Source organism: Edaphosphingomonas laterariae, from assembly GCF_900188165.1.
GTDB lineage: Bacteria > Pseudomonadota > Alphaproteobacteria > Sphingomonadales > Sphingomonadaceae > Sphingomonas_E > Sphingomonas_E laterariae.
Map to the genome: position 1 here is coordinate 1 of NZ_FZOS01000007.1, position 110,490 is coordinate 110,490.

The 110,490-nt window shown below is 66.3% G+C and carries 116 protein-coding genes and 3 tRNA genes (1 of these 119 only partly in view); 59 read left to right on the top strand and 60 right to left on the bottom strand.

Features of this window, described 5'->3' with window-relative positions:
• On the top strand, positions 1-329 hold a 329-nt coding region (locus CHB74_RS22235; protein ID WP_218821406.1), incomplete at its 5' end, for a hypothetical protein.
• Here CHB74_RS22235 and CHB74_RS08065 read toward each other — a convergent pair.
• Together CHB74_RS08065 and CHB74_RS08070 are read right to left on the bottom strand one after the other, a co-directional pair.
• Entirely contained in the window at positions 299-904 is a 606-nt protein-coding gene (locus CHB74_RS08065) for a redoxin domain-containing protein (RefSeq protein ID WP_179220766.1), read from the bottom strand. The two genes, CHB74_RS22235 and CHB74_RS08065, sit on opposite strands and share 31 nt — an antisense overlap.
• A gap of 21 nt (positions 905-925) precedes the next feature.
• Positions 926-2,998 carry a protein-disulfide reductase DsbD family protein gene (locus tag CHB74_RS08070; protein WP_089219131.1) on the bottom strand — a complete coding sequence of 691 codons (2,073 nt, stop codon included), beginning with the start codon at positions 2,996-2,998 and terminating at the stop codon, positions 926-928.
• Positions 2,999-3,069: 71 nt separating this feature from the next.
• On the opposite strand from CHB74_RS08070, the gene CHB74_RS08075 reads away from it, so the two are divergent.
• From CHB74_RS08075 to CHB74_RS08090, 4 genes are all read left to right on the top strand, one after another.
• Positions 3,070-4,710, top strand: a complete 1,641-nt coding sequence (locus CHB74_RS08075; RefSeq protein ID WP_245842734.1) for an alkaline phosphatase family protein — start codon at positions 3,070-3,072, stop codon at positions 4,708-4,710.
• A 52-nt stretch (positions 4,711-4,762) separates the two neighbouring features.
• Positions 4,763-5,500: a glutathione S-transferase family protein gene (locus tag CHB74_RS08080; RefSeq protein WP_089219132.1), complete on the top strand. Its 738-nt coding sequence runs from the start codon at positions 4,763-4,765 to the stop codon at positions 5,498-5,500.
• Between the two features lie 72 nt (positions 5,501-5,572).
• Positions 5,573-7,396 (top strand): translational GTPase TypA, encoded by a 1,824-nt coding sequence (gene typA, locus CHB74_RS08085; RefSeq protein ID WP_089219133.1) that lies wholly within the window; start codon positions 5,573-5,575, stop codon positions 7,394-7,396.
• A 198-nt stretch (positions 7,397-7,594) separates the two neighbouring features.
• Positions 7,595-8,311 carry a hypothetical protein gene (locus tag CHB74_RS08090; protein ID WP_245842736.1) on the top strand — a complete coding sequence of 239 codons (717 nt, stop codon included), beginning with the start codon at positions 7,595-7,597 and terminating at the stop codon, positions 8,309-8,311.
• Positions 8,312-8,571: 260 nt separating this feature from the next.
• Here CHB74_RS08090 and CHB74_RS08100 read toward each other — a convergent pair whose 3' ends face one another.
• The 5 genes from CHB74_RS08100 to CHB74_RS08120 form a co-directional block, all read right to left on the bottom strand.
• On the bottom strand, positions 8,572-8,916 hold the full coding sequence (locus CHB74_RS08100) for a DUF2322 family protein (protein ID WP_089219288.1): 345 nt from the start codon (positions 8,914-8,916) through the stop codon (positions 8,572-8,574).
• 126 nt (positions 8,917-9,042) lie between these two features.
• Positions 9,043-9,951 carry an SDR family oxidoreductase gene (locus CHB74_RS08105; RefSeq protein WP_089219135.1) on the bottom strand — a complete coding sequence of 303 codons (909 nt, stop codon included), beginning with the start codon at positions 9,949-9,951 and terminating at the stop codon, positions 9,043-9,045.
• Positions 9,948-11,072, bottom strand: coding sequence for a glutamate 5-kinase (gene proB / locus CHB74_RS08110; protein WP_089219136.1), 1,125 nt, complete (start codon positions 11,070-11,072; stop codon positions 9,948-9,950). The genes CHB74_RS08105 and proB overlap by 4 nt, the downstream gene beginning before the upstream one ends.
• Before the next feature lie 16 nt (positions 11,073-11,088).
• Positions 11,089-12,135: a GTPase ObgE gene (gene obgE / locus CHB74_RS08115; protein ID WP_089219137.1), complete on the bottom strand. Its 1,047-nt coding sequence runs from the start codon at positions 12,133-12,135 to the stop codon at positions 11,089-11,091.
• A gap of 31 nt (positions 12,136-12,166) precedes the next feature.
• Positions 12,167-12,748, bottom strand: coding sequence for a TetR family transcriptional regulator (locus CHB74_RS08120; protein ID WP_089219138.1), 582 nt, complete (start codon positions 12,746-12,748; stop codon positions 12,167-12,169).
• A gap of 45 nt (positions 12,749-12,793) precedes the next feature.
• On the opposite strand from CHB74_RS08120, the gene CHB74_RS08125 reads away from it, so the two are divergent.
• Positions 12,794-13,633, top strand: a complete 840-nt coding sequence (locus CHB74_RS08125) for a metal-dependent hydrolase (protein WP_089219289.1) — start codon at positions 12,794-12,796, stop codon at positions 13,631-13,633.
• Positions 13,634-13,711: 78 nt separating this feature from the next.
• On the opposite strand, the gene CHB74_RS08130 is transcribed toward CHB74_RS08125, so the two are convergent.
• The 3 genes from CHB74_RS08130 to rplU form a co-directional block, all read right to left on the bottom strand.
• On the bottom strand, positions 13,712-14,263 hold the full coding sequence (locus tag CHB74_RS08130) for a GNAT family N-acetyltransferase (RefSeq protein ID WP_089219139.1): 552 nt from the start codon (positions 14,261-14,263) through the stop codon (positions 13,712-13,714).
• Between the two features lie 172 nt (positions 14,264-14,435).
• A complete protein-coding gene (rpmA, locus tag CHB74_RS08135; protein ID WP_089219140.1) occupies positions 14,436-14,705 on the bottom strand; it encodes a 50S ribosomal protein L27 in 270 nt (89 codons plus the stop codon).
• A 22-nt stretch (positions 14,706-14,727) separates the two neighbouring features.
• Entirely contained in the window at positions 14,728-15,087 is a 360-nt protein-coding gene (rplU, locus tag CHB74_RS08140; protein ID WP_089219141.1) for a 50S ribosomal protein L21, read from the bottom strand.
• A gap of 262 nt (positions 15,088-15,349) precedes the next feature.
• Here rplU and CHB74_RS08145 point away from each other — a divergent pair, with 262 nt between their 5' ends.
• The 6 genes from CHB74_RS08145 to CHB74_RS08170 all read left to right on the top strand — a co-directional run bounded on the left by CHB74_RS08145 (position 15,350) and on the right by CHB74_RS08170 (position 21,552).
• The gene (locus CHB74_RS08145; RefSeq protein WP_089219290.1) at positions 15,350-16,681 is read left to right on the top strand and encodes a serine hydrolase; all 1,332 of its coding nucleotides are present in this window, start codon (positions 15,350-15,352) and stop codon (positions 16,679-16,681) included.
• A gap of 62 nt (positions 16,682-16,743) precedes the next feature.
• On the top strand, positions 16,744-18,183 hold the full coding sequence (leuC, locus tag CHB74_RS08150) for a 3-isopropylmalate dehydratase large subunit (protein ID WP_089219142.1): 1,440 nt from the start codon (positions 16,744-16,746) through the stop codon (positions 18,181-18,183).
• On the top strand, positions 18,180-19,028 hold the full coding sequence (locus CHB74_RS08155) for an N-acyl homoserine lactonase family protein (RefSeq protein WP_089219143.1): 849 nt from the start codon (positions 18,180-18,182) through the stop codon (positions 19,026-19,028). Before leuC ends, CHB74_RS08155 begins: the two co-directional genes overlap by 4 nt.
• Complete coding sequence (leuD, locus tag CHB74_RS08160) at positions 19,028-19,612, top strand: 3-isopropylmalate dehydratase small subunit (RefSeq protein ID WP_089219144.1); 585 nt, start codon at positions 19,028-19,030, stop codon at positions 19,610-19,612. The genes CHB74_RS08155 and leuD overlap by 1 nt, the downstream gene beginning before the upstream one ends.
• A gap of 143 nt (positions 19,613-19,755) precedes the next feature.
• Positions 19,756-20,757 carry an NADPH:quinone oxidoreductase family protein gene (locus tag CHB74_RS08165; protein WP_179220767.1) on the top strand — a complete coding sequence of 334 codons (1,002 nt, stop codon included), beginning with the start codon at positions 19,756-19,758 and terminating at the stop codon, positions 20,755-20,757.
• A gap of 45 nt (positions 20,758-20,802) precedes the next feature.
• Entirely contained in the window at positions 20,803-21,552 is a 750-nt protein-coding gene (locus CHB74_RS08170) for a queuosine precursor transporter (RefSeq protein WP_089219145.1), read from the top strand.
• A 61-nt stretch (positions 21,553-21,613) separates the two neighbouring features.
• Here CHB74_RS08170 and CHB74_RS08175 read toward each other — a convergent pair whose 3' ends face one another.
• From CHB74_RS08175 to CHB74_RS08215, 9 genes are all read right to left on the bottom strand, one after another.
• Positions 21,614-21,964 (bottom strand): peroxiredoxin, encoded by a 351-nt coding sequence (locus CHB74_RS08175; protein WP_089219146.1) that lies wholly within the window; start codon positions 21,962-21,964, stop codon positions 21,614-21,616.
• Positions 21,961-22,716 (bottom strand): HesA/MoeB/ThiF family protein, encoded by a 756-nt coding sequence (locus CHB74_RS08180; protein WP_089219147.1) that lies wholly within the window; start codon positions 22,714-22,716, stop codon positions 21,961-21,963. Before CHB74_RS08180 ends, CHB74_RS08175 begins: the two co-directional genes overlap by 4 nt.
• Entirely contained in the window at positions 22,713-23,201 is a 489-nt protein-coding gene (gene dut, locus CHB74_RS08185; protein ID WP_089219148.1) for a dUTP diphosphatase, read from the bottom strand. The genes CHB74_RS08180 and dut overlap by 4 nt, the downstream gene beginning before the upstream one ends.
• A gap of 55 nt (positions 23,202-23,256) precedes the next feature.
• The gene (locus tag CHB74_RS08190) at positions 23,257-23,937 is read right to left on the bottom strand and encodes a type 1 glutamine amidotransferase domain-containing protein (RefSeq protein ID WP_089219149.1); all 681 of its coding nucleotides are present in this window, start codon (positions 23,935-23,937) and stop codon (positions 23,257-23,259) included.
• A gap of 11 nt (positions 23,938-23,948) precedes the next feature.
• A complete protein-coding gene (coaBC, locus tag CHB74_RS08195; RefSeq protein WP_089219150.1) occupies positions 23,949-25,136 on the bottom strand; it encodes a bifunctional phosphopantothenoylcysteine decarboxylase/phosphopantothenate--cysteine ligase CoaBC in 1,188 nt (395 codons plus the stop codon).
• 181 nt (positions 25,137-25,317) lie between these two features.
• On the bottom strand, positions 25,318-25,941 hold the full coding sequence (locus CHB74_RS08200; protein WP_089219151.1) for a lipid-binding SYLF domain-containing protein: 624 nt from the start codon (positions 25,939-25,941) through the stop codon (positions 25,318-25,320).
• 169 nt (positions 25,942-26,110) lie between these two features.
• The gene (locus CHB74_RS08205; protein WP_089219152.1) at positions 26,111-26,749 is read right to left on the bottom strand and encodes a PEPxxWA-CTERM sorting domain-containing protein; all 639 of its coding nucleotides are present in this window, start codon (positions 26,747-26,749) and stop codon (positions 26,111-26,113) included.
• Between the two features lie 209 nt (positions 26,750-26,958).
• Positions 26,959-28,491 carry a 2-polyprenylphenol 6-hydroxylase gene (ubiB, locus tag CHB74_RS08210; RefSeq protein WP_089219153.1) on the bottom strand — a complete coding sequence of 511 codons (1,533 nt, stop codon included), beginning with the start codon at positions 28,489-28,491 and terminating at the stop codon, positions 26,959-26,961.
• Entirely contained in the window at positions 28,488-29,216 is a 729-nt protein-coding gene (locus CHB74_RS08215) for a class I SAM-dependent methyltransferase (RefSeq protein WP_089219154.1), read from the bottom strand. The genes ubiB and CHB74_RS08215 overlap by 4 nt, the downstream gene beginning before the upstream one ends.
• Positions 29,217-29,274: 58 nt before the next feature.
• Between CHB74_RS08215 and mutM the strand changes: the two genes are divergently transcribed.
• From mutM to dnaA, 3 genes are all read left to right on the top strand, one after another.
• A complete protein-coding gene (gene mutM / locus CHB74_RS08220) occupies positions 29,275-30,108 on the top strand; it encodes a bifunctional DNA-formamidopyrimidine glycosylase/DNA-(apurinic or apyrimidinic site) lyase (protein ID WP_089219155.1) in 834 nt (277 codons plus the stop codon).
• Between the two features lie 75 nt (positions 30,109-30,183).
• A complete protein-coding gene (gene rpsT / locus CHB74_RS08225) occupies positions 30,184-30,447 on the top strand; it encodes a 30S ribosomal protein S20 (RefSeq protein WP_089219156.1) in 264 nt (87 codons plus the stop codon).
• Positions 30,448-30,847: 400 nt separating this feature from the next.
• Positions 30,848-32,284, top strand: a complete 1,437-nt coding sequence (dnaA, locus tag CHB74_RS08230) for a chromosomal replication initiator protein DnaA (protein WP_425442256.1) — start codon at positions 30,848-30,850, stop codon at positions 32,282-32,284.
• A gap of 202 nt (positions 32,285-32,486) precedes the next feature.
• On the opposite strand, the gene CHB74_RS08235 is transcribed toward dnaA, so the two are convergent.
• The 4 genes from CHB74_RS08235 to secB all read right to left on the bottom strand — a co-directional run bounded on the left by CHB74_RS08235 (position 32,487) and on the right by secB (position 36,471).
• Complete coding sequence (locus CHB74_RS08235) at positions 32,487-33,125, bottom strand: DUF4136 domain-containing protein (RefSeq protein WP_089219158.1); 639 nt, start codon at positions 33,123-33,125, stop codon at positions 32,487-32,489.
• 245 nt (positions 33,126-33,370) lie between these two features.
• Complete coding sequence (gene trpS / locus CHB74_RS08240) at positions 33,371-34,375, bottom strand: tryptophan--tRNA ligase (protein ID WP_089219292.1); 1,005 nt, start codon at positions 34,373-34,375, stop codon at positions 33,371-33,373.
• Complete coding sequence (murJ, locus tag CHB74_RS08245) at positions 34,375-35,937, bottom strand: murein biosynthesis integral membrane protein MurJ (protein WP_089219159.1); 1,563 nt, start codon at positions 35,935-35,937, stop codon at positions 34,375-34,377. Before murJ ends, trpS begins: the two co-directional genes overlap by 1 nt.
• Before the next feature lie 24 nt (positions 35,938-35,961).
• Complete coding sequence (gene secB / locus CHB74_RS08250; protein WP_089219160.1) at positions 35,962-36,471, bottom strand: protein-export chaperone SecB; 510 nt, start codon at positions 36,469-36,471, stop codon at positions 35,962-35,964.
• Positions 36,472-36,653: 182 nt separating this feature from the next.
• Between secB and CHB74_RS08255 the strand changes: the two genes are divergently transcribed.
• The 4 genes from CHB74_RS08255 (at position 36,654) to CHB74_RS08270 (ending at position 40,963) form a co-directional block, all read left to right on the top strand.
• Positions 36,654-37,301, top strand: a complete 648-nt coding sequence (locus CHB74_RS08255) for a Tim44/TimA family putative adaptor protein (protein ID WP_089219161.1) — start codon at positions 36,654-36,656, stop codon at positions 37,299-37,301.
• Complete coding sequence (gene mltA / locus CHB74_RS08260; protein ID WP_089219162.1) at positions 37,298-38,614, top strand: murein transglycosylase A; 1,317 nt, start codon at positions 37,298-37,300, stop codon at positions 38,612-38,614. The genes CHB74_RS08255 and mltA overlap by 4 nt, the downstream gene beginning before the upstream one ends.
• Positions 38,589-39,140 carry a Smr/MutS family protein gene (locus CHB74_RS08265; protein ID WP_089219163.1) on the top strand — a complete coding sequence of 184 codons (552 nt, stop codon included), beginning with the start codon at positions 38,589-38,591 and terminating at the stop codon, positions 39,138-39,140. Before mltA ends, CHB74_RS08265 begins: the two co-directional genes overlap by 26 nt.
• A gap of 131 nt (positions 39,141-39,271) precedes the next feature.
• A complete protein-coding gene (locus CHB74_RS08270; RefSeq protein WP_089219164.1) occupies positions 39,272-40,963 on the top strand; it encodes a putative bifunctional diguanylate cyclase/phosphodiesterase in 1,692 nt (563 codons plus the stop codon).
• Between the two features lies 1 nt (position 40,964).
• On the opposite strand, the gene dapE is transcribed toward CHB74_RS08270, so the two are convergent.
• A complete protein-coding gene (gene dapE / locus CHB74_RS08275) occupies positions 40,965-42,101 on the bottom strand; it encodes a succinyl-diaminopimelate desuccinylase (RefSeq protein WP_089219165.1) in 1,137 nt (378 codons plus the stop codon).
• Between the two features lie 46 nt (positions 42,102-42,147).
• Here dapE and CHB74_RS08280 point away from each other — a divergent pair, with 46 nt between their 5' ends.
• The gene (locus tag CHB74_RS08280; protein WP_089219166.1) at positions 42,148-42,597 is read left to right on the top strand and encodes a cupin domain-containing protein; all 450 of its coding nucleotides are present in this window, start codon (positions 42,148-42,150) and stop codon (positions 42,595-42,597) included.
• Between the two features lie 83 nt (positions 42,598-42,680).
• The gene (locus CHB74_RS08285; RefSeq protein ID WP_089219293.1) at positions 42,681-43,913 is read left to right on the top strand and encodes a chloride channel protein; all 1,233 of its coding nucleotides are present in this window, start codon (positions 42,681-42,683) and stop codon (positions 43,911-43,913) included.
• A 61-nt stretch (positions 43,914-43,974) separates the two neighbouring features.
• Here CHB74_RS08285 and CHB74_RS08290 read toward each other — a convergent pair whose 3' ends face one another.
• From CHB74_RS08290 to CHB74_RS08320, 7 genes are all read right to left on the bottom strand, one after another.
• A complete protein-coding gene (locus CHB74_RS08290) occupies positions 43,975-44,643 on the bottom strand; it encodes a glutathione S-transferase family protein (protein WP_089219294.1) in 669 nt (222 codons plus the stop codon).
• Positions 44,644-44,744: 101 nt separating this feature from the next.
• Positions 44,745-45,407: a ribosome biogenesis GTP-binding protein YihA/YsxC gene (yihA, locus tag CHB74_RS08295; RefSeq protein WP_245842738.1), complete on the bottom strand. Its 663-nt coding sequence runs from the start codon at positions 45,405-45,407 to the stop codon at positions 44,745-44,747.
• Positions 45,404-47,110 carry a membrane protein insertase YidC gene (gene yidC / locus CHB74_RS08300; protein WP_089219167.1) on the bottom strand — a complete coding sequence of 569 codons (1,707 nt, stop codon included), beginning with the start codon at positions 47,108-47,110 and terminating at the stop codon, positions 45,404-45,406. Before yidC ends, yihA begins: the two co-directional genes overlap by 4 nt.
• Positions 47,111-47,127: 17 nt before the next feature.
• Positions 47,128-47,340, bottom strand: a complete 213-nt coding sequence (yidD, locus tag CHB74_RS08305) for a membrane protein insertion efficiency factor YidD (RefSeq protein WP_089219168.1) — start codon at positions 47,338-47,340, stop codon at positions 47,128-47,130.
• Entirely contained in the window at positions 47,337-47,603 is a 267-nt protein-coding gene (rnpA, locus tag CHB74_RS08310; protein ID WP_245842739.1) for a ribonuclease P protein component, read from the bottom strand. Before rnpA ends, yidD begins: the two co-directional genes overlap by 4 nt.
• 86 nt (positions 47,604-47,689) lie before the next feature.
• Positions 47,690-47,824 carry a 50S ribosomal protein L34 gene (gene rpmH, locus CHB74_RS08315; protein WP_010125178.1) on the bottom strand — a complete coding sequence of 45 codons (135 nt, stop codon included), beginning with the start codon at positions 47,822-47,824 and terminating at the stop codon, positions 47,690-47,692.
• A 125-nt stretch (positions 47,825-47,949) separates the two neighbouring features.
• Entirely contained in the window at positions 47,950-48,258 is a 309-nt protein-coding gene (locus CHB74_RS08320; RefSeq protein ID WP_089219169.1) for a hypothetical protein, read from the bottom strand.
• A 181-nt stretch (positions 48,259-48,439) separates the two neighbouring features.
• Here CHB74_RS08320 and CHB74_RS08325 point away from each other — a divergent pair, with 181 nt between their 5' ends.
• Entirely contained in the window at positions 48,440-49,948 is a 1,509-nt protein-coding gene (locus CHB74_RS08325; RefSeq protein WP_089219170.1) for a YifB family Mg chelatase-like AAA ATPase, read from the top strand.
• Between the two features lie 142 nt (positions 49,949-50,090).
• Positions 50,091-50,531 (top strand): DUF805 domain-containing protein, encoded by a 441-nt coding sequence (locus tag CHB74_RS08330; RefSeq protein ID WP_089219171.1) that lies wholly within the window; start codon positions 50,091-50,093, stop codon positions 50,529-50,531.
• Between the two features lie 22 nt (positions 50,532-50,553).
• Here the strand turns inward: CHB74_RS08330 and ruvX are convergent, their stop codons facing one another.
• The gene (ruvX, locus tag CHB74_RS08335) at positions 50,554-51,012 is read right to left on the bottom strand and encodes a Holliday junction resolvase RuvX (protein ID WP_089219172.1); all 459 of its coding nucleotides are present in this window, start codon (positions 51,010-51,012) and stop codon (positions 50,554-50,556) included.
• A complete protein-coding gene (locus CHB74_RS08340) occupies positions 51,009-52,151 on the bottom strand; it encodes a DUF3089 domain-containing protein (RefSeq protein WP_179220768.1) in 1,143 nt (380 codons plus the stop codon). Before CHB74_RS08340 ends, ruvX begins: the two co-directional genes overlap by 4 nt.
• Before the next feature lie 144 nt (positions 52,152-52,295).
• On the opposite strand from CHB74_RS08340, the gene CHB74_RS08345 reads away from it, so the two are divergent.
• The 7 genes from CHB74_RS08345 (at position 52,296) to grxD (ending at position 58,588) form a co-directional block, all read left to right on the top strand.
• Positions 52,296-54,035: a DUF4153 domain-containing protein gene (locus tag CHB74_RS08345; RefSeq protein WP_089219174.1), complete on the top strand. Its 1,740-nt coding sequence runs from the start codon at positions 52,296-52,298 to the stop codon at positions 54,033-54,035.
• A 168-nt stretch (positions 54,036-54,203) separates the two neighbouring features.
• Positions 54,204-54,491 carry an Asp-tRNA(Asn)/Glu-tRNA(Gln) amidotransferase subunit GatC gene (gene gatC / locus CHB74_RS08350; RefSeq protein WP_089219297.1) on the top strand — a complete coding sequence of 96 codons (288 nt, stop codon included), beginning with the start codon at positions 54,204-54,206 and terminating at the stop codon, positions 54,489-54,491.
• On the top strand, positions 54,491-55,975 hold the full coding sequence (gatA, locus tag CHB74_RS08355; protein ID WP_089219175.1) for an Asp-tRNA(Asn)/Glu-tRNA(Gln) amidotransferase subunit GatA: 1,485 nt from the start codon (positions 54,491-54,493) through the stop codon (positions 55,973-55,975). The genes gatC and gatA overlap by 1 nt, the downstream gene beginning before the upstream one ends.
• A gap of 138 nt (positions 55,976-56,113) precedes the next feature.
• Positions 56,114-57,595 carry an Asp-tRNA(Asn)/Glu-tRNA(Gln) amidotransferase subunit GatB gene (gene gatB, locus CHB74_RS08360; protein ID WP_089219176.1) on the top strand — a complete coding sequence of 494 codons (1,482 nt, stop codon included), beginning with the start codon at positions 56,114-56,116 and terminating at the stop codon, positions 57,593-57,595.
• 87 nt (positions 57,596-57,682) lie between these two features.
• Positions 57,683-58,006, top strand: coding sequence for a DUF1476 domain-containing protein (locus CHB74_RS08365; RefSeq protein ID WP_089219177.1), 324 nt, complete (start codon positions 57,683-57,685; stop codon positions 58,004-58,006).
• A 5-nt stretch (positions 58,007-58,011) separates the two neighbouring features.
• Positions 58,012-58,245 carry a BolA family protein gene (locus CHB74_RS08370; RefSeq protein ID WP_089219178.1) on the top strand — a complete coding sequence of 78 codons (234 nt, stop codon included), beginning with the start codon at positions 58,012-58,014 and terminating at the stop codon, positions 58,243-58,245.
• Between the two features lie 10 nt (positions 58,246-58,255).
• Entirely contained in the window at positions 58,256-58,588 is a 333-nt protein-coding gene (grxD, locus tag CHB74_RS08375) for a Grx4 family monothiol glutaredoxin (RefSeq protein WP_089219179.1), read from the top strand.
• 74 nt (positions 58,589-58,662) lie between these two features.
• Here the strand turns inward: grxD and CHB74_RS08380 are convergent, their stop codons facing one another.
• Positions 58,663-59,052 carry a hypothetical protein gene (locus CHB74_RS08380; RefSeq protein WP_089219180.1) on the bottom strand — a complete coding sequence of 130 codons (390 nt, stop codon included), beginning with the start codon at positions 59,050-59,052 and terminating at the stop codon, positions 58,663-58,665.
• Complete coding sequence (locus CHB74_RS22240; RefSeq protein ID WP_218821407.1) at positions 59,049-59,186, bottom strand: hypothetical protein; 138 nt, start codon at positions 59,184-59,186, stop codon at positions 59,049-59,051. Before CHB74_RS22240 ends, CHB74_RS08380 begins: the two co-directional genes overlap by 4 nt.
• A gap of 18 nt (positions 59,187-59,204) precedes the next feature.
• Here CHB74_RS22240 and CHB74_RS08385 point away from each other — a divergent pair, with 18 nt between their 5' ends.
• The 7 genes from CHB74_RS08385 to CHB74_RS08415 all read left to right on the top strand — a co-directional run bounded on the left by CHB74_RS08385 (position 59,205) and on the right by CHB74_RS08415 (position 64,790).
• Entirely contained in the window at positions 59,205-59,948 is a 744-nt protein-coding gene (locus tag CHB74_RS08385; protein WP_089219298.1) for an MmyB family transcriptional regulator, read from the top strand.
• Positions 59,949-60,170: 222 nt separating this feature from the next.
• Positions 60,171-61,040: an MBL fold metallo-hydrolase gene (locus CHB74_RS08390; protein WP_089219181.1), complete on the top strand. Its 870-nt coding sequence runs from the start codon at positions 60,171-60,173 to the stop codon at positions 61,038-61,040.
• Entirely contained in the window at positions 61,037-61,759 is a 723-nt protein-coding gene (locus CHB74_RS08395) for a DUF4230 domain-containing protein (RefSeq protein WP_245842742.1), read from the top strand. Before CHB74_RS08390 ends, CHB74_RS08395 begins: the two co-directional genes overlap by 4 nt.
• Complete coding sequence (gene nadA, locus CHB74_RS08400) at positions 61,756-62,745, top strand: quinolinate synthase NadA (protein WP_089219183.1); 990 nt, start codon at positions 61,756-61,758, stop codon at positions 62,743-62,745. Before CHB74_RS08395 ends, nadA begins: the two co-directional genes overlap by 4 nt.
• A gap of 10 nt (positions 62,746-62,755) precedes the next feature.
• On the top strand, positions 62,756-63,601 hold the full coding sequence (gene nadC / locus CHB74_RS08405) for a carboxylating nicotinate-nucleotide diphosphorylase (protein ID WP_089219184.1): 846 nt from the start codon (positions 62,756-62,758) through the stop codon (positions 63,599-63,601).
• 66 nt (positions 63,602-63,667) lie between these two features.
• Positions 63,668-64,063, top strand: coding sequence for a hypothetical protein (locus CHB74_RS08410; RefSeq protein ID WP_089219185.1), 396 nt, complete (start codon positions 63,668-63,670; stop codon positions 64,061-64,063).
• Between the two features lies 1 nt (position 64,064).
• Positions 64,065-64,790, top strand: a complete 726-nt coding sequence (locus CHB74_RS08415; protein WP_089219186.1) for a ribonuclease T2 family protein — start codon at positions 64,065-64,067, stop codon at positions 64,788-64,790.
• Here CHB74_RS08415 and CHB74_RS08420 read toward each other — a convergent pair.
• The 3 genes from CHB74_RS08420 to CHB74_RS08430 all read right to left on the bottom strand — a co-directional run bounded on the left by CHB74_RS08420 (position 64,765) and on the right by CHB74_RS08430 (position 68,263).
• A complete protein-coding gene (locus tag CHB74_RS08420) occupies positions 64,765-65,205 on the bottom strand; it encodes a DUF4112 domain-containing protein (RefSeq protein ID WP_089219299.1) in 441 nt (146 codons plus the stop codon). The genes CHB74_RS08415 and CHB74_RS08420 overlap by 26 nt on opposite strands.
• Positions 65,206-65,267: 62 nt before the next feature.
• Complete coding sequence (locus tag CHB74_RS08425) at positions 65,268-66,725, bottom strand: ABC transporter substrate-binding protein (protein WP_245842744.1); 1,458 nt, start codon at positions 66,723-66,725, stop codon at positions 65,268-65,270.
• Positions 66,725-68,263 carry a peptide ABC transporter substrate-binding protein gene (locus CHB74_RS08430; RefSeq protein ID WP_245842746.1) on the bottom strand — a complete coding sequence of 513 codons (1,539 nt, stop codon included), beginning with the start codon at positions 68,261-68,263 and terminating at the stop codon, positions 66,725-66,727. Before CHB74_RS08430 ends, CHB74_RS08425 begins: the two co-directional genes overlap by 1 nt.
• Positions 68,264-68,443: 180 nt before the next feature.
• Between CHB74_RS08430 and CHB74_RS08435 the strand changes: the two genes are divergently transcribed.
• Complete coding sequence (locus CHB74_RS08435) at positions 68,444-68,749, top strand: HU family DNA-binding protein (RefSeq protein ID WP_281253528.1); 306 nt, start codon at positions 68,444-68,446, stop codon at positions 68,747-68,749.
• An 87-nt stretch (positions 68,750-68,836) separates the two neighbouring features.
• Here the strand turns inward: CHB74_RS08435 and CHB74_RS08440 are convergent, their stop codons facing one another.
• Positions 68,837-69,286 carry a hypothetical protein gene (locus CHB74_RS08440; RefSeq protein WP_089219190.1) on the bottom strand — a complete coding sequence of 150 codons (450 nt, stop codon included), beginning with the start codon at positions 69,284-69,286 and terminating at the stop codon, positions 68,837-68,839.
• A complete protein-coding gene (locus tag CHB74_RS08445) occupies positions 69,286-69,921 on the bottom strand; it encodes a TetR/AcrR family transcriptional regulator (protein ID WP_089219191.1) in 636 nt (211 codons plus the stop codon). The genes CHB74_RS08440 and CHB74_RS08445 overlap by 1 nt, the downstream gene beginning before the upstream one ends.
• A 343-nt stretch (positions 69,922-70,264) precedes the next feature.
• Between CHB74_RS08445 and CHB74_RS08450 the strand changes: the two genes are divergently transcribed.
• Both CHB74_RS08450 and CHB74_RS08455 read left to right on the top strand, forming a co-directional pair.
• Positions 70,265-71,041 (top strand): SDR family NAD(P)-dependent oxidoreductase, encoded by a 777-nt coding sequence (locus CHB74_RS08450; protein ID WP_089219192.1) that lies wholly within the window; start codon positions 70,265-70,267, stop codon positions 71,039-71,041.
• Positions 71,042-71,076: 35 nt separating this feature from the next.
• Positions 71,077-72,243, top strand: a complete 1,167-nt coding sequence (locus tag CHB74_RS08455) for a tyrosine-protein phosphatase (protein ID WP_089219193.1) — start codon at positions 71,077-71,079, stop codon at positions 72,241-72,243.
• Positions 72,244-72,870: 627 nt separating this feature from the next.
• Here CHB74_RS08455 and CHB74_RS08460 read toward each other — a convergent pair.
• Entirely contained in the window at positions 72,871-73,149 is a 279-nt protein-coding gene (locus tag CHB74_RS08460; RefSeq protein ID WP_089219194.1) for an integration host factor subunit beta, read from the bottom strand.
• Positions 73,150-73,397: 248 nt separating this feature from the next.
• Between CHB74_RS08460 and CHB74_RS08465 the strand changes: the two genes are divergently transcribed.
• Positions 73,398-73,763: a c-type cytochrome gene (locus CHB74_RS08465; RefSeq protein ID WP_089219195.1), complete on the top strand. Its 366-nt coding sequence runs from the start codon at positions 73,398-73,400 to the stop codon at positions 73,761-73,763.
• Positions 73,764-73,874: 111 nt separating this feature from the next.
• Here the strand turns inward: CHB74_RS08465 and rpsA are convergent, their stop codons facing one another.
• The 4 genes from rpsA to aroA form a co-directional block, all read right to left on the bottom strand.
• The gene (gene rpsA, locus CHB74_RS08470) at positions 73,875-75,575 is read right to left on the bottom strand and encodes a 30S ribosomal protein S1 (protein ID WP_089219196.1); all 1,701 of its coding nucleotides are present in this window, start codon (positions 75,573-75,575) and stop codon (positions 73,875-73,877) included.
• A 293-nt stretch (positions 75,576-75,868) separates the two neighbouring features.
• A complete protein-coding gene (gene cmk, locus CHB74_RS08475) occupies positions 75,869-76,510 on the bottom strand; it encodes a (d)CMP kinase (RefSeq protein WP_089219197.1) in 642 nt (213 codons plus the stop codon).
• Complete coding sequence (locus CHB74_RS08480) at positions 76,510-77,481, bottom strand: proline iminopeptidase-family hydrolase (RefSeq protein WP_245842748.1); 972 nt, start codon at positions 77,479-77,481, stop codon at positions 76,510-76,512. Before CHB74_RS08480 ends, cmk begins: the two co-directional genes overlap by 1 nt.
• Positions 77,482-77,497: 16 nt before the next feature.
• Complete coding sequence (gene aroA, locus CHB74_RS08485; RefSeq protein ID WP_089219199.1) at positions 77,498-78,859, bottom strand: 3-phosphoshikimate 1-carboxyvinyltransferase; 1,362 nt, start codon at positions 78,857-78,859, stop codon at positions 77,498-77,500.
• A 113-nt stretch (positions 78,860-78,972) separates the two neighbouring features.
• Here aroA and CHB74_RS08490 point away from each other — a divergent pair, with 113 nt between their 5' ends.
• Both CHB74_RS08490 and CHB74_RS08495 read left to right on the top strand, forming a co-directional pair.
• A complete protein-coding gene (locus CHB74_RS08490) occupies positions 78,973-79,290 on the top strand; it encodes an FYDLN acid domain-containing protein (RefSeq protein WP_089219200.1) in 318 nt (105 codons plus the stop codon).
• A gap of 99 nt (positions 79,291-79,389) precedes the next feature.
• Positions 79,390-79,465, top strand: a tRNA-Ala gene (locus tag CHB74_RS08495).
• Between the two features lie 196 nt (positions 79,466-79,661).
• Here CHB74_RS08495 and CHB74_RS08500 read toward each other — a convergent pair.
• The 3 genes from CHB74_RS08500 to CHB74_RS08510 all read right to left on the bottom strand — a co-directional run bounded on the left by CHB74_RS08500 (position 79,662) and on the right by CHB74_RS08510 (position 81,855).
• The gene (locus CHB74_RS08500; RefSeq protein WP_089219201.1) at positions 79,662-80,225 is read right to left on the bottom strand and encodes a DUF1993 domain-containing protein; all 564 of its coding nucleotides are present in this window, start codon (positions 80,223-80,225) and stop codon (positions 79,662-79,664) included.
• Between the two features lie 114 nt (positions 80,226-80,339).
• The gene (locus CHB74_RS08505) at positions 80,340-80,720 is read right to left on the bottom strand and encodes a VOC family protein (RefSeq protein ID WP_089219300.1); all 381 of its coding nucleotides are present in this window, start codon (positions 80,718-80,720) and stop codon (positions 80,340-80,342) included.
• Between the two features lie 22 nt (positions 80,721-80,742).
• Positions 80,743-81,855 carry an S-(hydroxymethyl)glutathione dehydrogenase/class III alcohol dehydrogenase gene (locus CHB74_RS08510; protein WP_089219202.1) on the bottom strand — a complete coding sequence of 371 codons (1,113 nt, stop codon included), beginning with the start codon at positions 81,853-81,855 and terminating at the stop codon, positions 80,743-80,745.
• 162 nt (positions 81,856-82,017) lie between these two features.
• Between CHB74_RS08510 and CHB74_RS08515 the strand changes: the two genes are divergently transcribed.
• The gene (locus CHB74_RS08515; protein WP_089219203.1) at positions 82,018-82,428 is read left to right on the top strand and encodes a DUF3597 domain-containing protein; all 411 of its coding nucleotides are present in this window, start codon (positions 82,018-82,020) and stop codon (positions 82,426-82,428) included.
• Positions 82,429-82,455: 27 nt separating this feature from the next.
• Here the strand turns inward: CHB74_RS08515 and CHB74_RS08520 are convergent, their stop codons facing one another.
• On the bottom strand, positions 82,456-83,007 hold the full coding sequence (locus CHB74_RS08520) for a retropepsin-like aspartic protease family protein (RefSeq protein ID WP_089219204.1): 552 nt from the start codon (positions 83,005-83,007) through the stop codon (positions 82,456-82,458).
• A gap of 79 nt (positions 83,008-83,086) precedes the next feature.
• Here CHB74_RS08520 and CHB74_RS08525 point away from each other — a divergent pair, with 79 nt between their 5' ends.
• Positions 83,087-83,662, top strand: coding sequence for a hypothetical protein (locus CHB74_RS08525; protein ID WP_245842750.1), 576 nt, complete (start codon positions 83,087-83,089; stop codon positions 83,660-83,662).
• A 137-nt stretch (positions 83,663-83,799) separates the two neighbouring features.
• On the opposite strand, the gene mutL is transcribed toward CHB74_RS08525, so the two are convergent.
• On the bottom strand, positions 83,800-85,563 hold the full coding sequence (gene mutL, locus CHB74_RS08530) for a DNA mismatch repair endonuclease MutL (protein ID WP_089219205.1): 1,764 nt from the start codon (positions 85,561-85,563) through the stop codon (positions 83,800-83,802).
• 104 nt (positions 85,564-85,667) lie between these two features.
• Between mutL and CHB74_RS08535 the strand changes: the two genes are divergently transcribed.
• From CHB74_RS08535 to CHB74_RS08570, 8 genes are all read left to right on the top strand, one after another.
• Positions 85,668-86,708, top strand: a complete 1,041-nt coding sequence (locus CHB74_RS08535; RefSeq protein ID WP_089219206.1) for a rod shape-determining protein — start codon at positions 85,668-85,670, stop codon at positions 86,706-86,708.
• Positions 86,709-86,723: 15 nt separating this feature from the next.
• Positions 86,724-87,602 (top strand): rod shape-determining protein MreC, encoded by an 879-nt coding sequence (gene mreC, locus CHB74_RS08540; protein WP_089219207.1) that lies wholly within the window; start codon positions 86,724-86,726, stop codon positions 87,600-87,602.
• Positions 87,599-88,126, top strand: a complete 528-nt coding sequence (locus CHB74_RS08545) for a rod shape-determining protein MreD (protein WP_245842753.1) — start codon at positions 87,599-87,601, stop codon at positions 88,124-88,126. The genes mreC and CHB74_RS08545 overlap by 4 nt, the downstream gene beginning before the upstream one ends.
• On the top strand, positions 88,123-90,180 hold the full coding sequence (mrdA, locus tag CHB74_RS08550; protein WP_089219208.1) for a penicillin-binding protein 2: 2,058 nt from the start codon (positions 88,123-88,125) through the stop codon (positions 90,178-90,180). Before CHB74_RS08545 ends, mrdA begins: the two co-directional genes overlap by 4 nt.
• On the top strand, positions 90,180-91,280 hold the full coding sequence (gene rodA / locus CHB74_RS08555; RefSeq protein ID WP_089219209.1) for a rod shape-determining protein RodA: 1,101 nt from the start codon (positions 90,180-90,182) through the stop codon (positions 91,278-91,280). Before mrdA ends, rodA begins: the two co-directional genes overlap by 1 nt.
• A gap of 82 nt (positions 91,281-91,362) precedes the next feature.
• Positions 91,363-91,438: transfer RNA gene (locus tag CHB74_RS08560), tRNA-Lys, on the top strand.
• Between the two features lie 306 nt (positions 91,439-91,744).
• Positions 91,745-92,590, top strand: coding sequence for an EcoRI family type II restriction endonuclease (locus tag CHB74_RS08565; protein WP_089219210.1), 846 nt, complete (start codon positions 91,745-91,747; stop codon positions 92,588-92,590).
• 112 nt (positions 92,591-92,702) lie between these two features.
• Positions 92,703-93,638, top strand: coding sequence for a DNA-methyltransferase (locus CHB74_RS08570; protein ID WP_218821409.1), 936 nt, complete (start codon positions 92,703-92,705; stop codon positions 93,636-93,638).
• A 198-nt stretch (positions 93,639-93,836) separates the two neighbouring features.
• Here the strand turns inward: CHB74_RS08570 and CHB74_RS08575 are convergent, their stop codons facing one another.
• The 10 genes from CHB74_RS08575 to CHB74_RS08625 form a co-directional block, all read right to left on the bottom strand.
• Entirely contained in the window at positions 93,837-94,061 is a 225-nt protein-coding gene (locus CHB74_RS08575) for a hypothetical protein (protein ID WP_089219212.1), read from the bottom strand.
• A gap of 330 nt (positions 94,062-94,391) precedes the next feature.
• Positions 94,392-94,808, bottom strand: coding sequence for a hypothetical protein (locus CHB74_RS08585; protein WP_089219214.1), 417 nt, complete (start codon positions 94,806-94,808; stop codon positions 94,392-94,394).
• 80 nt (positions 94,809-94,888) lie between these two features.
• Positions 94,889-95,245 (bottom strand): hypothetical protein, encoded by a 357-nt coding sequence (locus CHB74_RS08590; protein ID WP_245842755.1) that lies wholly within the window; start codon positions 95,243-95,245, stop codon positions 94,889-94,891.
• A gap of 155 nt (positions 95,246-95,400) precedes the next feature.
• Positions 95,401-96,102 carry a hypothetical protein gene (locus CHB74_RS08595; RefSeq protein ID WP_089219216.1) on the bottom strand — a complete coding sequence of 234 codons (702 nt, stop codon included), beginning with the start codon at positions 96,100-96,102 and terminating at the stop codon, positions 95,401-95,403.
• A gap of 180 nt (positions 96,103-96,282) precedes the next feature.
• A complete protein-coding gene (locus CHB74_RS08600; RefSeq protein WP_089219217.1) occupies positions 96,283-96,885 on the bottom strand; it encodes a hypothetical protein in 603 nt (200 codons plus the stop codon).
• A 272-nt stretch (positions 96,886-97,157) separates the two neighbouring features.
• Positions 97,158-98,399 carry an AAA family ATPase gene (locus tag CHB74_RS08605; RefSeq protein ID WP_089219218.1) on the bottom strand — a complete coding sequence of 414 codons (1,242 nt, stop codon included), beginning with the start codon at positions 98,397-98,399 and terminating at the stop codon, positions 97,158-97,160.
• Between the two features lie 227 nt (positions 98,400-98,626).
• Positions 98,627-98,851 (bottom strand): helix-turn-helix transcriptional regulator, encoded by a 225-nt coding sequence (locus tag CHB74_RS08610; RefSeq protein ID WP_089219219.1) that lies wholly within the window; start codon positions 98,849-98,851, stop codon positions 98,627-98,629.
• A 490-nt stretch (positions 98,852-99,341) separates the two neighbouring features.
• Positions 99,342-100,646: a tyrosine-type recombinase/integrase gene (locus CHB74_RS08615; protein WP_245842756.1), complete on the bottom strand. Its 1,305-nt coding sequence runs from the start codon at positions 100,644-100,646 to the stop codon at positions 99,342-99,344.
• Positions 100,647-101,134: 488 nt separating this feature from the next.
• Positions 101,135-101,893: an arginyltransferase gene (locus CHB74_RS08620; protein WP_089219221.1), complete on the bottom strand. Its 759-nt coding sequence runs from the start codon at positions 101,891-101,893 to the stop codon at positions 101,135-101,137.
• Between the two features lie 140 nt (positions 101,894-102,033).
• Positions 102,034-103,275 carry a threonine ammonia-lyase gene (locus CHB74_RS08625; protein ID WP_089219222.1) on the bottom strand — a complete coding sequence of 414 codons (1,242 nt, stop codon included), beginning with the start codon at positions 103,273-103,275 and terminating at the stop codon, positions 102,034-102,036.
• Between CHB74_RS08625 and CHB74_RS08630 the strand changes: the two genes are divergently transcribed.
• From CHB74_RS08630 to CHB74_RS08655, 6 genes are all read left to right on the top strand, one after another.
• Positions 103,210-104,199: an NAD(P)-dependent oxidoreductase gene (locus CHB74_RS08630; RefSeq protein WP_281253531.1), complete on the top strand. Its 990-nt coding sequence runs from the start codon at positions 103,210-103,212 to the stop codon at positions 104,197-104,199. The genes CHB74_RS08625 and CHB74_RS08630 overlap by 66 nt on opposite strands.
• Complete coding sequence (locus tag CHB74_RS08635) at positions 104,199-105,854, top strand: amidohydrolase (protein ID WP_179220775.1); 1,656 nt, start codon at positions 104,199-104,201, stop codon at positions 105,852-105,854. Before CHB74_RS08630 ends, CHB74_RS08635 begins: the two co-directional genes overlap by 1 nt.
• A 69-nt stretch (positions 105,855-105,923) precedes the next feature.
• On the top strand, positions 105,924-106,610 hold the full coding sequence (locus tag CHB74_RS08640; RefSeq protein WP_089219224.1) for a pentapeptide repeat-containing protein: 687 nt from the start codon (positions 105,924-105,926) through the stop codon (positions 106,608-106,610).
• Positions 106,611-106,841: 231 nt separating this feature from the next.
• Positions 106,842-109,286 carry a TonB-dependent receptor gene (locus CHB74_RS08645; protein ID WP_179220769.1) on the top strand — a complete coding sequence of 815 codons (2,445 nt, stop codon included), beginning with the start codon at positions 106,842-106,844 and terminating at the stop codon, positions 109,284-109,286.
• Positions 109,287-109,420: 134 nt separating this feature from the next.
• Positions 109,421-109,496: transfer RNA gene (locus tag CHB74_RS08650), tRNA-Glu, on the top strand.
• Between the two features lie 128 nt (positions 109,497-109,624).
• Positions 109,625-110,490 carry the start of a site-specific integrase gene (locus CHB74_RS08655; protein ID WP_144033751.1) on the top strand. The gene runs 928 nt beyond the window's last position, so only the first 866 of its 1,794 coding nucleotides appear in the window; the start codon lies at positions 109,625-109,627; its stop codon lies off the right edge, out of view.

The window sequence follows — 110,490 nt, forward strand, 5'->3', positions numbered from 1 at the left end:
CTTGGCAGAAAGGCTTCAAGGTGGACGACTTTTACGCCGCCCGCAGCAGGGCTATCCCGCCGCTACCGTGGTCGAATATTGCTCCGCCGTTCTCACTTCCGGGCGATGCTTCTTGCTCGGCATTCCTTGTCTCCTTCGTAATCCAAAATATCATCAATTTTGGACCACTCAGAAGGGGGCAGATCACCCGCCCGCGAAGCCGTGTCCCTGATGCCCGCCATATCGCAGGCGGGCGTCAGCTCAGGTCAGGTCGTTGGTCGGGCGGCGATTGCCTGCTGCCCGTGCATGCGACGCCTTATCACCCGCCATATTTGACGGCGCAGCCATAGGGCTTGCTGCTGGCGACGGCCACCGGCTTGCCGGCCTTCACGTCGGAGAGCGCCGCGAGCACGAGGTTCTTGGCGGTCTTGATGTCGGCCGGGTCGGCCGTCGGCTTGTCGTCGATCGCGCCGGCATAGACGAGCGTGCCGGCGGGGTTGATCACATACATGTGCGGGGTCGTCTTGGCGTCATAGAGCTTGCCGACGACGCCCTTGGGATCGAGCAGATAGGCGGTGGCGTGCGCCTTTTCCTTCTGCTCGAAGGCCTGCGCCTCGGCGCCCGTCATATAGCCCTGCTTGCCGGGCGCGCCCGAATTGATGGTGAGCCACACCACGCCCTGCGCATGGGCGGCGGCCTGCGTCTTCTGCATGTTGCCGCTGTCATAATGCTTCTGGACGAAGGGGCAGCCGGGGTTGTTCCATTCGAGCACCACGGTCTTGCCCTTGAAGCTGGACAGCTTGACCGGCTTGCCGGTGGCGTCGGCGGCGATGAAGTCGGGGGCGGGCTTGCCGATCTGGACGGTCGCAACGGCGGGCGTGGCGATCACGGCGGCGGCGATGATGGCGATGGACGGACGGAACATGGGCATTTCCTCCTCGATGAATCAGGCGGCGAGCGCGGTCAGTATTCCCGGGGTGAGCACTTGCGGCAGCACCTGCGTCGGCTGGCCGGGGCGATAGAAGAGATAGAGCGGCACGCCCGAGCGCCCCTGCGCGCTCAGGAAGCGGCCGATCGTGGCGTCGCCATTGGTCCAATCGCCAACCAGCACCGCCACATTGGCGGCGGCGAAGGCTTCGGCCACTTCGGCGCGGTCGATCGCCGCCTTTTCGTTCACCTTGCAGCTCAGGCACCAGTCGGCGGTGAAATAGACGAAGACCGGCCGTCCCGCCGCCTGCAATTCGGCGAGCTTCGCCTCGCTGAACGGGGTGGCGCCCAGCGCACCGGCTTCCGCGACGGCGGCGGTGGCGGGTGCGCGCGGCACGCTCACCATCAGCGCCAGCGACGCGGCGAGCGCGGGGGCGAGCGGCCACCAGGCGGCGCGGCCGCCGGCCAACTGGCGCCGGCCGACCCACCACAGGCCGAGGCCCGTCAGTAGCGCGGCGCCAAGGCCGAGCGTCATCCCGTCAATGCCGGAAAGCCGACCCAGCAGCCAGGCCAGGCCCAGCGCGGTCAGGAACATCGGAATGGCGAGGATGCGGCGCAGGCGATCCATCCAGGCGCCCGGCCGGGGCAGCCTGCGGCGCAGCGCGGGGATGAAGCCGAGCGCGAGGAAGGGAAGGGCGAGGCCCAGCCCCAGCCCGGCGAAGATCGCCATCGCCGCCGTCGCCGGCAGCACCAAAGCCGCGCCGAGAGCGGCGCCCATGAAGGGGCCGGTGCAGGGCGTGGCGATGAAGGCGGCGAGCGCGCCGGTCCAGAAGGCGCCGTGGGTGCCGCGCTTGCTCGCCAGTTCGTTGCCGCCCACCACCGCCGGCAGCTCGAACAGTCCGGCCAGGTTGAGCGCGATCGCCGCCGTCAGCAGCAAGAGGACGAGGATGACGCGCGGATCCTGCAACTGGAAGGCCCAACCCACGGCTTCGCCACCGGCCCGCAGCGCCAGCAGGACGCCGCCGAGCACGAGGCATGTCAGCACGGCGCCGCCGGTATAGGCCAGCGCCTCCAGTCGCACTTCGCGCTCGTCGCCGCCGGCGCGCGCCAGGCTCAGCGCCTTCAGGCTCAGGATCGGGAAGACGCAGGGCATCACGTTGAGCAGCAGGCCGCCAAGGATCGCGCCGGCGAGCGCGATCGCGATCGTCTTGCCGCCACCCCCGCCCAGGCCTTCGCCGCCGCTGCCACCTTGGCCGCTGGCGGTGACGGGCGCGCCCGCGGCGGGCACTTCGCCGGGCCGGGCGCGCAGGGCAAGGCCGTTATCCTTGCCGATGCGCAGCACGCCATCGAGTTCGGCGATGTCGGCGGCGCCGGCGGCCGCCTTCACCTCGACGATCAGATCATCGCCATTGCGGCTCACCGCCTGCGGCGCGGCATAGTCGATCGCGCCATCGGTCAGCGGGAAGAAATAGACGTCCTCCACCGGCAGCTTCGCGGGCAGCGGCACGGCGATGCGGAAGGTTTCGCCCTTCAGCGCGAAACGGCCCTCGCTGCCCAGCGGCTTGGGCATGGCGGCGCGCCAGCGCGCGAAGCTGGTGGTCAGCGCCTGATCCGCCTTGCCATCGCCAACCGTCAGGTCGACCGCGATATCGGCCTTTTCGGGGACGCAGATTTCCTCGGTGCAGGCGAGCCATTTGGCCGTGCCGCGGATCGGCAGGCGGGTGCCGGGGGCCAGGCCGGCCGGAACCTTCAGCTCGATCAACTGGGCATATTCGCCTTCATAGACATAGTTCATCAGCCCGGCGATGATCAGCGTGTGCGGCACCGGATAGGTTAGCTCGCCCGCGCTCGCCCCGGCGGGGAGCGTCCAATCGATCAGGGTTTCGACGCCGCTGTCGCCGGGATTTTTCCAATAGCCGTGCCATGTCGGCGCGGGCTTCATCACCAGCGCCAGCGTGGTCGTGCCGCCGGCGGCCGGCGTCGCGCTTTCGGCGACCAGGCGGGGCTGGATGTGGGGCCCTTGCGCCAGCGCCGGCATCGCCAGCAGCATCGCGGCAAGGATCGTCATCAATCGGCAACCGAAGGCGGTCATCGGGGCTCCATTTCAACCAGACCCGGCGCTATAGCATTGCCGGGGCCACCACGCATACCGGGAGTGAGCATTTGAAACTGTGGCAAAGGGTTACGATCGCGGCGGCGCTTGCGGTCCCGGCGGTCGCGCAGGCCGAAGCGGCGGCCGAGATGGCGAAGCCCAAGCTGATCGTGGCGATTTCGGTCGACCAGTTTTCGGCCGATCTGTTCGCGGAATATCGCCAGCATTTCACCGGCGGGATGAAGCGGCTGGCCAATGGCGTCGTCTTTCCGTCGGGTTATCAAAGCCATGCCGCGACGGAAACCTGCCCCGGTCATTCGACGATCCTGACCGGATCGCACCCGGCGCGCACCGGCATCATCGCCAATAACTGGTTCGATCTGTCGCTGCCGCGCGACGACAAGATGGTCTATTGCTCGGAAGACCCGTCGGTGCCGGGCAGCAGCTCCGAAAATTATTCGGTGTCCCCCCAATATCTGAAGGTGCCCACGCTGGGCGATCGGCTGAAGGTGGTGGACAAGGCCACGCGCGTCGTTTCGGTCGCCGGCAAGGATCGCGCGGCGGTGATGATGGGCGGCCACGATACCGATCAGATCTGGTTCTGGGGCGGCAAATCCTATGTCACCTTGCCGGGCCGGACGGCGACGCCGCCCGCCACGGTGAGCCGGGTCAATGCCAGCGTCGCCGCGCTCGTCGCCCGGCCGGCCAAGGCCGCGCTGCCGGCGATGTGCCGTTCGCGATCGGTGGCGTTGCCGCTGGGGCCCACCAAGCAGGTCGGCGTTCTCGCCGATCGCAAGGCGGAGGATTTTCGCGGCTTCCGCGCCGCCGTCGATTTCGACGCGGCGACCGCCGATCTTGCCATCGGCCTGCTCGATGAAATGAAGCTCGGCCGTGGCGCGAGCACCGACGTGCTCACCATCGGCCTGTCGGCCACCGATTATGTCGGCCACACTTTCGGCACCGAAGGCGCGGAAATGTGCGCGCAGATGGTGGGGCTGGACGAAAATGTCGGCCGCATCCTCGCTGCGCTCGATGCCACGCGCGTCCCTTATGCCGTCGTCCTCACCGCCGATCATGGTGGCCATGACGTTACCGAACGCGCGCAGACGCGCGGTTTCCCGGAAGCGTCGCGGGTCGATCCGCAATTGCGTCCGTCGGTGTTCGGCGCGGCGCTTGCCGAGCAGTTCGGGCTTGATCCCAAGGCACGGCTGGTCTGGTCCGACGGGCCGTTCGGCGACTGGTATGTCGCGCGCGACATTCCGGCGGACAAGCGCCCGCTGGTGATCGCCACGCTCAAGGCCCGGCTGCTGGCGCACCGCCAGGTGGCGGATGTGTTCACGGCGGACGATCTCCGCCGCATGACGCCGCCGCGCCCGCCGGTGGAGGAATGGTCGCTGGCCGAGCGCGCCAAGGCATCGTTCGATCCCGAACGGTCGGGCGATCTCGTCGTCCTGCTCAAGCCCAAGGTGATGCCGATTTCCGATCCGTTGAAGGGTTCGGTCGCTACCCATGGATCGCCCTGGCAGAATGACCGGCGCGTCCCGATCCTGTTCTACCGCCCCGGCACCACGGGCTTCGAACAGCCGCTTTCGATCGAGACGGTGGATATCCTGCCGACGCTGGGCGCGCTTGTCGGCCTCACCATCCCGGCGGAGGAGATTGACGGCCGCTGCCTCGATCTCGACGCCGGCGCCGGCAATAGCTGCCGCTGAACCCCCTGCGCTGCCGATCGATCGGACGCGGCGTATTTGAAAGGATCGAACCGTGAAGATCATCGGCAGCTATGTCAGCCCCTATGTGCGCAAGGTGCTCGCCTGCCTTGCGCTCAAGGGCCTGGATTATGAGATCGATCCGATCACGCCCTTTTTCGGGAATGACGGCTTCGGCGAGATCAGCCCGCTGCGCCGGATTCCGGTGCTGATCGATGGCGATCTGGTGCTGTGCGACAGTTCGGCAATCTGCGCCTATCTGGACGAAGCCTATCCCGGCCATCCGTTGCTGCCGGCGGACGTGAAGGATCGCGCCCGTGCCCGCTGGCTGGAGGAGTTCGCCGATACGCGGATGGGCGACGTGTTCATCTGGGGCCTGTTCTACCAGCGTTTCGTCCATCCCGCCGTGTGGGGCGAGCCGGGCGACGCGGCCCGCGTCGAACGGACGCTGGCCGAGGATGCGCCTGCCGTGCTCGATTATCTCGAAACGCTGGCGCCGGCGCAGGGCTTCCTGTTCGGCGATATCGGGCTGGCGGACATCGCGATCGCTTCGTTCCTGCGCAACGCGGCCTATGTGGGGTTTGCGGTCGATGCGGCGCGCTGGCCGCTGACGGCGGCTTTTGTCGAACGCGTTCTCGCCCATGATTCGCTGGCGCACCTGCTGCCGTTCGAAGATGTGCAGCGGGACGCCAGCATTACCGGCCGCCGCCAGGCGCTGATCGACGCCGGTGCGCGCCTTGCCGAGCAATCGTTCGGCATGCGTACGCCGCGGGTGGGCATCATGAAGCTCTGAACGGCCCCTTTCCGCGTCGCAACAAATCGGCTATGGGGCCGCGCAAATCTACCCTCGTAAGATCGGATATTCATGAGCCTCCGCAACGTGGCCATCATCGCGCACGTCGATCATGGCAAGACAACCCTGGTTGATCAGCTCTTCCGCCAGTCCGGCACGTTCCGCGACAATCAGCGGGTCGAGGAGCGTGCCATGGACTCCAATGATCTGGAAAAGGAGCGAGGGATCACCATCCTCGCCAAGCCCACCTCGATCGAATGGCAGGGCCACCGCATCAACATCGTCGACACCCCCGGCCACGCCGATTTCGGTGGCGAGGTGGAGCGCATCCTCTCGATGGTCGACGGCGTGATCCTCCTCGTCGACTCGTCCGAAGGCGCGATGCCGCAGACGAAGTTCGTGACCGGCAAGGCGCTGAAGCTCGGCCTGCGTCCGATCGTCGTCGTCAACAAGGTCGACCGTCCGGACGAGCGCATCCAGGAAGTGCTGGACGAAGTGTTCGATCTGTTCGTGTCGCTCGACGCGACCGACGAGCAGCTCGATTTCCCGGTGCTCTATGCCTCCGGCCGCAACGGCTATGCCAATGAGGACCCGACGCTGCGCGAAGGCACGCTGACCCCACTGTTCGAAAAGATCGTTGGCCATGTGCCGCCGCCCGCGCTCGATCAGGATGCGCCGTTCAGCTTCCTCGTCACGCTGCTCGATCGCGACAATTTTCTCGGCCGCATCCTCACCGGCCGCGTCCAGTCCGGCGTGGTCAAGGTCAACCAGCCGATCCACGCGATCGACATGGACGGCAAGGTGATCGAGACCGGCCGCGCGTCGAAGATCATGTCGTTCCGCGGCCTCGATCGCGTGCCGGTCGACGAAGCGCGCGCCGGCGACATCATCAGCCTCGCCGGCCTCACCGTGGCGACAGTGTCGAACACGATCGCCGACACGTCGGTCACCGAACCGATCCAGGCGCAGCCGATCGATCCGCCGACGCTGTCGATGCGCTTTGCGGTGAACGATTCGCCGATGGCGGGCCGCGAGGGATCGAAGGTCACGTCGCGCATGATCCGCGACCGGCTGGAGCGCGAGGCGGAATCGAACGTCGCGATCAAGGTGACGGAGAGCGAGGACAAGGACTCGTTCGAAGTGGCCGGGCGCGGCGAACTCCAGCTCGGCGTGCTGATCGAAACCATGCGCCGCGAAGGCTTCGAGCTCGGCATCAGCCGCCCGCGCGTGTTGTTCGGCACCGATGAGAATGGCGCGAAGACCGAGCCGTATGAAACCGTCGTGATCGACGTGGATGATGGATTCTCCGGCACGGTCGTCGACAAGATGAACCAGCGCAAGGGAGAGATGACGGACATGCGCCCGTCGGGGGGCGGCAAGACCCGCATCACCTTCTCGGCGCCGTCGCGCGGCCTGATCGGCTATCATGGCGAATTCCTGTCGGATACGCGTGGCACCGGCATCATGAACCGGCTGTTCGAGAAATATGGCCCCCACAAGGGCAATATCGAAGGCCGCAAGAATGGCGTGCTGATCTCGAACGGCGTCGGCGAGGCGCAGGCCTATGCGCTGGGTCCGCTCGAAGAGCGCGGCATCCTGTTCGTCGGCCCGGGCGAGGCGCTCTACGAGGGCATGGTGATCGGCGAGAACGCCAAGACGGATGACCTTGAGGTCAACCCGATGAAGGCGAAGCAGCTCACCAACTTCCGCGCGTCGGGCGGCAAGGACGATGCCATCCGCCTCACCCCGCCGAAGAAGATGACGCTGGAACAGGCCATCGCCTATATCGACGATGACGAGATGGTGGAGGTGACGCCGAAGTCGATCCGCCTGCGCAAGCGCCACCTCGATCCGCATGAACGCAAGAAGGCGTCGCGCGCCAAAGCCGCGGCGTGATCCAAAAGGCCGGTCTCCCACAAGGAGGCCGGCCTTTTTTATGGGGCGTGCGGCCCGGCCGATCGGCTTGCGGATCGGCAATTGAATTCGGCCCCGCAACCTTTGCGCGCCGGCTGGCGTTGATGATGCTCCGGGCGCCGACATGGCGGCCCGGCGCCTCGGCCCTGACCGGCCACGCGATGCCAAAGGATGCGTCCCATGCAGCTTCCCGCCATCGCGCAATGCCGGTCGATTTCCCGGCGCGGAACCATGGCGGCGGCAACGCTGGGCCTGGCTATCGCTGCGCCGGCCGAAGCGCAGAAGGAAAAAGCGGCCGAGGATCCGACCAAGATCGCCACCAAGGCGGGCGTTTCCTATTCGGATGAGCTGTCCGTTTCCGGCTCGGTGGCGTTCGGCGCCAAGTTCAAGGTCAACGGCCGCGTTTCGGAATCGGGCCAGTGGTCGATCGGCGCGTCCTATCTCTTTCCCGTCGCGATCCTCACCTTCTCCGCCGCCCGGATCGAGCTCGATTCCGGGGTGGAACAGACGCGCTATTCGCTGGGCGGCTTCGTGCCGCTCACCGAACTGGGGCTCGATACGGGCAAATGGCGGCTCTTCGTGCCGTTCGGCTACAGCCATACCAACGGCAAGCAGCCGTCGATCGACATCGACCAGAATGAGGGCTTTCCGACCGAGATGAGCAGCAGCAGCGGCTATGTCGGCCTGTTCAGCATCCGCCCGCTGAACGAACATATCACGCTGCTAGCGGGCGGCAACGTCACCAATGGCACGAACGACTTTTCGGGCTATTCCGTCGGCGGCGGCCTGTCCTACCATCTCAGCGGGCGCGACACGGTGGGCCTATCCGGCAATTATATCGACAACAGCTTCGGCCAGCGAAAGCGCGTCAGCGTATCCTACCGCCACGAATTCTGAGGCGGGCGTTCGGTTGGGGGGGGCGTCGATTTCTCAACGGCAGGAAGGTGGGGTAAAATGGAGGGGCCCCCGGAACGAGGCGCAGCTTGTCGAGAATATCGGCGCGGTCGGCTGGCGGTTGGCGGACGAGCACATCGCGGCGCTCGACGCGGCAAGCGCTACCATGCCGCCCTATCCCTTCTGGCATCAGCGGAACTTCCCGATGCTGGCGGCGGAAGGGGCGGCATAGCCTGGCTGCCGCCACCCGCCGAGGCGGAAGATCAGCGCGTGGTGGCGACGATCTGGATACGCAGCGGGCTGCCGCCGTCGGCAATCTCCAACAGGCGATCGATATTGGGATGCGCGCCCGGACGGATGCGCGCATCCGCCGTATGTTCGGCAAACACGGCAAGGCCATGTTCGGCGGCCTGTGCATCAAGGGTGCCGAAGATCTGCGCGAGATATTGATAGACGGCGAGCGATCCCTGCTTGCCCGGCTGGTTTGCGATGCTGGCGACAACATTCCCATCGGCGTCGATAAGGTCGATACGCTCGACGCCATCGATCGGCGGCAGTTGCTGGAGATTGTCCTTGAAGGTCGCGCTTGCTTCGATCGTGGCCGGCATATTTTCGGATTCCCGCAATGAGTCGTTAGGTCGGGCTCTTACACCGCCCTCGATCATCCGCAATTGCGCCTGCCACTGGGACAGCAATCACCAACAAATGACGCGCGCGGGCCGTGTCCGGCCGGTTTAGAGCCAGCCGGCGGTGCGATAGCTGTCGGCAGTGGCCTTCAGCCCCGCGTGCGTTTCCACCTGCGGGCGCCAGATTGCCGCCGGCGGGCGGGCATCGGCGCCGACCACCCAGTCGGGATGGCAGAAATAGCGCACGCGATCGGGCGTCAGCTTGGCGCCCTTGCCGCGAAACAGGCCGTCGGCGGCGGCGGCGAGGCGCAACACGGGCGCGGGCACGGCGAACGTCTTGACCGGACGGCCGACGGCATCGCCGAGCGCGAGCGCGAATTCGCGATGATCCCAGCCGGCGGCGCGACCATCATCGGGTTCGTAGCGCTGGCCGATCGCGGCCGGCGCATCGACGAGATCGAGCAGCAGCCGCGCGAGATCCGACGCTTCGATCAGCGACAGGCGGCCGGCCGGGGGCAGGGTGACGAAGCCCTTGGCCGCCATGCGGAACAGTTCCAGCATCTCATGGTCGCCGGGGCCATAGACGGCGGGCGGGCGCACGATCGTCCAGTCGAGCGCGGAATCTTCCATCACCTTTTCCGATTCGGCTTTCGACCAGCCATAATCGGACAGGCGCGGTTCGCGCGCGGCGAGTGACGAGACGTGGATGAAGCGGCGGATGCCGGCGCCGTTCGCGGCGACCACCATCGCTTCGGTGCCGGCGATATTCCCCGCCGCGAAGCCCGACCGATCGGGCGCGTTGATCACGCCGGCGATATGGATCACCGCGCCGGCGCCGTCGCAGAGCCGGGCAAGCGCGTCATGATCGTCAAGCGCGCCGGCAACCCATTCCACCCCCGGCATCGGCGCCTGCGGCCCGCGGGCGAGCGCGCGGACGGGGATGCCGCGTTCGCCGGCGATCCGTAGCACATGGCCGCCGACAAAGCCGGTGCCGCCGGTGATCGCGATGGGCTTCACAGCAGGACCATATGGTCGCGATGGACGAGGGCGGCGCGCGGCGCGTAGCCGAGCAGGGCTTCCAGCGCGTCGGACCGGCGGCCGACGATGCGGGCGGCGTCGTCGGCATCATATTCGGCCATGCCGCGCGCGACGGGCAGGGCATCGGGGCCGATAATGTCCACCACGTCGCCGCGTGCGAAGCGGCCGTCGACGGAGGTGGCGCCGGCCGGCAGCAGGCTGCGCCCCTGGCCGAGGGCAGCCGCCGCGCCGGCATCGACATGGATCGCGCCCTTGGCGGTGAGCCGCCCGGCCAGCCACGCCTTGCGGGCCGATGCGCCCCTTTCCGCGACGAACACCGTGCCACGGCCGCCATCGGCGAACGCGGTCAACGGCCGATCGAGCTTGCCGGAGATAATGGCGAGGTGGGCGCCCGCGCTCATCGCGATCCGCGCGGCTTCCAGCTTGGAAACCATGCCGCCGGACCCCATGCCCGATGCCGATCCCGTGTCCGCCATCGCGCGGATGCCGGCGTCGATGCGGGTGACTTCGGGCACCAGCCGGGCATCCGGGTCGCGATGCGGGTTGGCGGTGTAGAGGCCGTCGATATCCGAAAGCAGCACCACGCCGCGCGCGGCGGCCGCCTGGCCGATCCGCGCCGCCAGCCGGTCATTGTCGCCGAAGCGGATTTCTGCGGTCGCCACCGAATCATTCTCGTTGATCACCGGCACGACGCCCAGCGTCATCAGCCGATCGAGCGTCGCGGCGGCGTTGAGATAGCGGCGGCGATCTTCCAGATCGTCGAGCGTGACGAGCATCTGCGCGGCGGTGAGGCCGCGTTCGCCCAGCAATTCCGCCCAGCAATGCGACAGCGCGATCTGGCCGGTGGCGGCTGCCGCCTGCGCATCCTCCAGGCTGGCACGTCCGCCCTTGGGCAGGCCCAGCCGCCGCGCGCCAAGCGCGATCGCGCCCGAAGACACGACCGCGACCTGCTGGCCGGCGGCGACGCGATCGGCGATGTCGGCGACGACGCCGGCCATCCAGTCGCGCCGCACCTGTCCGCTCGGATCGACCAGCAGGGCCGATCCGATCTTGATGACGAGGCGCGGGCAGGTTGCGGGGGCGAAACGGCCGGCGGGCATCAACGGCCCCGGATGCTCAGATCGGCGACCATTCGGATTCTTCCCCCTCGCCCTTGGGCTGTTCCACATCCGGCAGCGGCCCGATCGCATCGACCAGCCGATCGAGCACCGGATCCACGCCGATGCCCGCCGCGCCGGAAAGCAGCATCACTTCCTTGCCGCCGCTGGCCTTGGCCAGTTTCTTGACGATCTTCGCGATCGTCTTTTCGTCCACCGCGTCGATCTTGTTGAGCGCCAGCACCTCGGGCTTGTCGACCAGCCCGGCGCCATAGGCGTCCAGTTCCTCGCGCACGATATGATAGGCCTCGACCGGATCCTCGCCGCTGGCGTCGATCAGGTGGAGGAGGACGCGGCAGCGTTCGATATGGCCGAGGAAGCGATCGCCGATCCCCGCGCCGTCCGCCGCGCCTTCGATCAGGCCGGGAATGTCGGCGATCACGAATTCGCGCTCATGCCGGGTCACCACGCCCAATTGCGGGCGCACCGTGGTGAACGGATAATCGCCCACCTTGGCCTTGGCATTGGTGACGGCGTTGATGAAGGTGGACTTGCCGGCATTGGGCAGGCCCACCAGCCCGGCATCGGCCAGCAGCTTCAGCCGCAGCCACACCCACAATTCCTCGTTCGGCCAGCCCGTGCCGTGCTGGCGCGGGGCGCGGTTGGTGGAGGTCTTGTAGCTGGCATTGCCGCGACCGCCGTCGCCGCCGCGCAGCAGCACATGGCGCTGGCCGGGCGCGGTGAAATCAAGCAGCACGGTTTCCTTGTCTTCCGACAGGACCTGCGTGCCGACGGGCACCTTGATGACGAGATCATCGCCACCCGCGCCGGTGCGGTTCGAACCCGAACCGCCCTTGCCGCGCGGCGCGCGGAAATGCTGGGTATAGCGGAAATCGATCAGCGTATTCAGGCCGGCAATCGCTTCGAACACGATATCGCCGCCCTTGCCGCCGTTGCCGCCGTCGGGGCCGCCATATTCGATATACTTTTCGCGCCGGAAGCTGACGGCGCCGGGGCCGCCCGCGCCGGACCGGACATAGATCTTGGCTTGGTCAAGGAAATGCATGGTCGCGCATATAGCGAATAAGCGCGAAACGTCACCCCGCCTGATTCGACTCATGCAGCGCGTGGATCTGCGCCAGCATCATTTCGCGCGCGGTGCCGCGTGGCAGATCGAGCGCCTTGGCCATCGCATCGCCCATCAGCGCGTCGCCCAAGGCGGCCAGCACCAAGGTCAGCGTGATCGGACGGAGCGGGCGGCCCTGGAACGGGCCAAGTTCATCGATCAGACGGTGAATCGCCTCGACGATGGTGTCGAGCGCGCTGCGTTCGCCCGATAGCAGGGCCCAGGTGGCGAGCGCGCCGGCGCCTTCCTTGCCGAACGCGTCGAAGGTGAGATCGACGATCTCGCGCTGATCGGCCTCGCCAGCGCGGGCGCGCAGCACCACCGCGCCGATCTGGGCGGTGATCCGTTCGGCCATGCGCGCGGCAAGCGCCTGCTGGAGGCCGGCGGCCGATCCGAAATGGTGGAGGAGATTCGCGTGGGTGCGGCCGATTCGCGACGCGACCGCCTTCAGCGTCACGGCTTGCGGGCCTTCTTCGATCAGCAGGGCGCGGGCGGCTTCCAGTGCGGCGATGCGGCTATCCTCGGCGCTGAGGCGGGTGCGTGATATTGACATCAGTGTTAATAAGCCTATCCTGTCCCCATCCACGGAGGTTGCATGATGCCCGAAACCCCGAAAGATCTGACCATCACCCCCCGTGACCGCCGTTTCGGTCGCGGCAAGCCGATGGATCGTTGGTGGCTGGCGGGCGACCCGGTTGCAACCGCATTCTACAACGCTTTGTCGGTCACCTTTCCAAAGGGGGAAGGATTCTTCATCGACAGCGTGCGCAAGTTTCGCGATGGCGCGCCGCCGGTGCTGGCGGCCGAAATCGCCGCCTTCACCCGGCAGGAGGTGATGCACACGCGCGAGCATGTCGCCTTCAACCGCCGCGTCACCGATGCCGGCTATGATGTCAGCACGCTGGAGGAGGCTGTCGACCAGCGGCTCGCCTTCATCCGCTCAAAGCCGCCGATCGGCAGCCTGGCGTCGACCATGGCGCTGGAACATTTCACGGCGATTCTGGCGCACGAACTGCTGGCCGATCCCCGCCATCTGGCTGGCGCCGATCCGCAGGGCGCGGCGATGTGGCGCTGGCATGCGGTGGAGGAGATCGAGCATAAGGGCGTCGCCTACGACACCTGGCTCCACGCGACGAAGGATTGGCCGCGCTTCAAGCGCTGGCGGGTGAAGGCCAAGGTGATGCTGCTCGTCACCCGCAACTTCATGGTCGATCGCACGAAGGGCGTGCTCGAACTGCTTCGGCAGGATGGCCTTTCCGGCCCGCGCCTGTGGTGGCGGACCTTCTGGTTCGCTTTCGTGAAGCCGGGGATGATGCGCAAGATTCTCGCCGCCTGGCTCGCTTTCTTCCTGCCCGGCTTCCATCCGTGGAAGCATGACGATCGCGCGCTGATCGCCGCCGCCGAGACCGATGAGGCGCCGGTCGCGCTGGCGGCCTGAGCATTTCCCACAATAGAAAAGGGCCCTGTCCCCGGCATGGGGAGAGGGCCCTTGTTCCTTATTGCCTGCCGCCTCGGTTCAGGCGGCGAGGGCTGGGTTCACCGGTTCGCCCTGCGCGCCGGCCTGGCGGGTGAAGCGCGCGCAGGCGACATCGCGGCCACGCGCGACGCTGCGCCGCATCACCACCTCGCCGGTGGGCTGGAAGCCCAGCTTGTACAGCACATTGGCCGAAGCCGGATTGTCCAGGAAATGGCCGGCGACCAGTTCGGCGATGCGCAGCGAATCATCCGCCATGCCGATCACGGCGCGCGCCGCCTCGGTGGCGAAGCCCAGGCCCCAATAGGGACGCGCGATCCAGTAGCCGAGTTCGATGGCGCCGCTGTCTTCGCGCTGCAGGCCGATTCCGCCGATCAGGCGGGGCGCGCCATGGGTGCGGGCGAAGATCAGGAAATCAGGCAGTTGCGGGTCGCGCGCCATGCCGATGTAGCTGCGCGCATCCTCCATGCGATACGGCCAGGGCACACGCGCAAGATTGCGCACGACCACTTCGTCGCCAATGGCGGCGTGCAGCGCGGCGTCATCCTCTTCCCAGGCGGGCCGCAACAGCAGCCGTTCGGTTCTCGCAAACATGGGTTCTACTCTCCCGTCTTTTCGCCGTGCTTATGCCCGAAAAGGGTTACAGCGCGACGACATGTGGAGAGGGAGACAGCAAAAAGGGAGGCGGTGCGACCCGTCTCCCTCACGGTCCATCGAATGGACCTTTCGGGTCGCCCACTGGACGACCCGAAAACCGGTTCGTCCGTTACTCGGCGGCTTCCGCCACCGCGTCAACGCTCACATATTTCCGGCCGAGCTTGCCTTCGTGGAAGGCCACGCGGCCGGCGGTCAGCGCGAACAGGGTGTGATCCTTGCCCATGCCGACATTGCGGCCCGGGTACACCTTGGTCCCGCGCTGGCGAATAATGATGTTGCCGCCGATCACTTCCTGACCGCCGAACTTCTTCACGCCGAGGCGACGGCCAGCCGAATCGCGACCGTTGCGCGAGGAGCCGCCTGCTTTCTTATGTGCCATTTTCTATACTCCTACGCTGGGCTCAGGCTTCGGCAGCCGCAGGCGCGTCGGCCTTCTTCGACGCCTTCTTCGCCTTCGGGGCTTCGCCGCCGATCGACAGGATCTTCAGGATCGTGTGCTGCTGGCGGTGGCCGTTGCGGCGGCGATAGTTGTGGCGGCGGCGCTTCTTGAACACGATCACCTTTTCGCCCTTTGCCTGGGCGATGATCTCGGCGGCAACGGTCAGGCCGTTGACGTCCTTCAGTTCCGAACCTTCGCCGGCGAGCAGCACGTCGCTGAGCTGCACGGTCGAGCCCGCGTCACCCGCGATCTTCTCGACGACGATCTTGTCTCCTGCGGCAACGCGATACTGCTTGCCGCCCGTGCGCACGATTGCGAACATGGCCCTCATCTTCTTCAAAAGCTGGTACCCACGCAAGGCCAAGGCTGCGGCCTAGACCCCCGCATTGGGAAGGCCGCGCTGCTACTGGAAGCCCGCCCATCTGTCAACGTCATAGCGCGGATTGGCCGGGATCGACCGGGCGATGGACCGGACGAAAGCCGCGCCGATCGGGGTTTGACTGCGGAAAACCCGCCGTTAAGGGGAGGTAGCATGATCGTTAAGCACTTTGAACGCCGTGGCCGCCCCGGCAAAGCTGCCCCCCGTGGCTGAGGCCGATCCGCGCAAGGATATCCTCCACGATACCCGGCCGGGCATGGCCGATTCGGGCGTTTCGCGCGCCCGGCGCTCGTGGAAGCGCGGGGCGATCGTGGGGGCGCTGCTGCTCGGCGCCGCGACGGCTTATTCGCTGACCGATTTCGACGAAGACAAGTGGATTCCCGAACAGGCGCCGCGCGCGCCGGAACGGGCGCGGGTGGCGATCACGCCGGGCGTGCCGACGCCGGGGGCGCACCTGGTGGATTATGCGCGGCTCGATGCGCGGCTCAACCGGCTGGTCGAGGCGAAGGATATGGTCGGCCTCGGCATCGCGGTGGTCGAAAAGGGGCAGATCAGCTTCGTGAAGGGCTATGGCCTTACCGAAGCGGGCGGCAGCGAGAAGGTGTCGACCGGCACGGTGTTCCGCTGGGCCTCCTTGTCCAAGGGCGTCGCCGGCACGCTCGTCGCCAAGCTGGCGGAGGAGGGCAAATTCTCGCTCGCCGATCCGATCGGTAAATGGGCGCCGTCGCTGAAACTGCCCAATAATGGCGAGAATCTCGTCTCGCTGGCCGATCTGCTCGCCCATCGCACGGGCGTCGTCCACAATGCCTATGACGACAAGCTGGAAGGCGGCGTCGATCCGCACGTCATCCGCACCGAGCTTGGCGCGCTCGACGCCTATTGCAAGCCGGCGACCTGCCACACCTATCAGAATGTCGCCTTCGACGCGGCGAGCGAGGCCGTCGCCAACGCCACCAAGCGGTCTTACGCCGATATGGTCGCGCGCAAGCTGTTCGTGCCGCTGGGCATGACCAGCGCCACCGTCACCCGCGCGGGGCTCGAAGGGTCGGCCAGCTGGGCGCGGCCGCATGTCGGCCACCGGACGCTGAAGGTGGAGGACGCTTATTACAAGGTGCCGGCCGCCGGCGGCGTGAATTCGTCGATCTTCGATCTCGGCCTGTGGCTGCAGGCGCAGATGGGCGGCGATCCGCAGGTCGTTTCGCCCGCCGTGCTGGAGGTGATCCACACCCCGCGCGTCTCGGTGGAGCGGCGCCACGCCCGTTCGCGCTTCGATCGCGACGTCACCGACCAGCGTTATTCGATGGGCTGGCGCGACATGTTCTACGATGGCCATCACATCGTCGGCCATCGCGGCGCGGTTGCCGGCTATCGCTCGCTGGTCTTCTTCGACCCCGTAACGAAGAACGGCGTCGCGGTGCTGTGGAATTCGCAGAGCAGCAAGCCGCTGGGCGTGCAGAACGAGGTGTTCGACATGTTCTACGGCCGCCCGTCCGAGGATTGGATGGAGCTCGACAAGAAGGAAAATCGCGGCCGCTGAAACAATGTCTGGCCCGTCGGACGCTTGAAAATCGGGGGGGAGGGCATAAAGCGTGTCGCACTATGACCGCACCTCGCACCCTGTACGAGAAGATCTGGGACGCGCATGTCGTCGAACGGCGTGACGACGGCACCTGCCTGATCTTCATCGATCGCCATCTGGTTCACGAAGTCACCAGCCCGCAGGCCTTTGAAGGGCTTCGTTCGGCCGGGCGCAAGGTGCGTCGTCCCGATCTTACCCTTGCGGTGCCCGATCATAACCTGCCGACCACGCCGCGCGTGGGCGCCGACGGCGAACGGCTGCCGATCGCCGATGTCGAGTCGGCCCAGCAGCTCGCCGCGCTTGAAAAGAACGCGCCCGCCTTCGGCATCCGCTATATCGACGCGATCGCGCCCGAACAGGGCATCGTCCACGTCGTCGGGCCGGAACAGGGCTTCTCGCTGCCGGGCACCACCATCGTCTGCGGCGACAGCCACACGTCCTGCCATGGCGGCCTCGGCGCGCTGGCCTTCGGCATCGGCACGTCGGAGGTGGAGCATGTGCTCGCCACCCAGACGCTGCTCCTGAAGCCGTCGAAGACGATGGAAGTGCGCGTCGACGGCAAGCTCGGCTTCGGCGTCAGCCCCAAGGATGTCGTGCTCGCCATCATCGGCAAGATCGGCGCGGCCGGCGGCACCGGCTATGTCATCGAATATACCGGCAGCGTGTTCCGCGAGATGTCGGTCGAAGGGCGGCTCACCGTATCCAACATGTCGATCGAGGGTGGCGCGCGTGCCGGCCTCGTCGCGCCGGATGACACCACCTTCGCCTATCTGAAGGGGCGGCCGATGGCGCCCACGGGTGAGAATTGGGACAAGGCGGTTGCCTGGTGGCGCTCGCTGGCGACCGATCCGGGCGCGCGCTACGACAAGGTGGTCACGCTCGATGCCGCCGATATCGCGCCCAGCCTCACCTGGGGCACCAGCCCCGAGGATGTGGTGCCGATCACCGGTGTCGTGCCCGATCCGATGAGCTTCGCCGATCCGTCGAAGCAGGAAGCCGCCCGCAAGTCGCTCGACTATATGGGCCTCGCCCCCGGCACGCGGATGCAGGACGTGGCGGTAGAGAATATCTTCATCGGCAGCTGTACCAACAGCCGGATCGAGGATCTGCGCGCCGCGGCCGAGGTGGCGAAGGGGCGCCATGTTGCATCGAACATCCGCCAGGCGCTGGTCGTGCCGGGCTCGGGCCTCGTCAAGCGGCAGGCCGAGGCCGAAGGGCTCGATCGCATCTTCATCGAGGCTGGTTTCCAGTGGCGCGAGCCCGGCTGTTCGATGTGCCTTGCCATGAACCCGGACAAGGTGCCCGCGGGCGAACGCTGCGCATCGACCAGCAACCGCAACTTCGTCGGCCGGCAGGGGCCGGGATCGCGCACGCATCTCGTGTCGCCGGCGATGGCGGCGGCGGCGGCGGTCACCGGGCGGCTGACCGACGTGCGCGATCTGCTGGGAGCATCGGCTTGAAGCGGCTTGCGGCGCTTGCGGCGGGCCTCGCGCTCGCCGCCGCCGCGCCTGCCACTTCGGCCACGCCCGCCACCCCGCCGGAGATCAAGCTGTGGCGGCTCGATTGCGGCCACGTCACCAATGCCGATCTCGACATGTTTGCCGACAGCTATGCGCTGGCCGGCAAGCGCAAGGATCTGGTGATCAGCTGCTATCTGGTCCGCCATGGCAATGATTATCTGTTGTGGGATGCAGGTTTCGGCGCGGAACTGGCCGGCCGCGTGCAGCAAGGTCCGCCGGAAATCACCAGCAGCCTAAAGCGCACCATCGTGGATCAACTGCGCGATATCGGCGTGAAGCCCGAACAGGTTCGCCATGTCGGCATCAGCCACATGCATTATGATCATGTCGGTCAGGCGGCGAGCTTTCCCACGGCGACCCTGCTGATCGGGGCGGAGGATCTGGCGATCCTGTCGGCGGGGCCGGAGAAACCCTTGCTCGAACCGAAGCGGCTTGCCCCGTGGATCGCCGGCAAGGCGCCCAGGGAGGCGGTGGTCGGCGACAAGGATGTCTATGGCGACGGCAGCGTCGTCATGCTCACCACGCCGGGGCATACGCCGGGCCATCATGCGCTGCTGGTGCGGCTGAAGAACAAGGGCCCGGTGCTGATCACCGGCGATCTATATCATGTGGCCGAACAGGTGCCGCTGCGCGCCGTGCCGCGTTTCAACATGGATCGGGTGCAAACCCTGTCCAGCCAGCAACGCTTCGGCGCGATCGCCGATGCGCTGAAGGCGACCGTCATTATCGAACATGAGCCGGCCGACGTGCCCAAGCTCCCCGCATTCCCGGAGGCCGCGGACTGATGGAACCGATCACCACCGTTGAAGGCCGCGCTTTCCCGCTCGGCCGCAAGAATGTCGACACCGACGTCATCATTCCCGCCCATTATCTGAAGACGATCACGCGCGCGGGCCTCGGCAAGGGCGCGTTCGAAACCATCCGGGCCGAACCCGGCAATGTGTTCGACGATCCGGCCTATGCCGGTGCGCCGATCATCATCGCCGGCGACAATTTCGGCTGCGGATCGAGCCGCGAGCATGCCGCCTGGGCGCTGGGCGACATGGGCGTGAAGGCGGTGATCGCGCCCAGCTTTTCCGACATCTTCTCGGGCAATGCGTTCAAGAACGGCATCGTCACCGTGGTGCTGCCGCAGGAAGCGGTGGACCGGCTGCTCGCAGTGGCGAAGGACCATCCGATCACGATCGATCTGGAAAGCCGGACGGTGACGACGCCGTTCCAGGATCGCTTCACGTTCGAGATCGATCCCTTCCGCCGCGATTGCCTGATGAACGGCCTGGACGAGATCGGCCTGACGCTGGCGCGCGACGCCGCGATCGCGGCCTATGAAACGAAGATCGCGGTCGAGCGGCCCTGGCTGGCGAATTGAACGCTGCCGCCGACCACCATGCCGGCATGCTGAGCTTGTTTCAGCATCCATTGCCGCAACAGTCCGGTTTCGCACGGAGCGGCAATGGATCCTGACCGCCGTCAGGATGACGAAAACGAAAAGCACGAACGGGAGAGAATCGCATGAAGGCCCTGCTGTCGACCGCCGCGGGCGGACCCGAGACGCTGGAACTGCTGGAAATCGCCGATCCGGCGGCGGGGCAGGGCCAGTTGCTGATCGCGGTGAAGGCCTGCGCGATCAACTATCCCGACGTGCTGATCATCGAGGACAAATATCAGTTCAAGCCGCAGCGCCCCTTCGCGCCCGGTGCCGAGGTTTCAGGCGTGGTCGAAGCGGTCGGCGAAGGGGTTGAAGGCTGGTCGGTCGGTGATCGCGTGGTCGCGACGACGGGCCATGGCGGCATGGCCGAAAAAGTCGTGGTCGATGCGGTCAAATGCTACAAATTGCCGGAAGGGCGCGATTTCGTCGAAGCCTCCGCGCTGCTCCTCACTTATGCCACCACCATCCACGCGCTGCTCGATCGCGGGCGGCTGAAGGCGGGCGAAACGCTGCTGGTGCTGGGCGCGGCCGGTGGCGTCGGCCTTGCCGCCGTGGAACTGGGCAAGGCGTTCGGCGCGCGCGTCGTCGCGGCGGTGTCGAGCGAGGAAAAGGCCGCCGCTGCGCGCAAGGCGGGTGCCGATGAAGTCGTCCTTTATGGCCGGGCGCCGTTCGACAAGGATCAGTCCAAGGCGCTGGCCGAAGCGTTCAAGGCGGCCGTCGGCCCCGACGGCGCCGATGTGATCTACGATCCGGTTGGCGGCGATTATGCCGAACCGGCGCTCCGTTCGATCGCGTGGGAAGGGCGTTATCTCGTCGTCGGCTTCCCCGCCGGCATCCCCAAGCTCGCGCTCAACCTCACCCTGCTCAAGAGCTGCGATGTCTGCGGCGTGTTCTGGGGTGCGTGGGCGGCGCGCGACCCCAAGGCGAACCGCGCCCGCGTGGCGCAGCTTTTCGATCTGTGGGAAGCCGGCAAGATCGCGCCGGTGGTATCGGAAGTCTTCCCCTTCGCGCGCGGCGGCGATGCCATCGCCAAAATGGGCTCGCGCGGGGCCATCGGCAAGCTGGTGGTGAAGATTTCGGAATGACGACGGGCGCTTGCATCCGGTGGCGAGGCATTTAGTCTCGCCATCATGGATGGGGTGGAACAGGGGCGGCCGATAGCCGTCGAGGCGGCTTCGCTGGGGGCGCGGCCGCTGCGCTATTTCGATTTCGTGATGGCGGCCTTCGTCGTCATCCTCCTGCTGTCGAACGTGCTGGGCGCGGGCAAGGTCGCGGTGATCGACCTGCCGTTGGTCGGGCTGTGGCCGTTCGGCGCGGGCATCCTGTTCTTCCCGCTCGGCTATGTGCTGGGGGACATCCTGACCGAAGTCTATGGCTATGCCCGCGCGCGCCGCTGCATCTGGGCGGGTACGGTGGCGCTTCTGTTCATGGCCTTCATGTCCTGGGTGGTGGTGAAGCTGCCGCCGGCCGAAAGCTGGGGCGGGCAGGCCGCCTATGAACAGGTGTTCGGCCAGGTGCCGCGCATCGTCTTCGCGTCGATCTGCGCCTTCTGGGCGGGCGAATTCGCCAATTCCTATGTGCTCGCCCGCATGAAGGTGTGGACGCAGGGCAAATATCTCTGGACCCGCACGATCGGATCGACGGTGGTGGGGCAGGGCGTGGACAGCCTGCTTTTCTATCCGCTCGCCTTCTGGGGCGCGACGGGCTGGACCCATTCGCTGGTGCTGAAGGTGCTGGTTACCCAATGGGTGCTGAAGGTGAGCTGGGAAGTGCTGCTGACCCCCGTCACCTATGTCGTCGTCGGCTTTCTGAAGCGCCGCGAAGGCGTCGACATCTATGACGAGCAGACCAACTTCACCCCCTTCCGCGCCCGCCTCTGACGGCAACGGCGCTGGGTTATATTTGGCTGGTGCGCCGACCTTGCGGACAGAGCGGCGGCGATCAGATGGCGACGAGGCGATCGTTCCCGAGATCGTGGAGCAGGCTGACCATGCCGGCCCAGCCGATGCGGGGATCGAAATCGCTGGCATGGCGGCCGATCAGCGCCAGCCCGCTCTGGCAGCCGATGATCGCGATGCCGGTATCGAGCGCGTCCGCCAGCATCGCGGCGCGGCCGGGGAGGCCGGCGGCGGCATAGGCATCGGCATCGTCGCCTTCCAGCAGGCCGACCGCGCGTTCCTGGAGGAAGATGCGGACGCCCCCGCCGAGCGCTGCCTGCGCCAGCGCCATCACCAGGGCGGTGCGAAACCGTTCGCCATCGCCGCTGGCGACGATGATGCTAAGGCCGGTCACGCGGCGGTGCCGCAGCGGCAGCCGGGATCCTTGGGCAGGCCGAGCGTGCGGAAACGGAAGCCGAGGGCATCGACAAGCAGCAGCTTGCCGGCGCTGTCCGTGCCGAAGCCGGTGATCGCGCGGATCGCCTCCATCGCGGCGAGGCTGCCGAGCACGCCGGTGAGCGCGCCGAGCACGCCCTGATCGGCGCAGCTGGCATCGGGCCGATCGGGATTATTGCCGACGAAGCAGCGATAGCAGGGCTTGTCCGCTTCCCACCCCCGATAGACCGCCAATTGCCCTTCGAACTGGCCGACGGCGGCGGACACCAGCGGAATGCGCAGCGCGAGCGCGGCATCGGCGACGGCCAGCCGGGTCGCGAAATTGTCGCAGCCGTCGAGGGTCACGTCATGCCCCGCGAGCAGCGCGGCGGCGTTGGCTGGCGTGATCCGATCGGCAATGGCGGCGACGGTGACATCGGGGTTGAGCGCGGCGACGCGCGCGGCGGCGACATCGACCTTGGGCTGGCCGACATCATCGGTGCCGAACAGCGTCTGTCGCTGGAGGTTGGACAGCGCGACAACATCGTCATCGAACAGCGTGACATGGCCGACGCCCGCCGCCGCCAGATATTGCAGCGCGGGCGAGCCGATGCCGCCGGCGCCGACCATCGCGACGCGCGCGGCAAGCAGCTTCATTTGCCCGGCGCCGCCCACCTCGTGCAGCACGATATGGCGTGCATAGCGATCGAGCTGGGCGTCGCTGAGGCTCACGCGCGGGACACCCCGGTCGAACCGAAGCCGCCGAGGCCGCGCTGGGTGGTCGTGCTGAATTCGTCGACGACCACGAAGCTCGGCCGCAGGATGGGCAGGAAGACCAACTGGGCGATGCGATCGCCCGGTTCGATGATGATCGGATCGCGGCCCGGTGGATTGCGGTTCCAGGTGCTGATGAAGATCTGGTTGGCATAATCGGCGTCGATCGTGCCGACCGCCTGGCCGAGTACCAGCCCCTTCTTGTGGCCGAGGCCGGAGCGGGCGAGGAGGAAGGCGACCATGTGCGGATCGTTCATCAGCACCGCGATGCCGGACGGGATCAGCGTGGCCGGCGCCTGCGCCTCGATCGCCATCGGCGCGTCGATGCAGGCATGGAGATCGATGCCGGCCGAAAGATCGGTCTGATAGGCGGGCAGGCCCCATTCATGGAGACGCGGATCGACGATCCTGAGTTCGAGGGTCGGGCGCGGATCGGGGGTCATGCAGGTTCTCGGGCTGGGGAGGGAGCGATCGGGTTAGGGCCGGCGCCCGCACGGTTCAAGCGCCGAGCGCGCGCAGCAGCGTTTCCGCCAGCGGTTGCGACGAAGCGGGGTTCTGGCCGGTGAAGAGATTGCCGTCGCGGACGACGAAGGGGGCATCGGGCGGGCCGCAGCGGAAATCGGCGTCAAGCGTGCGCAGACAATCTTCCAGGACGAAGGGGGCAAGTGGCACAAGGCCGGCGGCTTCATCCTCGGCCCGGCTGAAGCCGGTGAGCGTGCGGCCGGCGACAAGCGCTGTGCCATCCGCCTTGCGCGCGGCGACGAGCATAGCGGGCGCGTGGCAGACGAGCGCGAGCGGAATCGCATCGGCGACCGCCGATTGGGCGAGGCCGATGGCGTGCGGATCATTGGCGAGATCCCACATCGGGCCGAGCCCGCCGGGAACGAAGATCGCATCGAAATCGGCGGCGCGGAGGCCGGCCAGCGATCGCGTGTCGGCCAGCGCGGCGCGCGCCTGCGGGTCGGCGCGGAAGCGGGCGACGGAGGGCGGCACGGGGGTGACGGCATCGCCGGTCGGATCGGTGGGCACCGGGCCACCTTTGGGCGATGCGAGGACGAGATCGGCCCCGGCACCGCGGAACACATAATAAGGCGCGGTGAATTCCTCGATCCACAGGCCGGTCGGCCTGTCGCTTTCGCCCATCCGGGCTTGCGAGGTGAGGAGGAAGAGGAGCCGCATCGGGCGAGGGCCTAGCTGCCGAGCGCGGCGGCGATCCGCTCGGCCAGCCGCATGGCGACCGCTTCCTTGGGCAGATCGGGCCAGCTTTCGACGCCATTGGCGGTGACGATATGGACGCTGTTATTGGCGCCGCCCATCACATCGCCCGACACGTCGTTGGCGACGATCCAGTCCGCGCCCTTGCGCGCGCGCTTGGCCGTGGCGTGTTCGACCACCTTTTCGGTTTCCGCCGCGAAGCCGACGACGAGCGCGGGCCGGCGGGGGTTGGCGGCAAGCCCCGCCAGAATGTCGGGATTTTCAGTCAGGGCGAGCGCGGGCGGCGCGCCATCGGCCTGTTTCTTGATCTTCTGGCCGGCGGCATCGACATGCCAGTCGGCGACGGCGGCGACCATCACGGCGGCGTCAGCGGGCAGCGCGGCATCGACGGCGGCGGCCATCTGGCGCGCGGTTTCCACATCGATGCGGGTCACCCCCGGCGGGGTGGGGAGCGTGACCGGCCCGGCGACGAGCGTGACGCGCGCGCCCAGCGCGGCGAGCGCACCGGCGATGGCGAAGCCCTGCTTGCCCGATGAGCGATTGGCGATGTAGCGCACCGGATCGATCGGTTCGTGCGTCGGCCCGGCGGTGACGAGGATGTGGCGCCCGGCCAGCGCCCCGCCTTGCCCGAGCGCGCGCTGGATCGCGGCCAGAATCGCTTTGGGATCGGGCAGGCGGCCGGGCCCGTATTCGCCACAGGCCATGGGGCCTTCATCGGGTTCCAGAATCTGGATGCCATCGGCGCGGAGCTGGGCGACGTTGCGGCGGGTGGCGGCGTGGCCCCACATGCGGACGTTCATCGCCGGCGCCGCCAGCACGGGCTTGTCGGTGGCGAGGAGCAGGGTGGTGGCGAGATCGTCGGCAATGCCCGCCGCCATCTTGGCCAGCAGATCGGCGGTGGCGGGGGTGACGACGACGAGATCGGCTTCGCGGCTGAGCTGGATATGGCCCATCTCCGCTTCGTCCTTCAGATCCCACAGGCTGGTGTGGACGGGCTGTTCGGACAGCGCGGCGAGCGTCATCGGCGTCACGAACTGCTGGCCGCCGGCGGTGAGCACGCAGCGCACCGACATGCCGGCCTTGCGGATCAGCCGCACCAGTTCGCAGGCTTTGTAGGCCGCGATGCCGCCGCCGACGATGAGAAGGATCTTCCTGCCCGTCACTTCTGCCTATCCCTGCCTCGGCCCTCAGACGTTGAGGAAGTTGAGGATTGCCATCGGCTTCGTCCATGGGGCCGATTGCCGCCTGAGTCGAGATGGGGCGTGGACGGGGCGGGCGCAACGGGCACCGTGCGAGCCTGGCCTGGCGGGTGGATGTAGGACAGGGGCGTCCGTTCGGAGGGCCTCAGGCCCTTAGTTCGGCCGGCGATGGCGCATGCTTCATCGCCATCTTCGGCCGATCGAAACGGGGGAGGAGACCGGTTGCGTCCATCGGGAAGCCGACCAGCGGATCGGCCATGCGCGCGCGCATGGCCTGCCGATCGGCGCTGGCGGCCACGAAGCGCAGTGCTGCCGATTCCGTCAGGCTGGTCGGCGCGTGGACGAAGGCGACGTTGGTCGCCATGTCCATCAGGTAGAAGGTCAGGCTTTCGAGGCCGGCCGCATCGTCCACCGGATTGCGCAGCGTGAGCGCGAAATAGCCCGCGCATTCGCCGTCGAGGATGAGGACGCCGGTGCCCGTCTTCACCTCTGTCCCGACCGAAAGGATCGAGGGGAAGATGAGGATGCCGTGGACATAATCGCCGAGCCGGGCGGCGGTGGCGCTGGTCGCCAGCAGGCGGCGGAGGACGGCCTGCGCGCTGGCGATGAGTTCGGCCCCCGACGATGCCGGCGCGGGCAGGGGGCGAAGCAGGGCCGCGGTGGCGATCAGCCCGCCAAGAGATGCGATGAAGCCCCGGCGGGGCAGGAGTGCGGCGTGACCGGCCGGCTGGCGCGCGATGATCGGCCGTCCAGGGGTGCCCTTTGCCACATCACGCTCCTTAACAGGGGCAGTGACAGTCTCATTTGGTTAACGAGGCGGCAATTGGGGGAAGTACCGAGGAGAGATGCCGGGTTTATGCCGATGTGGGGCGGCGTGGCGCCATGGAAAACGCCCGCCCCCCAAAGGGAGGCGGGCGCTGTTTTCCGATCGTGGCCGATCAGGCGTGCGAATAGCTGACGCGGGTCGACCGGCTGCGGCGCATGGCGCCACCCACCAGGCCGAAGCCCGAGATCATCATCGCCCAGGTTGCCGGTTCGGGAACCGCGCCACTGACGCCTTCATAGAAGAAGTCGCCGAACGCGAAGCCGTTTGCCCCCGGTGCCGCGGAAACGGTGAAGCTGGTGATCGGCCCGCCATTCCAGCCGAAGAACTTGGCGCCGGCCTGACCCGTCACCAACTGGTTCAGCACCGCGCCATCGCCGGTCGTCAGCGTGACGAGGAAGGAGGAGAAATCATTCGGCTCCGCGTAGAAACCGAAATTGTTCACCGCCGTGTTGAACGTCGTGGTGATCGAGTTACTGCTGACCGACAGCACGTCGCCGGTATAGCCGCAGCACCACGTTGCCCAGCCCGAGCCGATGCTGGGGATGCCGACGCTCTGGTCGAACGTCATCGTCGGGCCGCCATCCAGCGTGACGCTGGTCGTGCTGCCGGAACCATATTCGGTATCTTCCAGCCAGCCCGGCGTCAGCGCCTTCCAGGTATCCAGATCGCTGGTTACCGGAACCGACGCAAATGCGGGCGAGGCCATCACCGTGCCCGCGAGGAACATCGCTGCAATCAGATTCTTACGCATGGGTGCATCCCCTGTGATTGAGCAGAACAATCAACATGCGACCTTATCTGGTAGCGGAGCGGTGCAACCGAGCAGCTTTCCCCCACAAATGGGAGGAGATGACCGAGCAGCTTTCCCCGCAAATGGGAGGAGATGCTGCCCCCGTTTTCGTGTCAACGGACCAGAATCGCCCGCCCCAAAGCGGGACAAATTCCAAATCGGTTCGCGGGTCAGAGCAGGAAGTAGCTGGCCCCGGCGCCGGCGGCAAAAGCGGCAATCCCGACAAGCAGATAGCGCCACGGGCCGCCGATGCGGACGACCTGGATCTCGGCCAGCGGGGGCAGGGGCGGGGCGCCGCCTTCCGGCGGAAATTTCGCTTCGATCCGGCGAATGAGATCGGGAATCCGCGCCAGCGTGCGGAAATCCTTGCCGAGTCGGTCGGCGATCGCGGCTTCGGGCCCGAGTTCGGAACGCAGCCATTCGCGGACGAAGGGGGCGGCGGTTTCCCACATGTTGATATCGGGATCGAGCGCGGTGGCGACGCCTTCGACCATCACCATCGTCTTTTGCAGCAGCAGCAGATGCGGCTGGGTCTGCATGTCGAAATCGCGGGTGATGGCGAACAGCCCGTCGAGCATCTGGCCGACGGAGAGTTCCTTGACCGGGCGGCCGCGCATTGGTTCGCCCACGGCGCGCAGCGCGGTCGCGAATTCCGCGACATTGTGATGCGCGGGGACATATTGCGCCTCGAAATGAATCTCGGCCACCCGGCGATAATTGCCGGTGATCAGGCCGTAGATGATCTCGGCGAGCCACAGCCGCGCGCGCCGGTCGATCCGGCCCATGATGCCGAAATCGATCGCCGCGATCCGCCCGTCGGGCAGGACGAACAGATTGCCCTGGTGGAGATCGGCGTGGAAGAAACCCTCGGCGATCGCCTGGCGCAGGAAGGCGCGGACGAGATTGCCGGCGATCGTCGCCGGATCGTGCCCGGCCGCGATCAGCGCGTCGCGATCGGACAGCTTGATGCCGTCGATCCATTCGAGCGTCATCACCTTGCCGGCGGTGCGCTGCCAGTCGATCTCGGGCACGACGAAGGTCGGTTCGGCCTCCATCCCCTCCGCCAGTTCCGAGGCCGAGGCGGCTTCGCGGCGCAGATCGAGTTCGCGCGCCGTCCAGCGCTTGAAAGTGGCGATCACCATGCGCGGGCGCAGGCGCGCGGCTTCGCCGCCCATCGCCTCGACCTGGGCGGCGGCCCATTCATAGGTGTCGATGGCGCGCAGGAAATCGCGCTCGACGCCGGGGCGCAGCACCTTGACGGCAACCTGCTCGCCTTCGGCGGTGACGGCGCGGTGGACCTGCGCGATCGACGCGGCGCCCACGGGATCGGGATCGATCGACTGGAAGATATCCTCAATCGGGCGATGGAAGGCGGTTTCGATCTGCTCGCGGATCGCGGCGAAGGGCACGGGCGGCAGCGCGTCCTGCAGGCGCAGGAGGTCTTTCGCCGCTTCCTCGCCGACGAGATCGGGGCGGGTGGCGAGGCTCTGGCCGAGCTTGATCGCGGCCGGGCCGATCGCCTGGAAGGCATCGGCATAAGCCGGCACCTTGGGCACGCGCGCGCCGAAGCGGGCGATCCGGGCGAGGCGACGCACCGGCGGCGGGGTCAGCGGATCGCGCTCGATGCCTTGCAGGGCGCCATGGCGCGCCAGCGTGCGGCCCCACTTCAGGAGGCGGGCGATATGAACGATGGCGTGGGTCAAATCTTCCAGCCGCTATGAATGGCGACGACACCACCGAGAATCGGTTCGACTTTGGTCCGCACGAAGCCGGCGTCCGCGATCATCCGTTCGAAGGTCGGCATGTCGGGGAAGCGACGGATCGATTCGATCAGGTAACGATAGCTTTCCTCGTCATTGGCGAGGAGCTTGCCCATCTTGGGCACCAGCCGGTGCGAATAGCTGTCATAGACCTCGGCGAAGACCGGCCACTGATTGGTCGAGAATTCGAGGCAGAAGAAACGGCCGCCGCGCTTCAGCACGCGATGCGCCTCGCGCAGGGCGGCCGGGATGTCGGTGACGTTGCGGATGCCGAAGGCGATCGTATAGGCATCGAACTGCCGGTCGTCGAAGCTGAGCGTCTCGGCATTCTGTTCGGACCAGATCAGGCCGTGAACGCCCTTCTTCTTCGCGCGCTCCATGCCGACGCCGAGCATCGCGGGATTGATATCGGCCACCGTCACTTCGGCGCCGGAGGCGGCGTGGCGGAAGGCGATGTCGCCGGTGCCGCCCGCCATGTCGAGAATCGATTCGCCCGCGCGCGGCTTCACCCGGCGGACGAAGCGGTCCTTCCACAGCCGGTGCAGCCCGCCCGACATGGCATCGTTCATCAGATCGTAGCGCGACGCGACGTTGCGGAAGACGGCGCCGACGCGCTCTGTCTTCTCCTCGGGGCTGACGTCCGAATAGCCGAAGGATACCGTTTCCATGGCGGCAGGCTCTACAAGGGTTGCCGCTGAACGTCACGGCCCATATCGCAGGAAAATCATGCCCGAACTTCCCGAAGTCGAGACCACCGTCCGCGGGCTGCGGCCGCCGCTGGAAGGGCAGCGGCTGGTGACCGTCGATCCACGCCGGCCGGACCTGCGCCGCCCGATCCCGGCCGACCTGCGCCAGCGGCTGACCGGGGCGACGGTGACGCGGCTCGGCCGGCGGGCGAAATATGGCCTGATCGAAACCGATCGCGGCGACACGCTGATCTTCCATCTCGGCATGTCGGGCAGCTGGCGGATCGATCCGAGCGAAATCGGCAAGCACGACCATCTGGTGATCGAGACGGCGGCCGGGCGGCGGCTGGCGCTCAACGATCCCCGGCGCTTCGGTTCGCTCGACCTGGTGGCGACCGACGCGGTGGAGGATTTCCCCGCCTTCCGGGCGCTGGGCCCCGAGCCGCTGGGGCCGGGGCTGAGTGCTGCGCATCTGAAGGCGGCGTTCGCGGGGCGGGTGGCGCCGGTGAAGGCGTTGCTGCTCGACCAGCGGATCGTGGCGGGGCTTGGCAATATCTATGTGTGCGAGGCGCTGAACATCGCGAAGATCGCGCCGACCATCGCGGCCGGGCGAATCGGCGCGGGCAAGCTCGCAACGCTGGTGGATGCGATTCGCGACGTGCTGGCTGCCGCGATCGAGGCCGGCGGTTCGTCCTTGCGCGATTATGTCCAGCCCAATGGCGAGCTCGGCTATTTCGCCAACCAGTGGCGGGTCTATGGGCGCGAGGGCGAGCTGTGCGCCTGCGGCACGGTGATCCGGCGCCGCGTCGATAGCGGGCGATCGACCTTCTATTGCCCGCGATGCCAGCGCGGAACGGTTGACGCGGCGGCCTGAAAGTGTATGTAGCCGGCCTTCCCGGCGCGGGATCATCCCTGCGCCGCATCCCATTTTGATCTATTGAGGACGAGCATGGCGAACACGCCGCAGGCAAAGAAGCGCATCCGCCGGAACGAGCGTCGGGCCGAGATCAACGGCGCGCGCGTGGGCCGCATCCGCACCTTCATCAAGAAGGTCGAGTTGGCCCTGACCGCCGGTGACAAGACTGCCGCGACTGCCGCGCTCGCTGCCGCCCAGCCGGAAATCGCCCGTGGCGTTTCGAAGGGCGTGCTCCACAAGAACACCGCGTCGCGCAAGTTCGCGCGGCTGACCAAGCGCGTCGCCTCGCTCGGCTGATCGCTCGGTTACTACCGGGTTAAAGGCCCGCCGGGGAAATTCCTCGGCGGGCCTTTTCATTTCTTCATGGTTACAATCGTGAATTCTAGGATTCACCGCGATTCGTGAATTGTTACGGATTCGGGAAGTCCAGAATAAACTATCAAAATCAATGATTTGTGACGCATCCACGCAAAAGCACGGCTTTTGCTGTCAAGCGCCATTATTTCTTTTTTGTTTCATGTGAAGGCCTTGATCCAAGGCCGAACGCCTTTCAAAAAGACACTCCGCCCGACGAGTCTGGTTGGGCGGAAAAGCGGTAACGGCGGAAAAAGGCTGCAACCGGGGGCGGTTGCGCAAGGGGATCGTTTGTCCCCGGTTCCGGCGTGCCGTTTGGGGGCCAATTTTAGAAGGGACCGACGTGACCTCTGCCGCTTCGTTTCTTTCTGTGCAGGACATGCCCGAGGCGGACCTGCCGCCGTCGCCCTTTGAGGCGGCCTGGGAAGCGATTCGCATCAACCTGCGCCGGACCTGCGGTGCCCGCACGTTCGACGGCTGGCTGAAGCCGATGACGCTCGTCGGATTCGATTCGGCCGAATCGACCATCCGGCTGGCGGCGCCATCCGATTTCATGGCGAACTGGGTCGAGACCCATTTTGCCGAACATCTGCTGCAGGCGTGGCGCGCCATGCTGCCGCAGGTCGACAAGATCGTGATCACCACCGATTCGCCGCGCCCGGCGCTGTTCGTGGCGCCGGAGCCCGAAGCCGCGCCCGCGGCCGAATCGGCGCCCGAGCTTACGGCCGGAACCGCGATCGTGGCGGGGCAGGTGGCGGAACATGGTTTCGAGGCGCGCTACAGCTTCGATTCGTTCGTCGTCGGCAAGGCCAACGAGGTCGCGTACAACGCGGCCCGCACGCTGGCCGAGGGCGGGGCGCTGGGCTTCAACCCGCTGTTCCTCCACGGCGGCACCGGCCTCGGCAAGACGCACCTGATGCACGCCATCGGCCAGGAGTTCCTGGCCCGTCAGCCGAATGCGCGCGTGATCTACATGTCGGCCGAGAAGTTCATGTACGAGTTCGTGGCCGCGATGCGCGCCAAGGACACGCACAGCTTCAAGGCGCGGCTGCGCGCGGCCGACGTGCTGATGATCGATGACGTCCAGTTCATCGCCGGCAAGGAATCGACGCAGGAAGAATTCTTCCACACGATGAACGAGATCATTTCGGCCGGGCGCCGACTCGTCATCACCGCCGATCGTTCGCCGCAGGATCTGGAAGGGATTGAGAGCCGCATCCTCTCCCGCCTCGCCTGGGGCCTGGTGGCGGACGTCAACCCGGCCGATTTCGAGCTGCGGCTGAACATCATCCTGAAGAAGCTGGAGGCGATGCCCCAGGCGAACGTGCCGCATGACGTGGTGATGTTCCTGGCCCGCCGGATCAGCGCCAATGTGCGTGAGCTGGAAGGCGCGCTGAACCGCGTCGTCGCTTATTCGCTGCTGTCCGGTCGCCCTATCGACATGGAGTTCACGCAGGAGACGCTGGCCGACATGCTGCGCGCCACGCAGCGGCGGATCACCATCGACGAGATCCAGCGTCGCGTGTGCGACCATTATCGCATCAAGCAGTCCGAAATGGCTTCCGCCCGCCGTGCGCGCGAAGTGGCCCGTCCGCGCCAGATCGCCATGTATCTGGCCAAGCAGCTGACCCCGCGTTCGCTGCCCGAGATCGGCCGCCGCTTTGGCGGGCGCGATCACACGACGGTGATCCATGCGGTGAAGCAGATCGAGAAGCTGCGCCAGACCGACGCCGAGCTCGACGCCGACGTGCGGCTGCTGATGCGCCAGCTGGAGGCCTGATCGGCCGAGACGGGCCCCCACGGGGCCGCAAGCACCGGACAAATGAAAAGCCCCGCCGGTTGGCGGGGCTTTTTGCATATGGGCGACGATGGCGCGTCAGGATTTGGCCATGTCGCCATGTTCAGGCCGCGATGTTCAGGCCGCGATGTCCATGCGGCGATGTCCGGGCCGGCAGACGAGGGCCATCTGCCGGGAACTCGCTTCAGCCCTTCTTGGGCGGCGGGATGGTGATGCGCACCTCCTCACCCGAACGGCCGGGGAAGTTGGTGAACATCGCTTCGACCAGATTGGGCACGAGCGCGGGCAGGCTGTCCGTCGTCGAGCGCGCCTTGGCCTTGCCTTCGAACACGCGCTGGCCGGAGGCGCCGTTGATCGTCATGTCGAGATAGCTGGTATAGTAAGTATAGCTTTCGACATCGGGATAGCCCCAGAAGGGATCGGCCCAGCCATAATAAAAGGCCGAGCGATAGCCCCAGCGGCCATAGGGAGAGCCCCAGCCGCCATAGCCGTAGCCGCCATAACCCGGCCGGGTGACGACCTTTTCGCGGCCATTGTCGACGCCATAATCGAGCATGACGGTGAGCGTCGCGCTCGTCGCATCGGCGGCGCGGACATAGCCCTGGGCGACCAGCCGCTGTTCGACCAGCGAGGCGTATTGGGCGAATTCGAGCCCGCCTTCGTTGCGCGGATCGGCAGCCTTGATCGTGAAGGTCTGCCCCTGCGGTGCCGGCATGGCCTGGAAGCGCGCAACATCCGCCCGGAACGGCGTCGCGCAGCCCGACAGCGCCAGCAGGGCAGCAGCGGGAGCGGCGAGGGTGAGGAACCGTTTGGAAAGCGACATGTTGGCGACCTCGCAAGGGGCTGGCGCCCCACACTATAACACAGCCCGAGCCTCGCATAGCCGGGCTGAACATCCGTTGAACGCCGGGTGAACATATCGGCCGCGTATCGGGTGGAAGGCATGATCGGGCCACCGGCGTGGGTCGATGGCCATCAGGGGGAATCAACCATGCCTTCCATGGTTCCAGACGGAGCCGATCGGCGAATGCCTTGGCGGGGATGAAAAAAATCCCCGCCTTTCGGCGTTTACCAGCGCAGGCCCATCGCCTTGTAGGTGGCGTCGAGCGTCGGCGCGGCGGCCTCGCGCGCCTTGGCGGCGCCGATGGCGAGCAGGCGATCGAGCTCCGCAGGATCGGCGCGCAACGCATCGAGCCGGCTTTTCACCGGGCGCAGCGATTCCGCCACCAGTTCGGCCAGCGCGGGCTTGAACGCGCCGAAGCCCTGCCCGGCGAAGCGGGCGAGCACCTGTTCCACCGTTTCGTCCGCCAGCGCGGCATAGATGCCGACGAGGTTGCGCGCCTCGGGCCGGCCGGCCAGTTCCTCGGCCGAGGCCGGCAACGGTTCCGGATCGGTCTTGGCCTTGCGGATCTTCTGGACGAGCAGATCGGCATCGTCGGTAAGGTTGATGCGGCTCATATCCGACGGATCGGACTTGGACATCTTGGACGTGCCGTCGCGCAGCGACATGATCCGCGCCGCCGCCGGCGGGATGATCGGTTCGGGCAGCGTGAACAGTTCGACCCCGAAATCGGTGTTGAACTTGGTCGCGACATCGCGCGCCAGTTCCAGATGCTGCTTCTGATCCTCGCCCACCGGCACATGGGTGGCCTGATAGAGCAGCACGTCCGCCGCCTGGAGCACGGGATAGGCATAGAGGCCGATCGACGCGCCTTCGCGGTTCTTGCCCGATTTTTCCTTGAACTGGGTCATCCGGTTCAGCCAGCCGATGCGGGCGGTGCCGTTGAGCAGCCAGCACAGTTCGGCATGGGCGGGAACATCGGCCTGGCTGAACAGCGTGGCGCGCGCGGGATCGACCCCGGCGGCGATCAGCGCGGCGGCCATTTCGCGGATATTGGCGCGCAGCTGAGCGGGTTCGTTATGAACGGTGATCGCGTGGAGCGAGGCGAGGAAGAAGAAGCACTGGTCGCCCGCGCCAAGCCCGTCCTGCATGCGCACCCAGTTGCGGATCGCCCCCAGATAATTGCCGAGGTGGAGGTTGCCGGTGGGCTGAATGCCCGAGACGATACGCATCATGCTTCCTTCTTCCTGCGGCGGCGGGTGAGCAGCCGTATTCCTTCCTTGTCCATGCCGCCCAGCAGCCAGGCGGCGCCGAAATAGACGATTCCGCCGACGCCGACGAGGGCGGTGACCGAAACCATCCGTTTGCCGACCGAGCCCGAGAACCAGTCGGCCAGCCATTCGCGCAGCGCCCACAGCGCCGCCGCCATGATCAGGCCGGCGGCGACCTGGCGGGCGATGCGGCCCCACAGCCAGGGTTCGATGCGGAAATGGCCGCGCCCGCGCAGCACGACATAGAGCATCACGCAATTGAGCCACGAGCAGGCGGCGATCGCGAAGGCGAGGCCGTAAATGCCGAAGGGCGGGATCAATGCGAAGTTGAGCGCGACATTGGCGATCAGCACGATCGCCGCGGTCTTGACCGGGGTCTTGGTGTCTTCCCGCGCGTAGAAGCCGGGGGTGATCACCTTGACCAGCACGTAGGCCGGCAGGCCCGCGACGATGATCGCCAGCACATTGCCCGTCACCATCGCATCATGGGCGGTGAACTTGCCGCCCTGGAACAAGGCCGAGATCAGCGGGCCGGCGACGACGGCCAGCGCCAGCGCGGCGGGCAGGCAGAGCAGCATCGACAGTTCGACTGCCTTGCCCTGCACCTTTGCGGCCTCGCCGGGTTGATCGGTGGCGATGAAGCGGCTGATCTGCGGGAGGATCGCCGTGCCGAGCGCGGTGCCGATGACGGACAAAGGCAGCTGGTTCAGCCGATCCGAATAATTGAGGTAGGACATCGACCCTTCGGGCAGCCGGGTGGCGAAGAAGGTGTCGATGAGCTGGCTGATCTGATAGACGCCCGCGCCCAGCGTGGCCGGGATCACCACGACGAAGAACTGCTTCACGCCGGGCGTGATCCGGGGGCGTCGCAGCCGCAGCGAGACGCCGGCCTTGCGTGCCCCGTTCCACAGCAAGGCGAGCTGGAGGAAACCGCCGGCGGTGACGCCGGCCGCCAGCGCATAAGCGGTCTTCACCCCGCCATCGGGCACGATGATCAGCGCGGCCAGCATGGCGACGTTGAGCAGCGCCGGCGCAAAGGCGGCGGCGGCGAACTTCGTCAGCGAGTTGAGCACGCCCGAGAAGAGCGAGACCAGGCTGATCAGGATGAGATAGGGAAAGGTGATCCGCGTCAGCGTGACGGTGAGATCGAACTTCGCCGGTTCATCGGCATAGCCCGATGCGATCGCCCAGACGAACAGCGGCATCGCGATTTCGAAGACGAGGGTGAAGAGGAAGAGGGTGGGCAGGAACACCGCCAGCACCTCTTCCGAAAACTTCCTCGCATCCTCGATCCCGCCCTGGCCGTGCAGGCGCTGGCTGAACAGCGGCACGAACCCGGCGGAAAACGCCCCTTCGCCGAACAGGCGGCGGAAGGTGTTGGGGAGGCGGAAGGCGACGAGGAAGGCATCCGCCGCCCCGCTGGCCCCCATGATGCGCGACATCAGCATCTCGCGCGCGAAACCGAAGACGCGGCTGACCATGGTCAGCCCGCCGATGGTGCTGATCGCCTTGATCAGGTTCATGCGGAGATGCCGTGTCCCGTCAGATCAGGCCTGGCCCGCCGTTTCGCCAGCCTGCAGCGCCTGGGCCTGCGCCTGCTGCTGCATGTAGAGGCCGCTGAAATCGATCGGTTCGAGCATCAGCGGCGGGAAGTTGCCGTCGCGCACCGCATCGGCCAGCACGCGGCGGGCGAAGGGGAAAAGCAGGCGCGGCGCTTCGGCAAGCAGGAAGGCCTGGACCTGTTCCTGCGGCACGTTGCGCAGGCCGAACAGGCCGCCGAACAGCAGTTCGACCTGGAAGGCGACACCCTGTTCCGCCTTGGCGGTGACGTCGATCTTCAGCGCCACTTCGTGCACATCTTCGCCCAGCGTGTCGGCGCGGATGTTGAACTGCACGTCGATCTGCGGCTGGCCCTGCCACTGATAGACCGCCGGGGCGTTCGGATTTTCGAAGGAGAGATCCTTCACATATTGGGCGATCAGCCCGACCTGGGGCAGATTGTCTTCGCCATTGGCAAAGGTTTCGCCCGCGTTCACGACGCCTTCTTCTTCGGCCATCCGGATATCGCCTTTTCAGGTGTTGAATAGGCCGCGCGACTAGCAGGCGCGAAGGGGGAGGGCAATGGCGGGCAGGCGGCGTGCGATCATGCGCAGCATCGCCGCGCCGGCCTCCGAAAAGCGCCATTTGAAACATTCGCGCCACATCCCTATGTAGCAGGGGACAAGCTTGCGGAGGTCCGGTGGAAACGATCATTATCCTGGCGTTGGTGTTCGTCTTCGTCGCGATGAGGCTCTATAGTGTCCTCGGGCGCCGCACGGGGCATGAGCAGCCGATCGCCAAGCCGGTCGAAGCCCAGCCCAAGCCGGCCCCGATGGCGCGTTCCAGCGCCGATATCCCCTCCCAGCCGGTGGCCGCCGAACCGGCGATCGATGCGCGCGCCAATGAAGGCATCCGCGCGATCGTCGCCGCCGACCCCAATTTCGACGTGAGCGCGTTCCTGAATGGCGCGCAGGCGGCCTATCGCATGGTGCTGGAAGCCTTCTGGCGCGGCGACCGCGACGAGCTGGCGCGACTGGTGGACGATAATGTGCGCGAGGATTTCGTGGAGGCGATCCGCCTGCGCGAGGAAGCGGGCGAGGTGCTGGACAACCGCCTGATCTCGGTCGAGCGCGCGGTGATCAAGCGTGCCCGCCTCGACGGCCAGATGGCGAGCGTGACGGTGCGCTTCGATGCCGACATCGCGGCGGTGACGCGCGACAAGGAAGGCAATGTCGTCGCCGGTTCGCTGAGCGACGCCGTGCCCACGCATGACGTGTGGACGTTCAGCCGCCATGTCCGCGCCGACGATCCCAACTGGATCCTGATCGAAACCGACGAGGCGGCGTGACTCGTCTCGCTTTAGGGGGCGCGCTGGCCGCGGCGCTGGCGCTGACCGCTTGCGTCACGCCCGAAACCCCGCAGTCCCGTCCCACCGCCACCCGGCCGCCGGTGCCCACCGGTGCCGCGCCGTCGAGCCCGCCGCTGGGCCCCGTGCGCACCGCGCGCAGCAGCCTGCCGCCGGCGCCCGCGCCGCTCGCCACCGCACCCGCCGGCACGACCGCCGCGCAGCAGGGGCTGCGGCCCGGCCCCGCCGTCGAGACGCTGGGCATCACCGATGCCGAGGCGCGATCGGCGCTGGCCGCATTCCGCATTTCCTGCCGTTCGCTGGTTCGCCGGACCGACAATAGCGGGCTGACGCGCGGCAGCGACTGGCAGCCGGCCTGCGACGCCGCTGGCGCGGTGGCGGATCGCGATGCGCTCGCTTTCTTCGCCAGCCGGTTCGAGACGGCGATCGTGGGCGAGGGCAAGGCCTTCGCCACCGGCTATTACGAGCCCGAGATCAAGGGTTCGCGGACCCGCCGTGCTGGCTATGAGGTGCCGATCTATGGCCGCCCCGGCGATCTGGTCGAGGTGGATCTGGGCCAGTTCGCCGACGATCTGAAGGGCCGGCGCATTCGCGGCCAGGCCAAGGACGGCAAGCTGATCCGCTATCCCGATCGCGCCGCGATCGTCAGCGGGGCGATTGACGGCAAGGCGCCGGTGATCGCCTGGGCGGCCGATCCGGTGGAGTTCTTCTTCCTGCAGGTGCAGGGTTCGGGGCTGCTGGAACTGCCCGACGGCAAGATCATGCGTGTCGGCTATGACACGCAGAACGGCCGCGATTATACCGGCATCGGCGCCTACATGCGCGATCGCGGGCTGCTGCAGCCGGGCCAGTCGTCGATGCAGGGCATCATGGCGACGCTGCGCGCCATGCCCGATGGCGGCGCCGGCGTGATGAACGAGAATAAGAGCTTCGTGTTCTTCCGCGAACTTTCCGGCCCCGGCCCGCTCGGCGCGCTTGGCCTGCCCGTCACCGGGCGGACGACGGTGGCGGCCGATCCCGCCTTCGTGCCCCTGGGCGCACCCGTTTTCCTGTCGCTTGATCGCACCGAGGCGACGGGGCTGTGGATCGCGCAGGATACCGGCGGCGCGATCAAGGGCGCCAACCGCTTTGATACCTATTGGGGCGCGGGCGATGATGCGCGGCGCGTGGCGGGTGGCATGTCCGGCCGGGGCAATGCCTGGCTGCTGCTGCCCAAGGGAAGCGTGACGCGACTGGCGGCGGCGAAGGCCACGCCCGGCGAGAGCGGCAGTGGCGGGAAGACGCCTCGACGCTGAGGAGCGCGCGCTCTGGCGCAAGGTGACGGCAACCGTTCGCCCGCTCGATCTGCGGCGCAAGGATGCCGTTGACCCCGCCGGAGAGCGTGACGCCAAGCCGACGCCTGCGCCGGTGTCGCCCCGCGCCAAGGCGCGGGCGTTGCCGCCTCCGCCTGCCGCGCGCGACAAGCCGGTTATTCCCGCCGCCAACCCCGACACGCTGGATGGCGGCTGGGATCGACGCCTGCGACGCGGGATCGTGGCGCCCGACCGCACGATCGACCTGCATGGCCATACGCTCGCTTCCGCCCATGCGGCGCTCGATGCCGCGCTGGCGAGCGCGGTGGCGGCGGATGCGCGCGTGCTGCTGGTCGTCACCGGGCGGGCGCCACGCCCGGGGGCGCCGGGGCGCGGGCTGATCCGCGCGGCGATCGGCGACTGGCTGGGCGCGTCGGGCTGGGCATCGCGGATCGCGGCGGTGCGCAATGCCCATCCGCGCCATGGCGGCGCGGGCGCGCTGTATGTGGTGCTTCGCCGCCGCCGATAACCTATTGGTTCGTCACGCCTAGTTGCAATTTCGTCGCAATGGCGACCTTTCATTAACCGAAAGCTGGCAGGGTATCCCCGTGCCCGATGGAGCGGGTGCGCTCCAACGGGGGAAGGGCGGGCATCGGCATAATGGAGGGACTGTCTCTCAAAAGCCGTGCGATCGCCTTCGCCCTTTGCGCCGGTGCGGTGGTGTTCATCCTCGCGCTTTTCGCGGGGACAAGCTCGGTCAGTGGCAAGAATGTGCTTGGCGCGCTGGTTGCGGCGATGATCTGCGGCGTGATGAGCTGGGCATCGGCCGAGCGCGCGATCGCCGGCGTCGCCGAAGCGGTGGACCGGCTGGCCCTGCGCCTGCGCGCGGCGGCAGATGGCGACCTGATGTCACCCGCGCCCGAAAAGGTGCGCGAAACGCTGCCCGAGCTTGCCGACGCAATGGACGGGCTGTTCGCGCAGGTGCGCGCCAATTTCGATAGCGTGCACACGCTGGCGATGTTCGATCCCGTCACGCAGCTGCCCAATCGCATCAATTTCCGCCGCAGCGCCGAACGGCTGCTGGCGCGGCGCGAGGCCGACGAGATGGCGGCCCTGCTGTTCGTCGATCTCGATCGCTTCAAGTTCGTCAACGACAGCATGGGCCATGCCTGCGGCGATGAAGTGCTGGCGATGGTCGCCAACCGGCTGCGGCTGGTGGCGGCGCGGGCCGAAGTGGATGTGCCGGCGACAAGGCCCGATACCACCCCGGTGATCGGCCGGCTGGCAGGCGACGAGTTTACCCTATTGTTCCCGGTGGTGCGCGATGGCGCCCATGCCGAACGGCTGGCCTGGCGCGCGCTCCATGCCTTGTCGGAACCCTTTGTCGTCGCCGGGCAGAATATCGATGTCGGCGCGTCGATCGGCCTTGCGATCGCGCCGGACAATGGCGTCGATCTGATCGGGCTGATGCGCGCGGCGGACATCGCCATGTATCATGCCAAGGCGCAGGGGCGCCGGCAGGTGCGCCGGTTCGATGCCCAGCTGGACGCCGCCGCCGAACAGCGGTTGCAACTGGAGCGCGAGCTGCGCCGGGCGATCGAGCGTGGCGAGTTCGAGCTGGCCTTCCAGCCGCAGGTGCGCTTGCCGGGGCAGGAGGTGGTGGCGGTGGAGGCGCTGTTGCGCTGGCGTCATCCCGAGCGCGGGCTGCTGCTGCCCAACGCGTTCATCCATGCGGCCGAGGAATGCGGCCTGATCCGCGAGATCGGCGATTGGGTGCTGCAGCGCGCGCTGCGCACGCTGGCGGCCTGGCACGCGGCGGGGCTGGACCAGCGGATCGCGATCAATGTCAGCCCCCGCCAGCTTGCCCAGCCGGGCTTCTTCGCGCGGTTGCGCACGCTGATCGTCGAGACGGGCGCGCCGATCGGGCGGGTCGAGATCGAGATTACCGAGACGCTGGCGATGCAGGGTAGCGATGCCGTGCTGGAAGGGCTGCGCGAACTGCGCTGCGAAGGCATCAGCGTTGCGATCGACGATTTCGGCACCGGCTATTCCAACCTGGCCCGGCTGCGCAAATTGCCGGTCGATCGCGTCAAGCTGGACCGCAGCCTGATTCAGGACGTCACCCATTCGGCCGAGGCGCGCACGCTGATCCATTCGGTGATCGCGCTGATCAACGGCCTTGGGTTCGAGGCGGTGGCCGAAGGCGTGGAAGAAGCGGCGCAGAAGGACGTGCTGCGCGCCATCGGCTGCGGCGCGGTGCAGGGCTATGCGATCGCCCGCCCGATGGACGAGCCCGCCTTGTTGGCCTGGCTGGCCGCCTTCGACCCGGACGGGGCGCGGGCGACGGCCTGATTCAGCCCTGCTGCCCGCCGCCGAGCGCGTGGGCGATGATATCGGCGTAAATGTCCGTCAGCGCGTGAAGATCGGGGATGGCCACGGCCTCGTCCAGCTTGTGCATGGTTGCATTGCACAGGCCGAATTCCACCACCGGGCAGATTTTCGACAGGAAGCGCGCGTCCGACGTGCCACCGCTGGTCGACAATTCGGCGTCGAGCCCGGTCGTGCGGCGGATGGCATCGGTGACGAGCGTCGACAGCGTGCCGGGTTCGGTGAGGAAGGCCTCCCCCGAAATCTTGGCTTCCACCGTGCCGCGTGGGGCGTGGCGGGTGACGACTTCGCGGACGCGATCGATCAGATCCTGCCCGCGCTGTTCGTCGTTGAAGCGGATGTTGAGCCGCGCGCGGGCGGCGGCGGGGATCACGTTGGTCGCGGGGTTGCCGACGGCGATGTCGGTCACTTCCAGATTGGACGGCTGGAACCAGCGATTGCCGGTGTCGAGCGTCCACCCCTTCACCTCGTCGAGGATGCGGACCAGCCGGCTGACCGGATTGTCGGCGAGATGCGGGTAGGCGACATGGCCCTGCGTGCCGGGCACCTCGATCCACATGTTGACCGATCCGCGCCGGCCGATCTTGATCGTGTCCCCCAGCCGCGCGGCGGACGTGGGTTCGCCGACGAGGCACATGTCCGGCCGGATGCCGCGCGCGTCCATCCAGTCGATCAGCGCGACGGTGCCGTGGGATGCGGGGCCTTCCTCGTCGCCGGTGATGATCAGGCTGAGCGTGCCCTGATGGTTGCTGACGCGGGCGGCGGCGGCGATGAAGGCGGCGACCGCGCCCTTCATGTCGACCGCGCCGCGCCCGTGCAGCAGATCGCCGCGCACGATGGGTTCGAAAGGATCGGTCGCCCAGCCTTCGCCGGCGGGCACGACGTCGCTGTGGCCGGCAAAGGCGAAGTGCGGGCCGCCTTCGCCCCGGCTGGCGAACAGGTTGCGCACCGGGCCATCGGGCGGCCCACCTTCCCAGAAGCTGTGGACGGTGAAGCCGAGTTCCTCCAGCGCTTCCGCGATCACGTCGAGCGCGCCGGCATCGGCGGGCGTGACGCTGGGGCAGGCGATAAGGCGGCTGGTCAGGGCTACGGGGTCGATCATGTCCGTCCGCCTAGCGGGAAGCCCGCGCTTTGCCTATCCTGTTCCCATGCCCAAGATCGATCTGGACGCCACGCCGGCCACCAACGCGACCGGCTATCCGCCACCTTATGACGCGGCGGTGGCGAAGCGATGGTATCGCAGGCTGGGCCCCGATGCCGGCATCGAGGATTTCGGCATCAGCCATGTCGTGCTGGAACCGGGTGGCTGGTCGAGCCAGCGCCACTGGCATGAGGGCGAGGACGAGTTCGTCGTCATCCTGTCCGGCGAAGCGATGCTGGTGGAGGAGGATGCGCGCACGCCGATGCGCGCGGGCGATTGCGCGGCTTTCCCCAAGGGGCAGGCGAACGGCCATCATCTGGTGAACGAGGGCGCGGCGCCTTGCGTCTTCGTGGCGATCGGGCGCAAGGCGGCCAGCGCCTGCCATTATCCCGACATCGACCTGCATATCGACGGCCGGACGCTGAACTATTGCCGGAAGGACGGAAGCCGCCTGTGACTGTGCATCCATTGGTCGATCGGCTGCGGCGGCGTTTTCGTATCTGGCAATGGCATCAGCGCCGGGCGGGCCAGTGGCAGGTGATGCGGCGGCGCATCGCCACCGGCGTGGCGGCGGTGCTGCTGGGGCTGGTGGCGCTGGGCTTCGCGGCGATGGGCGATCATGCGCAGCGGCGATTTTCCGCGCTGGTGGCACAATGGCCCTATGCGCCCTTGCTGCTGACCCCGCTGGTCTTCGCGGCCGTCGCCTGGGCCACGCGCCGCTGGGCGATCGAGGCGAGCGGATCGGGCATCCCGCAGGTGATCGCCGCGTCGCGCGCGCCCGAGCGCGAGGCCACGGGGCCGCTGGTTTCGCTGCGCACCGCATTGGTGAAGCTGGTGATGACGGTGGCGGTGCTCGGCGCGGGCGGATCGGTGGGGCGCGAAGGGCCGACCGTGCAGGTGAGCGCCGCGATCATGGCGGCTTTCCACCGGCTGCTGCGCGTGCCGGTAACGGCGGGCGTGATGATCGCGGGCGGCGCGGCGGGTGTTGCGGCGGCGTTCAATACGCCGCTGGCCGGGGTCGCCTTCGCGATCGAGGAACTGGCTGCCGCCTATGAGCAGCGCGTGGCGGTGATGGTGATGGCGGCGGTGATGATCTCCGGCCTCGTCAGCCTCGGCATCGCAGGCGACTATATCTATTTCGGGGCGATGCGGCAGACGCTGGACGTCGGCTCCACCCTGCTGATCACGCCGATCGCCGGTATCGTCGGGGGGCTGGGCGGTGGCCTGTTCGCGCGGACGATGCTGCGCTGGCAGGCGGCCGAACATCCCCGCATCGCGCGCATCAAGGCGCGGCCGGTGCTGCTGGCCGGCGGCTGCGGACTGGTGGTTGCGGCGGTCGGCGTGCTGACCGGATCGACCTGGGGAACGGGCTATGAGGCGACCCGCAGCCTGGTCGAAGGGCAGGGTGACGCTTTGTGGTTCGGCCCCGCCAAATTCCTGGCGACGCTGGCGACGAGCATGAGCGGAACGCCCGGCGGCATCTTCGCGCCGTCGCTGGCGGTGGGGGCGGGCGTCGGCAACCTGCTGACCCCGCTTTTCCCGCATGATCCGGCCGGCGCGGTGGTGGTGCTGGCCATGTGCGCTTATTTCGTCGGCGTCGTCCGCGCGCCGCTGACCGCCGTCATCATCATCAGCGAGACCACGGCGAGCCGGGGGCTGATCCTGCCGCTGTTCGCCGCCGCGCTGATCGCCGATCGGGTGAGCGCGCTGGTATGCCGCGAACGGCTATATCACGGGCTTGCCCGGCCGTTCATGAACCGTGGCGGGGGCTGATCCGCGGCGCGTTTGGTAACGGAGCGACGCCTGGCTTGGCCAGCGTCGCTCGGTTTGCGGGTCAGGCGATCGGCGGGGCCTCAAACTTTTCGATCACCCAGCTTTCGGCATAGGCGCCTTCAAGCCACGCCTTCACGTCGGGATGGCCCATCACCGCTTCCATATAGGGGTGGGCGAAGCGCGGCACCGGGATCGAATAGGTGATGAAACGGGTGATGACGGGCGCGAACATGATGTCCGCCGCGCCATATTCGCCGAACAGATAGGGGCCGGTGCCGCCGAAGCGTGCCCGCGCCTCGGCCCAGAGCGAGACGATGCGCATCACATCCTGCGTCGTGCCGTCGCTGAGCGGCTGGGGCGGATAGCGGCGGCGCACATTCATCGAATGCTCGCGCCGCAGATTGGCGAAGCTGGAATGCATTTCCGCCGCCATCGACCGCGCCATCGCGCGCGCGGCATTGTCCTCCGGCCAGAATTTCTCGCGGCCTACCTGATCGGCGAGATATTCGATGATGGCGAGGCTGTCCCACACGACGATATCGCCGTCCCACAGGATCGGCACCTTGCCGGAGGAGGGAGCGAACTCGTCGCCTTCGCGGCGCTTGTTCCAATCCTCGTCATAGAGGGGAACCACCATTTCCTCGAAATCCAGGCCGGATTGCCGGACCGCAAGCCAGCCGCGCATGGACCAGGAGGAATAGGCCTTGTTGCCGATGAAGAGCTTGAGCATGGCTTGCGGCATAGAGCGCCGAAGCCGCACACTCAACCGTCACCCTAAACTTGTTCGGGTTTTGCCGGCCTGCGGCTTCGCGGCCGGGATCGAAAACCGCTCTAGAGGACCGATTCCAGCACTGCGGCGCGCAGTTCGGCCATGCCGAAGCCGGTTTCGCTGGACGTGGCGAGGATTTCCGGGTGCGCGGCGACATGCTTGCGGGCTTCGGCCACGGTGCGTTCGGTGACGGCCACCAGCTCGCTCGCCTTGATCTTGTCGATCTTGGTGAGGACGAGGCGATAGGAAACCGCGGCCTCGTCAAGCATCTTCATCACGTCGCGATCGACGTCCTTGATGCCGTGGCGGCTGTCGATCAGCACCAGCGCGCGCTTCAGCACGGCGCGGCCGCGCAGATAATCGTTCACCAGGAAGCGCCACTTCTTCACCATGTCCTTCGGCGCCTTGGCGAAGCCGTAGCCGGGCATGTCGACGAGGCGGAGCCGCAGCGGCTCGCCCACGTCGAAGAAGTTCAGTTCCTGCGTGCGGCCCGGCGTGTTCGACGTGCGGGCCAGCCCGTTGCGGTTGGCGAGCGCGTTGAGCAGCGACGACTTGCCGACATTGGAACGGCCGGCGAACGCCACTTCCGGCACGACCGGATCGGGCAGGAAGTGGAGCGCGGGCGCCGACTTGAGGAAGGCGACCGGCCCCGCGAAGAGCCGGCGCGCATCCTCGATCAGTTCCGCCGACAGCGCATCGGGGGCGGGGGTGGGGGCGTCGGTCACGCTTTCCCTTCCGCCGCGATCAGCCCCGGATGGCGGCTGTAGAGCCACTTCTGCTGCGCGATCGTCAGCAGGTTGGAGACGGTCCAGTAAAGCTGCAGGCCGGCCGCGAACGGCGCCATGATGAACATGAAGATCCACGGCATGATCGAGAAGACCTGCTGCTGGACCGGATCCATCGGGGCCGGGTTGAGCTTGAACTGCAGATACATGGTGATGCCGAGCAGGATCGGCAGCACGCCGATCGCCAGGAAGGCCGGCGGAGCGAAATCGAGCAGGCCGAACAGGTTGAGCGGCGTCATCGGATCGGGCGCCGACAGATCCTTGATCCACGCGACAAACGGCTGGTGACGCATTTCGATGGTCAGCATCAGCACCTTGTAGAGCGCGTAGAAGATCGGGATCTGGAGCAGGATGGGCAGGCAGCCGGCGAGCGGGTTGACCTTTTCCTTCTGGTAAAGGGCCAGCAGCTCCTGCTGCATCTTCTGCTTGTCGTCCTTATAGCGCTCCTGGATTTCCTTCATCTTCGGCTGCACCGCGCGCATCGCCGCCATCGAGGCGAACTGCTTCTGCGCGATCGGGAACATCAGGCCGCGCACGATGCAGGTGAGCAGGATGATCGCCACGCCGAAATTGCCGGCCAGCTTGAACAGCCAGTCGAGCACATAGAAGATCGGCTTTTCGAACCAGATGAACCAGCCCCAGTCGATCGCGCGGTCGAAATTCACGAAGCCCTGATGCTTCTTATAGGCATCGAGCACCGCGACTTCCTTGGCGCCGGCGAAGAAGTGCGACTTGGTGGTGATCGCCTTGCCCGGCTGGAGCACGACCGGCGCGGTCGAGAAATCGGCCTGGTAGCGATCCGTGCCGCCGCGACGGAAACCCGCCTCGAACGCCTTGGACTGATCGGGCGCGAGCGCCGTCAGCCAATATTTGTCGCCGAAGCCGAGCCAGCCGCCGGTGGAATTGAAACGGGGCGCTTCGCCTTCGTCGAGATCCTTGAAGTTCACGCTATAGTTGGTCGAGCCGTTGAACGTGCCGATCGGCCCGGTGTGGATCGTCCAGCTATCCGGATCCTTGCTGTGGCCGGTGCGGCTGACCAGCGACCAGGGGCGGACGGCGATGGCGTTGGCCGAACCGTTGGCGACGCCCTGTTCGATCGTGAACAGGTAATTTTCATCGACCGAAAGTTTGATGGTGAACAGCTGGCCGACATCGTTGCGCCAGCTGAGCGTGACCGGCTTGCCCGGGGCGAGCACGGTATCGCTGGTCTGCCACACGGTCTGATCGCTGGGCGCGGCCACGCCGTCACCCGAGAAGCCGAAGGCGGCGAAATAGCCGTCCACCGTGCCGCCCGGTGAGAGCAGGCGCACCGGCGGCGCGTTCTTGGCGATGGTTTCGCGATAGCTCACCATCACCAGATCGTCGATGCGGGCGCCCTTGAGGTTGATCGAGCCCTTGAGGCGCGGCGTATCGATCGCGACGCGGGGGCTTTCCTTCAACACCACCGCACGCGCGCGAATCGCCGCGGGGGCATCGGCCGCCGGGGTGGCGCCGGGAGCGGGCAGCGGCACCGACTTGCCGTCCACGATCTTCGTCGCGGGCGGATTCGCCGGCGGGAAGAAATGGTTCGCCACATATGGCCAGCCGAACAGCACCAGCAGCGACAATACGCACGCCAGCACCACGTTGCGCCAATTCTCCACGGATCAAGCTCCTGAATTCAAGGTACCGGGTCGATGCCAGATCCCCCCCAAGGGTGGCATCTGAGGATTCGTCTGGCCGCGAGCCAGCCACCCTTCAGCGCCCCATAGCGCTGTAGAGCCTCGATCGCATAGGCCGAACATGAAGGATGATAGCGGCAGGAGGGCGGCAACACCGCCGAAGGGCCGTATTGCCAGCCCTTTGCCAGCAGAATGAGGATGCGCGCCATCATCGGCGGGCCTTGGCCAGCGCCTTGGAAAGTTCGCGGCGCAGATCGGCAAAGGGGCGTTCGATTCCGCCCGCGCGGCCGATCAATACATGATCGGCACCGGCGATGCCTTCGGCCGGCAGCAATTCCGCCGCAATCTCGCGAAAGCGACGCTTCATGCGGTTGCGGATGACGGCGCCGCCGATCTTCTTGGTGATCGTATAGCCAACGCGAATCGCATCCGATCCGTCGTTGCGCGGGCGCACGAGCAGCACGAAGCCCGGCATCGGAGCCCGCCGGCCGCTGTTCGCGGCCAGGAAGTCGGCGCGCCGGTTGAGCGTGATCAGCCCGGCGCGACCTGTCTTCTGTTGGCTCAGGCCGAGAGCGACTTGCGGCCGCGAGCGCGACGCGCCGCGAGCACCTTGCGGCCGCCCGGGGTCGCCGAACGCGAGCGGAAGCCGTGGCGACGCTTGCGCACAAGGTTGCTCGGCTGGAAGGTGCGCTTCATCGTTCATTCCCTATCATCGAAACTGAAAAGGGCCGCCCAAGGGACGGCCTCTGTCGGTGGCGCGGATAGGCAGGTGGCGCGCGAAAGTCAATGCGTTTCGAGTCTGTCGCATGGGGCCTACGCGGTCAATCGTGGACGGCGGCCTTGCCCTTGGCGATGGCATCGCGCCGCTTCGCGCTCCGCCGGCGCAGGCCCCAGTCGGTCCAGGCGCCCTGTTTCGGCCAGCGCTTCTTGAAGGCGACATAACGCTTCTTAGCCCAGAGCGAATTCTTGAGCGCCATGCCCGCGCCGATCGCGAACACCAGCACGCCGCCCGGGCCGGGCAACAGCCCGACGACCGGCGCCATCAGCACCAGGGCGCACCCGATCACGAACAGGGTGAGCCGCACATGCTCGTTGCGGCCGAGCGCCTTCCAGCGGCGGACGATATCCATGTCCCCAAGGTGGGGAGCGATGATGACAGTCGCAAGGCGAGGGACGCCGCGGTTCGACGAAATGGCGGCCCCGCCCGACGGAATGTGGCGGCTTTTCGCTAAGTGTCTGTGCCGTCTCGACTCGGAGCAAGAAGCCTGTTTAGAACATGGCGCGAACATAGGGGCGGCACGGGGGTGTCCGATGGTGGCGCATGTCGCGACGGTGGCCTTTCTGGGGCTGGAGGCGCGCGCGGTTGAGGTGCAGGTGCAGGTGGGGCCGGGGGTTCCCGCCTTCGTGGTCGTCGGCCTGCCGGACAAGGCGGTCGCCGAAAGCCGCGAACGGGTGCGCGCGGCGCTGTCCGCGATCGGGCTGGCGCTGCCGCCCCGGCGGATCACCGTCAATCTTTCGCCCGCCGATCTGCCCAAGGAAGGATCGCATTATGATCTGCCGATCGCGCTCGGCCTGCTCGGCGCGATGGGGGTGGTGGATGCCGAGACGCTGGCCTCCTTTCTGGTGGTGGGCGAACTGGGCCTTGACGGGCGGGTCGCGCCGTCGCCGGGCGTGCTGCTCGCCGCGCTCCACGCCTCGTCGCGCGATCTCGGGCTGATCTGCCCGGCGGCGCAGGGGCCGGAAGCCGCCTGGGCGGGGACGATCGAGGTGATCGGCGCGCCCGACCTGCTGGCGCTGCTCAACCATTTCAAGGGGCATCAGCAGATATCGCCGCCGGTGCCGGGCGTAGCCGAAGCGCCTGTTGGCGGCCCCGATCTGCGGCAGGTGAAGGGGCAGGAAACCGCCAAGCGCGCGCTGGAGATCGCGGCGGCCGGCGGGCATAATCTGTTGATGAGCGGCCCGCCGGGTTCGGGCAAATCGCTGATGGCGTCCTGCCTGCCGGGCATATTGCCCGAACTGACCCCGCCCGAGGCGCTGGAAGTGTCGATGGTGGCCAGCGTGGCGGGCGAACTGCGCGAGGGGCGGCTGATCCGCCAACGGCCCTATCGCAGCCCGCATCATTCCGCGTCGATGGCGGCGCTGGTCGGCGGCGGGCTGCGCGTGCGGCCGGGCGAGGTGAGCTTGGCGCATCTGGGCGTATTGTTCCTCGACGAACTGCCCGAATTTCAGCGCGCGGTGCTCGATTCGCTGCGCCAGCCGCTGGAAACCGGCACCGTATCGGTCGCGCGGGCCAATGCGCATGTCAGCTTTCCGGCGCGCGTGCAGTTGATCGCGGCGATGAACCCCTGCCGCTGCGGCCATCTCGGCGATGCCGCGCTCGCCTGCGCGCGGGCGCCGCGCTGCGCCGCCGATTATCAGGCCAAGCTGTCCGGCCCGTTGATTGATCGCATCGACCTGCATGTGGAGGTCGCGGCGGTCAGCGCGGCCGATCTCGTCCTGCCGCCGCCGGCGGAGGGTTCGGCTGAGGTGGCGGCCCGCGTTGCCGCCGCGCGCCAGGTGCAAACGGCGCGCTATGCCGGCCATGACGTTCGCACCAATGCCGAGGCGGATGGCGAACTGCTCGATCGCGTGGCCGCGCCCGACGATGCCGGGCGCAAGCTGCTGGCGCAGGCGGCCGAAGCGATGCGCCTGTCCGCGCGCGGCTATCATCGGGTGCTGCGCGTGGCGCGCACGGTGGCGGATCTGGCGGGGAGCGACGGGGTAGGGCGTGTCCATATCGCCGAGGCACTGAGCTATCGCCGGCGCGCGCCGGCCAGCTAGGCGGGCCGGCCGTGATGCGGCCGGGGGCCGAATCCGTCTCGAATCGGCCCTATTTCCGCAGGCGCAACATTAGGATAGGCTGCATGCGGGCCCGCGCCGACCAGATCACGCGAAAGATGCGCGGGTGAACAGGAGGGCAATCATGGAATGGATGCTTCTGCCGCTCAAGCGCTATGCCCAGTTTTCCGGCCGATCGCGCCGGAAGGAATATTGGATGTTCGTGTTGCTGGTGTTCATCATCTACGTGATCGCGATGTTCCTCGATTCCATGCTCGGCTTCGGCACGACCAGCCGTTACGCCGATCTAAGCGATACGAGCGCCGCCGTGGGGTTCAATTCGCAAGGCGGGATATTGACGGCGATCGCGATGCTGGCGCTGTTCCTGCCGTCGCTGGCCGTGGGGGTGCGGCGGCTGCACGACACCGATCGTTCGGGCTGGTGGATCCTGATCGGGCTGGTGCCGATCATCGGCACGATCGTGCTGCTGGTCTTCTATTGCACCGATGGCACCAAGGGGCCGAACCGTTTCGGGCCGGACCCGAAGGGCGACACGCCGGCCGAACTGGCGGAAAAGTTCAGCTGACCGGCTGACCGGCGGGGCGCGATCAGCGCGTCAAGGCGTCGATCGCGCCCTGCAGGATATAGGCCGCCGCCATCTTGTCGACCAGTTCGGCGCGGCGCGCGCGGCTGGCATCGGCTTCCAGCAATGTGCGGGTGACGGCGGCTGTCGACCAGCGTTCGTCCCACAGCAGCACGGGCAGGCCGAGCGGTTCGAGATTGCGACAGAAGGCGCGGACCGACTGGGTGCGCGGGCTATCACTGCCGTCCATGTTGAGCGGCAGGCCGACGACCACGCCGCGCACCGACTGTGCTTCGAAAAGCTGGCGGAGCCGCGCGAGATCGACCGAGAATTTGCGCCGCTCGATCAGTTCGGCGGGGCTGGCGATCGTCCACATCGCATCGCACAGGGCGACGCCGATCGTCTTGGTGCCGACATCGAGCCCGGCCAGCCGGCCGCCTTCGGGAAAGGCGTCGCGATAATCGAGGATGCTCTGCGTGATCATCGGGCCATGAACGCCTTGGCGCGGGCTTCGGCGTCGGCGCGGATATTGGCCCAGAACAACGCATAATCGAACACATGGAAATTGCCGCCGGGCAGCACATAGCCGCCATAGCCCTTGGGCGCGACGCCGATCATCAAAAAGCCCGATGCATCGCAGCGCGCGGGCACCAGCCCAGGCTTCAATTCGGCATTCTGCATCCGGGCATCGGGCACCAGGGCGCCGAGATTGGCGCCCGGCAGCGCGGCGGTGGCGGGCGCGCCGGTGATCGGGTTGGTGCACAGCATCGGCGTGCCCTTGCGCGCGGCGCCGGTAAGCCCGTGGGTCGCCGCATAGATATCGGTGATGAGATGGGTGTCGGCCGGTTCGGCGAAGCTCTGCCACGAAAGCACGCAACCCGGCTCGTTCGGGCCGGTGCAGGCGGGCAGGCCCATCGCCGGCAGATCGGCCGTCTGCGATACCGGCCAGCCGACCACATAGGCTGCGACGATGCGGTGCGCGACGGGCTTGCCGGCCACCCGTTCCGCCATCAGCCGCATCAGGTGCAGCGCACCCTGGCTGTGCCCGGCCAGCAGGATCGGCCGCGATTGCGGGATCTGCGCCAGGAAGGCATCGAAGGCGCGGGCGACATCCTGATAGGCGAAGTCGATCGCGGCGGTGGCGTTGGCGTCCGCCGTCAGGAACGCGCCGAGCGTCGCCTGCCGGTAACGCGGCGCCCAGATCGCGCCCATGCCGTTGAACGCGCTGGCCTGCGACGACGCGAACAGGCGCAGCTTTTCATTGGCTTCGGCATCGTCCAGCGGGGCGTTCCAGCGGTCGCTCTTCAAATAGCTGGTCGGCGGCACATAGAAGACCGCGACATCGGGCCGCTCCGCGCGGGCAAAGCCGGGCGCCACGAAGCGCGACGGATCGTCGGGCAGGTCCGGCCGGGCGAGCCAGGCGGCGGCCCCGGCATAATCGGGCGCGGTGGCATCGGCGAGCGGGGCGAAGGGTGCCGAGGGCACGAAGGCCGCGCGCAGCAGGCGATCCTGAAACAGATTCCAGCCGATACCGGCGGCCAATAACAGCACGATCACACCCGCGATGACATAAAGGAAACGGCGTGCGGGCAATGTCGTAGCTCCATTTGTGCAGTGCAACATGAAAATTTGCACGCTGGAAAATTGCAATCGCGGGCGTGCGTAGCGGGCAATCGCGGGCAAAGACAAGTTTGCCGATGGCGGAAGGGATCGCATTCCATGGCGATCGCGCTAATCTCCCGCCCGATCAGACGGTAGGGGCCGGGCATGGAGAAGGTGGACGAGACGCCGGCATGGCCGGAACGGGCCTGGGCGCTGGCCGCGCTGGGCGGGGCCATCGGCCTTGCCATCCACGGGCTGACCGATGTGCCCGATCGCTATCGCATGACGGACGATGCCGTGCGGCTGGCGGCGGCCACCTTCCTGGGCATGGCCGGCATCGCCTTCGCGCTGACGCTGGAACGGGTGCGGGCAAGCTGGTCGGCCGGGTTCGCGGTCCTTGCCGGGCTTGTCGTCGCGTCGGCGATCTACTGGAATGGCGGTCCGGGGCGCTGGGATGCCAATGATGGCTGGCGCTTCTTCTGCGGCGTGCTGGCGATCGGAATCGCCGCGCCGCTGTTCCAGACGATGCGGGATGAAGGGCGCCGCACATTGCCCTATCGCGTCGTCCACAGCCACGCCTGGAACAATGTGGTGCTGGGCGGCCTTGCGCTGATCTTCGTCGGCGTCACCTGGCTGCTGGCGTTCCTGTTGAGCGAATTGTTCCAGCTGATCGGCATCAAGCTGCTGCGCGACCTGATCAACAAGGAGTGGTTCGGCTGGATGCTGAGCGGGGTCGCGCTCGGCGCAGCGATCGGATTGCTGCGCGATCAGGATCGCATCGTCCACATGTTCCAGCGGGTCGTGATCGTCGTGCTTTCGGTGCTGGCGCCGGTGCTGGGCGCGGGGCTGGTGATCTTCCTGATCGCGACGATCTTCACCGGGCTGAAGCCCTTGTGGGAGGCGACGCGGGAAACGACGCCGATCCTGCTGAGCTGCTTCGCCGGCGCCTTCATCCTCGCCAATGACGTGATCGGCGACGGGCCGGAGGATGAGGCGAAGAACCCGCTGCTGCGCTGGGCGGGCGTCGCGCTGGCGGCGGTGATGCTGCCGCTGGCCGCGATCGCGGCGATCTCCACGGGGCTTCGGCTCGATCAATATGGCCTGACGCCGAGCCGGCTGTGGGCGCTGACCTTCATCATCGTCACCTGCGCCATCGGCGTCGCTTATTGGGTGGCGCTGATCCGCAGGCGGCTGAACTGGGCAGACGCGGCGCGGCCGGCGAATATCCGTCTCGCCATCGGCCTGTGCGCGCTGATGCTGCTGCTGTCGACGCCGCTGGTGAATTTCGGCACGCTTTCGGTGCGCAGCCAAGTGGTGCGGCTGGAAGCGGGCAAGCTGAAGCCGGAGCGGTTCGACTGGGCGGCGCTCGCCTTCGATTTCGGGCCGCAGGGGCGCAAGGCGGTGGAGCGGCTGGCGAAATCACCGAACGCGACGATCAGGGCGGAGGCGGTGAAGGCGCTGGCGGCGAAGGATCGGTGGGAACTGGCTGGCCGCGATCGCCACCCGGATGCCGACGCGGTCTTTGCGGAGCGTGTGAAGGTGGTGCCGTCGCCTGTGCCGCTGCCGGGGCAGCTTGTCGCTGCGGCGGTACGCGAATTTCGCGGTTGCGGGCGCAAGGACACGCCGAGCCGGTGCATCATTCGCTACGTGCCCGGCGCGGATGATGCGGTGCTCGTCCACTGGTGGGGCGAATGCGATACGTGCCGCGCGGAGCCGCGCCTGATGGTGCGGACGCCGCAGGGGGATTGGGCCCGCGCCTTCGATCGCACTGAAGCCACGAAGCCGGATGCCGCGGAGATCGCGATCCAGCGCGCGGCTGCCGAACGCGGCGAGATCGAGGTGCGCGAGGTGAAGCGCCGGCAGGTTTTCGTAGGCGGCAAGCCGGTGGGGGACGTGTTCGAATAGCTTCGGGCCCTTATCGTCATCCCAGCGAAGGCGGGGGGCCACAACCTCCGCAGTTGCGGGCCTTCCGCTACTTTGCGTGCATGGATTGGCGCCTTCGCGGGAATGACGATGGGGTTTGTGGCCGCTCTCCGCTTGATGCCGGCCGCCATGCCCGCTATCCGCGCGGGCATGTCTGTCGATGCCACAACCGTCCGCAAGATCGCGAGTCTCGCCCGGATCGCCGTATCCGATGCTGAGGTCGACGCGATGGTGCCCGAGCTCAACAATATCCTTGGCTGGATCGAGCAGCTGGGCGAGGTCGATACCGATGGGGTCGCCCCGCTCGCGGCCGTCATCCCCAACCATCTGCGCCTGCGCGATGATGTCGTCACCGACGGCAATATCCGTGACCAGGTTCTCAAGAATGCGCCGCAGGCCGAACATGGCTTCTTCGCGGTGCCGAAGGTGATCGAATAGTGACGACGGACCTTACCAACCTGACCGTCGCCGGCATCCGCGACGGTTTCCGCAAGGGCGATTTTTCCGCGCGCGAAGTGGCGGACGCGTTCAACGCCGCCGTTGCCGCCGGCAAGCCGCTCAACGCCTTTCTGGTCGAAACGCCGGAACATGCCATCGCCGCCGCCGAGGAGGCCGATCGCGGCCGTGCTTCGGGCGAGCTGCGCCCGCTTTCGGGCGTGCCGATGGGCATCAAGGATCTGTTCTGCACCGCCGGCTATCAGACGACGGCGGCCAGCCACATCCTCGAAGGCTTCGTGCCGACCTATGAATCGACGATCACGGCCAAGCTGTTCGGCGCCGGCGTCGGCATGCTGGGCAAGCTGAACCTCGATCAGTTCGCCATGGGTTCGTCCAACGAAACCTCGGCGTTCGGCAATGTGATCAGCCCGTGGCGGCGCAGCGATGGCGGCAATGCGCCGCTGGCGCCGGGCGGTTCGTCCGGTGGTTCATCCTCGGCGGTGGCCGCGCGGATGGCGCCGGCGGCGACGGGAACGGACACCGGCGGCTCGATCCGCCAGCCGGCCGCCTTCACCGGCATTTCGGGGATCAAGCCGACCTATGGCCGCTGCTCGCGCTGGGGCGTGGTGGCGTTCGCCTCCTCGCTCGATCAGGCCGGGCCGATGGCGCGCGACGTGCGTGACTGCGCGATCCTGCTCGAAACCATGTCGGGTTTCGACCCGAAGGATTCGACCTCGCTCGATCTGCCGGTGCCGCAGTGGGAAGCCGGGCTTTCCGGCGATCTGCGCGGCAAGAAGGTGGGCATCCCCAAGGAATATCGCGTCGACGGCATGCCTGCCGAGATCGAGGCGCTGTGGCAGCAGGGCATCGCCTGGGCCAAGGACGCCGGGGCCGAGATCGTCGAGGTTTCGCTGCCGCACACGCAATATGCGCTGCCGACCTATTACATCATCGCGCCGGCCGAGGCGTCTTCGAACCTCGCCCGCTATGATGGCGTGCGTTATGGCCAGCGCGATCTGCCCGATGGCGCGAACCTGCAGGACATGTATGCCGCCACCCGCGCCGCCGGCTTCGGCGGCGAGGTGAAGCGCCGTATCCTGATCGGCACCTATGTGCTGTCGGCCGGGTTCTACGACGCTTATTACACCAAGGCGCAGAAGGTCCGCGCGCTGATCGCCCGCGATTTCGAGCGCGCGTTCGAACAATGCGACGTGCTGCTGACGCCGACCGCGCCGTCGGCCGCCTTCGCACTGGGCGAAAAGTCCGCCGATCCGCTGGCCATGTATCTGAACGACGTCTTCACCGTGCCGGCCTCGCTGGCCGGGCTGCCGGCGATGTCGGTGCCGGCCGGCCTCGACAAGCAGGGGCTGCCGCTGGGTCTGCAGATCATCGGCAAGCCGCTCGACGAGCAGGGCGTGTTGAACGCGGGCCTCGCGATCGAGGAACGGGCGGGCTTCACGGCACGCGCCGATAAGTGGTGGTAATATTCCCATCTCCGTTCGCTTCGAGCGGAGGTTCGAGCGTGGCCGAGAACCGTAGTCGAGAAGGCTTCTCGACGGAGGCATCTCGACTTCGCTCGATGCTGCTCGAAGCAAATGGATTGGTATTTGAAAGTCTGTGAGATGACTGAGTCTAGCTACCGCATCCAGGGCGCGACGGGCGAGTGGGAGGTCGTGATCGGCCTTGAGGTCCACGCGCAGGTGACGTCGAACGCCAAGCTCTTTTCGGGCGCGTCGACCAAGTTCGGCGCGGAACCCAATGCGAACGTGTCGCTGGTCGACGCGGCGATGCCGGGCATGTTGCCGGTGCCGAACCGCGAGTGCATCCGCCAGGCGGTGCGCACCGGCATGGCGATCGACGCGCAGATCAACAAATGGTCGCGGTTCGACCGGAAAAACTACTTCTACGCCGATCTGCCGCAGGGCTACCAGATCAGCCAGCTCTACCACCCGCTGGTGGGCGAGGGGACGATCTCGATCGAGCCTGAGGACGGCGAGACCAAGATCGTCGGGATCGAGCGTATCCATGTCGAGCAGGATGCCGGCAAGCTGATGCACGATCAGCATCCGACGCGGTCCTATGTCGATCTCAACCGATCGGGCGTGGCGCTGATGGAAATCGTCAGCCGCCCGGACATGCGCTCGCCGGCGGAAGCGGGCGCTTATCTGCGCAAGCTGCGCGCGATCCTGCGCTATGTCGGTTCGTGCGACGGTAATATGGAAGAAGGCTCGATGCGGGCCGACGTCAACGTCTCCGTCCGCAAGCCGGGCGATCCGTTCGGCACGCGCACCGAGACCAAGAATGTCAATTCGGTCCGCTTCGTGATGGCGGCGATCGAGCATGAGGCGAACCGTCAGGTCGACGTGCTCGAAAGCGGCGGCACGATCGTGCAGGAAACCCGCCTGTTCGATCCGGACAAGGGCGTCACGCGGTCGATGCGTTCCAAGGAGGACGCGCACGATTATCGTTACTTCCCCGATCCCGATCTGCTGCCGCTGGAGCTGGACGATGCGTTCCTCGCGGAATGCCGCGCGAGCCTGCCCGAACTGCCCGACGCCAAGCGCGCGCGCTATGAAGGGCCGCTCGGCCTTTCCACTTATGCCGCCGGCGTGCTGACGGCGGACGTGGAAACCGCGCGCTGGTTCGAAGCGCTGATGGCCGCGACCGGCAAGGATGATGCCGCGACCGCCAAGGCCGCGTCCAACTGGCTGATTTCCGATCTGTTCGGGGCGCTTAACCGGCTCGGCAAGGATATCACCAACAGCCCAGTTTCGCCGGCGCAGGGCGCGCAGCTGCTCGGCCTCGTTGCCGACAGCACGCTTTCGGGCAGCCTGGCCAAGCAGGTGTTCGAGATCATGCTCGAAACCGGCGACGATCCCGCGAAGATCGTCGAGGAACGTGGCCTGAAGCAGACCACCGACACCGGCGCGATCGATGCGGTGATCGCGGACGTGCTCGCCGCCAATGCCGACAAGGTTGCCGAATATCGCGGCGGCAAGGACAAGTTGTTCGGCTTCTTCGTCGGCCAGACGATGAAGGCGATGGCCGGCAAGGGCAATCCGGGCGTGGTGAATGAACGCCTGAAGGCAGCCCTCGACGGCTGAATTAGCACGGCAAGCCACCCCCTGCCGTTGCGCGGGGGGCGGGGCTTGCCTATCTGACTTTGAACCTAGCCAAGCAAGGGATGGGGCATGACGACTTTCGACGATCGCGAAAAGGGCTTCGAGACCAAGTTCGCGCACGACCAGGAGATGGCGTTCCGCGTCACCGCGCGCCGCAATCGCCTGATTGCCGTGTGGGCGGCGGGCCAGATGGGCCTGACGCCGGAGGAGACCGATGCCTATGCCAAGGCGGTCGTCCAGGCCGATTTCGAGGAAGCCGGCGACGAGGACGTGATCCGCAAGCTGCTCGGCGATCTCGTCTCGGCCGGCGTGGACACCGACGATACGGTGATCCGCAACGAGCTCGAGGTGAAGACCGTCGAAGCGCGCCGCCAGCTTCTGGAGGCCAAGTAACCACCATGCCGATGGCGGCGGAAGATATCGAAGCGATGATCCGGGCAGCGATCCCGGATGCGCTTGTCGAAATCACCGATCTGGCCGGCGATGGTGATCATTATGCCGCGCGGGTGGTGAGCGAGAGCTTCCGCGGCCTGCCGCGCGTGCGCCAGCACCAGCGCGTCTATGACGCGCTCGGCGGCCGGATGGGCGGGGTGCTCCATGCGCTCCAGCTCAGCACCGCCACGCCGGATTGAGGAGTGTGAGATGAGTGACGACGTCCAGGCCCGCATCGCGGACGCTGTAAATTCCGCCGACGTGCTGCTGTTCATGAAGGGCACGCCGCTGTTTCCGCAGTGCGGCTTTTCCAGCCGCGCGGTGGCGATCCTCGATCATCTCGGCGTCGAATATGCGACGATCGACGTGCTGCAGGATCAGGGGATCCGGCAGGGGATCAAGGAATTTTCCGACTGGCCGACGATCCCGCAGCTTTATGTGAAGGGCGAATTCGTCGGCGGCTCGGATATCATGATGGAAATGTATGAAGCCGGCGAACTGACCGAGCTTCTCGACCAGAAGGGCGTCGCGCGCGCCGCCTGACCGTCGGTTGATGGCGGCGCCCCGGTTGCGACCGGGGCTCCGCCATTCCGAAAGCCGGCATCTCCGGGCGACGCTCAGTTCGCCTGCCGGATCTGCCGGACGCCGCGATATTCAAGCGCGGCCATCGCCAGCACGAACAATCCCTGCGCGGCGACGAAGCCGGCGCCCGGCGCGGTGATCGTGCCCTTTGCCTGACCGATCAGCAGCAGGCTTTCCAGGCCCCAGCCGAGATTGCCGAGGATCACGATCCAGACCAGCGCGGCAGGCGGCACCGCCCGGCTGGCCAGCCAGCCGATGAACAGGCCGAGCGGCAGCAGCAACAGGCCGGCCCCGCGCAGCAGGATCGCCTCAAGCCCGAACGGACCGGCCAGTGCCGGCGCTGCCAGCACCAGCATTGCGCCCATGCCCAGGCAGCTAACGGCGTCGATCGCAAGAATTCGACGCAGGAAGATGTGGTTCGTCATGCACTTGATCCTCGATGATCGCCGTGGATCGTTACGGCGATCACTTCCTGCTTCTTGACGATCATCAAATCGATTACCTTGGGGGTAATGGCAGCGGCGGGGTCGCAAGCTGAAGTGGGGCGATGACGCAGCACCTTCCTCTTGGCGATCTCATGCGCGCATGGCGCAAGCAGCGGCGGATGAGCCAGCTGGATCTGGCGCTCGACGTCGCGGTGTCGACCCGCCATTTGAGCTTCGTCGAAACCGGGCGGTCCAAGCCGAGCCGCGGACTGGTGCTGCGCATGGCCGAAAAGCTGCGCATGCCGCCGCGCGAGCGCAACCAGATGCTCGTCGCCGCCGGTTTCGCGCCCGCCTTTCCCGAACGGCCGATCGACGATCCCGCGCTGGCCGACGCGCTGGCCGTGATCGAACGGCTGCTGATCGGCTATCAGCCCTTTCCGGCGCTGGCGGTCGACCGGCACTGGACGCTGGTGCGCAACAATGCCGCGCTGGCGCCCCTGATCGCGGGCGCCGCGCCGTCGCTGCTGGTGCCGCCCGTCAACGTGCTGCGGCTCAGCCTGCATCCCGACGGGCTGGCGCGGCGGATCGCCAATCTGGGCGAGTGGAAGGCGCATATCTGCCATCGGCTGGAAAGCCAGATCGACGCGAGCGGTGATCCACAACTGGCCGACCTGCTGGCCGAATTGCGCAGCTATCCCGCAGGGCCCGCGCGCCAGCGCCGGCCGGACGCGATCGCGGTGCCGCTGGTTATCGACGTTGGCGGCAAGAAGCTGTCCTTCCTCAGCATGACGACGATGTTCGGCACGCCGATCGACGTGACGCTGGCCGAGATTGCGATCGAGGCGTTCCTGCCGGCGGATGCCGCCACGGCGGAGTTGCTGCTGAAGGGGATTTGAAGGGGCGGGGGCAGCGCGAGACCGGAACAGCACTGACCCCGCCACTTTCAAAACGCGGGAACAACTTGGAACGCTGAAAGAGGAGCAGGAGGCGTGCCAGAACGGCCGTATCCCACTTTTCCGCGGGACATGATGGTTGACGGCCGATCGGGTATCGCGCCGTTTGTAAGATTATCCGACGATTTTCCGTTGGGACTTCAAATCCGTCCCGCGCGGTGCCACATGGCCGGCATGGACGATCAGACCCCCGGGGCCGTGCAGAGCCTGCATCCGCTGGTGCGCCGCGTGCTGGCGCCCAACCCGTCCGCGTTCACGCTGCATGGCACGCAGACCTATATCGTCGGCCATGGCGATGTGGCGGTGATCGATCCCGGCCCCAATCTGGCGCCGCATATCGATGCGATCATGGCGGCAACGAAGGGCGAGACGATCCGCTATATCGTCTGCACGCACACCCATAATGATCACAGCCCCGCCGCCGCGCCGTTGAAGGCGCTTGCCGGGGCCGAGATCGTGGGCTGCGCGCCACTGGTGCTGGATGATAGCGGGCCGCGTTCGGACGCGGCGTTCGATCGCACCTACGCGCCCGATCGCGTGCTGGGCGATGGCGAGGCGCTGACCGGCGATGGCTGGTCGCTGATCGGCGTGGATACGCCCGGCCACACCTCCAACCATCTCTGCCTGGCCTTGCCGGAGGCGGACGCCTTGTTCACCGGCGATCATGTCATGGGCTGGTCGACCACCGTCATCTCACCCCCCGACGGCGACATGGCGGCCTATATGGCGAGCCTCGACAAGCTGATGGGGCGCAGTGACGCCATCTATTATCCGGCGCATGGCGATCCGGTGGAGCGCCCGCAGCGCTTCGTCCGCAGCCTGATGGGGCATCGCAAGCAGCGCGAAGGGCAGATTTTGCGGCTGCTGGGCGAAGGCGAGAAGCCGATCCCGGCGATGGTGGAAAAGATGTATGTGGGGCTCGATCCCCAGCTGATCCCCGCCGCCGGCCGTTCGGTGCTGGCCCATCTGCTCGATCTTGAACGGCGCGGCCAGGTGGTGCGCGCCGGCGTGGAGAGCTGGGCGCGGGCCGCGTGAACCCCAGAACCGCCCGCTGGATCGCGGCGATCCTTGCCGTGGCGATGGTCGCGGGGACGGCCGGCTGGTTCGGCGCCCGCCGCATCGCGGGCGTGTTCAACCCCGATCCGGTGACGATCGCCACCGCCAGCCTGGATTCGATGCGCGAACAGAACCGGCTGACGGTGTTCGCCGCGCGCTATGTGGCGGTTGTCACCTCGACGCAGACGCGCTTCGGCCTGTCGGCGCGCAAGACGCTGATCATGCCCGGCAATGTGCGCTACGAGGTCGATCTGGCCAAACTCAGCCCGCGCGACGTGCGGTGGGACGCGGCGGCGCGGCGATTGTCGGTCACGCTGCCCGTTCCCATATTGGCGGGGCCGGAGGTCGATATGGCGGCGATCCGCGAATATGATGGCGGCGGGATGCTGATGGCGCTGAGCGACGCGGAAACCACGCTCGACACCGCGAACCGCAAGGCCGGGCAGGCCGAACTGCTGCGCCAGGCGCGCAGCGAATTGCCGATGCGGCTGGCGCGCGATGCCGGGCGGCGCGCCGTGGAACGCAATTTCGCCATGCCGTTGAAGGCGGCAGGGCTGGACGCGGCCGTCGAAGTGCGCTTTGCGGACGAACCGCGGCCCGGCAACGGCGAACGGATGGATGCATCCCGTTCGCTTGAAGAGATATATGGGTTGCACGAGAATCAGAACGCGCGTCCGACAAGAGGAACACAGCCATGAACGCCCCCACTGCAAGCCTCGCCGGGCTGGACCTGCGCGCGGAGATCGATCGGCTGCGCAAGGAACGCAACGCCGTGATCCTGGCGCATTATTACCAGAAGCCGGAAATTCAGGACATTGCCGATTTCGTCGGCGACAGCCTGGAACTGTCGCGCAAGGCGGCGGAAACCGATGCCGATGTGATCGCGTTTTGCGGCGTGCGCTTCATGGCTGAAACCGCGAAGATCCTCAGCCCGCAGAAGACGGTGATCCTGCCCGACATGGATGCCGGCTGCAGCCTTGAGGATTCGTGCCCGCCGGACAAGTTCAAGGCGTTCCGCGCCGCGCACCCCGATCATATCGCGCTGACCTACATCAACTGTTCGGCCGAGGTGAAGGCGCTCAGCGACATCATCGTCACCTCGTCGTCGGCGGAAAAGATCCTCAGCCAGATTCCGCCGGAACAGAAGATCATCTTCGGGCCGGACAAGCATCTCGGCGGTTATCTGTCGCGCAAGTTCGGGCGGGAGATGCTGCTGTGGCCGGGCGTCTGCATCGTCCATGAGGCGTTTTCGGAAACCGAGCTGCTCAAGCTCAAGGCGCAGCATCCCGACGCGCCGGTGGCGGCGCACCCCGAATGCCCGCCGCATGTGCTGGACCATGCCGACATGGTGGGTTCGACCAGCGCGATCCTGGAATTCGCCAAGACGACGCCGCACGACACCGTGATCGTCGCGACCGAGCCGCACATCATCCACCAGATGGAAAAGGCGGTGCCGGAAAAGACCTTCATCGGTGCGCCGGGGGCCGACGGCAACTGCAACTGCAACATCTGCCCCTATATGGCGCTCAACACGATGGAGAAGCTCTACATCGCGCTGCGCGATCTGGAGCCGAAGATCGAGCTGGACGAAGAGATGCGGCTGGCCGCCAAGAAATCGCTGGACCGGATGCTCGAAATGGCATCGGCCACGGTGGGCAAGGGCGATCTTGGTGCGCGGGACTGAGCCCGCCACGATGCGCTTCGCCCTTCCCAATTTCGATCTCGACGCGTTCGTCCGCTCCACCCTTGCCGAGGATCTCGGCGAGGTGGGGGATATCACGTCGGCCGCCGTCATCCCCGCCGACGCGATGTTCGCGGGCGCGATGGACAGCCGTGACGCGATCACCGTCGCTGGGCTGCCGATCGCCGAAGCCTTCTTCCACGCGCTCGATCCCGAGGTCGAGATCGAGCTGCTGGTGGCCGATGGCGACCGGGTGGCGCCGGGCACCGATCTGATGCGGCTGCGCGGCCGTGCGCGGGCGTTGCTGACGGCGGAGCGATCGGCGCTCAACACCATCCAGCATCTTTCCGGCATCGCCACGCTGACGCGCAGCTATGTCGACAAGATCGACGGCACGGGCGCGACGCTGCTCGATACGCGCAAGACCATTCCCGGCCTGCGCGTGCTCGAAAAATATGCGACGCGCATGGGCGGCGCCACCAATCACCGCATGGGTCTGTGGGATGCGGCGATGATCAAGGACAATCATGTCGCCGTCGCCGGCGGCGTGGGGGAAGCGGTGCGGCGCGCCAAGACGGCCGGGATCGCATCGATCATCGTCGAGGTCGATCGTATCGACCAGATCGAGCCGGCGCTTGCGGCGGGGGCCATGCACCTGCTGCTCGACAATATGGATCCGGCCACGCTGCGCGGCGCGGTGACGCTGGTCGGCGGGCGCGTGCCGACCGAGGCGTCGGGCGGCGTGCGGATCGATACGATCCGGGCGATCGCGGAAACCGGCGTGACCTATATCTCGGTCGGCCGGCTTACCCAATCGGCCCCGGCGGCCGATATCGGGCTGGATTTCGCGGCAGCCTGATCGGGTTGCGCGGCGCGCGGCGGCGATTAAGCTGCCGTCGCGCATTTTTGATGGGGGGAAGCCGGCATGCGGCCGCAATCGATCATCCTGTTTGAACGGCTGGTATTGGCGACGATCGCGCTCGGCGTGCTGGCGTCGGCGATCAACTGGCAGCGGACGCTGGCGATGATCCAGCAGTTCGGCTTCGGCGCCACCTTCATCGTCGTCGTGCAGGCGTGCAGCGTCGCGCTGATGCTCCTGCTGCTCTATTTCGTGTCGCGGCGCGGCAGCGAGGTGGCGAAGTGGATCTATGTCGTGCTGGTGGTGATCGGGGGGGTCAACACGCTCGCGACGTTCAACACGCTGCTCGCCATGGGGGGCAGCGGTATGATCGCGCCGATCCAGCTGGTGCTGCAATTGATCGCGATCTGGCTGCTGTTCCGGCCCGACAGCGCGGCATGGTTCAGCCGGGACGCCGGATAATATGATCCGCCAGACGCTGGCGGCGCTGCCGCTGGCATTGACACTGCTTCCGTCCATGGCGCTGGCCCAGGCGCGCGATTGCCGCGTGCCGGCGGTGCTGCCGCGCCCGGCGCTGGATGGGCCGACCGCCAGCCAGCCGCGCCGCGCGCTGCCGATCGGCGGCTATACGCTCGCGCTCAGCTGGTCCCCCGAATATTGCCGCACCCGGCTCAACAGCGTGAAGGATCGTTTCCAGTGCGGCGGCGGGGCGGGGCCGCGCTTCGGCTTCGTGCTGCACGGCCTGTGGCCCGATGGCCGGGGCGAACAATGGCCGCAATATTGCCGGCCGGCGGGGCTGCTGCCCGATCGCCTGATCCGCGCGCACCTTTGCACCACCCCGTCGGTGCAGCTGATGCAGCATGAATATGCCAAGCACGGCACCTGCATGAACGTGCCGCCCGACGCTTATTTCAAGACGGCGGCCGGCCTGTTCAACGGACTGCGCTTTCCCGACATGAATCTGCTGTCGCGCCGCCCGACGCTCAATGCCCGCCAGCTGGCCGAGGCGCTGGCGGGGGCGAACAAGGGCATGGACCCGGCGATGTTCAAGATCGCCGTCAACCGGCGGGGCTGGCTGGATGAAGTGCGGCTGTGCCTCGATACCGCGCTCAAGCCGCGCCGCTGCCGGGCGTCGGCACCGGGCGCGCGGGCGGGCGAAACCGTCAGGATCTGGCGCGGCGGGCGCTGACGCCGTCGATCATCGCCGTGCCGGGGTGATGCTTGTCGAGATGGCGCTTGATGATCTTGAGGTTGCGGCTGTTCGACCGATAGACGAAGTCGAACAGGTCGCCGACCACGGGCACCGCGCCGAGCAGCGTATCGACGCCGACATTCGTCGCCATCCGCGCCAGCTGGAATTTGGACATGCCGAGGTTGCGGGCTTCCCAGACCAGCCACGCGCCCATGGCCGCGGTCACGAAATCGCCGATCACCGGAACGAGGCCGACGAGGGAATCGAGCCCGATCGGCCGGTTGATGCCGGGGATGACGAGCAGGCGTTCAAGCATGCCTTCCATCGCCTCGATCCGGCGGCGGACCGATGCGGGGTCGCGTTCCAGCCCGACCTGGCTGGCGAACTCATCGAACTTCGGCGAAACGGCCATCAACATCTCCTCCAACCTGCACGATGTAGGATGCGGCGCGGCGATGTCATCCCTTGCGCGTATCAGCGCCGATCGGCGCGCAGATGGTTCAGCGGGTGGGCGCCGCGCGCATTGTCCTTGAACGCGGTCAGCGACGGGGCGACCAGCGACCATCGCATCGGCATGGCGATCGGGATGAACGCGGTGATCCGGGTCAGCCGCTGATCCGCCTCGGCCAGCACGAGGTTGCGTTCGAGCAGCGTGGGCGCGCCGCGGGCGCGATCGAGCAACTGATCGGCTTCTTCGCTGCACGCGGCCGAACGATCGCAGGTGAATTCGCGCAGATACCAGCTGCCGGTATCGGCCGGCGCCACCAGGTCGATCAGGCGCAGATCGGCATCGGCGCCGGCGGCGACCGCTTCGGCCTCCACGCCGATCTGCCGCCAATCGAGCTGGAGGAGCGTGAACAGGATGCGCGCGCCCGGCCCCTTGGGCAGCGCCACGCGCACCTTTGCCGGTTCCTCGGTGCGTTGCCGCCATTCGGCCACGCCGCGCGCGGCGATCGCGCGGCGCTGGGCGATCGGCGTATCGATCCAGTCGGGCGTGGCGGGGCTGGGCAGATCGGCCAGGCCGGCGGGCACGATGGTGGAGGCGGCCTGCCAGTCCTTCACCGCGAAGGTGCGGACGATCCGGTCCCGATCCACCGCCATGGACAAGGCGCGGCGATTTTCCGCGCTGACCAGAAAGCCCTTCGCATCGGCGATGGCGAGGCCGAACAGCCCGGCGACGGGATCGAAGCGCAGCATATTGGCGGGCAGCCCCGCCGCGCGTGCGACAGCGAGATCGTGGAACCGCCCGCCCAGCACCGCCTGCGCGCGCTTGTCGCGAAATCGCACCACGGCCACCGCCGCGCGTTCGCCGCGCAGGCGCAATTGCTGGCGCTCGATCTCCGCCTCGTCGATCTCGGCATCCTCCGCCGGGGTCTGGTGCGCGATCGGGCCGAGCAGCAGCCAGCCCGGTCCGCGCCCGGCGACGGCCAATGGCCCGGTGCCGCCCTTGCTGCGCGATACCACCAGCGCCATTTCGGGCTGGGCGAGCAATTGCAGCAGCGTCGGGCGCGGGGCCGACAGGCGGATTTCCACCACCTGCGGGGTGACGGCGACGATCTCGTCAATCGCGGTCAACGCCGATTTCAGCGGATTGCGGCTGGCCCGCCCGATCGCCCCGCGCAGCCGGCGGGCGGCGCCTTCGGCATCGATGCCGGCCTCGTCGTCGATGCGGAAGGTATAATACAGCCCGTCGTCGGACACGTCCCAGCGGATCGCGAGGCCGGGTTCGATCTGGCCGCCGGCATCGAAGCGGATCAGCCCCTGCGCGGTCGCGGCGAGCAATGCGGCATCGGCCGGTTGCAGCGGCTTTTCGTTGGGATCGACGATCGTCGGCGGTTCGCCGATCACGCTCACGTCCAGCGGCCCATCGCCGCTATGCTGGGAGCAGGCGGTGGTGGCGAGCAGCAGGGCGAAGGCAAGGCGGCGGATCATCATGGCTTCAATGCCAGCGTGCGGCTGGGGTGGACATTGGCGGGATTGTCGCGCCAGCCGGCGACGCGCGGCGCGACGAGCGCACGGCTGACATAGAAATAAAGCGGGAGCACCGGCGCATCGGCGAGCAGGATCGCTTCGGCCGCGCGCATCTTGCGGGCGCGGCGGGCGGGGTCGGGATCGGCGATCGCGGCGTCATAGGCGGCATCGTAGCGCGGATTGGCATAGCCGGAATAGTTGATTGGCCCGGCGTTCGAACGATGCACCGCAAGGAAGTTCTCCGGCGCGGAAAGGTCGGCGATCCAGCCCGAGCGGGCGATGGCGAAGTCGCCACGGCGCAGCGCCGCGAAATGCAGCGTCGCCTCGCTGTTGAGCAGCCGCGCCTCGACACCGAGCGGGCGCCACATCGCGGCCAGCGCAATCGCCACGCGGCGATGATCGGCATCGCTGTTGAACCGCACGTCGAATGTCAGCGGTTTTTCGGGGCCATAGCCTGCTTCGGCGAGCAAAGCGGCGGCGGCGGCCATCCGCCGTTCTTTGGGCCAGGATGCCCAATCCGGGCGAAAGGCGGGGAGGCCGCCCGTTCCATCCGGCACGATGCCCCAGGCGGGGGGATTGCCCATCGCCATCAAGGGGCCGGCAATCCATTCGCGGTCGGTCGCCAGGCTCAGCGCGCGGCGGATGCGAACGTCGTCGAACGGTGGGCGCCGCGTGTTGAAGCTGAAATAATAGCTGCCTTCATAGGGAGCGACATGCGCGGCGCCGGGCAGCTCGCGGCGGATCCACGCGATCCGGCTCGACGGGAATTCCGATGTCGTATCGGCGGCGCCGGCGCGGAAGATGCGCAATGCGGTCAGGCGATCAGGCACCGGGCGCCATTCGACCGCCGCGATTGCCGGCGGCCCGCCATGCCAGGCGGCATTGGCATCGAGCCGCATGGCATCGTTGAGCGTCCACGCCGTCAACCGATAGGGCCCGGATGTCACCAGCGGCCGCTCCGCCGTCCATTGATCGCCGCGTGCGGCGATGCGGTGGATGGGGATCGCGGCCATGGCGGGGTGGGCCAGCAGCGCGGGCAAGGCGGAAAAGGGATGGCGCAGGTGGACGACCACGCTGTCGCCCTCTGCCACCACCGTCGCGATCGGCGCGAAGGTTGCGGCATGCGGCGCGGCGGTGCGCGGATCGACCAGCCGGCGATGGACGGCGGCGAAGGTGGCGGGCGTGATCGGCGTGCGATCCGAAAAGCGCTGGCCCGCGCGCAGCGGGAAGCGCCAGGTGCGGCCATCGGCCGAAACCGACCAGCCGGTCGCCAGCCCCGGTTCGGGCCGGCCGGCCGCGTCGAACCGCGTCAGCCCCTCGAACAGGTCGGTCGCGACGCGGACCGACGCGATCTCCGATGTCTTGTGCGGATCGAGGCTCTTGGCTTCGGCTTCGGCCAGGCGGATCAGCGTTCCGGCGGGCCGTTGCTGTTCAGCCTTGTCCGGCGAACCGCAGGCGGCGGGCAGCAGCAGTGCAAGGGCGACGAGGCGCCGGGCCATGCGGCCGAACCGATCGCGAAACGAAGTCACCGGCCACGGCCTAGACCAATAGTTGCTCATATTGAAGGCAAGCGCAGGTCGAAATTGGCGACAGGAAGGTCGGGCAGGAAGGCAAACCGGCCCGTAACCGCGAAAAATCAGCAATGAGGGGGATGACAGGATCAAAAAACTCGGGCAGCGGTGCGACAGGATTCAGCAGAAAGGAACAACATGAACAGCACCGATCTCGCCGACGGCATTGCCAAGACCCAGGGCCTCACCAAGGCGCAGGGCAAGGCGATCGTCGATCAGGTTCTGAAGGCGATCACCGACGCGGCCGTCGCCGGCGAGGAAGTGTCGCTGCCGGGCTTCGGCAAGTTCAAGGTTCAGGCCCGTCCGGAGCGCGAAGGCCGCAACCCGCGCACCGGCGAAACGATGAAGATCGCCGCTTCGAAGAAGCTGGGCTTCCAGCCGGCGAAGGCGCTGCGCGACGCGCTGAACGGCTGATCGGCCAGCACGGCTGAACAGATAAGGGCGTCCCGGTTTCGGCCGGGGCGCCCTTTCTTCATTGTCCTTCGGTCAGGAAGAACGCGATCATTCGTGATCGAGGATGAAATCCCGCAGCGCGCGCGCATCGTGCAGCGCATTGTGCGGCACACGGCTGTTCATCGCCGTCGAAAAGCCGGGGCTGCGGCGGAATTCGAACCGCATGCTGCCGACATCGACGATATCGGCCGGGCCGATCAGCAGCAGGCGGCAGAACAGGGCGATATCTTCCGGCCAGTCGGCCAGGATCACCGGATCGCGATCGCCCGCCAGGAAGGCGGCCACTTCATGCGCGGCCGTCACCGGATCGATATGGTTGGCCAGCGACTGCGGCACGCTGTCGAGATAGGGCACCACATTGCGCGCCACCCACGGATGAAGCTGGGCCGGCAGGGGCAGGACCGCATAATATTCCTGATCGCCATATTCGGGCACCAGCGCGAAGCTGATCAGATCGCCGCCAAAGCCGTTGAATTCGGTATCGAGGAAATAGCGCATCAACCCGCCTCCGGCTGCACGGCGGCGCGGGCAAGGCGATGCAGCAATGCCCGGTAGCGGCCAAGTTCGGCGGGATCGGCGGCATCATAAGTGCGTGCGGCGCCGAGCTGGCGGCCGTTGCAGACGTAAAAGAGCGAGCCGCTGGCGACGCCGTTCAAGATTTCCGTGGCCGTTATCGGGCGGAACGCGCCCTCGGCCACGCCGGCCGCGATGATCGCCTCGATATCGCGCAGCGCGGTTTCCGAAAAGCGCACGGGATCGTCGCCACGCGGGCCCACGTCGGCGGTGAGGCGCTGGATGATGCGGGCGGCGGCGGGGCGCGCGACAAGGAAATCGAGCCAGGCATCGAGCAGGCCGAGCAGCCGGGCCATCGGATCGGAAACATTGTCCGTCCGCTCGACCACGAAGGCGTGCATCGACGTGAAGATGTCGGCTTCGACGGCGTCGTACAATTCCTGCTTGCCGGGGAAATGATAGACGATCGACGGGCGGCGGATGCCCACCGCCTGCGCCACATCTTCCAGCCGCGCGGCGGCATAGCCCATTTCGGCGAAGATGGTTTCGGCGGCGTCGAGAATGGCCCGCCGCGTCGCATCGCCGCGCGCCTGCCGAACCGGTGGTTTGCTGACATTCATGCGCCAGCCTTATGCGGCGGGTCCGCACGCGGCAATGGCATCCCGCGTGCGTCGGCTTGAATTCTACCGCCATGTAGGTAAAAAATGATGGGCGCGAAGCGAGCGGAATCCATCCGCCGAAGCGCGCCCCAGGATCGGAGACGGACGCCGCGCCTCGCGGAAAACTGTGCCGATAGAGACAGCCGGCGGCGCGAGCGACATCAAGGCCCGCGCCTCGGCTGAGTAAGATCGTCTGTCCCGCGTCAATGGCTGGCGCATCGGGCAAGGCGGTCATTGCCAATGTTCGGGACGGGCAGCTGATGGGCTGCCGGCCTCCGGGCACCCATTAAGAGGATTTCGTAGAATGACGCTTTCGCCTGCACTCGGTTCGCCCGGAACGCCGGTCATCATCACCGGCGGCGCCTCGGGCATCGGCCTCGCTTCGGCGCAGGCGCTGGCGGCGGTGGGCCGTCCGGTCGCGCTGTGGGACATTAACGGCGCCAAGGCGGCCGATGCGGCTGCCGCGATCACGGCCGAATATGGCGTGGCTGCCGTCGGCGTCGCCGCCGATCTCAGCAAGCTCGATGCGATTGCGCCGGCGCTGGCCGCGACGCGGGCCGCGGTCGGCGCGCCGGGCGGGCTCGTCCACGCGGCCGGCATTGTCGATACCGGCTCGCTCGAAGGCATCACGCCGGAAAGCTGGGAAGCCGGCATCGGCATCCACCTGCGCGCCTTTGCCTTCGTCGCCCAGGCGATCCAGGCCGATCTTGCCGCGCAGCCGGGTTCGGCAATCGTGGCGATCGCGTCGATCAACGCGACGCTCGGCAACGGCATCAACCCGATCTACAGCGCGGCCAAGGGGGGCCTGCTTTCGATCGTCCGCTCGCTCGCCGATCGCCTTGGCCGCGATGGCGTGCGCGTCAATTCGGTCTCGCCCGGCCAGATCATGACGCCGATGATGAAGCCCGCCGTGGACAATCTGCCGCCGCGCTTCTTCGAAAACCGCATCCTGCTCGATCGCATTGGCGATCCCGCCGAAATCGGCCGCGTCGTCCGTTTCCTGCTGTCGAACGAGGCCAGCTACATCACCGCGTCGGAGATCGTCGTCGACGGCGGCAACATCTCGTCGCAGCGCACCTGAGACGCAAACATCTACGAGAAGGAAGAGGAGAGGGAATGACCGATCGTGACATGACGGGCCGGCGCTGGCTGCCCGTTGCCGCCGGGGCGGCGCTGGCCGCCGCCTTGCCGCTGCTGGCGGGCTGCGCCACGGCCCCGGCGGGCGATATTGCTGCCGCCAGCCAGCGGCAGGACGGCGTCATTCCCTTCGCCTCCGTCACCGCCGCGCGGGACGACGGAACGGGCGATTATCTGCTCAACTGGGTCGCGCCGGATGCCGGGCGGGTGACCGTCTATGCCGGCCATGATCCGGCGGCGATCGGGCGCGATCACGCCGTGGGGGCGGGCGATGCCGTCGGCTCGATCCGCGTCAGCGGGCTCGCACCGGGCAAGCGCTGGTTCTTCGCATTGGTGCCCGAGCGCGGGGCGCCGCTGGTGATCGCCGATCGCGGGCTCCATCTGCCCAGCGTCCACAATCTGCGCGATATCGGCGGTTATCGCACCAGCGATGGCCGTTGGGTGAAGATGGGGTTGATCTATCGTTCCGATCAGCTCGACAAGGTCAGCGAAGCCGATCTGGCGGCGATGGGCGATCTCGGCATCCGGCTCGTCGCCGATCTGCGCACCGAAAGCGAACGCCAGCGCGAACCCGATCGCCTTCCGGCCGGGGCGGAGCCGCTCGTCCTCGATGTCGCGGCGGACAGCCAGGGCTCGCTCGGCGGCGATATGCGCAAGGCGATGGCGGCGATCACCGCCGGCAAGGGCGCGGAGATGCTGACCGAGGCCAATCGCGATTTCGTGTCGCTGGGCAGTGCCAAGACCGCTTATCGCACGCTGCTTGACCGCCTCGACGCGCCGGATGCGGGGCCGACGCTCTACCATTGCACGGCGGGCAAGGATCGCACGGGTTGGGCGACCGCCGTGATCCTGACGCTGCTGGGCGTGCCGCGTGAAACGGTGATGGCGGATTATCTGGCCAGCAATGATTATCTGCGCGCCAAGAATGAGAAGGCGATCGCGGGCATGGCCAAGATGGGGCTTTCGGTGCCGCGCGAAAATCTGGAGCCGGTGCTGGGTGTCCGCGCCGAATATCTGCAGGCGGCCTTTGACGAGGTCGACAAGCGTTTTGGCTCGTTCGACGCCTATCTGAAGCAGGGGCTGGGCCTTGGCGATGCCGAGATCGAGGCGCTGCGCACGCGCTATCTGGCCGGTCGGCCGGCTTAACGTCATTGCGAAGGGCAGGGTGGTCCGGGTGATGCCCGGGTCGCCCTGCTATGGCGTGGCACGTTGCTGTGGCCGTCATTCCGTGCCCTGCGCGCGCCGTGCGGCGGCTGGGCCCGGATGATGGTGCGGACGGCGGGACTCGAACCCGCACTTTCAAAGAAAAGCAGATTTTCGCACCACTTCGGCTTTCGCCGCCGTGCATCCGCCGGGAAGGCCGATGGCACGTTCGTGGTCCGGACTGTCCCTTCGCCATGGCCCAAGGGCCGAAGGCGCCGCCCGTCCAGTCTCTACACCTTCCCGTCCTTTTCAGGCCGGGCTTGGCTCGGGATTGGCATGGCGCGTCATCCGCGCCTTAGCTTTCCCCGAATTTGAGCGGTTCTACGCCGCGGGTTTCCCCGTGGGCACCCAAATTTGTCTAAGTCTGCTGCGTCTACCGATTTCGCCACGTCCGCATGGACCCCGATCCGTTCAGGCTAGGCGCCCGACGCGGAAAGCAGGGTTTCCACCATTGAGTAGAGCCTGATCCGCGATCTTGGCTGAAGCGCGAACGCTTCCGCCGCCACCGATCAGGCTCTGCACCCAAAGGCCGCAAGCCGCGCCCGCGGTCAAGCAGGAAAAATCGCGCGCCTAGACATTCAGGCGCGCGCGCATCTCCTTGCCGGGCTTGAAATAGGGCACGCGCTTGGCGGCGACGTCCACGGATTCCCCGGTGCGCGGGTTGCGGCCGGTGCGCGCGACGCGCGCCCGTGTCGAAAATGCACCGAAGCCTCGCAGTTCGACGCGGCCATCTTCCCGCAGTCGTTCGCTGATTTCATCGAAGAAGACGCCGACAATGCGTTCGACTTCGTTGAGCGAGAGGCCGGGATTGTCCTTGGCAAGCATTTGTACGAGTTCCGATCTGATCATGGGCCCTCCCCCTGATATGCTGCGTTCGACGAACGTTGCGGCTGCGGTTCATTGCCCCTGATCGGCCGAGGACCCCCACGGTCGTTCGGTGTCGCAAGGGATGTCTGCGATACGCAACGGATCGGCAATCCGACGTCGCCGATCATCGCCAATATGCAACAAAACGAGGGCGAAAGCGACGCGCCAGTTGCGGAAAAGCCGGCTCTGACATAGCCAATTGTCCCATCTTTGGATGGTGGGAGAATTAGATGCCGGTTCGGAAAATGCTTTTGGCCGGCGCGCTGCTTGCGCTTGCGAATCAGGCCCATGCCGCGCCGTTGCCCAAGCCCGCCTCCTTCGCCACCTGCAGCGTGTGCCACAAGGTGCAGCCGGGCGTGCCTTCGGCCATGGGCCCCAATCTATGGGGCGTGGCGGGGCGCAAGGCCGGCACGCTGCCGGGCTATGCCTTTACGCCGGCTATGAAAAAATATGGCCAGCCGTGGACCAAGGCCAATCTGGTCGCCTTCCTGACGGCGCCTGCCAAGGTCGTTCCGGGCAACAAGATGGCCTATGCCGGCCAGCGCGATCCCAAGGCGGCCGAGGCTCTCGCGGATTATCTGCTGTCGCTGAAATAAGACGACAAGACGGTGGCGGCCGGGGGGTGATCGCCGCCGGTCGCGCATAAGAAAAAAGGGCGCGGACCTTGTGGTCCGCGCCCTTCTTTTCTTGGCTCAAGGCCGAAGCGATTACTCGCCGCGCGCCTTGTTCAGCGCCGCGCCGAGGATGTCGCCCAGCGACGCGCCCGAGTCGGACGAGCCATACTGCGCCACGGCCTGCTTCTCTTCGGCGATCTGCATCGCCTTGATCGAGAAGGTCGGCTTCTTCGAACGATCGAAGCCGGTGACCATCGCGTCGAACTTCTGGCCGACCTGGAAACGCTCCGGACGCTGCTCGTCACGGTCGCGGCCGAGATCGCCACGCTTGATGAAGCCAACGGCGCCATCATCGCCCGCCTGCACGTCGAGGCCCGCATCGCCGACCGAGAGGACGGTGACGGTGATGACCGCGTTCTTGTTCAGCTTGTCGCCGCCCGTCGCGACGACGCCGCCACGCTCGAGCTGCTTCATGCCGAGCGAGATGCGCTCCTTTTCGGCGTCGATGTCGAGCACGACGGCCTGAACCGTCTCGCCCTTGTGGTGCAGCGCCAGGGCTTCCTCGCCCGAAACGCCCCAGGCGATGTCCGACATGTGAACCATGCCGTCGACGTCGCCGTCCAGGCCGATGAACAGGCCGAACTCGGTCGCGTTCTTGACTTCGCCCTCGACGGTCGAGCCAACCGGGTGCTTCTCGGCGAAGGCTTCCCACGGATTGCTGATCGCCTGCTTCAGGCCCAGCGAGATACGACGCTTGTCGGCATCGACCTCGAGGATCACGACGTCCACTTCCTGCGAGGTGGAGACGATCTTGCCCGGGTGGACGTTCTTCTTGGTCCAGCTCATTTCCGAAACGTGGACCAGGCCTTCGATGCCCGGCTCGAGCTCGACGAACGCACCATATTCGGTGATGTTGGTCACGCGGCCCGAGAACTTCGCACCGATCGGGTACTTGGCGGCGGCGCCTTCCCACGGATCGCTCTCGAGCTGCTTCATGCCGAGCGAGATGCGCTGGGTGTCACGGTTGATGCGGATGATCTGCACCTTTACCGTGTCGCCGATGTTGATCATTTCGCTCGGGTGGCCGACGCGCTTGTAGCTGAGGTCGGTGACGTGCAGCAGGCCGTCGATGCCGCCGAGATCAACGAACGCACCATAATCGGTGATGTTCTTGACGACGCCTTCGATCACCTGGCCTTCGGCCAGCGACTGGATCAGGCCCGTGCGCTGTTCGGCGCGGGTTTCTTCCAGAACGGCGCGACGCGACACGACGATGTTGCCGCGGCGACGATCCATCTTGAGGATCTGGAACGGCTGCGGAATGTCCATGAGCGGGGTGACATCGCGCACCGGGCGGATGTCGACCTGGCTGCCCGGAAGGAAGGCCACGGCGCCGTTGAGGTCGACGGTGAAGCCGCCCTTGACGCGGCCGAAGATGACGCCTTCGACGCGGGTCGACTGGCCGAATTCGGCTTCGAGCTTGTCCCACGCGGCTTCGCGGCGGGCGCGGTCGCGCGACAGCATCGCTTCGCCGTGCGAATTTTCGACGCGGTCGACATAGACTTCGACTTCGTCACCGACCTGCAGTTCGGCCTTCTGGCCGGGCGCCGGCGCGAATTCGCGCAGCGCGACGCGGCCTTCCGACTTCAGACCGACGTCGATGACGGCCATGTCGTTTTCGATCGCGGTGACGGTGCCCTTGACGACGCGGCCCTCGAAGCCCTGTTCGTCGCCGAGCGTCTGGCTGAGAAGAGCCGCGAAATCATCGCGGGTAGGATTTGCCGTAGTGGCCATATACTTGCTTCCTGACTGACGGTTGCCGGCCATCCGGTTGTTTCCGGAGGTCTTGAGCCTGTTCGATCGGGGATGAAACGCCGCGCGCTCCAACCCAAAGCGGCAAGCAGGCTCTCGTCATAAATGAAACCGGGTTTCGCGCCGCAGGCCCCATGCCTGAAGCGATCCCGGTCGTGGCCGAACCGCCACATGGGCCCCATGCCCATGCAGCATCTTTCGAACGACGGATTCGCGGAAAGCCAAAAGGACGCAACAGGGCCGCCGGCATCGTCTGCCGGGTGCCCCCTTGCGCCTTACGGGTTGGCCTGGCGGCGGTTCCCGATCTGGGCGTCCACGAGCGAAATCGCCCGATCGACGGCCGCGTCTATATCCATATAGCTGGTATCCAGCAAGGCGGCATCGTCGGCAGGGCGCAGCGGCGCGGTCGCCCGCGTCGTATCCCGCAGATCGCGCGCGCGAATATCGGCGAGCACCTTGTCGAAGCTGATTTCGTGGCCCAGCCCGACCAGTTCGTCATGCCGGCGACGCGCGCGCACCGTGGGCGTCGCCTTCACATAGAGCTTGGCGTCGGCATGGGGGGCGATCACCGTGCCGATGTCGCGCCCGTCGAGCACCGCGCCACCCGGCCGCGCGGCGAAGGCGCGTTGCCGGTCGATCAGGGCGGCGCGCACGGCGGGAATCGCGGAAACCTTGGATGCGGCGGCGCCGGCCGCCTCGGTCTTCAACTCGCGATCGTCGAGCAGGGCATCATCGAAGGCGCAGGCAGCCAGCGCGTCCGCTTCCTTTTCGGGATCGCCGCCGGCGCGCAGCACCTGCAGGCCGACCGCGCGATAGAGCAGGCCGGTATCGAGGCAGGGCAGGCCGTAATGCGCGGCGAGCGCGCGGGCGATGGTGCCCTTGCCCGATGCGGCGGGGCCGTCGACGGCGATGATCATTATGCGTCGCTCCCCGCCAGCCAGTTGCGCAGCGCCGCGCAATAGACTTCGGGCTGGTCCGATTGGGTGCGATGGGCGGCGCCCGCGATGATTTCCAGTGCGGCGCCGGGGGTAGCCGCGGTCAGCCGGCGGGCAGTGGTAGGTGTCACTTCGTCTGAATCGCCTATCAGGAACAATGTGGGCACGGCGATGCGCTTGAGCAGCGGCTCGCCGTCATAATCGGCCAGCGTGCCGGTCGCGCGGAACTCGTTCGGCCCCCACATCGCGTTGTAGATATTTTCCGCGAGCTTCAGCCCGTGCGCCTTTTCATAGGCGGCGGCCCAGGCGGGAAGCGGCTTCAACCGCCAGAAGCGCCGGTAGAAGGCATCCACCGCCGCATCGCATTCGAGCTTGCTGGGCGGCTTGGGGCCTTCGCATGCGTCAAGCACCGCCTGCACATGTTCGGGCAGCTGGCCGCGCAGCGTGGCGGCATCGTCCATCCACGCGCGGGTCGAAATCAGCGGTCCTTGCAGGACGAGGCTGGCCAGTTCCTTCGGCTGACGCGCGGCATATTCCAGCGCGACGGTGCCGCCCCAGCTATGGCCCAGCACATGCCAGCGAGGCACGCCGAGTGCGGCGCGAATCGCCTCCAGTTCGTCGACGAAGCGCGGCACCGTCCAGTTGGCGGGCTGGCCCGGCTTGTCGGAAAGCCCGCAATCGAGCTGATCGTAGAGGATGACGGCGCGATCGGCGGCGAGCGGCAGCGCGGGCAGGAAGGCGCCGTGCGATCCGCCCGGGCCGCCATGGATCATCACCAGTGGCGGGCGCGGGCCTGCGAGATCGCCGTTGATCCGCACATAAGCGCGGCCGCCCGGCACCGGCACCATCTGTTCCCGCTCGGCGCGAACATCCGGCGTGGTGGTGGCCAGCGCGCTGGTGCTGGCAGTCAGCATGGCGGCGCCGGCGGATGCCAGCGTGGTCCTGCGATCCATCTTCATGTCCGGCCTGTTATGCTTCGACGGGCCGGCTTTCGGCCCCCAAAGAGGCTAGCATGGCGGCGAAACCCGGGAAACTGGTCGCAACCGGGCTCATGTCGTCGATGATGACGGGATCTTTCGAAACCAGCCCGGCGACGGCAAAGCTCATCGCGATGCGATGGTCGAGATGCGCGGCCACGGTCGCGCCGCCGGCCAGCGGCGTGCCGCCGGTGCCGTCGATGATCAGGCCGTCTTCCAATTCCTCGACACGGGCGCCGATCGCGCGCAGCCCTTCGGCCATCACCGCGATCCGATCCGATTCCTTGACGCGCAGTTCCTCCAGCCCGCGCATCACCGTGCGGCCTTCGGCAAAGGCGGCAGCGACGAACAGGATCGGGAATTCGTCCACCATGCTCGGCACGATCGCCGGCGGCACTTCGATGCCGCGCAGCGTGGAATGGCGGACGACGAGATCGGCGACGGGTTCGCCACCCACGACGCGCTCGTCGGTGAAGCGGATGTCGCCGCCCATCGCGCGCAGCACTTCATACAGGCCGGCGCGGGTGGGGTTGAGGCCGACATTCTCGACCGTCACGTCCGATCCCGGCACCAGCAGTGCCGCGACGACGGGGAAGGCGGCGGACGAAGGATCGCCCGGCACGGTGATCGCCTGCGGCTTCAGTTCCGCTTCGCCATGGATGGAAATCGTCCGCGTCCCGTCGGCCGCTTCCTCGACCGTCAGGTTCGCGCCGAAGCCGCGCAGCATCCGTTCGCTATGGTCGCGGGTCGGCACGGGTTCGATGACGCGGGTGATGCCGGGCGCGTTGAGGCCGGCGAGCAGGATCGCCGATTTCACCTGGGCCGATGCCACCGGCAGGCGATATTCGATCGGCACGGCCGGGCAGATCCCGCGCATGGTGAGCGGCAGGCGCCCGCCCGGACTGGTCGTGAATTCGGCGCCCATCAGGCCCAGCGGATCGGTGACGCGACCCATCGGCCGCTTCGACAGCGATGCATCGCCGACAAAGGTGGCGGTGATCGGGTGGCTGGCGATCAGCCCCATCAGCAGGCGCGTCGACGTGCCCGAATTGCCCATGTCGAGCGCGGTCTGCGGTTGCAGCAGCCCGCCCACGCCGACGCCATGGATGCGCCAGCGGCCATCGTCGCCACGGGTGATCGTGGCGCCCATCGCCCGCATCGCGGCGGCCGTGGCAAGCACGTCCTCGCCCTCCAGCAGCCCTTCGACCACGCTTTCGCCCACCGCCAGCGCCGACAGCATCAGCGAACGGTGCGAGATCGATTTGTCGCCGGGAACGCGCACGCGGCCGGCAAGCGGCGCGGGCGCGGAGAAGGCGACGGACAGGGGCGAGGAGGGGGAGCTATGGGCGTTCATTGGACGCGGCTTTTGACAGCGGCCCCCCGCTATGGCAAGGCGCCCGGCGTTTCGCTCTCGCACCGATGGTTCGGGGGTCTTTATCCAATTCCTTTCCATGGAGTCTCATAGCCGTGGTGAAACCTGAATGGGGCACCAAGCGGACCTGCCCGAAATGCGGCACCCGCTTTTACGATCTTGGCAAGGAAGATCCCGTCACCTGCATCGAATGCGGCACGGCGTGGGAACCCGATCCCATCCTGAAGTCGAAGCAGCCGCTGCCGTTCGACGCGCCCAAGAAGACGGATGACGACAACAAGCCCGATGCGGATCTGTCCGACGACGATCTGGACATCGATGAGGATGCCGAACCGAGCCCCGACGACGATGTCGATCTGGGCGGCGACGACGATATCGGCGTTGCGACGGGCGGGGATGACGACGAGAATTAAAAAAATTCGGTTCGACGAAAAATCATCTTGCAGGGGGAGGCGAACCCGCCTAGTGGAGCGCCTCCCCGCCGGGCCCAACCGGCGGAAAAAATGGAAAACGGGGCCGTAGCTCAGCTGGGAGAGCGTCGCAATGGCATTGCGAAGGTCAGGGGTTCGATCCCCCTCGGCTCCACCATTTTCCTAATCAGCTCGCCCCCTTGCGCTTGCATGTGACGGGCGGCATATCCCCACGATCTGATCGCTAACGCCATAGGCGGACACCTTCGCAGAGGGCGATTTTCATCGCCGCTGGGCGCGGTGTCGCGCGTCTTTCCGATCACGCGCCTTCGCTGGCGCTTGGCTGCCGGCGCATGGGCGCCGCGCCCGGTGCCTTATGATGCGGGGTGGGTGCCAGGGCGCAGGAACGCGAACATGTGGGCGACATAATCGGCCTTGCCCAGTTCCACGCCTTGCGCGCGCAGGATCGCGTAGGCCGCCATCACATGGAAGTAGAATTGCGGCAGCGCCCAGTCGCGCACATATTGCCCGGCGGTAAGATCGAACACCATGCCTTGCGGCAAGGCGTGCGCGACCGGGCTCTCCGGGGGCAGGGTCGGCGCATTCGCCGCGGCTTCCACCATCGCCACCGTCTCGGCAATTCTGGCCCGCGCATCCGCGATCGAGCCTGGGGCTTCCGCAGCGTTGCGGCCCTCGTTCAGCAGCGTCTCGATCGACGGGGGGAGGGGCTCGCCGCGCAGGCGGGACACGCCTTCCTGTGCCTGAACGCAGGCGAAGCGGATCTGGGTGGACAGCGGGAACATATCGGCGGCCAGCCGCGCGCTGAGCAGCGCATCCGCGGCACCGCCCGGCTTCTGCGCCTCCGCCTTGTCGAGCCAGGACGATAGCGCGCCCAGCATCTGCACATAGGTCGGCCAAAGAACATCCGGCAGTGTCATGCTGATCCGCTTTCCGTATCGGGGGGTGGTTCGGCGCAATTTCTCCCGCCCGCGCCTTCGCCGGGTCGAGGCCCCGGCCGAAGCCGGAGCCCATCCATCCCGGTCCGCGCGGCGTCAGGCCGGCGGGAACAGCACGCAGAGCTTGTTGCCAGCCGGATCGCGCAGATAAGCGAGGTAGAGCGGGCCCATCGCGGACTCGCGATAGCCGGGCGCATCCTCGCAACTCGTGCCGCCATTGGCCACGCCGGCCGCGTGCCACGCATCCGCCTGCTCGGGCGATGCGGCGCGGAAGCCGATCGTGCCGCCATTGGCGTGGGTCGCGGGCTCGCCGTCGATCGGCTTGGTGATCATGAACATCGCATTGTCGTGCATGTAGATCACACGGCCCTTGTCATCCGCGAAGCCCGGCTTGGCGCCCAGCGCGCCGAGCACCGCGTCGTAGAAGGTCTTGGATTTGGCGACGTCGTGCGCGCCAACCATCACATGGGTAAACATCGGCATCCTCTCCTTATTTTTATCAGAAAACCACGACCGAGCGGATCGACTTGCCTTCGTGCATCAGCTCGAAGCCCTTGTTGATCTCCTCCAGGCTCAGCACATGGGTGATCATCGGGTCGATCTCGATCTTGCCGTTCATGTACCAGTCGACGATCTTGGGCACGTCCGTCCGGCCCTTGGCGCCGCCGAACGCGGTGCCCTTCCACACCCGGCCGGTGACGAGCTGGAAGGGGCGGGTGGAGATTTCCTTGCCGGCTTCGGCCACGCCGATGATGATCGATTCACCCCAGCCGCGATGGCAGCATTCCAGCGCGGTGCGCATCACTTCGGTGTTGCCGGTCGCGTCGAAGCTGTAATCGGCGCCGCCATCGGTGACTTCGAGGATCTTCGCCACGGTTTCTTCGCGCGAAAGGCCCTTGGTGTTGATGAAATGGGTCATGCCGAACTTGCGGCCCCATTCCTCGCGATCGGCGTTGATGTCGATCCCGATGATCTTGTCGGCGCCGACCATCTTGGCGCCCTGGATGACGTTGAGGCCGATGCCGCCCAGGCCGAAGACGACGACATTCTCGCCCGCCTGCACCTTGGCGGTGTTGACCACCGCGCCGACGCCCGTCGTCACGCCGCAGCCGATATAGCAGCTCGTCTGGAAGGGCGCGTCCTCGCGGATCTTCGCCACCGCGATCTCGGGCAGCACCGTGAAGTTCGAGAAGGTGGAACAGCCCATATAATGGTAGATCGGCTGGCCCTTATAGCTGAAGCGCGTCGTGCCGTCGGGCATCAGCCCCTTGCCCTGCGTCGCGCGGATCGCGGTGCACAGGTTGGTCTTGCCCGAAAGGCAGCTTTTGCACTGGCGGCATTCGGGGGTGTAGAGCGGGATGACATGATCGCCCGGCTTCACCGAAGTCACGCCCGCGCCCACCTCGCGCACGATGCCCGCGCCTTCATGGCCCAGCACGCTGGGGAAGATGCCTTCGCTGTCGAACCCGTCGAGCGTGTAGGCATCGGTGTGGCAGATGCCTGTCGCCATGATTTCGACCAGCACTTCGCCGGCCTTCGGGCCTTCGAGATCGAGTTCGACGATTTCGAGCGGCTTCTTGGCTTCGAACGCGACGGCGGCGCGGGTCTTCATGGAACGGACTCCCGGAATGGATCTTTGCCAGAGGCATATTGCCTCGCGCGGGCTGCGGCCAGCATCATTTCGCCGTCATTCCGCATGATCGCGCGGGCCTGCATCCTTTCCGGGCCTCGCTTCGTTGTGTTGCTTCCACCCAGCCAAGGCGGAGGAGCGGACATGAGCATCTTCGGATCGATCAAGCGCGCGATTTTCGGTGACAAGGGCCCCCTCGGCGGCCAGTTCAGCGGGCATAAGGAAGAAACCGCAGCCGCGCCGGCGGCGCCCAAGCCAGCAGCGGCGCCCGCGCAACCCGCGCCCGCACCGGCGGCGCCGGTGGATGTGGAGGCAATCCTGACCGCCAAGGCCGCAGCCGCCGGGCGGCCGAGCAACTGGCGCACCTCGATCGTCGATCTGTTGACGCTCCTCGGGCTCGATTCCAGCCTTGCCGCGCGCAAGGAACTGGCAGGCGAACTCAATGTCCGCGCCGGGGCCGATGGCAGCGCCGAACAGAATATCGCGCTCCACAAGGCGGTGATGAAGGCGCTGGCGGAAAATGGCGGCAAGGTGCCGGCCGAACTGATGGATTGATCGCCGGTGCCGCCGGCGGCCGCGTGATCAGCGCAGCGTCATCCGGTCGTCGGCGATCCGCACCGATCCGATCCGCGACAGGAAGGACTGGCCGAGCAGCGACACGTCCAGCCCGTTGCCGATGATCGCGCCGCGCACCCTGGTCGCTTCCAGATGGCCCAGGCTGATCCGGTCGATCGTCACATTCTTGCCGCGCACATCGCCGGATGCCCCGCGACCGATGACGCTGAACTCGCTCGTCGAGAAAGCGAGGCCGACATGGCGCGCATCCTCCTCGGTCAAAGCGACGGTGGTCGCGCCGGTGTCGACCAGGAAGCGGACCAACTGGCCGTTGATCGTCGCGTCGGCATAATAATGGCCGTCGGGTTTCCGCTCGATCACGATTTCGCGGCCGCCATAGCCGCTGGTCGCGGATGGCGGCGGCGATGGCGCGTGCGCGATCGTCGGCGCCATCTTGGCCGCGCTGACCTCGGTCGCCGGGCGCGGTTTGGGTGTATCGGTGGGCGCGGGGCCGCCCGCCATCAGCCAGCCGCCAATGGCGCCGGCGGCAATGGTTGCGATCAGCAGGCGTGCGAACATGCCTCACTCATAAAGCGCAAGTGCTTCGGCGCGGTTAGGCCATGTGGTAAACAGCGGGCGATCGGAACAGGAGGGCGGCATGGTGGCCAGGCGCTGGGTGATGCTGGCTTTGGCATGGGCCGGGCTCTCCACCGTTCCGGCCGAAGCGGTGCCGCCGCCTACGCCGGGCGATATGGCGGGCTGCGCCACCTCCACCTTCGTTGTCGATGCGGCAGTCTGCGCCGATCCGGCACTGCGCGCGGCGGATGATCGGCTGCACGCGTTCCTCCGCTCCAAAGGCGCGCTGCTCGATCGGCCGCCGCCTTTCATCGAACCGCAGGCGCAATGGTTCGCGCGGCGCAATGCCTGTGCCCGCGCGCGCGATCAGCAGCCCTGCCTGCGCGATGCCTATGCCGAACGCATGGCGCTGCTCGACATGATGGAGGCCGCGCCTGCGCCAACGCGCACGCTCGGTTGCCCCAAGCCGCTGGCCGATACGGCGCAGGCGGCGGTCGGGCCGGGCCGGGTGGTGCTGATCGATGCCGGCGGGCAGGTCATCGCCGTCGCTCCGTCCGCCAGCCCGCGATCGTCGTGGCGGCCGTTCGTTCAGGCCGAACTGCGCGGGGCAGAGGTGCGTCTGCGGCGCGTCGATGGCGCGAGGCTGCGCTGTCGCTAGGTCGGATTGTCCTACAGCGGGCCTGTTGTAGTAGGTTGCTGTTGTCGGATTATCAGGGTGATGCGTCGGTTTGGGGCGGGTTGAGGATATGCGCTGGCAAGCCTCAACTTCCTCAACTTTGTAGGATTTGGCCGCCCTTATTTCCGGCCGAACAGCTTTTCGATGTCCGCATGGCCCAGCTTGATCCAGGTCGGCCGGCCATGGTTGCACTGGCCCGAATGGGGGGTGACCTCCATCTCGCGGAGCAGCGCGTTCATCTCGGCGACCGAAAGCACGCGGCCGGCACGGACCGATCCGTGGCAGGCCATGGTCGCAGCCACCGAATCGAGCCGTTCCTTCAGCGACAGCGCCTCGCCGAAGGCGGCGAGTTCGTCGGCAAGGTCGGTCACCAGCCCCTTGGCGTCGCTCTGGCCCAAAAGCGCCGGCACCCCGCGCACGAGCATCGCGTGGGGGCCGAATCGTTCCAGTTCCAGCCCCATTTCGGCCAGTTCGGGGATGCGGGCCTCCAGCCGGTCGCAGGCGGTTTCGTCCAGTTCCACCACTTCGGGCAGCAGCAGCGCCTGCCGCGCGACGCCACCATCGGCCATCGCCCGGCGCATGCGTTCCAGCACCAGCCGTTCATGCGCGGCATGCTGATCGACCAGCACCAGCCCGTCCGCTGATTCGGCGACGATATAGGTGGCGGCAACCTGGCCGCGCGCCACGCCCATCGGGAATTCCCTGGGCTCGGGTGGTGCGGCGAAGGCCGGTTCGGCGCGCGCCTGCGGCTGGATCGCGAAGCCGGGGGCGTGATCCCACACCGATCCCTGCACCGGGCGGGGCGGGGCGGCCCAGCCGGTCGGGGCGGGGAGGGATGGCGCGAGTGGCTCGCTCTGCCACGATCCCATCGCGGCGGGCGAGGCGGATTGCGCGCTGCGGTGGCCGGCAGCGTCGAGCGCCGCGCGCAAGCCGCCCACGATCAGCCCGCGCACAAGGCCCGGATCGCGGAACCGCACCTCGGTTTTCGCCGGGTGGACGTTCACGTCGACCTCGCTGCCGGGCAGGTCGATGAACAGCGCGACCACGGGATGCCGGTCGCGCGCCAGCATGTCCTGATAGGCCCCGCGCAGCGCACCGACGAGCAGCCGGTCCTTCACCGGCCGGCCGTTGACGAACAGATATTGATGATCGGCGACGCCGCGGTTGAAGGTCGGCAGGCCGGCGACGCCGCGCAAGGTCACCTCGCCGCGCACATAATCGATCGCGACGCTGTTTTCGGCGAGTGCCCGGTCGGTCAGCGCCGCCACCCGCTGCGCGCGGTCCTCGCCCGGCGGCACCGAAAGCGCGCGCCGGCCGTCATGTTCGACCGAAAAGCCGATATCGGGCCGCGCCATGGCAAGCCGGCGGATCGCATCCATGCAGGCGGCATATTCGGCGCGCGGCGATCGCAGGAATTTGCGTCGCGCGGGCACCCGATCGAACAGCCCTTCCATGCGGATGCGCGTGCCCGGCGGAATCGCGGCCGGCCCCTCGGTCACCACCGCGCCATTGTCCACCGTGCGCGCCCATCCGTCCGCGCCGCGCACCCGGCTTTCGATGGTAAGCTGCGAAACGCTGGCGATCGACGGCAGTGCCTCGCCACGAAAGCCCAGCGTCGCCACCGCCTCGATCGCATCGTCGGGCAATTTGGACGTGGCATGGCGTTCCAGCGCGAGGGCGATTTCGTCGCGGTCCATGCCGCAGCCGTCATCGGCCACCTCGATCCGGGCGAGGCCGCCATCGGATAAGTGGATGGCGATGCGGGAGGATCCGGCGTCGATCGCGTTCTCGACAAGTTCCTTCAACGCACTGGCCGGCCGTTCGACCACTTCGCCGGCCGCGATACGATTCACCAGATGCTCGGGCAGGCGGCGTATTGACATGGGGTGCGCTCTAGCCCAAGCGCGGGCATTCCGCGACCCGCATTTCCCTGTCACCCGGCATGTAAAGCGCGGTCGCTGCGCAGCTTCCACGGACGGGCCTACTGATGTCACTTACGCGATGGTTCAAGTTCATGTCTCACGACATGGCGATCGATCTCGGGACGGCCAATACGGTCGTTTATCTTCGGGGACGCGGGATCGTCCTCAACGAGCCGTCGGTCGTCGCGATCGAAACGACCAACGGTATCAAGAAGGTCCGCGCCGTCGGTGACGACGCCAAGCTGATGATGGGCAAGACGCCGGAGAGCATGGAAGCGATCCGCCCGATGCGCGACGGCGTGATCGCGGACATCGACGTCGCCGAACAGATGATCAAGCACTTCATCCACAAGGTGCACGGCAAGCGCCGTTTTCCGCGCTTCCCGGAAATCGTGATCTGCGTGCCTTCGGGCTCCACCAAGGTGGAACGCCGCGCGATCCGCGATGCCGCGTCGAACGCGGGCGCGAGCCAGGTGTGGCTGATCGAGGAGCCGATGGCCGCCGCGATCGGCGCCGACATGCCCGTGACCGAGCCGGTGGGTTCGATGGTCGTCGATATCGGCGGCGGCACCACCGAAGTCGCGGTGCTTTCGCTGCGCGGTCTTGCCTACACGACGTCGGTCCGCGTCGGTGGCGACAAGATGGACGAGGCGATCGCGTCCTATGTCCGTCGCAACCACAATCTGCTGATCGGCGAATCGACGGCGGAGCGGATCAAGAAGGAAATGGGCGTCGCCCGCATGCCGGCCGACGGCCGTGGCGAGACGATCCATATCAAGGGCCGCGACCTCGTGAACGGCGTGCCCAAGGAAATCACGATCACGCAGAGCCAGATTGCCGAGGCCCTGTCGGAGCCGGTGCAGGCGATCGTCGAAGGCGTTCGCATCGCGCTCGAGAATACGGCGCCGGAACTGGCCGCCGATATCGTCGATCAGGGCATCGTGCTGACCGGGGGCGGCGCGCTGCTCAACGGCATTGACGAGGTGATCCGCGAGGAAACCGGCCTGCCGGTCACCATCGCCGAGGATCCGCTGACCTGCGTTGCTCTCGGAACGGGCCGCGCGCTGGAGGATCCGGCGTTCCGCGGCGTGCTCCAGACCGCCTAAGCGGGGCGGTCGGCGATGGCGCCACCGCGCCTCAGGCGGCCGGGATTTTCGCGCCGTGCGCAATATGGCCTGTTCGCGGCCTATGTCGTCGCGGTGGCGGGGATCGTCGTCGCGCTGCTGCTGCTGGCGGCCGCGCGCTTCGACCCGCAGGGCTTTGCCGTCCTGCGCTCGGCCGCGACCGATCTGACCGCGCCGATCACCGGCGCCGCGCGTAGCGCGGTCGATGGGGTCGGTTCGGCGGGTGATGGCATTTCGGCTTATTGGCGCGCCGGCTCGCAAAATGCGGAACTGCGGCGCGAGCTGGAAGCGTCGCGCGCCAAGCTGGTCGAGGCCCGCGCGATCGACTTCGAAAATCGTCGGCTCAAGCGCCTGCTCGGCATCGTCGGCGACGGCCGCGAGACTGTGGCGGTGGTCCGTATCGTCGGATCGACGGCGAGCAGTTCGCGCCGGCTGGTGACGCTGAGCGCCGGGGGATCGTCGGGCGTCAAAACCGGGCAGCCGGTGCGCTCGGCCGAAGGGCTGATCGGTCGCGTCGTCGAATCCGGGCGGATTTCCGCGCGCGCATTGCTGATCACCGATGCCAGCAGCACCGTGCCGGTGCAGATCATCCGCAGCGGTGTCGCGGCGCTGGCGACGGGGCAGGGCAATGGCCGGATCGACCTGCGGCCGCTGATCGCGGGCGCGTCGCCCTTTCGCCGTGGCGATGTCGTGATGACGACCGGGGCGGGCGGTGTCTTTCCCGCCGGCATCCCGGTGGCCGTGGTGACCAAGGTCAGCCGCGACGGCGCCGAAGCGATGCCGCTGGCCGACCCCGCGAAGCTCGATTTCGCGGTCGTGCTCAAGCCCTTCCAGCCCGATCTGCCGCCTCCGCCGCCGGCCAATACGGCGCCATGACCAGCGGTCCGCGCCAGCGCGTCATCGGCCTCGACGATGTCGATCTGCTCCCGCGCCGCGCGCGCTGGGTGCCGATCGTCTCCGTCATGGCGGGTTCGCTGGTCACCCTGCTGCCGATCGTGGCGGACTGGCCGATGCTGCCGCCGATCGGCCTTTTACTGCTGCTCGCCTGGCGCCTGTTGCGGCCTGAAATGTGGCCGAGCTGGATCGCCTTGCCGCTGGGCCTGTTCGACGATCTGTTCAGCGGCCAGCCGATCGGATCGGCGATGGCGCTGTGGACAATCGTCTTCGTCGCCTTCGACATGATGGACAATCGGGCCGTGTGGCGCGATTACTGGATGGACTGGCTGGCGGCGGCGGCGGCGATCCTGTTTTGCCTGGGCGGCGGCGTTGGCTTGGTCGCGTTCACCACCGGCGGAGGAAATTTGCTGTCCATCGTGCCGCAGGCCGTTATCACCATCCTGCTTTTCCCGGCCGCGATGCGTTTGTGCGCGGCCCTTGATCGCTGGCGACTGGCCCGGTGAAACGCGGCCCCCGGATCGTCACCGAACAGCAGCAGCTTCTCACCTTTACCCGTCGGGCGATGGTGCTTGGCGGCGCGCAATTCGCGATGGGCACGGTGCTGGCCGGCCGGATGGCGTGGCTCTCCGTCGCGGAGAATGAACGCTATAAGCTGATGGCGGAGGACAACCGCGTCCAGCTGATCCTGATCCCGCCACGGCGCGGCTGGCTGATCGACCGCCAGGGCAAGCCGATGGCGATCAACCGCACCGATTTCCGCGTCGATATCATCCCCGATCAGCTGCAGGACGAGGAACGCGTCCTCGCCGAGCTGGGCCGCCTGCTGGCCCTGCCCGAGGAGGAGATGCAGCGGATTCGCGACGATCTGAAGGATGCCGCCGGCTTCCGCCCGGTGCCGGTGGCCGAGAAGATCGATTATGAACGCTTTGCGGCGGTCAGCGTCCGCCAGAGCGAGCTGCCGGGCGTCGCGCCCGCGCGCGGCTATACGCGCTATTATCCGGCCGGTGCCGCCGTCGGCCATCTGATCGGCTATGTCGGCGTCGCCTCGGCCAAGGATTATGAGAAGAACAAGGATCCCTTGCTGATCACGCCGGGCTTCAAGATCGGCAAGGAGGGGCTGGAAAAGACGATGGAGCCGGTGCTGCGCGGCAAGCCCGGCGCCAAGCGCAGCGAGGTGACCGCGCGCGGCAAGATCGTGCGCGATCTCGACACCCGGTCGGACGAGCCGGGTGGCACGCTGCGCCTGTCGGTGGATGCCGGGCTGCAGGCCTATGCCGCGCGGCGCATCGGCACCAACAGCGGATCGGTGGTGGTGATGGATTGTCACACCGGCGATCTGCTCTGCATGGCATCCATGCCGTCATACGATCCCAACAGCTTTTCCGACGGCATCGGCCATTCCGAATATGCGATGCTGCGCGCGAACGATCACCTGCCGCTGCTCAACAAGACGTTGCAGGGCCTGTATCCGCCGGGATCGACGGTAAAGCCCGCGGTGGCACTGGCGCTGCTGCGCGCCGGCATCACGCCCGAACAGTCGGTGGTCTGCACGGGGCGCTACCGCCTCGGCAATCGCTATTTCCACTGCCACAAGCGCGGCGGCCACGGCCATGTCGATATGCGGCGCGCCATCCACCAGAGTTGCGACGTTTATTTCTACCATTATTCGCAGCAGATCGGCATCGATGCGATCGCGACGATGATGCGCAATCTGGGGCTCGGGGCGGAATTCCCGCTGCCGGTCGCCTCGCAGCGTTACGGCACGGTGCCCGATACCGCGTGGAAGCAGCGTCGCTTCAAGACGGCCTGGGCGACCTATGACACGGTGAACGCGACGATCGGGCAGGGCTATATGCTGTCCAACCCGCTTCAGCTTGCGGTGATGTCGGCGCGGATCGCTTCGGGGCGGATGCTGATGCCGCGGTTGCTGGCGCGCAGCCCGCTCAAGGCCGGCGAGCCGCTGGATATCGATCCCGAACATCTCGAATTTATCCGCTCCGCGATGAGCGACGTGGTCAACGGGCCGGGCACCGCCGGCCGATCGCGCCTGCCGCTGGCCGATGTGCAGATGGCGGGGAAGACCGGCACGGCGCAGGTGCGCAACATCACGGCGGCGGAACGCGCGCGCGGCGGCAAGTTCGGCGGCGAAGGCGTGCCGTGGAAATATCGCGACCACGCATTGTTCATCGGCTTCGCCCCGGTCGAAAATCCGCGCTACGCAGCCGCCGTCGTCATCGAACATGGCATTGGTGGCTCGGCGGTCGCCGCGCCGATCGCCCGCGACGTGCTGACCTATCTCTACGATCCGGCCAAGGCGCTCGCCACGCTCGACAAGATGGAGGAGGGCTGGGGCGGCAATATCGAGACGCGGATGGCGCGCGAGGCGGCCGAGTGGGGCAATCGCGATAAGCCGGCGCCAGCGTCGGCGGAGGCCGCCGCGCCACCCGCGACGACCGCATCCGCGCCGGCGGCCAATGCCGCCGCGCCCGCTGGCAGGGCCGCCGCGTCCGCTGGCAATGCTGCTGCTGCCGGCAATGAACCGCTTGAGACCGACTGATGCGTGATCCCCTTGTTCCCGCGCCGCTGGCGACGCTGCCGTGGAAGCTGATCTTCACCGTGCTGGCGATCGGCGGCTTCGGCCTCATCGTGCTCTATTCGGCCGCCGGGGGCAGCCTGAAGCCCTGGGCGCTTTCGCAGGGCATCCGCTTTGGCGCCTTCCTGTTCGGCGCGATCCTGCTGTCGCGCGTGCGGGAGGAGCAGATCAAGGCGGCGGCCTTTCCGATCTATGGCATCATCCTGCTTGCGCTGGTCGCGGTCGAGATTTTCGGGTTCGTCGGCGGGGGCAGCCAGCGATGGCTGGATCTCGGCTTCATCCGCATCCAGCCGTCGGAGATGATGAAGCCGGCGATCGTGCTGGTGATGGCGCGATTCTATGATCTGCTGCCGTCGGGCGAAATCCGCCGGTTCAGCGCGATCTGGCCGGCGGCGGTGCTGATCGGCCTGCCGTTCCTGCTCGTGCTCGTCCAGCCGGACCTCGGCACCGCGACGATGATCCTGCTGGGCGGCGTTGTCGTCACCTTCCTCGCCGGGTTGCCGCTGCGCCTCTATATCGGGGCCGGCGCGCTGTTTCTTGCCGCACTGCCGGTGATCTTCTTCTCGCTCCACGATTATCAGCGCAACCGCGTGCTGATCTTCCTCGATCCCGAAATGGATCCGCTGGGCAAGGGCTATCATATCAGCCAGTCGAAGATCGCGATCGGATCGGGCGGCATCTTCGGCAAGGGCTTCCTCAATGGCACGCAAAGCCACCTCGATTATCTGCCTGAAGGCCACACCGATTTCGTGTTCGCCACGATGGCGGAGGAATGGGGTTTCGTCGGCGGCCTGTTCATTATCGCCGCCTTCCTGCTGGTGGTGAACTGGGCGATCCGGGTGTCGCTGCGCGCGCGCAGCCGCTTCGGCCGGCTGGCTGCGGCGGGCCTGTCGATGACGATCTTCTTCTATGTCGCGATCAACCTGTCGATGGTGATGGGCCTGGCGCCCGTCGTCGGCATCCCTCTGCCGCTCGTCTCCTTCGGCGGTTCGGCGGTGATGACGGTGATGATCTGCCTGGGCCTGCTGATGGCGATCGACCGCGCCGAAAAGGCCGGGCGATAAAAAGTTCGAAAAGGCGGTTTACATTCCTCTCCGGCCGATGCTAAGGGCGCGCCTCGCTTCGGGGTGATGAGCCCCACGGCATGGACGCATAGCTCAGTTGGTAGAGCAGCTGACTCTTAATCAGCGGGTCCTAGGTTCGAGCCCTAGTGCGTCCACCACTTTTTCCAAGCAAATGCAGTAACTTACTACACCCAGCGGTGGGTCTTACACGTCACCCGCGAGGATCGTGTAAGAGCAGTGTAAGAGCGCGCTGAGTGCGCCCTACCCCCGCCCCACGCACTGACTAAGCGCGTGCCGGTGGGGGTATGTAGGGATTTCGCGACGGTCGACCCCGGATACCCGGCAAAAATTACCGAGCGCAATTTTACTCGTTTTGCACTTCGGCTTCGATCTCTTGGCTATCTCACGCAGCCACGATTTGATACCTCGCTCCTGAGTAGAATCGGAACGGGGCAAGCGCGTCAATGGCAGGTGAGGTAGAATTCAAAGGCAAGGGTCAAGCACTCAGGTTAGGCATTCAGCAGGAGCTTGGCGGCGGGCCGCTGACGATATTCGGCGCCGCCGCTCAAAAGCACGACCTGTCCATCCGCGAGGTGACTGCCGGGGTTCTCGTTAAGCTAGCAGAGGAGTTCCCGAACCTCGAATTCCAGCTACGCACCTCCCTGAGCAAGCGGGAGATCAATGCCAAGCTTAGCGGGTTCGACCCTAGGCTTGGGCAGGCGCTGTTCGTCGAAAGCGCAAGCATCCGCCCTGACGGCGGGATCACCGAGGTCAAGGACCGAAACGGTAAGTGGCGTGTGGTGTTGGTCGGCGAGTCCAAGCACCAAGGGAATGACGTCGAGAAGATTCTCGCTGGCGTTCTCCAAGGCAAGAACAAAGACCAGGACTTTATGGCGGCGGGCAACGCAATTGAGCGTATGCACAAGAATGTTCTCGAACTTCGCAACTTCATGCTCGACGAGAAGCATTTCCCCTACGTCGTATTCCTGCAAGGCTCGAACTTCGCCACAGAATCTTTCGACGTTACCCGCCCAGACGGTCGTGTGGTTAGGGTCGTTCACGATTCCGGCCTGCTCAACCGCATCGATCGGTTGACTGCAAGCAGCCTGTCGCGCGAGATCAACCAGAACTACTGCGAGAACATTACCGTTCGTGCTGGCGAACATGACCACATGTTCCAGATCGCTTCGCTCTACTGTAAGGCGCATCCTTGGGAAGCTAAGGAAATGGCGGATCGCATGTTGGAGGTTGCGCGAACCTCGCTTCGCGTGCTCGCCAACGACTTAGATTTTGGGCAGAACGTGACATGAACACTCGACTTTCAGCGACCAGCTAGTGCATGTTCCCAAAATGACTACCACGAACTCGAAAGTGACAAACTGAATGGGAAATCGGTCGCACCGGAATGCGGGCCACCGGGCGATGAACGCGCTCAACAAGGCCGGGCAGAAGCACTCTTCGGACGCGCTCGTCGCAGCGGACTTGTCCGGACCTACGACCCACGTTTACGAGGTCGGTGACTGCCTCGACATATTGGCGAAGATTCCGAGTGGTTCGGTGCAGCTCATCGTCTGCGACCCGCCCTACAACATCTTGTTGGCCGATTGGGATGACCACGCCAACTACATAGCATGGGCGAAGGAGTGGCTCGCTGAGGCTGAGCGCGTATTGTCCCCCACTGGAAGCATCGCAATCTTCGGGGGCTTGCAATATCAGGGTGAGGCTGGGTCGGGCGACCTGCTCTCCATCATTTCCCATATGCGTGAGCACAGCAAGATGCTGCTGGCGAACCTCATCATCTGGAACTACCCGAACGGAATGAGCGCCCAACGGTTCTTCGCCAATCGGCATGAGGAGATCGCGTGGTTCGCTAAGACCAAAAAGTATTTCTTCGATCTGGATGCCGTGCGTGAGCCCTACGATGAGGCGACCAAGGCGGCCTACATGAAGGATAAACGCCTAAATCCCGAATCTGTGGAAAAGGGGCGCAACCCGACCAACGTCTGGCGCATAGGTCGCCTCAACGGCAACTCGCTTGAGCGCGTCGGCCACCCGACGCAGAAGCCAGCTGCTGTCATCGAACGGCTGGTTCGCGCGCTGTCATATCCCGGTTCCACGGTCCTCGACTTCTTCGCTGGCAGCGGCGTGACCGCTCGCGTGGCGATCCAAGAGGGCCGGAACAGTATCTGCACCGACGCCGACCCTGTCTTCCGCGACTACATGGCCAAGCAGGTAGACTTCCTTCGCGCAGAGGGGCTGCTGAACAGCGTTCGCCAATACGAGGTGATCGAAGGGATCGAAAATCTCGACGCCACTTACACCGGTCTTACAAACGCCGTAGCTGAGGCAGCAGAGTAAAACTATTTCAATAACTTAAGGGCGGCGAGCCTCAAATTGGACGTTAGATGCCGGGCATAGCAGCACCCCACGCCCGGAGGCGCAGGGTGCTGGCAGCGTCAGGCAGGAGAAGAACCTGTCCCCGCTACTGGCCCCGATGTTGATGACGGGGGTCGGTGGCCTTGACCCCGGCGCGGCAGGAGATGGAGAACCTCCGCGCTATCTCAAATTCTGCCATGTCCCGTCGCCCTCCCATGCCCGCAGCGCTGCGACGACCGCCACCATATCCCGCTGGTCCAGTGCCCCGCTCTGGATTCCGGGCAGCACCTCGCGTTCAACCCATGCGTCGAACGACCCGAACAGGAGCGTGAACGGGGACGGCCTCGGCTTCTCCGCTTCTTCTATCCGCTTGATGCGGCGTTGAAGAGCGCGGATGCTTGCCATTATGGTTATCGCAGTCCGAGATGGTAGCGAAGGTCATACGGAAGGTCTGGCGCACCGGGGCGAACCGATAGCGCGGGCATTGGCGCAGGGGCTGACTCAGGCTCGGCGGTGACCCCAGGTGCAGGCACGGCCACAGCGTCAGGGCGCAAACCCGCCATAATGGCATTGATGGCAGGCGCAGCGTCAAGAAGCGCTTCAAGCTCCAACCGCGCCAGTGCCGCGTCAATCGCCATCTGCTCGTGCATTGCTGCGAAATGCCGCGGTGCCAGCATAGCGCGAATCTCTGCCCACTGCTCCCGTTCAATACGGCGGCGCTCCGCCAGCGAAATGTCAGCTTTCATATGTCACCTTCAGTTGGCGCAGAATGTCATAGGCGTCGGCGCGCACCCGCCAGTCGTCGCAATCGCGCATCACCTCGCACATGCTTTGCACGATGCCGCGCCGCATCTCGCCGCGCTCCTGATCGGTCATGCGGGCGACCGCTTCACAGATGGGTAGGAAGCGACTTGGCTCGCGCATGTCACCGCCGTTGAGCGGCACGACATGGATGGGGTGCGCCATCACGTCCGCCATGCTGACAGCCCAATCCACCGCTGCCTGATATTCCGTGATGGGTTCGTATCGCAGGTGGCGGACTACCCGCGCCCCAGCTTCGTCATATCCCAAGAGCGAGATACGCACGAACACATCGTCGTCGCCAATGACATGGGCGTGGACGCGGTTCCGTTCGGTGTTGATGATCGTCATGCCGGTGCCCCTATGATGGGAGTTTCGGTGCTGCCGGTCGCATCCGGCCCCAAAGAACACTTTGTCCAAATAATTCCAATTTACGCTCGGGCATCGCGAGCCTCCTCAAGCGCCTCGATCCGAGCGGCCAGTTCCTCGGTCGCCCGCACATCGGAGAGGCGCGCCACGCTGTCGATAATGAGCCGGCCCACATCAGGAGCGATGGCACCGGCAGCGATCGCGTCCAGCACTTGAGCCACCTGCTCGCTGATTGGCGCATCGGTGTTGAGGTCGAATTGGACTTTCTCGGCCTGCGCCTTCACCGAGGGCAGCACCTTCGACAGCACAATGGACGCGGCGTTGGTATCGCCTTCCAGCGCCCGCCCCACGAGCATCGCAACGATATTGCGCATTTCGTCCAACGCCGCTTGTGTGGCCAGCAGCCGTTTATCAGGCACGCCCGCCGGTCGCCCCTTGGGGTTGGGCGAGGTGCAACCGGGCGTCCATGACGGATTGCCAGGGCCGCGCTTTTCTGCGGGGGGTGCAGGCTTCCAATCATTGCCCCAAGGGGGCTGAATTGCTGCTGTCATTGAACTACCCCGATTTGATTGGATCAAACGACGAACGACTTTTCAGCCGCCGCCTTTGCTGCGCGAAGTTTCTGCACTTTTGCTTGCTTCGCCCCGACCGCCTTTTCCATCTCGCCAAACACGAGACCGCCGCGCTCGCCGAGTAGTTCGAGGCCCGCCTTCGCCGCTCGCAATTGTTTGGCAGCCCGGGGATTGGCTTTCTCGTGATGCACGCGGAGAAGCGCCGTCTGCATTTCCGGGGTCAGACCGGACAGGTAGGCAGGCCCGCCAAGGCACGCGCCCACCGTTCGGTTGTCGCCAGCCTCAATCGCCTTGCGGATGAAACCCATGCGCTCGCCATCGCTCATGCCGCGCACGAAAGCCCGAATCTCGCCAGCCATCGCGCCAACGCCCTGCCCCTCGATTGGCTGGGACAGTTCAGCCTCAAGCCCCTCAATCACACGAGACAGGCCAGCGGTGGCGCTGTCGAAGCGCTTGGCAAGCTGCAAGGTCAGCTTGTCGGCAAAATCCGCTGTGTGAATGAGCGCGGCAGCTTCGTTCCATGCAGGGTTCGTCTTGGACGCGGCGCTGGCGTCATGAACGCGCCCGACCGCAATATACGCCTCAGTGAACGCGGAAACGGTCCCGGCAAGAATGCTTGAGGTATCGTCGTCGTATTCCGCAATCGCCTGCACCGTCTCAGGATGAAAAGACGGGGTGACGCGGGTGTCAATATTATCGGACATGATGGGCTACACTTTCTGATGAAAGATACACTGCCCTTACACGTTAGCTATTCTCGCTGTAGTTCCGCAATATGTTCACAACAATAACAAATGGTTCCATAGTTAAAGAGTTCTTGGAACGCCTTACTGCACATTTGAGGCACGGTGATTTGTGCGTGATGACCACGCTGACGCGGCACGCTATGCGCCCTGTTTTATCCTAAGGGGGTAATACTGGCCTGACCGACGACGTTTCTTGCCGAACAGCGATCCCATCATCTTACCCCAAGCGGTTTCGGTTGCCAGCTCCTCTTTTGCCAGCCGCTTGTCAGATCGGTTCGTGCCATATTTCTGGGCGTGGCGCAGGTAGCTTTCGTAGAGCAGTGCGGCGCGGGTCCATTCGCGCGGCTCCGCAGCCGTTTCGGTGCAGCGGCGAACCCAATCATCAAATGCATCGCTGCGCAGCACGGCGCTATATTCAGCCACCTTCCTGCGAGCAGCCTTGAGCTTCTTAAGGTTCGCCGTGTCGGGCTTCTTCGGTTTGAGCCGTTCAGAAGGCTCGCCCCACGGCGGCAGTGCGGTTTGAGCCGTTTCCGTGATTGCTTCCATCGCCGCCCGAAAGTCCGGGTCCGCCATGCGCGCCTCATATTCGGCCAAGCGCTGCTCGTATGCTGCACGAGTTACGGCGTCTATGCCATCCCAGCAAGGTTCTTCCGGTTTCTTCGGACGCGGGTTCAAGGCAAGCGAGCCGGGCTTCGGCTTGGCACGCGGAGGCAAGAAGAATTCGGGTTCTTTGTCGCTCATGACGCGATGTATGGTGCGTATAGTTTAATGAGGCGTTTCGACCCTTAAAACTATACACACTATACATCATTGTTCCTGCATGACCACGCTGGCATAGGCAGCGCACCAAACTAACAGTTACCCGCCCCGATTAAGCGAACTGAATTGCCTTTTGATGGTGCGCTGCCCCTAAGGGGTATAGCTTGCAGCGCAGCTAACGCGCTGCTGCGCACCCCTATCCCTTGGTGCGCACCGCGCAGCAAAGCGCACCAACAGCGCACCAAAACACCAAACTAGTTCGGTCGGTCGATTGGACGCAGGAATGTCCGTGCGCCACCCCTGCCTGTGGTCACTGCCTCACTGACAAGCCGCCCGTCCGTCATCAGCCGTTCAATGGCACTGCGCAACGCTTGACGCGGCATCAGTTTCAGTTCCGCCAATGTCCTACCCGTGTGCTTGTTGCCCTTCAGAAACTCCTCCCTCAAAAACTGGTCAACCTTATCGGCGTATTGGCGGGTGATCGCTCCCGCGCCTTCGGTGGGATCAACGGCGGCAATACGCTCGAACCCATATCCCCTCCGCTTGATGTAAATGTCCGGCTGTGGTGGGCACCATGTCATCTTCGGACGCGCCAGCACGAAACCGCTGTCGTCAGGGCCAAGACTATCGCCGGTCGCCTGCGTCCACTCTGCCGGGGTGAGGCGCTGTAGCACATGCACCATGCGGGCACCGTCAGCGAGCGCGCTCCCGCCGCGTCCGCTATACTGGTCGGTCGTCTTGTCGCGGGCGTTGGCCTTGCCGGTGTGGTGAACATAGAGGACGGCGCATTGCACGGTGTTCACAATCCGCCGCGCTGCATCAATCATGGCCTGCTCGGCATCGTTGATGCGGCTTTCGCCCACCCCGAATGACACCATCGGGTCAACGATGAGCAGCGATGGGCAGAGCAACCCTACCTCAACGATCAGTCTGTCCAGCACCTTGCTGGGCATCACCACGTCCTTCTCAACCGTGGTCAGCTTGATTCCCTTGCCCGAGACGTCTGTGATGATGACGCTCTCGCGCACCTCCTGCATCTGCTCGTCGGTCAATCCAAGCTGGTGGCACATATAGCGCAGGCGGGCGACCAGCGTTTCGCGACTGTCCTCTGCCGTAATAATGACGACAGGGCCTGCGTTGCGAACTTCGTAGCCGAATAGGTCCAACCCCAACACAATGCAGATGGCTTGGAACAGGAGCAGTGTGGTCTTTCCCGTGCCGCCGGGAGCGATGAAAACTCCCACATCGACATAGAACCACTGGTCAACAATTGGGCGCTTCCTACCCTTGGCGCTGTGCCATTCGTCACGCGAAATAGGACCGTCCAGCTTAAGGGGGTTCACCTTTTCCGAGCGGCGCTCCATCTCATCAAGGAAGGTGGCAGCAACCGTCGCGACAAAGCCGTCTGTGGAAACAGCTACATCTTGATGTCGCGGCGCACCCATCGCGGCAAGAGCTTGGTCCAGCCAGTTTGGGCCGTCTTCCGGGTCAACCATGACGCGCCTCCCGCCGGTGGGGGCAATGGGGGATTTTGGGCGCGCCCGTATCCATCGGGTCTTTTTTGAACCGAAGTGCACTTTTACCGAAAAGGTGCCGGGGTTGCGGACCTTCGGCGTGGCCCTGTAAATTGTGCATGTCGCTGGTCTTTCGACGAGGATTGGGGACTTTCGGATGAGGCGGTCGGGTGTTTCGGGGCATCCGGCCGCTTTTCGCGGCTGGTGCCTTACGCATCGCCTGGGTGGCTCACGGTCGCAGCGCTGGTGGATGCAAATGTGCGCGCAGCCTTCCACGCCTCAATCTCGGCGGGGTCATAGACAACGCGGTCGCGCGGCGAACTGCCCAGCTTGATGAAGCGCGGCCCCTTGCCCTTGCATCGCCAGATTTTCAGGGTGACGGGTGAAATGCCCAGCGCCGCCGCAGCGGCTTCATTGTTGAGAAGCGTGGTCACTCATCGGCTCCATCCGCTGTAACCAAGCGTCAGGGTGAACGCTCCACCATGGAGCCGATAGGATTACCGAGCCACCCGCCAGTATCGGAGCAGCACAGTGCCCCTAGTATAAGCAAGTATTTGGGAAAGTGTTTGATAATCTGCGCAGTTCTAGCAACTTTTTACTGGCGGTGGCTGGCTGCGCATTGATGTAGGGTGTGTATGGTTTGAGGGTCCGCCGAGATGTGTAGAACTATACACACTATACATCAAATGCCGGGGGCATCGCTCGGCAAGCCGCGCCGAATTTTTTCGATCTCTAAGCCGGGGTCGGGCGATTATGAGAGGGTGGCCTGATTGACCGATTTTGCCCGAACGGTGCGATTTTGGCTGGCGGGACCGACCTTCGCTGCGGGGCCTGCACAGGGGCGATCGCCGTGCTGCCGCCCCTTACCCGGCGGCGCGCTGCTGTCGCCCCTGCTACCCCGGCGCAGCCGCGAAACGCGCTGCATCACGCGGTGCGATGCAGGGGAACCACATTCTTAGCAGCGGCAACCGCCGCCTGCTGCTCGATCCAGTCGCCGATTTGCTGTGCTTCCGGGTGGAGCCAAGTCAGGTTGGTGAGATCGAGGTAGTTAGTGGCGGTCACGTCCTCCTTGCTGGGCTTGTGGCCCGTGAGCAGGTCGGTCCTGAACTTCTCAACGCGGCATTCGCGCATGGCGATGTTCGAGAACGTGCGCCGCAGGTCGTGGAGCGACAGGTGCTTCCCCGCCACCTTACTCACCGTCTCCATCGCACCGCGAGCATCCATAATGCGCCCCGCCTTTGACCACGAGGGGAACACGAACTTGCTTGGCTCCGGGTCGTCCTTATTCACCTTGGGCTTGGGCATCCGCAGCTTGAGCAGCGTCACAGCCTGCGACGACAACGGGAGCCAGATGGGCGTGCCGCGTTTCCGCTCGGTCAGGTGCCAGCGGCAATCGGACGGGTTGTGGTCATCAATATGCACCCGGTCCCACGTCAGCGCGGCAGCTTCATCACGACGAGCGCCAGTGAGCAGAAGGAAGATAGTGAGGTCGATGCCCGCAAGCGCATCCCGGCTGCGCGGGTCCGCCCGCTCCTCTTGCAGCTTGTTCCAAACCTCGCCCACCTTCCGCTTGTCGATATAGCGTTCGGTGCGGTCCCCCGTGGGCGCCCAGTGATGCTTGAGCGCGCCAACAGGGTTGTGCGCGATCAGCGGTTCACCGTCAGGGCGGCGGTATTCGTCCATCGCAAAGTTGATCAGGATACGGAGCGTGACGAACGCGGCGTTGGCGCTGGCGGGCGCAGCCTTCTTCCCTTCCAGCCCATTTTCAACAATTTCCCGGTGGCGCTCCTGAACCATGTCGCGGGTGATGCTGGTGATGGGCTTGTCCTTCCACGCGGCAAACACCTTCTCGACGTGCCGCTTGTATTCCGCTGCTGTGCTGGGCTTCAGTTTGCCGGGACGCGACGTATATGCCTCCATGACGGCACCGAGCGAAACCCGCATTGCCTCGTCTTGCTTCTTCACGTCGCGCGGGTCGATTCCGTCCTCGAACTGGTGCTTGTATTGCTCCGCGCGGCGGCGAGCGTCATCGACCGTCCACGCGCCGTAGCTGCCGATGGTGATCCGCGCCTCTTTGGCTTGCCCCGCAATCGTGCCCTGCACGATGAAGCTGGCAGCGCCTGAGGCAGTGACACGCAGGCCGAACCCCTTCGTCTCGGTGTCAACGTAGATGATGGTTCCGGCACCGGGCTTCCGCACCCGGTCGATATTCGTCTTCGTGAGCTTCATTTTTGGCATGGCAAGCCTCGTGTAAGACCAGTGTAAGAGCGCAGCACATACTTACGCTAACTTGCACATACCGTCCACGGGCTAAAATGTGTTTAATATCAAGATACTTACATACCTTCGCATACCAACACAAACTTGCTTATACCTCGTATAATTCAAACTCTTAATCAGCGGGTCCTAGGTTCGAGCCCTAGTGCGTCCACCATCCTTCAATGCCCAGCGTCAATTCCGGCGCCGCTAGCTGGCCCTCAGCAGAGGCTTGCAATCACCCGATAGACACGGATCGTTCGGCTAGGCCGCGCCCTTGGCTGTTCGAGGCGCGACTGGGCTTTCGCAGCGGCGCACAGCGGTGCCCGTCGACAGCCGCCACTGCCACCGATTGCCTCATAGGGGCGAGAGCAGCGCACTGGCGCGGCGGTCATCGACAGTCCGTCGGGTAAGGTGCGAGGTTGCGATCTCGCGGCCGCCACGCGGCCTGCGCGGTGGTTCTAGCCCAGTAGGGAATCGAGCATCATTGCCGGTTCGGGCTCCGCGTCGAAGCGGGTCCAGCCGCCTGATCCCAGCCGTTCCATCGGCTGGAAGCGCGTCTTATACTGCATCCGCGCCGATCCCTTCACCCAATAGCCCAGATAGACGAAGGGCAGGCCGGATTTGGCGGCGCGGGTGATGTGATCGAGGATGATGTAGGTGCCAAGGCTGGGGCGATCGGCCAGATCGGCATCGAAGAAGCTGTAGATCATCGACAGCCCATCGGCCTGATAGTCGCTGAGGCATGCGCCGACGAGCTTGCCGGCAGGATCGCGATATTCGATGACATAGGTGTTGACCGGGGTCTGTTCGACCATGTCGGCGAAATCGAGATCGTCCATCTCGGCCATGCCGCCGCCCGGATGGCGGGCGGAAAGATAGCGGCGCAGCAGATCGAACTGTTCTTCGGTCGTCCAGGGCTTGCACGCGGTGACCGACAGATCGGCATTGCGGCGGATCAGCTTGCGCTGGCTGGCATTGGGCTTGAACTCGGTCGCGACGACTCGCACCGAGACGCAGGCCGAGCAATCGGCGCAGCTTGGCCGATAGGCGACGTTCTGGCTGCGGCGGAAGCCGATGCGGCCCAGCGCGTCGTTAAGCTCGGTGGCATGTGGCCCCGAAAGCTCGGTAAACACCTTCCGTTCCGTCTTGCCCGGCAGATACGGGCAGGGGGACGGTGTCGTGACGAAGAAGCGCGGGAAACGGAATGGTGCGCTCACGGCCTGGCCAAGTCCCCTGGGGTTCCCACCATGGGCGACCCCGTTTGGCCGAGTATGCAATTAGCCCGAAAATATGAAAAGGGCGTTCACCATGAAAAGAGGGTTAAGGGCCGCGATGCTTGCCCGCAGCCCTTGACTCCTCAGGCCAGTTCGACCGGCGTCACCTCATATCCGGCGGCCGTCAGCGCGGCCACGAGTCGCTCCAGATGCGCCTTGTCGCGCGTCTCGCATTCGACATCCAGGCTGAGGCCCTTGGCCGGCAGGTTGGTGAAGATGCGCTGGTGCGCCAGCTCCAGAATGTTCACCGCTTCCTGATCGAAGATGCGTGCGACATGGAACAGGGCGCCCGGCCGATCCTGCAGGCGGATGCGCAGGCGGGCGAGCCGGCCCGACCGGGCGAGATCGCGCAGCAGCACGTTGGCGAGCAGGCGCGTGTCGATATTGCCGCCGGTGAGGACGAGGCCGACGGTGCGGCCGGCAAAGCGGGCGGGATTCGAAATCAGGGCGGCAAGCCCGGCCGCGCCGGCGCCTTCCACCACCGTCTTTTCGATCTGGAGGAGGAGCGACAGCGCCTTTTCGAGATCGCGTTCGGACACCAGCACCATATCGTCGACGATCTCGCGGATGATCGCCGAGGTCACCGACCCCGGTTCCTTCACCGCGATGCCTTCGGCCAGCGTGTCGCCGCCGATCGGCAGGTCCGCGCCGTTGATCCGGTTGTACATGGACGGGAAGAGTTCGGCCTGCACGCCGACCACTTCGATCGGGGTGGCCTGCGCCTTGGCGACGACCGCGCAGCCCGAAATCAGGCCGCCGCCGCCGATCGGCACCGCCAGCGTGTCGATATCCGGCGCGTCGGCCAGCATTTCCAGCGCCACCGTGCCCTGACCGGCGATGATCGCGGGATCATCGAACGGATGGACGAAGGTGAGCCCGCGTTCCTCCGCCACGACCAGCGCCTGCGCATAGGCATCGTCGAAACGTTCGCCCGAAAGGATCACGGTCGCGCCATGACCCTCGGTCTGCGACACCTTCACCGTCGGCGTCGATTTGGGCATCACGATGGTGACGGGGATGCCCAGCCGCGCGCCATGATAGGCAAGGCCCTGCGCATGGTTGCCGGCGGAGGCCGCGATCACGCCGCGCGACCGCGCCGCATCGTCGAGCTGGAGCAGCTTGTTGAGCGCGCCGCGTTCCTTGTAGGCGGCCGTGAACTGCAGGTTTTCGAACTTCAGATAGACCTTCGCCCCGGTCAGGGCGGACAGCGTCTTGCTCAGCAGCGTCGGCGTCCGCACGATGCTCGGCCCGATCCGCATGTGCGCCGCCTCGACATCAGCGATGGAGACGGGGAGCGGGGCGGGGGTCTTTGCTGCGGTAGCCATGATCGCGCGGCTCTAGCCCATCTGGCGGATCGGCGAAACCATGGTTATGCCGTGGCCATGGCAAAGGTAACTTTCATCGGCCTCGGCGTCATGGGCCGCGCGATCGCCCGTCATCTCCTCAATGCGGGGCATGACGTGACCGTTTACAACCGCACCGCCAGCAAGGCGGAGGCGTGGGTCGCCGCTTATGGCGGGCGTTCCGCCGCCACTCCGGCGGCGGCGGCGGAGGATGCCGATGCGGTGTTCACCTGCGTCGGCGCCGATCCCGATCTGGAAGCGGTGACGCTGCGCGGTGACGGCTGTTTCCGCACGATGAAGAAGGGCGCGCTGTTCGTCGATCACACCACCGCTTCGGCGCGGATCGCGCGGCAGCTTGCGGTCGAAGGCAAGGATCGCGGCTTCCTCGTCGTCGACGGCCCGGTTTCGGGCGGGCAGGCGGGTGCCGAAGCGGGCAAGCTTTCGGTGATGTGCGGGGGATCGGAAAAGGCGATTGCCGCCGCCGAGCCGCTGATGAAGGCCTATGCCGCGCGGATCGTCCATGTCGGCGGGCCGGGGGCGGGCCAGCAGACCAAGATGGTCAACCAGATCTGCATCGCCGGCACGATGCAGGCGATTGCCGAGGCGATGGGGTTCGCGCAGGCGGCCGAGCTTGATCTCGACAAGGTGTTCGAGGCGGTTTCGGCCGGCGCCGCGTCGAGCTGGTATTTTGTCAATCGCTGGAAAAGCATGGCAGCCGAACAGTTTGACGAAGGCTTTGCGGTGGACTGGATGCGCAAGGATCTCGGCCTCGCGCTTGAAGAGGCGCGGGCCAACGGCTCCTCGCTGCCCGCCGCCGCGCTGATCGATCAATTCTATGCCGAGGTGCAGGCGATGGGCGCGGGCCGGCAGGATCTGTCGGCGCTGGTGCGGCGCATCAAGCGGTGATCGCGCGGCGGGTGCGCCTGTTGGGCGCGGGGGCAGCGGCGGCCTTGTTCGCCACGGCGGCGCTGGCCGATGGGCTGGTCGACAATGTCAACGGCTATACGGTCGGCAAAGACGGCGAGGTCGAACGCTTCACCGGCCTGCTGATCGACGGCGAGGGCAAGGTCGTCCGCACGCTGGCGGGCAAGGACAAGCGACCGGAAAAACTCGATTTCCGGCTTGATGGCCAGGGCCGCACGATGATCCCCGGGCTGATCGACGGCCATGGCCATGTCATGGGCCTCGGCTTCAATGCGCTTCAGCTCGATCTGTCGGACACGCGATCGCTGGCCGAGGCGCAGGACAAGATCCGCCAGTGGGCGCGCGACAATCCCAACCAGCGCTGGGTGATCGGCCGGGGCTGGAATCAGGAACGCTGGGGGCTGGCGCGCTTTCCCACCGCCGCCGATCTGGACGCCGCCGTGGCCGACCGGCCGGTTTGGCTGATGCGGGTGGATGGCCATGCCGGCGTCGCCAACAGCGCCGCGCTGGCGCTCGCCGGCATCAACGCCAAGGCGGTGGCACCCGCCGGCGGGCGGATCGAAATGGCGGGCGGCAAGCCGACCGGCCTGTTTGTCGATGCCGCCATGGCGCTGATCGACAAGGCGGTGCCGCCGCCACAGGCGATCGAGCGCGATCTCGCTTTCGCCAAGGCGCAGGACATGCTGATCGCCGAAGGCATCACGGCGGTGGCCGATATGGGCACCACGGCGGATGACTGGGCGGTGATGCGCCGCGCCGGCGATATGGGCCGCCTGCGCGTGCGGGTGATTTCCTATGCTTATGGCATCGCGCCGCTGATCTCGATCGCGGGCACCGGGCCGACGCCATGGCTCTATAACGGGCGCCTGCGCATGGTTGGCGTCAAGCTGATCGACGATGGCGCGCTGGGATCGCGCGGGGCGTGGCTGAAGGCCGATTATGCCGATGCGCCGGGCCAGCGCGGGCTGGCGCTGCTCGACGATGCCAAGCTCAAGAATCTCGGCAGCCGCGCGGCGATGGATGGCTTTCAGGTCGCGATCCACGCGATCGGCGATGCCGCCAACGCGCAGGCGCTGGATGCGATCGGGGAACTGGCCGGCACCTATAAGGGCGATCGGCGCTGGCGGATCGAACATGCCCAGATCGTCGATCCGGCCGATCTGCCGCGCTTTGGCCAGCACGGCATCATCGCGTCGATGCAACCCGTGCACCAGACATCGGACCGGCTGATGGCCGAAGCGCGGCTTGGCCCGGCGCGGCTGGCGGGCGCCTATGCCTGGGGATCGATGCTCAAGGCCGGCGCGAAGCTCGCCTTCGGTTCTGACTTTCCGGTCGAAAGCCCCGATCCGTTCGCGGGCCTTGCCGCGGCCATCAGCCGCGAGGATCCGTCGGGCCAGCCGCCCGGCGGCTGGATGCCGGAACAGAAGCTGACGACACCGCAGGCGCTGGCCGCCTTCACCCGCGATGCCGCTTTCGCCGGTTTCGCGGAGGACCGGATCGGCAGCCTCGAATCGGGCCGCTATGCCGATTTCCTGCTGCTCGACCGCGACATCATGGCCGCATCCCCGGCCGAGGTGCGCGCCACGCGCGTCATGGAAACCTGGATCGGCGGCAAAAGGGTGTGGGTGCGCAAGTAACCAGGGAAAGGCGGGGGCGTACGAAAACTCGGCCTTGGCGAAGGGCTGTCGGCCGCATAGCAGTGTCGCATGGATGATCTTTTTGCCGATCGCGCCCTGCGCAATCGCTCGCTTTCGCGCGATGACGTGGCGGCGTTGGTGGGCAGCCCCCAGCATGTGGTGGATTGCGAGCTGGAGGCGCTCGATCTTTCCGGGTTCGACCTTACGGACTGGCAGTTCGAACGCTGCAATCTGCGCCGGGCCGATTTCAGCAAGGCGATATCGGAAGGGACGCATTGGCGATCGTGCCGCGGGCCCTTCGCCAGTTTCAGCGGCAGCCAGCTCGATGGCGCGAAGTTCACCTCCAGCGATTTCAACAATGCGGATTTTCGGCGATCCAGCCTTGCTAACGCGACGTTCCATGGCTGCAAGCTCACGGGCGCCGACCTTGCCGATGCGAGAGGGATGGACATCGGTTTCGAGGAAAGCCTGCTGATCAACGCCAAGCTGAACGGGCATGTGTTTCGCGGCCGGACGCTGAAGCGCGTCGACTTCTCGCAGGCGGACCTGCGAAACTGCGATTTCCGATCGACGATTTTCGAGGAATGCCAGTTGCGCGAAACGCTCGTCGCGGGCGCGCGCTTTGCCGGCGCCGATCTCCGCGCGGCCGATCTTGGCGGGCTGAGGCTGAGCGACGCGAGCACCTTCCGCGGCGCCATCATCTCGCGCGATCAGGCGGGCCAGTTGCTTGCGGAGTTCGGGCTGCAGGTGCTCTAGCCGGGCGCCGCCGTCAGCAGGACCGGCATCGTGCCACTCTCTTTTACGTGCCGGCATGGCGGCCAGGCCATATTGTCCCAACTCGGGACAAGGGGCCCGCTTCGGCTGCCCGAAGCATAGTTCAACACGGCGCTGCTTTTTCTGGACGCGGGTCCAAACATCTCTATCATGGACCTCGGTATAAGATTCGACCCACATCCATAGATGGGCGAACTTTTGGGGAGAGATGTAGTGAGTGAGGGGAATCACACCCGACGTGCGTCTTTTGTAGCTACCACGGCCATCTGGTGCGGGCTGGCGATCGGCATTGTGCCGGCGCATGCGCAGGATGCGGCATCGGGGCCGGCGACCGCCGAAACCACGGCCGGTTCGATCAGCGATATCGTCGTCACCGCCCGGCGTAAGGAAGAAGCGCTCCAGTCGGTTCCGATTTCGGTGCAGGCCTTCAGCGGCGAGATGCTGACCGAGCGCAACGTGCAGGACGCGACCGACCTGCAGCGCTTCGTGCCCGCGCTCACCACCTACCAGCAGGCGCGCGACGAAGTGACGCTGTCGATCCGTGGCCAGTCCAGCTCGGGCGCGTCGGCGCAGGGCCAGAATCCGCGCGTGACCGCTTATTTCGCGCAGGTGCCGCTGCAGACCGGCGATACCGGGCCGGGCCGCTATTTCGACCTGCAGAACGTGCAGATCCTGAAGGGTCCGCAAGGCACGCTGTTCGGCCGCAACTCGACCGGCGGTGCGATCCTCTATGAACCCACCCGGCCGACCGACGAATTTTCGGGCTACATGAACTTCCAGTTCGGCCGCTTTGACGATCGCCAGATCGAAGGTGCGGTCAACGTGCCCGTCACCGACACGCTGGCCGTGCGCGTCGCCGGCAAGCGCGCCAAGCGCGACGGCTTCACCACCAACATCACCACCGGCGAAAAGCTGGACGACCGCAATTATCTCGGCCTGCGCGGATCGGTGCTGTTCACCCCGTCGGACGGTTTCGAAAACTATCTGATGGTCGACTATGTGAAGTCGGACACCAACGGTTCGTCGCAGCAGATCGCCGGCTATGATCCGAACAAGGTGTTCCAGGCCGACGTGTTCGAAGGCACAGCGCAGGATCCGTTCCTGCCCGAACTGCCGCTCTATCTGGCGGGCAATCGCCCGGCGATCGCGCTGCTGCGGGGGCCGCAGGCCGGCGCCGCGATCGGGCAGGCGATTGCTGCGGGTGGTTTCTCCTTCTTCCCCGATCCGATCATGCCGAACCAGCTGAACAATCAGATTCAGGGCGGTCCGCGCATCTCGCAATCGGCGGTGGATGGCCTGTCCAAGTCGCGCGGCTGGGGCCTCACCAACATCACGACCGTCGATCTCAGCGACGATCTGACCTTCAAGAACATCTTTGGCTATCGCCGCTACAAGCAGCTCAGCCGCTACGACTTTGACGGCACCGCGCTGCCGCTGCTCGATCAGGTGACGCCAGATGGCTGGTCGGTCAATCTGCGCCAGATCAGCGAGGAAGCGCAGCTGCAGGGCAAGGCCCTGGACGGCAAGCTCGACTTCACCGTCGGCGGCTTCTTCCTGTGGCAGAAATCGCCGAGCCCGCAGCGCCTGATCCAGGTCTCGGTCGGCACGCCGTCGCTGTCGATTTCGGAACCGGTGGAACGCAGCCAGGCGGTGTTCGGCCAGATCAATTACGATCTTTCCGATCTGGTGACCGAAGGGCTGAGCATCACTGCGGGCTATCGCTACACCCACGATTTCCGTTCGGTGAATGCGTCCAACTATCGCGATCAGACCGGCCAGTTCGGGCCCAACACCTGCAGCCTCGTCCGCGGGTGCCCGACCTATACGAAGGCGGCTTTCAACGCGTCGTCCTACAATATCGGCATCGATTATCAGGCGACGTCCGACACGCTGATCTACGTCACCCACCGTCGCGGCTATCGCGCGGGCGGCCTCAACCCGCAGGCGCTCGATTTCGGCGTGAAATATGGCCCCGAAACGGTGATCGACTTCGAAGCCGGCCTGAAATCCGATTTCGAACTGCTCGGCATGCAGGCGCGGACCAACTTCGCGGCCTTCTATTCGGAGCTGAAGGACGCGCAGGTCAGCCAGTCCTTCTCGACGATCAACCCGGTCACCAACCAGCTCGCGCTCATCAACCTGATCGTCAACGCCGCCAAGGCGAAGATCAAGGGCATCGAGGTCGATGCGACGCTGGTGCCGTTCGAGAATTTCACGCTCGGTGCGTCCTATTCGCTCACCGACGCGAAATATACGAGCTTCCTCGACGTCGCGACGGGCGATCAGCTGACCAACCGGCCGTTCCCCTTCCTTGCGAAGAACCGTCTCAACCTGTCGGCCAATTATCGCATCCCGCTGTCGGACGCGCTGGGCGAACTGTCGCTGGGCGCCAACTGGGCCTATTCGAGTAGCTACAGCCTGTCGGTGTTCGAAGATCCGCTCGGCATCGAAAATGGCTACAACCAGCTCGATCTGCGTGCGGACCTGAGCGACATCGGCACCGAAGGCTTCTCGATCGGCGCCTTCGTCAACAACGTGACGAACGAAGTCTACAAGATCGGCGGCGTGCCGATCTATTCGGTGCTCGGCACCACCAGCGTGCTCTACAACGAGCCGCGCACCTGGGGCCTGCAGCTGCGTTATCGCTTCGGCTCGTAAACACCGGCTGAAGTAAACTGATCCGCCGCCGCGCTTCCACTGACAGGGAAGCGCGGCGGCGCTCGTTTCAGGCAGACGGGGATCATGCTTGACTCGCCCCGCACCCGCCCATAAGGACGCCGCTCCGCTGCAACGGCCCCTTCGTCTAGCGGTCTAGGACGTCGCCCTCTCACGGCGAAAACACGGGTTCGAGTCCCGTAGGGGTCACCAAGCCACCCATTGGCCTTGGAAAACTACCAAAAGCGCGGAAATCCGCCACTTCCAAAGTCCGATCCGATACAAACGGCCACCCCAAAAGTGGCCTTGCGGAGCATCGGGAAATGCGGTCAAGGCGGGCGGTGCGCTACCTCAAAAAAGATTCGATAGCGGGCCGCCTCATCTATCGGCGGTCATATCCCGAGCCCCTCCGCCCATTCCTCCCTGGCATCTCCAAGGGCGCCAAGGGTCCCCGCGAATTAGTCCGGAGCCTCAAGGCGCGAGATATCACGGAGCCGGGGGCGCTGGACCTCTATCGCGCGGCAGCGGCCGAGTATGATCTAGCCGTGGCGCACGCCCGCAAGGCGCAGAAATTCTCCGAGAAACAGGCCCGTGGCGAGTTTGACACGCTCAGCGCTGAAACGGTCGCCTATCTCGCCAAGGTCTTTGAAGCCGAATGGCACGCCCGCGAGGAAAGGGACCTTGCAGCGGGCGGCGCGGCATGGGCCGAACAAGCCCGCCACGGCTGGCAATATATGCTGGACGAATTCCGCGAATGGCGGGTGGAACAAGACCTTTACCACATGGAAGAATGGTGGGCGGACCAAGCTCGCGAGCTGTGCGCGGCCCAAGGCTACGCACTGGCTCCAGATGATCGCGATGGCCTGTTGCGCCTGTGCGCGGCCCTGAATGACGTGGCAATCATCATCAGCGATCAATCCAAGGCCCGGCTCCGGGGCAACATCGTGCCCGTTCCTGCCGCCCCTCCGCGCCCGGAGCGCCGCGAGCCCCCCACGCGCTTCCCGAAGCTCGCGAGCGCGGCGCAGTCCTTTGAGGCGATCGTGGAGCGGCTCTTGGAAACCGAACGGCTGGGGACCGGTCAATCAACCAAGGAGGCCGCACGCACGGGACTCCGTTTCTTCCGGGAGGTCCACGGTCAGCCCGCACCATCGGCAATCACGAAGCAGATGGTGTCCGAATGGCTCGATATGTTGGCGCAGCGGCCCGC

Excerpts from the sequence above, each read along its gene's own strand:
- CHB74_RS08065 (WP_179220766.1), bottom strand. The coding sequence starts at position 904 with ATGTTCCGTCCGTCCATCGCCATCATCGCCGCCGCCGTGATCGCCACG.
- CHB74_RS08070 (WP_089219131.1), bottom strand. The coding sequence starts at position 2,998 with ATGACCGCCTTCGGTTGCCGATTGATGACGATCCTTGCCGCGATGCTG.
- typA (WP_089219133.1), top strand. The coding sequence starts at position 5,573 with ATGAGCCTCCGCAACGTGGCCATCATCGCGCACGTCGATCATGGCAAG.
- CHB74_RS08090 (WP_245842736.1), top strand. The coding sequence starts at position 7,595 with ATGCAGCTTCCCGCCATCGCGCAATGCCGGTCGATTTCCCGGCGCGGA.
- CHB74_RS08100 (WP_089219288.1), bottom strand. The coding sequence starts at position 8,916 with ATGCCGGCCACGATCGAAGCAAGCGCGACCTTCAAGGACAATCTCCAG.
- proB (WP_089219136.1), bottom strand. The coding sequence starts at position 11,072 with ATGCCCGCCGGCCGTTTCGCCCCCGCAACCTGCCCGCGCCTCGTCATC.
- obgE (WP_089219137.1), bottom strand. The coding sequence starts at position 12,135 with ATGCATTTCCTTGACCAAGCCAAGATCTATGTCCGGTCCGGCGCGGGC.
- CHB74_RS08120 (WP_089219138.1), bottom strand. The coding sequence starts at position 12,748 with ATGTCAATATCACGCACCCGCCTCAGCGCCGAGGATAGCCGCATCGCC.
- CHB74_RS08125 (WP_089219289.1), top strand. The coding sequence starts at position 12,794 with ATGCCCGAAACCCCGAAAGATCTGACCATCACCCCCCGTGACCGCCGT.
- CHB74_RS08130 (WP_089219139.1), bottom strand. The coding sequence starts at position 14,263 with ATGTTTGCGAGAACCGAACGGCTGCTGTTGCGGCCCGCCTGGGAAGAG.
- rpmA (WP_089219140.1), bottom strand. The coding sequence starts at position 14,705 with ATGGCACATAAGAAAGCAGGCGGCTCCTCGCGCAACGGTCGCGATTCG.
- rplU (WP_089219141.1), bottom strand. The coding sequence starts at position 15,087 with ATGTTCGCAATCGTGCGCACGGGCGGCAAGCAGTATCGCGTTGCCGCA.
- leuC (WP_089219142.1), top strand. The coding sequence starts at position 16,744 with ATGACCGCACCTCGCACCCTGTACGAGAAGATCTGGGACGCGCATGTC.
- leuD (WP_089219144.1), top strand. The coding sequence starts at position 19,028 with ATGGAACCGATCACCACCGTTGAAGGCCGCGCTTTCCCGCTCGGCCGC.
- CHB74_RS08165 (WP_179220767.1), top strand. The coding sequence starts at position 19,756 with ATGAAGGCCCTGCTGTCGACCGCCGCGGGCGGACCCGAGACGCTGGAA.
- CHB74_RS08170 (WP_089219145.1), top strand. The coding sequence starts at position 20,803 with ATGGATGGGGTGGAACAGGGGCGGCCGATAGCCGTCGAGGCGGCTTCG.
- dut (WP_089219148.1), bottom strand. The coding sequence starts at position 23,201 with ATGACCCCCGATCCGCGCCCGACCCTCGAACTCAGGATCGTCGATCCG.
- CHB74_RS08190 (WP_089219149.1), bottom strand. The coding sequence starts at position 23,937 with ATGCGGCTCCTCTTCCTCCTCACCTCGCAAGCCCGGATGGGCGAAAGC.
- CHB74_RS08205 (WP_089219152.1), bottom strand. The coding sequence starts at position 26,749 with ATGCGTAAGAATCTGATTGCAGCGATGTTCCTCGCGGGCACGGTGATG.
- CHB74_RS08215 (WP_089219154.1), bottom strand. The coding sequence starts at position 29,216 with ATGGAAACGGTATCCTTCGGCTATTCGGACGTCAGCCCCGAGGAGAAG.
- mutM (WP_089219155.1), top strand. The coding sequence starts at position 29,275 with ATGCCCGAACTTCCCGAAGTCGAGACCACCGTCCGCGGGCTGCGGCCG.
- rpsT (WP_089219156.1), top strand. The coding sequence starts at position 30,184 with ATGGCGAACACGCCGCAGGCAAAGAAGCGCATCCGCCGGAACGAGCGT.
- CHB74_RS08235 (WP_089219158.1), bottom strand. The coding sequence starts at position 33,125 with ATGTCGCTTTCCAAACGGTTCCTCACCCTCGCCGCTCCCGCTGCTGCC.
- trpS (WP_089219292.1), bottom strand. The coding sequence starts at position 34,375 with ATGCGTATCGTCTCGGGCATTCAGCCCACCGGCAACCTCCACCTCGGC.
- murJ (WP_089219159.1), bottom strand. The coding sequence starts at position 35,937 with ATGAACCTGATCAAGGCGATCAGCACCATCGGCGGGCTGACCATGGTC.
- secB (WP_089219160.1), bottom strand. The coding sequence starts at position 36,471 with ATGGCCGAAGAAGAAGGCGTCGTGAACGCGGGCGAAACCTTTGCCAAT.
- CHB74_RS08270 (WP_089219164.1), top strand. The coding sequence starts at position 39,272 with ATGGAGGGACTGTCTCTCAAAAGCCGTGCGATCGCCTTCGCCCTTTGC.
- dapE (WP_089219165.1), bottom strand. The coding sequence starts at position 42,101 with ATGATCGACCCCGTAGCCCTGACCAGCCGCCTTATCGCCTGCCCCAGC.
- CHB74_RS08280 (WP_089219166.1), top strand. The coding sequence starts at position 42,148 with ATGCCCAAGATCGATCTGGACGCCACGCCGGCCACCAACGCGACCGGC.
- CHB74_RS08285 (WP_089219293.1), top strand. The coding sequence starts at position 42,681 with ATGCGGCGGCGCATCGCCACCGGCGTGGCGGCGGTGCTGCTGGGGCTG.
- CHB74_RS08290 (WP_089219294.1), bottom strand. The coding sequence starts at position 44,643 with ATGCTCAAGCTCTTCATCGGCAACAAGGCCTATTCCTCCTGGTCCATG.
- yidD (WP_089219168.1), bottom strand. The coding sequence starts at position 47,340 with ATGATGGCGCGCATCCTCATTCTGCTGGCAAAGGGCTGGCAATACGGC.
- rnpA (WP_245842739.1), bottom strand. The coding sequence starts at position 47,603 with ATGCCGGGCTTCGTGCTGCTCGTGCGCCCGCGCAACGACGGATCGGAT.
- rpmH (WP_010125178.1), bottom strand. The coding sequence starts at position 47,824 with ATGAAGCGCACCTTCCAGCCGAGCAACCTTGTGCGCAAGCGTCGCCAC.
- CHB74_RS08320 (WP_089219169.1), bottom strand. The coding sequence starts at position 48,258 with ATGGATATCGTCCGCCGCTGGAAGGCGCTCGGCCGCAACGAGCATGTG.
- CHB74_RS08325 (WP_089219170.1), top strand. The coding sequence starts at position 48,440 with ATGGTGGCGCATGTCGCGACGGTGGCCTTTCTGGGGCTGGAGGCGCGC.
- CHB74_RS08330 (WP_089219171.1), top strand. The coding sequence starts at position 50,091 with ATGGAATGGATGCTTCTGCCGCTCAAGCGCTATGCCCAGTTTTCCGGC.
- ruvX (WP_089219172.1), bottom strand. The coding sequence starts at position 51,012 with ATGATCACGCAGAGCATCCTCGATTATCGCGACGCCTTTCCCGAAGGC.
- CHB74_RS08340 (WP_179220768.1), bottom strand. The coding sequence starts at position 52,151 with ATGTTGCACTGCACAAATGGAGCTACGACATTGCCCGCACGCCGTTTC.
- CHB74_RS08345 (WP_089219174.1), top strand. The coding sequence starts at position 52,296 with ATGGAGAAGGTGGACGAGACGCCGGCATGGCCGGAACGGGCCTGGGCG.
- gatC (WP_089219297.1), top strand. The coding sequence starts at position 54,204 with ATGTCTGTCGATGCCACAACCGTCCGCAAGATCGCGAGTCTCGCCCGG.
- gatB (WP_089219176.1), top strand. The coding sequence starts at position 56,114 with ATGACTGAGTCTAGCTACCGCATCCAGGGCGCGACGGGCGAGTGGGAG.
- CHB74_RS08365 (WP_089219177.1), top strand. The coding sequence starts at position 57,683 with ATGACGACTTTCGACGATCGCGAAAAGGGCTTCGAGACCAAGTTCGCG.
- CHB74_RS08370 (WP_089219178.1), top strand. The coding sequence starts at position 58,012 with ATGCCGATGGCGGCGGAAGATATCGAAGCGATGATCCGGGCAGCGATC.
- grxD (WP_089219179.1), top strand. The coding sequence starts at position 58,256 with ATGAGTGACGACGTCCAGGCCCGCATCGCGGACGCTGTAAATTCCGCC.
- CHB74_RS08380 (WP_089219180.1), bottom strand. The coding sequence starts at position 59,052 with ATGACGAACCACATCTTCCTGCGTCGAATTCTTGCGATCGACGCCGTT.
- CHB74_RS08385 (WP_089219298.1), top strand. The coding sequence starts at position 59,205 with ATGCGCGCATGGCGCAAGCAGCGGCGGATGAGCCAGCTGGATCTGGCG.
- CHB74_RS08390 (WP_089219181.1), top strand. The coding sequence starts at position 60,171 with ATGGCCGGCATGGACGATCAGACCCCCGGGGCCGTGCAGAGCCTGCAT.
- nadA (WP_089219183.1), top strand. The coding sequence starts at position 61,756 with ATGAACGCCCCCACTGCAAGCCTCGCCGGGCTGGACCTGCGCGCGGAG.
- nadC (WP_089219184.1), top strand. The coding sequence starts at position 62,756 with ATGCGCTTCGCCCTTCCCAATTTCGATCTCGACGCGTTCGTCCGCTCC.
- CHB74_RS08410 (WP_089219185.1), top strand. The coding sequence starts at position 63,668 with ATGCGGCCGCAATCGATCATCCTGTTTGAACGGCTGGTATTGGCGACG.
- CHB74_RS08415 (WP_089219186.1), top strand. The coding sequence starts at position 64,065 with ATGATCCGCCAGACGCTGGCGGCGCTGCCGCTGGCATTGACACTGCTT.
- CHB74_RS08420 (WP_089219299.1), bottom strand. The coding sequence starts at position 65,205 with ATGGCCGTTTCGCCGAAGTTCGATGAGTTCGCCAGCCAGGTCGGGCTG.
- CHB74_RS08425 (WP_245842744.1), bottom strand. The coding sequence starts at position 66,725 with ATGATCCGCCGCCTTGCCTTCGCCCTGCTGCTCGCCACCACCGCCTGC.
- CHB74_RS08430 (WP_245842746.1), bottom strand. The coding sequence starts at position 68,263 with ATGGCCCGGCGCCTCGTCGCCCTTGCACTGCTGCTGCCCGCCGCCTGC.
- CHB74_RS08440 (WP_089219190.1), bottom strand. The coding sequence starts at position 69,286 with ATGCGCTATTTCCTCGATACCGAATTCAACGGCTTTGGCGGCGATCTG.
- CHB74_RS08445 (WP_089219191.1), bottom strand. The coding sequence starts at position 69,921 with ATGAATGTCAGCAAACCACCGGTTCGGCAGGCGCGCGGCGATGCGACG.
- CHB74_RS08450 (WP_089219192.1), top strand. The coding sequence starts at position 70,265 with ATGACGCTTTCGCCTGCACTCGGTTCGCCCGGAACGCCGGTCATCATC.
- CHB74_RS08455 (WP_089219193.1), top strand. The coding sequence starts at position 71,077 with ATGACCGATCGTGACATGACGGGCCGGCGCTGGCTGCCCGTTGCCGCC.
- CHB74_RS08460 (WP_089219194.1), bottom strand. The coding sequence starts at position 73,149 with ATGATCAGATCGGAACTCGTACAAATGCTTGCCAAGGACAATCCCGGC.
- CHB74_RS08465 (WP_089219195.1), top strand. The coding sequence starts at position 73,398 with ATGCCGGTTCGGAAAATGCTTTTGGCCGGCGCGCTGCTTGCGCTTGCG.
- rpsA (WP_089219196.1), bottom strand. The coding sequence starts at position 75,575 with ATGGCCACTACGGCAAATCCTACCCGCGATGATTTCGCGGCTCTTCTC.
- cmk (WP_089219197.1), bottom strand. The coding sequence starts at position 76,510 with ATGATCATCGCCGTCGACGGCCCCGCCGCATCGGGCAAGGGCACCATC.
- CHB74_RS08480 (WP_245842748.1), bottom strand. The coding sequence starts at position 77,481 with ATGGATCGCAGGACCACGCTGGCATCCGCCGGCGCCGCCATGCTGACT.
- aroA (WP_089219199.1), bottom strand. The coding sequence starts at position 78,859 with ATGAACGCCCATAGCTCCCCCTCCTCGCCCCTGTCCGTCGCCTTCTCC.
- CHB74_RS08500 (WP_089219201.1), bottom strand. The coding sequence starts at position 80,225 with ATGACACTGCCGGATGTTCTTTGGCCGACCTATGTGCAGATGCTGGGC.
- CHB74_RS08505 (WP_089219300.1), bottom strand. The coding sequence starts at position 80,720 with ATGTTTACCCATGTGATGGTTGGCGCGCACGACGTCGCCAAATCCAAG.
- CHB74_RS08510 (WP_089219202.1), bottom strand. The coding sequence starts at position 81,855 with ATGAAGACCCGCGCCGCCGTCGCGTTCGAAGCCAAGAAGCCGCTCGAA.
- CHB74_RS08515 (WP_089219203.1), top strand. The coding sequence starts at position 82,018 with ATGAGCATCTTCGGATCGATCAAGCGCGCGATTTTCGGTGACAAGGGC.
- CHB74_RS08520 (WP_089219204.1), bottom strand. The coding sequence starts at position 83,007 with ATGTTCGCACGCCTGCTGATCGCAACCATTGCCGCCGGCGCCATTGGC.
- CHB74_RS08525 (WP_245842750.1), top strand. The coding sequence starts at position 83,087 with ATGGTGGCCAGGCGCTGGGTGATGCTGGCTTTGGCATGGGCCGGGCTC.
- mutL (WP_089219205.1), bottom strand. The coding sequence starts at position 85,563 with ATGTCAATACGCCGCCTGCCCGAGCATCTGGTGAATCGTATCGCGGCC.
- CHB74_RS08535 (WP_089219206.1), top strand. The coding sequence starts at position 85,668 with ATGTCACTTACGCGATGGTTCAAGTTCATGTCTCACGACATGGCGATC.
- mreC (WP_089219207.1), top strand. The coding sequence starts at position 86,724 with ATGGCGCCACCGCGCCTCAGGCGGCCGGGATTTTCGCGCCGTGCGCAA.
- CHB74_RS08545 (WP_245842753.1), top strand. The coding sequence starts at position 87,599 with ATGACCAGCGGTCCGCGCCAGCGCGTCATCGGCCTCGACGATGTCGAT.
- rodA (WP_089219209.1), top strand. The coding sequence starts at position 90,180 with ATGCGTGATCCCCTTGTTCCCGCGCCGCTGGCGACGCTGCCGTGGAAG.
- CHB74_RS08565 (WP_089219210.1), top strand. The coding sequence starts at position 91,745 with ATGGCAGGTGAGGTAGAATTCAAAGGCAAGGGTCAAGCACTCAGGTTA.
- CHB74_RS08570 (WP_218821409.1), top strand. The coding sequence starts at position 92,703 with ATGAACGCGCTCAACAAGGCCGGGCAGAAGCACTCTTCGGACGCGCTC.
- CHB74_RS08575 (WP_089219212.1), bottom strand. The coding sequence starts at position 94,061 with ATGGCAAGCATCCGCGCTCTTCAACGCCGCATCAAGCGGATAGAAGAA.
- CHB74_RS08585 (WP_089219214.1), bottom strand. The coding sequence starts at position 94,808 with ATGACGATCATCAACACCGAACGGAACCGCGTCCACGCCCATGTCATT.
- CHB74_RS08595 (WP_089219216.1), bottom strand. The coding sequence starts at position 96,102 with ATGTCCGATAATATTGACACCCGCGTCACCCCGTCTTTTCATCCTGAG.
- CHB74_RS08600 (WP_089219217.1), bottom strand. The coding sequence starts at position 96,885 with ATGAGCGACAAAGAACCCGAATTCTTCTTGCCTCCGCGTGCCAAGCCG.
- CHB74_RS08605 (WP_089219218.1), bottom strand. The coding sequence starts at position 98,399 with ATGGTTGACCCGGAAGACGGCCCAAACTGGCTGGACCAAGCTCTTGCC.
- CHB74_RS08615 (WP_245842756.1), bottom strand. The coding sequence starts at position 100,646 with ATGAAGCTCACGAAGACGAATATCGACCGGGTGCGGAAGCCCGGTGCC.
- CHB74_RS08625 (WP_089219222.1), bottom strand. The coding sequence starts at position 103,275 with ATGGCTACCGCAGCAAAGACCCCCGCCCCGCTCCCCGTCTCCATCGCT.
- CHB74_RS08640 (WP_089219224.1), top strand. The coding sequence starts at position 105,924 with ATGGATGATCTTTTTGCCGATCGCGCCCTGCGCAATCGCTCGCTTTCG.